This is a genomic window from Mesorhizobium sp. M0698, from assembly GCF_040320455.1.
In the GTDB taxonomy this organism is placed as follows: Bacteria; Pseudomonadota; Alphaproteobacteria; order Rhizobiales; family Rhizobiaceae; genus Mesorhizobium.
Map to the genome: position 1 here is coordinate 223,423 of NZ_JAMYPQ010000003.1, position 113,946 is coordinate 337,368.

General features: G+C 63.4%; 106 protein-coding genes (2 of these 106 cut by a window edge). 52 read left to right on the plus strand and 54 right to left on the minus strand.

What is annotated here, in order from left to right; translation table 11 throughout:
- Positions 1-547: the 5' portion of an aldo/keto reductase gene (locus NKI16_RS08790; protein WP_352568464.1), read on the minus strand. Its footprint begins 449 nt before the window's first position; the window shows 547 of its 996 coding nt (coding positions 1-547); it begins with the start codon at positions 545-547; its stop codon lies off the left edge, out of view.
- A gap of 105 nt (positions 548-652) precedes the next feature.
- Between NKI16_RS08790 and NKI16_RS08795 the strand changes: the two genes are divergently transcribed.
- From NKI16_RS08795 to NKI16_RS08815, 5 genes are all read left to right on the plus strand, one after another.
- Entirely contained in the window at positions 653-1,543 is an 891-nt protein-coding gene (locus NKI16_RS08795; protein WP_352568462.1) for a LysR family transcriptional regulator, read from the plus strand.
- Between the two features lie 60 nt (positions 1,544-1,603).
- On the plus strand, positions 1,604-2,182 hold the full coding sequence (locus NKI16_RS08800) for a cytochrome b (RefSeq protein WP_352568460.1): 579 nt from the start codon (positions 1,604-1,606) through the stop codon (positions 2,180-2,182).
- 68 nt (positions 2,183-2,250) lie between these two features.
- Positions 2,251-2,826, plus strand: coding sequence for a YceI family protein (locus NKI16_RS08805; protein ID WP_352568458.1), 576 nt, complete (start codon positions 2,251-2,253; stop codon positions 2,824-2,826).
- Positions 2,827-2,972: 146 nt separating this feature from the next.
- On the plus strand, positions 2,973-3,959 hold the full coding sequence (locus tag NKI16_RS08810; protein WP_352484691.1) for a Gfo/Idh/MocA family protein: 987 nt from the start codon (positions 2,973-2,975) through the stop codon (positions 3,957-3,959).
- 55 nt (positions 3,960-4,014) lie between these two features.
- The gene (locus NKI16_RS08815; RefSeq protein WP_352568456.1) at positions 4,015-5,673 is read left to right on the plus strand and encodes an FAD-binding dehydrogenase; all 1,659 of its coding nucleotides are present in this window, start codon (positions 4,015-4,017) and stop codon (positions 5,671-5,673) included.
- 162 nt (positions 5,674-5,835) lie between these two features.
- Here NKI16_RS08815 and NKI16_RS08820 read toward each other — a convergent pair whose 3' ends face one another.
- Positions 5,836-6,582: a GntR family transcriptional regulator gene (locus tag NKI16_RS08820; protein WP_352568454.1), complete on the minus strand. Its 747-nt coding sequence runs from the start codon at positions 6,580-6,582 to the stop codon at positions 5,836-5,838.
- A gap of 99 nt (positions 6,583-6,681) precedes the next feature.
- On the opposite strand from NKI16_RS08820, the gene NKI16_RS08825 reads away from it, so the two are divergent.
- The 3 genes from NKI16_RS08825 to NKI16_RS08835 all read left to right on the plus strand — a co-directional run bounded on the left by NKI16_RS08825 (position 6,682) and on the right by NKI16_RS08835 (position 8,541).
- Positions 6,682-7,236 (plus strand): autotransporter, encoded by a 555-nt coding sequence (locus NKI16_RS08825; RefSeq protein WP_352568452.1) that lies wholly within the window; start codon positions 6,682-6,684, stop codon positions 7,234-7,236.
- Between the two features lie 157 nt (positions 7,237-7,393).
- Complete coding sequence (locus tag NKI16_RS08830) at positions 7,394-8,179, plus strand: DUF899 domain-containing protein (RefSeq protein ID WP_023677589.1); 786 nt, start codon at positions 7,394-7,396, stop codon at positions 8,177-8,179.
- 95 nt (positions 8,180-8,274) lie between these two features.
- Positions 8,275-8,541: a hypothetical protein gene (locus NKI16_RS08835; protein WP_352464611.1), complete on the plus strand. Its 267-nt coding sequence runs from the start codon at positions 8,275-8,277 to the stop codon at positions 8,539-8,541.
- Positions 8,542-8,587: 46 nt separating this feature from the next.
- Here NKI16_RS08835 and NKI16_RS08840 read toward each other — a convergent pair whose 3' ends face one another.
- The 7 genes from NKI16_RS08840 to bcoG all read right to left on the minus strand — a co-directional run bounded on the left by NKI16_RS08840 (position 8,588) and on the right by bcoG (position 16,608).
- Complete coding sequence (locus tag NKI16_RS08840; protein WP_352620659.1) at positions 8,588-9,526, minus strand: alpha/beta hydrolase; 939 nt, start codon at positions 9,524-9,526, stop codon at positions 8,588-8,590.
- 216 nt (positions 9,527-9,742) lie between these two features.
- Positions 9,743-10,525 carry a carnitinyl-CoA dehydratase gene (locus tag NKI16_RS08845; RefSeq protein ID WP_023677592.1) on the minus strand — a complete coding sequence of 261 codons (783 nt, stop codon included), beginning with the start codon at positions 10,523-10,525 and terminating at the stop codon, positions 9,743-9,745.
- A complete protein-coding gene (locus tag NKI16_RS08850; RefSeq protein WP_352620661.1) occupies positions 10,518-12,596 on the minus strand; it encodes an acetate--CoA ligase family protein in 2,079 nt (692 codons plus the stop codon). Before NKI16_RS08850 ends, NKI16_RS08845 begins: the two co-directional genes overlap by 8 nt.
- 201 nt (positions 12,597-12,797) lie before the next feature.
- Positions 12,798-13,961, minus strand: a complete 1,164-nt coding sequence (locus tag NKI16_RS08855) for an acyl-CoA dehydrogenase family protein (protein WP_352640926.1) — start codon at positions 13,959-13,961, stop codon at positions 12,798-12,800.
- A gap of 4 nt (positions 13,962-13,965) precedes the next feature.
- On the minus strand, positions 13,966-15,039 hold the full coding sequence (locus NKI16_RS08860; protein WP_352620665.1) for a carnitine 3-dehydrogenase: 1,074 nt from the start codon (positions 15,037-15,039) through the stop codon (positions 13,966-13,968).
- Entirely contained in the window at positions 15,036-15,665 is a 630-nt protein-coding gene (locus NKI16_RS08865) for an HD domain-containing protein (protein ID WP_352620667.1), read from the minus strand. Before NKI16_RS08865 ends, NKI16_RS08860 begins: the two co-directional genes overlap by 4 nt.
- Before the next feature lie 31 nt (positions 15,666-15,696).
- The gene (gene bcoG, locus NKI16_RS08870; protein ID WP_352451615.1) at positions 15,697-16,608 is read right to left on the minus strand and encodes a 3-dehydrocarnitine:acetyl-CoA trimethylamine transferase BcoG; all 912 of its coding nucleotides are present in this window, start codon (positions 16,606-16,608) and stop codon (positions 15,697-15,699) included.
- A 76-nt stretch (positions 16,609-16,684) separates the two neighbouring features.
- On the opposite strand from bcoG, the gene NKI16_RS08875 reads away from it, so the two are divergent.
- Positions 16,685-17,665, plus strand: a complete 981-nt coding sequence (locus NKI16_RS08875; RefSeq protein ID WP_352620669.1) for a GlxA family transcriptional regulator — start codon at positions 16,685-16,687, stop codon at positions 17,663-17,665.
- Positions 17,666-17,671: 6 nt separating this feature from the next.
- Here NKI16_RS08875 and NKI16_RS08880 read toward each other — a convergent pair whose 3' ends face one another.
- Both NKI16_RS08880 and NKI16_RS08885 read right to left on the minus strand, forming a co-directional pair.
- Positions 17,672-17,881 (minus strand): hypothetical protein, encoded by a 210-nt coding sequence (locus tag NKI16_RS08880; RefSeq protein WP_023680243.1) that lies wholly within the window; start codon positions 17,879-17,881, stop codon positions 17,672-17,674.
- A 166-nt stretch (positions 17,882-18,047) separates the two neighbouring features.
- Positions 18,048-18,704 (minus strand): O-methyltransferase, encoded by a 657-nt coding sequence (locus NKI16_RS08885; protein WP_352620671.1) that lies wholly within the window; start codon positions 18,702-18,704, stop codon positions 18,048-18,050.
- 93 nt (positions 18,705-18,797) lie between these two features.
- Between NKI16_RS08885 and NKI16_RS08890 the strand changes: the two genes are divergently transcribed.
- Positions 18,798-19,430: a TetR/AcrR family transcriptional regulator gene (locus NKI16_RS08890; RefSeq protein WP_352620673.1), complete on the plus strand. Its 633-nt coding sequence runs from the start codon at positions 18,798-18,800 to the stop codon at positions 19,428-19,430.
- Between the two features lie 130 nt (positions 19,431-19,560).
- Here the strand turns inward: NKI16_RS08890 and xylA are convergent, their stop codons facing one another.
- Positions 19,561-20,886, minus strand: a complete 1,326-nt coding sequence (xylA, locus tag NKI16_RS08895) for a xylose isomerase (protein WP_352568437.1) — start codon at positions 20,884-20,886, stop codon at positions 19,561-19,563.
- A gap of 110 nt (positions 20,887-20,996) precedes the next feature.
- Between xylA and NKI16_RS08900 the strand changes: the two genes are divergently transcribed.
- Positions 20,997-21,359: a nuclear transport factor 2 family protein gene (locus NKI16_RS08900; RefSeq protein WP_352619394.1), complete on the plus strand. Its 363-nt coding sequence runs from the start codon at positions 20,997-20,999 to the stop codon at positions 21,357-21,359.
- Positions 21,360-21,397: 38 nt separating this feature from the next.
- Here NKI16_RS08900 and xylB read toward each other — a convergent pair whose 3' ends face one another.
- The 3 genes from xylB to NKI16_RS08915 all read right to left on the minus strand — a co-directional run bounded on the left by xylB (position 21,398) and on the right by NKI16_RS08915 (position 25,001).
- Complete coding sequence (xylB, locus tag NKI16_RS08905) at positions 21,398-22,852, minus strand: xylulokinase (RefSeq protein ID WP_352620743.1); 1,455 nt, start codon at positions 22,850-22,852, stop codon at positions 21,398-21,400.
- A gap of 191 nt (positions 22,853-23,043) precedes the next feature.
- Complete coding sequence (locus NKI16_RS08910) at positions 23,044-24,369, minus strand: tetratricopeptide repeat protein (RefSeq protein WP_352620676.1); 1,326 nt, start codon at positions 24,367-24,369, stop codon at positions 23,044-23,046.
- 8 nt (positions 24,370-24,377) lie between these two features.
- Complete coding sequence (locus NKI16_RS08915; protein ID WP_352620678.1) at positions 24,378-25,001, minus strand: LysE family translocator; 624 nt, start codon at positions 24,999-25,001, stop codon at positions 24,378-24,380.
- A gap of 187 nt (positions 25,002-25,188) precedes the next feature.
- Between NKI16_RS08915 and NKI16_RS08920 the strand changes: the two genes are divergently transcribed.
- The 10 genes from NKI16_RS08920 (at position 25,189) to NKI16_RS08965 (ending at position 33,094) form a co-directional block, all read left to right on the plus strand.
- Entirely contained in the window at positions 25,189-25,953 is a 765-nt protein-coding gene (locus NKI16_RS08920) for a L,D-transpeptidase (RefSeq protein WP_352620680.1), read from the plus strand.
- Positions 25,954-26,170: 217 nt separating this feature from the next.
- On the plus strand, positions 26,171-26,491 hold the full coding sequence (locus NKI16_RS08925; RefSeq protein WP_023680233.1) for a putative quinol monooxygenase: 321 nt from the start codon (positions 26,171-26,173) through the stop codon (positions 26,489-26,491).
- Between the two features lie 79 nt (positions 26,492-26,570).
- Positions 26,571-27,737 carry a diphosphate--fructose-6-phosphate 1-phosphotransferase gene (locus NKI16_RS08930; RefSeq protein WP_352620682.1) on the plus strand — a complete coding sequence of 389 codons (1,167 nt, stop codon included), beginning with the start codon at positions 26,571-26,573 and terminating at the stop codon, positions 27,735-27,737.
- A 16-nt stretch (positions 27,738-27,753) separates the two neighbouring features.
- Entirely contained in the window at positions 27,754-28,479 is a 726-nt protein-coding gene (locus NKI16_RS08935; RefSeq protein WP_352620684.1) for an MBL fold metallo-hydrolase, read from the plus strand.
- Between the two features lie 356 nt (positions 28,480-28,835).
- On the plus strand, positions 28,836-30,374 hold the full coding sequence (locus tag NKI16_RS08940; RefSeq protein WP_352568423.1) for a DegQ family serine endoprotease: 1,539 nt from the start codon (positions 28,836-28,838) through the stop codon (positions 30,372-30,374).
- 133 nt (positions 30,375-30,507) lie between these two features.
- Positions 30,508-31,119: a molybdopterin-dependent oxidoreductase gene (locus tag NKI16_RS08945; RefSeq protein ID WP_023680229.1), complete on the plus strand. Its 612-nt coding sequence runs from the start codon at positions 30,508-30,510 to the stop codon at positions 31,117-31,119.
- Positions 31,116-31,862: an FAD-binding oxidoreductase gene (locus tag NKI16_RS08950; RefSeq protein WP_023680228.1), complete on the plus strand. Its 747-nt coding sequence runs from the start codon at positions 31,116-31,118 to the stop codon at positions 31,860-31,862. The genes NKI16_RS08945 and NKI16_RS08950 overlap by 4 nt, the downstream gene beginning before the upstream one ends.
- Before the next feature lie 442 nt (positions 31,863-32,304).
- A complete protein-coding gene (locus tag NKI16_RS08955) occupies positions 32,305-32,508 on the plus strand; it encodes a DUF680 domain-containing protein (protein WP_023680227.1) in 204 nt (67 codons plus the stop codon).
- Between the two features lie 71 nt (positions 32,509-32,579).
- Positions 32,580-32,786, plus strand: coding sequence for a DUF680 domain-containing protein (locus NKI16_RS08960; protein ID WP_352568421.1), 207 nt, complete (start codon positions 32,580-32,582; stop codon positions 32,784-32,786).
- A gap of 68 nt (positions 32,787-32,854) precedes the next feature.
- Positions 32,855-33,094, plus strand: coding sequence for a DUF680 domain-containing protein (locus NKI16_RS08965; protein ID WP_352454766.1), 240 nt, complete (start codon positions 32,855-32,857; stop codon positions 33,092-33,094).
- Here the strand turns inward: NKI16_RS08965 and NKI16_RS08970 are convergent.
- From NKI16_RS08970 to NKI16_RS08995, 6 genes are all read right to left on the minus strand, one after another.
- On the minus strand, positions 33,091-33,303 hold the full coding sequence (locus NKI16_RS08970; protein ID WP_352568419.1) for a hypothetical protein: 213 nt from the start codon (positions 33,301-33,303) through the stop codon (positions 33,091-33,093). The genes NKI16_RS08965 and NKI16_RS08970 overlap by 4 nt on opposite strands.
- Positions 33,300-34,412: an ABC transporter ATP-binding protein gene (locus NKI16_RS08975; protein ID WP_352568417.1), complete on the minus strand. Its 1,113-nt coding sequence runs from the start codon at positions 34,410-34,412 to the stop codon at positions 33,300-33,302. The genes NKI16_RS08970 and NKI16_RS08975 overlap by 4 nt, the downstream gene beginning before the upstream one ends.
- A 25-nt stretch (positions 34,413-34,437) precedes the next feature.
- On the minus strand, positions 34,438-36,102 hold the full coding sequence (bglA, locus tag NKI16_RS08980) for a beta-galactosidase BglA (protein ID WP_352568415.1): 1,665 nt from the start codon (positions 36,100-36,102) through the stop codon (positions 34,438-34,440).
- 4 nt (positions 36,103-36,106) lie between these two features.
- Complete coding sequence (locus NKI16_RS08985; protein WP_023680222.1) at positions 36,107-37,261, minus strand: carbohydrate ABC transporter permease; 1,155 nt, start codon at positions 37,259-37,261, stop codon at positions 36,107-36,109.
- 1 nt (position 37,262) lies between these two features.
- Entirely contained in the window at positions 37,263-38,276 is a 1,014-nt protein-coding gene (locus NKI16_RS08990) for a carbohydrate ABC transporter permease (RefSeq protein ID WP_023680221.1), read from the minus strand.
- A gap of 227 nt (positions 38,277-38,503) precedes the next feature.
- On the minus strand, positions 38,504-39,859 hold the full coding sequence (locus NKI16_RS08995; protein ID WP_023680220.1) for an ABC transporter substrate-binding protein: 1,356 nt from the start codon (positions 39,857-39,859) through the stop codon (positions 38,504-38,506).
- A 362-nt stretch (positions 39,860-40,221) separates the two neighbouring features.
- On the opposite strand from NKI16_RS08995, the gene NKI16_RS09000 reads away from it, so the two are divergent.
- On the plus strand, positions 40,222-41,244 hold the full coding sequence (locus NKI16_RS09000; RefSeq protein WP_031213013.1) for a substrate-binding domain-containing protein: 1,023 nt from the start codon (positions 40,222-40,224) through the stop codon (positions 41,242-41,244).
- 72 nt (positions 41,245-41,316) lie between these two features.
- Here the strand turns inward: NKI16_RS09000 and NKI16_RS09005 are convergent, their stop codons facing one another.
- Positions 41,317-42,225, minus strand: coding sequence for a LysR family transcriptional regulator (locus NKI16_RS09005; RefSeq protein ID WP_023680218.1), 909 nt, complete (start codon positions 42,223-42,225; stop codon positions 41,317-41,319).
- Positions 42,226-42,306: 81 nt separating this feature from the next.
- On the opposite strand from NKI16_RS09005, the gene NKI16_RS09010 reads away from it, so the two are divergent.
- Positions 42,307-42,801 (plus strand): DUF8737 domain-containing protein, encoded by a 495-nt coding sequence (locus NKI16_RS09010; RefSeq protein WP_023680217.1) that lies wholly within the window; start codon positions 42,307-42,309, stop codon positions 42,799-42,801.
- A 5-nt stretch (positions 42,802-42,806) separates the two neighbouring features.
- Here the strand turns inward: NKI16_RS09010 and NKI16_RS09015 are convergent, their stop codons facing one another.
- From NKI16_RS09015 to puuE, 13 genes are all read right to left on the minus strand, one after another.
- Positions 42,807-44,246, minus strand: coding sequence for a S8 family serine peptidase (locus NKI16_RS09015; RefSeq protein ID WP_352922547.1), 1,440 nt, complete (start codon positions 44,244-44,246; stop codon positions 42,807-42,809).
- Positions 44,236-44,904 carry an anti-sigma factor gene (locus tag NKI16_RS09020; protein WP_352590901.1) on the minus strand — a complete coding sequence of 223 codons (669 nt, stop codon included), beginning with the start codon at positions 44,902-44,904 and terminating at the stop codon, positions 44,236-44,238. The genes NKI16_RS09015 and NKI16_RS09020 overlap by 11 nt, the downstream gene beginning before the upstream one ends.
- Positions 44,901-45,464 carry a sigma-70 family RNA polymerase sigma factor gene (locus NKI16_RS09025; protein ID WP_352452243.1) on the minus strand — a complete coding sequence of 188 codons (564 nt, stop codon included), beginning with the start codon at positions 45,462-45,464 and terminating at the stop codon, positions 44,901-44,903. Before NKI16_RS09025 ends, NKI16_RS09020 begins: the two co-directional genes overlap by 4 nt.
- Before the next feature lie 133 nt (positions 45,465-45,597).
- Positions 45,598-46,437 carry an alkaline phosphatase family protein gene (locus NKI16_RS09030; RefSeq protein WP_352681495.1) on the minus strand — a complete coding sequence of 280 codons (840 nt, stop codon included), beginning with the start codon at positions 46,435-46,437 and terminating at the stop codon, positions 45,598-45,600.
- A gap of 92 nt (positions 46,438-46,529) precedes the next feature.
- Positions 46,530-48,215 (minus strand): ABC transporter ATP-binding protein, encoded by a 1,686-nt coding sequence (locus NKI16_RS09035; RefSeq protein WP_352922551.1) that lies wholly within the window; start codon positions 48,213-48,215, stop codon positions 46,530-46,532.
- Complete coding sequence (locus tag NKI16_RS09040; RefSeq protein ID WP_352452240.1) at positions 48,215-49,042, minus strand: ABC transporter permease; 828 nt, start codon at positions 49,040-49,042, stop codon at positions 48,215-48,217. The genes NKI16_RS09035 and NKI16_RS09040 overlap by 1 nt, the downstream gene beginning before the upstream one ends.
- Positions 49,043-49,053: 11 nt before the next feature.
- A complete protein-coding gene (locus NKI16_RS09045) occupies positions 49,054-50,013 on the minus strand; it encodes an ABC transporter permease (RefSeq protein WP_352681491.1) in 960 nt (319 codons plus the stop codon).
- A 16-nt stretch (positions 50,014-50,029) separates the two neighbouring features.
- Positions 50,030-51,616, minus strand: a complete 1,587-nt coding sequence (locus NKI16_RS09050; RefSeq protein WP_352701670.1) for an ABC transporter substrate-binding protein — start codon at positions 51,614-51,616, stop codon at positions 50,030-50,032.
- Positions 51,617-51,770: 154 nt separating this feature from the next.
- Positions 51,771-53,753 (minus strand): CocE/NonD family hydrolase, encoded by a 1,983-nt coding sequence (locus NKI16_RS09055; RefSeq protein ID WP_352922555.1) that lies wholly within the window; start codon positions 53,751-53,753, stop codon positions 51,771-51,773.
- An 85-nt stretch (positions 53,754-53,838) separates the two neighbouring features.
- Entirely contained in the window at positions 53,839-54,432 is a 594-nt protein-coding gene (locus NKI16_RS09060) for a nucleoside deaminase (protein WP_352922558.1), read from the minus strand.
- Positions 54,432-54,935: an ureidoglycolate lyase gene (locus NKI16_RS09065; RefSeq protein ID WP_352922561.1), complete on the minus strand. Its 504-nt coding sequence runs from the start codon at positions 54,933-54,935 to the stop codon at positions 54,432-54,434. The genes NKI16_RS09060 and NKI16_RS09065 overlap by 1 nt, the downstream gene beginning before the upstream one ends.
- The gene (locus NKI16_RS09070; protein WP_502897575.1) at positions 54,932-55,780 is read right to left on the minus strand and encodes a bifunctional allantoicase/(S)-ureidoglycine aminohydrolase; all 849 of its coding nucleotides are present in this window, start codon (positions 55,778-55,780) and stop codon (positions 54,932-54,934) included. The genes NKI16_RS09065 and NKI16_RS09070 overlap by 4 nt, the downstream gene beginning before the upstream one ends.
- A gap of 63 nt (positions 55,781-55,843) precedes the next feature.
- Positions 55,844-57,277 carry an allantoinase PuuE gene (puuE, locus tag NKI16_RS09075; RefSeq protein WP_352620694.1) on the minus strand — a complete coding sequence of 478 codons (1,434 nt, stop codon included), beginning with the start codon at positions 57,275-57,277 and terminating at the stop codon, positions 55,844-55,846.
- Positions 57,278-57,449: 172 nt separating this feature from the next.
- On the opposite strand from puuE, the gene uraH reads away from it, so the two are divergent.
- The 4 genes from uraH (at position 57,450) to xdhC (ending at position 62,710) form a co-directional block, all read left to right on the plus strand.
- Positions 57,450-57,824, plus strand: a complete 375-nt coding sequence (gene uraH / locus NKI16_RS09080) for a hydroxyisourate hydrolase (RefSeq protein ID WP_352620696.1) — start codon at positions 57,450-57,452, stop codon at positions 57,822-57,824.
- Position 57,825: 1 nt separating this feature from the next.
- Positions 57,826-59,307, plus strand: coding sequence for a xanthine dehydrogenase small subunit (gene xdhA / locus NKI16_RS09085; RefSeq protein WP_352634922.1), 1,482 nt, complete (start codon positions 57,826-57,828; stop codon positions 59,305-59,307).
- The gene (gene xdhB / locus NKI16_RS09090) at positions 59,307-61,658 is read left to right on the plus strand and encodes a xanthine dehydrogenase molybdopterin binding subunit (RefSeq protein WP_352620700.1); all 2,352 of its coding nucleotides are present in this window, start codon (positions 59,307-59,309) and stop codon (positions 61,656-61,658) included. Before xdhA ends, xdhB begins: the two co-directional genes overlap by 1 nt.
- A gap of 62 nt (positions 61,659-61,720) precedes the next feature.
- The gene (gene xdhC, locus NKI16_RS09095; RefSeq protein WP_023676225.1) at positions 61,721-62,710 is read left to right on the plus strand and encodes a xanthine dehydrogenase accessory protein XdhC; all 990 of its coding nucleotides are present in this window, start codon (positions 61,721-61,723) and stop codon (positions 62,708-62,710) included.
- 8 nt (positions 62,711-62,718) lie between these two features.
- Here the strand turns inward: xdhC and dps are convergent, their stop codons facing one another.
- The 4 genes from dps to NKI16_RS09115 all read right to left on the minus strand — a co-directional run bounded on the left by dps (position 62,719) and on the right by NKI16_RS09115 (position 66,613).
- Positions 62,719-63,207, minus strand: coding sequence for a DNA starvation/stationary phase protection protein Dps (dps, locus tag NKI16_RS09100; RefSeq protein ID WP_023676226.1), 489 nt, complete (start codon positions 63,205-63,207; stop codon positions 62,719-62,721).
- Between the two features lie 146 nt (positions 63,208-63,353).
- Positions 63,354-64,607, minus strand: coding sequence for an LLM class flavin-dependent oxidoreductase (locus tag NKI16_RS09105; RefSeq protein WP_352590945.1), 1,254 nt, complete (start codon positions 64,605-64,607; stop codon positions 63,354-63,356).
- Positions 64,604-65,617, minus strand: coding sequence for an LLM class flavin-dependent oxidoreductase (locus NKI16_RS09110; protein ID WP_352590948.1), 1,014 nt, complete (start codon positions 65,615-65,617; stop codon positions 64,604-64,606). The genes NKI16_RS09105 and NKI16_RS09110 overlap by 4 nt, the downstream gene beginning before the upstream one ends.
- Before the next feature lie 75 nt (positions 65,618-65,692).
- The gene (locus NKI16_RS09115; protein ID WP_352590951.1) at positions 65,693-66,613 is read right to left on the minus strand and encodes a LysR family transcriptional regulator; all 921 of its coding nucleotides are present in this window, start codon (positions 66,611-66,613) and stop codon (positions 65,693-65,695) included.
- A gap of 141 nt (positions 66,614-66,754) precedes the next feature.
- Between NKI16_RS09115 and NKI16_RS09120 the strand changes: the two genes are divergently transcribed.
- The 4 genes from NKI16_RS09120 to NKI16_RS09135 all read left to right on the plus strand — a co-directional run bounded on the left by NKI16_RS09120 (position 66,755) and on the right by NKI16_RS09135 (position 71,304).
- Positions 66,755-67,972: a urate hydroxylase PuuD gene (locus NKI16_RS09120; RefSeq protein WP_352590954.1), complete on the plus strand. Its 1,218-nt coding sequence runs from the start codon at positions 66,755-66,757 to the stop codon at positions 67,970-67,972.
- Positions 67,969-69,282: a guanine deaminase gene (guaD, locus tag NKI16_RS09125; protein ID WP_352590957.1), complete on the plus strand. Its 1,314-nt coding sequence runs from the start codon at positions 67,969-67,971 to the stop codon at positions 69,280-69,282. The genes NKI16_RS09120 and guaD overlap by 4 nt, the downstream gene beginning before the upstream one ends.
- A 74-nt stretch (positions 69,283-69,356) precedes the next feature.
- A complete protein-coding gene (locus NKI16_RS09130; RefSeq protein WP_352620702.1) occupies positions 69,357-69,863 on the plus strand; it encodes a heme-degrading domain-containing protein in 507 nt (168 codons plus the stop codon).
- Between the two features lie 175 nt (positions 69,864-70,038).
- A complete protein-coding gene (locus NKI16_RS09135) occupies positions 70,039-71,304 on the plus strand; it encodes a glycerate kinase type-2 family protein (protein ID WP_023676233.1) in 1,266 nt (421 codons plus the stop codon).
- Between the two features lies 1 nt (position 71,305).
- Here the strand turns inward: NKI16_RS09135 and NKI16_RS09140 are convergent, their stop codons facing one another.
- From NKI16_RS09140 to NKI16_RS09150, 3 genes are all read right to left on the minus strand, one after another.
- Positions 71,306-72,028 carry a UdgX family uracil-DNA binding protein gene (locus NKI16_RS09140; RefSeq protein ID WP_280952098.1) on the minus strand — a complete coding sequence of 241 codons (723 nt, stop codon included), beginning with the start codon at positions 72,026-72,028 and terminating at the stop codon, positions 71,306-71,308.
- A gap of 86 nt (positions 72,029-72,114) precedes the next feature.
- A complete protein-coding gene (locus NKI16_RS09145) occupies positions 72,115-73,536 on the minus strand; it encodes a glutamine synthetase family protein (RefSeq protein ID WP_031211659.1) in 1,422 nt (473 codons plus the stop codon).
- 14 nt (positions 73,537-73,550) lie between these two features.
- A complete protein-coding gene (locus NKI16_RS09150; protein ID WP_023676236.1) occupies positions 73,551-74,933 on the minus strand; it encodes an aspartate aminotransferase family protein in 1,383 nt (460 codons plus the stop codon).
- 157 nt (positions 74,934-75,090) lie between these two features.
- Between NKI16_RS09150 and NKI16_RS09155 the strand changes: the two genes are divergently transcribed.
- On the plus strand, positions 75,091-75,546 hold the full coding sequence (locus NKI16_RS09155; protein WP_352620704.1) for a hypothetical protein: 456 nt from the start codon (positions 75,091-75,093) through the stop codon (positions 75,544-75,546).
- Positions 75,547-75,554: 8 nt separating this feature from the next.
- On the opposite strand, the gene NKI16_RS09160 is transcribed toward NKI16_RS09155, so the two are convergent.
- Positions 75,555-76,529: a WD40 repeat domain-containing protein gene (locus NKI16_RS09160; RefSeq protein WP_352620706.1), complete on the minus strand. Its 975-nt coding sequence runs from the start codon at positions 76,527-76,529 to the stop codon at positions 75,555-75,557.
- Positions 76,530-76,777: 248 nt separating this feature from the next.
- Positions 76,778-77,845: a CobW family GTP-binding protein gene (locus NKI16_RS09165; protein ID WP_352620708.1), complete on the minus strand. Its 1,068-nt coding sequence runs from the start codon at positions 77,843-77,845 to the stop codon at positions 76,778-76,780.
- A gap of 197 nt (positions 77,846-78,042) precedes the next feature.
- Here NKI16_RS09165 and NKI16_RS09170 point away from each other — a divergent pair, with 197 nt between their 5' ends.
- The gene (locus NKI16_RS09170; protein ID WP_352620710.1) at positions 78,043-78,765 is read left to right on the plus strand and encodes an intradiol ring-cleavage dioxygenase; all 723 of its coding nucleotides are present in this window, start codon (positions 78,043-78,045) and stop codon (positions 78,763-78,765) included.
- A gap of 203 nt (positions 78,766-78,968) precedes the next feature.
- The gene (locus tag NKI16_RS09175) at positions 78,969-79,451 is read left to right on the plus strand and encodes a MarR family winged helix-turn-helix transcriptional regulator (protein ID WP_254816029.1); all 483 of its coding nucleotides are present in this window, start codon (positions 78,969-78,971) and stop codon (positions 79,449-79,451) included.
- Positions 79,452-79,453: 2 nt separating this feature from the next.
- Here NKI16_RS09175 and NKI16_RS09180 read toward each other — a convergent pair whose 3' ends face one another.
- The gene (locus NKI16_RS09180) at positions 79,454-80,326 is read right to left on the minus strand and encodes an AraC family transcriptional regulator (RefSeq protein ID WP_023676242.1); all 873 of its coding nucleotides are present in this window, start codon (positions 80,324-80,326) and stop codon (positions 79,454-79,456) included.
- Between the two features lie 52 nt (positions 80,327-80,378).
- Here NKI16_RS09180 and NKI16_RS09185 point away from each other — a divergent pair, with 52 nt between their 5' ends.
- From NKI16_RS09185 to NKI16_RS09205, 5 genes are all read left to right on the plus strand, one after another.
- Positions 80,379-80,786, plus strand: a complete 408-nt coding sequence (locus NKI16_RS09185) for a DUF2000 family protein (protein ID WP_352620712.1) — start codon at positions 80,379-80,381, stop codon at positions 80,784-80,786.
- Positions 80,787-80,983: 197 nt separating this feature from the next.
- Positions 80,984-81,868: a DMT family transporter gene (locus NKI16_RS09190; protein WP_352620714.1), complete on the plus strand. Its 885-nt coding sequence runs from the start codon at positions 80,984-80,986 to the stop codon at positions 81,866-81,868.
- Positions 81,869-81,936: 68 nt separating this feature from the next.
- Positions 81,937-82,959, plus strand: coding sequence for a LacI family DNA-binding transcriptional regulator (locus NKI16_RS09195; RefSeq protein WP_023676245.1), 1,023 nt, complete (start codon positions 81,937-81,939; stop codon positions 82,957-82,959).
- The gene (locus NKI16_RS09200; protein WP_352620716.1) at positions 82,956-83,936 is read left to right on the plus strand and encodes a 2-hydroxyacid dehydrogenase; all 981 of its coding nucleotides are present in this window, start codon (positions 82,956-82,958) and stop codon (positions 83,934-83,936) included. Before NKI16_RS09195 ends, NKI16_RS09200 begins: the two co-directional genes overlap by 4 nt.
- Before the next feature lie 154 nt (positions 83,937-84,090).
- The gene (locus tag NKI16_RS09205; RefSeq protein WP_352454732.1) at positions 84,091-84,486 is read left to right on the plus strand and encodes a hypothetical protein; all 396 of its coding nucleotides are present in this window, start codon (positions 84,091-84,093) and stop codon (positions 84,484-84,486) included.
- 14 nt (positions 84,487-84,500) lie between these two features.
- Here NKI16_RS09205 and NKI16_RS09210 read toward each other — a convergent pair whose 3' ends face one another.
- Complete coding sequence (locus NKI16_RS09210) at positions 84,501-85,274, minus strand: gamma-glutamyl-gamma-aminobutyrate hydrolase family protein (RefSeq protein ID WP_352620718.1); 774 nt, start codon at positions 85,272-85,274, stop codon at positions 84,501-84,503.
- A gap of 284 nt (positions 85,275-85,558) precedes the next feature.
- Between NKI16_RS09210 and NKI16_RS09215 the strand changes: the two genes are divergently transcribed.
- A complete protein-coding gene (locus tag NKI16_RS09215; RefSeq protein WP_352469878.1) occupies positions 85,559-86,668 on the plus strand; it encodes a TRAP transporter substrate-binding protein in 1,110 nt (369 codons plus the stop codon).
- A gap of 386 nt (positions 86,669-87,054) precedes the next feature.
- On the opposite strand, the gene NKI16_RS09220 is transcribed toward NKI16_RS09215, so the two are convergent.
- The 4 genes from NKI16_RS09220 to NKI16_RS09235 form a co-directional block, all read right to left on the minus strand.
- A complete protein-coding gene (locus tag NKI16_RS09220) occupies positions 87,055-88,080 on the minus strand; it encodes a zinc-dependent alcohol dehydrogenase family protein (RefSeq protein WP_352620720.1) in 1,026 nt (341 codons plus the stop codon).
- Positions 88,081-88,096: 16 nt separating this feature from the next.
- On the minus strand, positions 88,097-89,875 hold the full coding sequence (locus tag NKI16_RS09225) for a TRAP transporter large permease (protein ID WP_352620745.1): 1,779 nt from the start codon (positions 89,873-89,875) through the stop codon (positions 88,097-88,099).
- Entirely contained in the window at positions 89,875-90,459 is a 585-nt protein-coding gene (locus NKI16_RS09230; protein ID WP_023676252.1) for a TRAP transporter small permease subunit, read from the minus strand. The genes NKI16_RS09225 and NKI16_RS09230 overlap by 1 nt, the downstream gene beginning before the upstream one ends.
- Before the next feature lie 204 nt (positions 90,460-90,663).
- Positions 90,664-91,569, minus strand: a complete 906-nt coding sequence (locus tag NKI16_RS09235) for a branched-chain amino acid ABC transporter permease (protein ID WP_023676253.1) — start codon at positions 91,567-91,569, stop codon at positions 90,664-90,666.
- Between the two features lie 140 nt (positions 91,570-91,709).
- Between NKI16_RS09235 and NKI16_RS09240 the strand changes: the two genes are divergently transcribed.
- The 11 genes from NKI16_RS09240 to NKI16_RS09290 all read left to right on the plus strand — a co-directional run bounded on the left by NKI16_RS09240 (position 91,710) and on the right by NKI16_RS09290 (position 105,478).
- Positions 91,710-92,318: a CGNR zinc finger domain-containing protein gene (locus tag NKI16_RS09240; RefSeq protein WP_023676254.1), complete on the plus strand. Its 609-nt coding sequence runs from the start codon at positions 91,710-91,712 to the stop codon at positions 92,316-92,318.
- Entirely contained in the window at positions 92,311-92,841 is a 531-nt protein-coding gene (locus NKI16_RS09245) for a hypothetical protein (RefSeq protein ID WP_352452209.1), read from the plus strand. Before NKI16_RS09240 ends, NKI16_RS09245 begins: the two co-directional genes overlap by 8 nt.
- A gap of 225 nt (positions 92,842-93,066) precedes the next feature.
- On the plus strand, positions 93,067-96,546 hold the full coding sequence (locus tag NKI16_RS09250; protein ID WP_352922569.1) for an indolepyruvate ferredoxin oxidoreductase family protein: 3,480 nt from the start codon (positions 93,067-93,069) through the stop codon (positions 96,544-96,546).
- A gap of 152 nt (positions 96,547-96,698) precedes the next feature.
- Positions 96,699-99,020, plus strand: coding sequence for a putative bifunctional diguanylate cyclase/phosphodiesterase (locus NKI16_RS09255; protein WP_352620723.1), 2,322 nt, complete (start codon positions 96,699-96,701; stop codon positions 99,018-99,020).
- A gap of 150 nt (positions 99,021-99,170) precedes the next feature.
- Entirely contained in the window at positions 99,171-99,953 is a 783-nt protein-coding gene (locus NKI16_RS09260; protein WP_023676258.1) for an N-acyl amino acid synthase FeeM domain-containing protein, read from the plus strand.
- 119 nt (positions 99,954-100,072) lie between these two features.
- A complete protein-coding gene (locus NKI16_RS09265) occupies positions 100,073-100,222 on the plus strand; it encodes a DUF3096 domain-containing protein (protein WP_013528205.1) in 150 nt (49 codons plus the stop codon).
- A 236-nt stretch (positions 100,223-100,458) separates the two neighbouring features.
- A complete protein-coding gene (locus tag NKI16_RS09270; protein ID WP_352522521.1) occupies positions 100,459-100,683 on the plus strand; it encodes an aa3-type cytochrome c oxidase subunit IV in 225 nt (74 codons plus the stop codon).
- Positions 100,684-100,764: 81 nt separating this feature from the next.
- Positions 100,765-102,039 carry a Re/Si-specific NAD(P)(+) transhydrogenase subunit alpha gene (locus NKI16_RS09275; protein ID WP_352578573.1) on the plus strand — a complete coding sequence of 425 codons (1,275 nt, stop codon included), beginning with the start codon at positions 100,765-100,767 and terminating at the stop codon, positions 102,037-102,039.
- Positions 102,039-102,461: an NAD(P) transhydrogenase subunit alpha part 2 gene (locus NKI16_RS09280; RefSeq protein ID WP_502894421.1), complete on the plus strand. Its 423-nt coding sequence runs from the start codon at positions 102,039-102,041 to the stop codon at positions 102,459-102,461. Before NKI16_RS09275 ends, NKI16_RS09280 begins: the two co-directional genes overlap by 1 nt.
- A gap of 6 nt (positions 102,462-102,467) precedes the next feature.
- A complete protein-coding gene (locus NKI16_RS09285) occupies positions 102,468-103,865 on the plus strand; it encodes an NAD(P)(+) transhydrogenase (Re/Si-specific) subunit beta (RefSeq protein WP_352454727.1) in 1,398 nt (465 codons plus the stop codon).
- 137 nt (positions 103,866-104,002) lie between these two features.
- A complete protein-coding gene (locus NKI16_RS09290; RefSeq protein WP_352755334.1) occupies positions 104,003-105,478 on the plus strand; it encodes a hypothetical protein in 1,476 nt (491 codons plus the stop codon).
- Between the two features lie 99 nt (positions 105,479-105,577).
- Here NKI16_RS09290 and NKI16_RS09295 read toward each other — a convergent pair whose 3' ends face one another.
- From NKI16_RS09295 to NKI16_RS09310, 4 genes are all read right to left on the minus strand, one after another.
- On the minus strand, positions 105,578-106,495 hold the full coding sequence (locus tag NKI16_RS09295; protein WP_352501122.1) for a hypothetical protein: 918 nt from the start codon (positions 106,493-106,495) through the stop codon (positions 105,578-105,580).
- Positions 106,496-106,740: 245 nt separating this feature from the next.
- On the minus strand, positions 106,741-109,212 hold the full coding sequence (gene gyrB / locus NKI16_RS09300; protein ID WP_352568377.1) for a DNA topoisomerase (ATP-hydrolyzing) subunit B: 2,472 nt from the start codon (positions 109,210-109,212) through the stop codon (positions 106,741-106,743).
- A 146-nt stretch (positions 109,213-109,358) separates the two neighbouring features.
- Entirely contained in the window at positions 109,359-112,025 is a 2,667-nt protein-coding gene (locus NKI16_RS09305; protein ID WP_352922574.1) for a caspase family protein, read from the minus strand.
- Between the two features lie 58 nt (positions 112,026-112,083).
- Positions 112,084-112,653: an NADPH-dependent FMN reductase gene (locus tag NKI16_RS09310; RefSeq protein ID WP_352454723.1), complete on the minus strand. Its 570-nt coding sequence runs from the start codon at positions 112,651-112,653 to the stop codon at positions 112,084-112,086.
- 183 nt (positions 112,654-112,836) lie between these two features.
- Here NKI16_RS09310 and NKI16_RS09315 point away from each other — a divergent pair, with 183 nt between their 5' ends.
- Positions 112,837-113,946 carry the 5' portion of a cytochrome P450 gene (locus NKI16_RS09315; RefSeq protein ID WP_352922577.1) on the plus strand. 264 nt of this gene lie beyond the right edge of the window, so the window shows 1,110 of its 1,374 coding nt (coding positions 1-1,110); the start codon lies at positions 112,837-112,839; the stop codon falls past the right edge of the window.

Sequence of the window (113,946 nt, forward strand, 5' to 3'; positions counted from 1 at the left end):
ACAGTGAATACTCGCTCTGCACGGCGGCGATCGGGTGCACGGCATGCGCCCGGCGGATGGTCGCCGCACTCGCCTCCGACAGGCCGAGCGCCCGCACCTTGCCCTCGCGCACCAGCTCGGCCATGGCGCCGACCGTATCCTCGATCGGCACGTTGGGGTCGACGCGGTGCTGGTAATAGAGATCGATCACCTCCGTATCCAACCGCTTCAATGACGCTTCGGCCACGGCCTTGACATGCTCCGGGCGGCTATCGACACCGGCCATGCGCTCCATGCCGCTCCCTTCTTCGAGGATCTTGAAGCCGAATTTGGTTGCGATCGTCACCTTGTCGCGCACCGGCTTCAGCGCCTTGCCGACCAGGATCTCGTTCTCGTAAGGGCCATAGACCTCGGCCGTGTCGAAGAAATTGACCCCGATCTCGACGGCATGGCGCAGCGTGGCAATCGCCTCCGCCTCCGGCTGGCCACCATAGGCAAAGCTCATCCCCATGCAGCCGAGGCCGACCGGGTAGACGTCAAGTTTATTGCCAAGCTTGCGGGTTTGCATCACGTGTCTCCTTGTTGTGATGGTTGTGATGCCGCAGAGATAGCGTCTTGCGCCGAGTTCGATAATCGGCTCTCATTTGCACGGGCTGTTCCAAGAAATAGATCAATGAAGCGAACCCATCTTTCACAGCTCGCGGTACTGGCAATGGTCGCCCAATGCGGCAGTTTTCGCGGCGCCGCCAAGGAACTGGCAATCGCGCCATCGGCGGTCAGCCACGCGGTGTCCAGCCTCGAAGCGCGCCTCGGCGTGCGCCTTCTGGCGCGCAGCACGCGCAGCGTCGCTCCGACCGAGGAGGGCGCGCAACTGCTCGAGCGCCTCAGGCCGGCGCTGTCGGAAATCGACCTGGCGCTGGAATCGGCGATTGAGGCGCGCGACCGGCCGGCGGGCAATCTCAGGCTGACGGTGCCGCGAACCGCCGCCCATCTGGCGCTGACGCCAAGGCTCAGCGCCTTTGCTGCTGCCTATCCCGACATCGTGCTGGAGATCGTCATCGAGGACCGCTTCACCGATGTGGTCGAGGGCGGCTTCGATGCCGGTGTGCGACTGGGCGAGAGCCTGCAGCGCGACATGATCGCGGTGCGTATCGGACCAGACCTTCGCGGCGCGGTGGTCGGCGCGCCAGCCTATTTCGAGACCATGCCCAAGCCGCAGCATCCGCGCGATCTCGCCGCTCACCGCTGCATCCGCTTCCGCTTCTCCAGCGGCATTCTCTACCGCTGGGAATTCGAGCAAAACGGCGAGGAGATCGAGATACCGGTGCAAGGGCCGCTGATCCTCGACGAGGACCATCTGATTGCCAACGCCGCAGTCGACGGCGCCGGGCTCGCCTTCGTGTTCGAGGACTATGTCCGCGACGCGCTCGCCGCCGGCAAGCTCGTTCGCGTGCTGGAGGACTGGTGCCCGCGCTTCGACGGCTTCTTCGTCTATTACCCCAGCCGCCGCCAGATGCGGCCGGCGCTCAGGGCCTTTGTCGATTTTTTCAAGGTCGGCGAGTAAGCCAACCCTCCCCACAAGGGAGAGGTGGAAGAAAGCCGACCTGGCATTCGTTCACCGACCATGTCAGCACTGCCCAAAAACCAGACGGCCGGCTACGGCTGGACGGCGATCATCCTTCACTGGCTGATCGCGGCGCTCTTTATCGGCCAGTTCGTGCTCGGCTTCGTCATGGTGCGGCTGTCCAGCCAGCGCACCGCCTTCGAGCTGATCCAGCTGCATAAATCCTTCGGCTTCCTGCTGCTTGGACTGGTCATCCTGCGCATCGCCTGGCGCCTAGGCAGACCGGCCCCGCCGCTGCCGCGCTCGGTCGGGCCTTTCGAGCGCCGTGCGGCGCCGCTGGTCCATCTCGCGCTTTATGCGTTTCAGCTCGCTCTGCCGTTGTCCGGCTGGGCGCTGGTCTCGGTCTCGGTGCTGGAGATCCCGAGCGTGCCGTTCAATCTGTTCGTCATGCCCAATCTGCCGCTCGGTGAATCGGACACGGCAGAAAGCTTCTGGGCAGCGACGCACTGGTATCTCGCCTATGCCGGCATCGGACTTGTCGCTTTGCATCTCGCCGCAGCGCTGCGCCATCATTTCTGGCTGAGGGATACCGTGCTGACGCGCATGATCACGGCTTCGTCACATCACGACAGGGAATAGAGCGGACGGCTCATTCGTTGATGGGGCGAGGACGCAAGAAAGCGTTGCCTGCCAAGAGGACCATTTCCATGTACGCGCGCATCTTCGGATTTGCGGCCGCCGCCGCTTGTTTTGCCATGCCTGTTTTCGCCGCCGTTGCCCTCGGCGACGCGGCCGGCAGCTACATCATCCGCCCGGGGAGTTCCAGCATCCACTTCTCCATCGGCAAGCTCGGCGGCGGCGGGCTCGACGGCGCCTTCGCCCGCTTCAAGGGCAGTATCCTGATCGACAACAGCGATGTCGGCCGGTCCCAGGTCAATTTCACCATCTTCCCCGAAAGCGTCGGTACCGGCCAAAGCCGCATCGATGCCTTTCTTCGCTCGGACGCGGTGTTCGACGCGGCCGACAATCCGGAGATCCAGTTCCGTTCGACCAGCGTCAAACGGACCGGCGACACGTCAGCCCTGGTTACCGGCAGGCTGACGGCGCGCGGCAAGACCTTTCAGGAAAAATTCACCGCCGATCTCGGCGGCCTCAAGGCGGGCACGATAAAATTCCACGTCACCGGCAAGGTGCTGCGGTCGCGCTACGGCATGGATGTCGGCACGCCGATTTATTCCAACGTCGTCGACTTCGACATGACGCTGACCGGCAAGCGGGGATAGTCTTTGCAGGACCGGGGTTCCGCAAGGGCAGCGCCGGCATCCGGACAAGCCGCAGATGATCGCCCTGTTCGCCGCCATGCTCCCGCATTGGCTTTTCCGCCGATTTCAGGCAAACCTCCAGGCCTGCAATCGAGAGGAGAAATCTGATGTTCCGATGGGGTGTTTTGTCGACGGCCAAGATCGGCCGCGAGCAGCTTTTGCCGGCAATCGTCGAGGCGGAGAACGGCGTGCTGTCCGCGATTGCCAGCCGCGATCTGTCGAAAGCGCGGGCGCTGGGCGAACGCTTCGGTGCGCGCCACGCGTTCGGCTCCTATGAGGAGCTGCTCGCCTCCAGCGACATCGACGGCGTCTACATTCCGCTGCCGACCTCGCAGCATGTCGAATGGACGGCCAAGGCGATCGAGGCCGGCAAGCATGTTCTGGTCGAAAAACCGCTGGCGCTCGATGCCAAGGACATTCCGCCGCTGATCAAGCTGCGCGATGCCAGGAAGGTGCTGGTCTGCGAAGCCTTCATGGTCGTCTACCATCCGCAATGGATCAAGGTGCGCGAGCTGATCGCCAACGGCGCCATCGGCCGGCTGCGCCATGTCCAGGGCGCGTTCTCCTATTACAATGTCGACCCCAACAACATGCGCAACAAGCTCGATCTCGGCGGCGGCGCGCTGCCCGACATCGGTGTCTACCCGACAGTGTCGACACGCTTTTCGACCGGCAAGGAGCCGCTGCGCGTCCAGGCGACGATCGAGCGCGACAAGACGTTCGGCACCGACATCTATTCCTCGATCCGCGCCGATTTCGGCGACTTCGAGCTGTCGTTTTACCTGTCGACGCAGATGGCGGCACGCCAGGTGATGGTCTTCCACGGCGAGAAGGGCTTCATCGAGGTGTTCTCACCGTTCAACGCCGGGCTCTACGACCATCACCGCGTCGAGCTGCACAACCAGAACCACAGCGAGGCGCAGGTGTTCCGCTTTCCCGGCACGCAGCAATACCGGCTGGAAGTCGAGGCCTTCGCGCGGGCTGCGCAGGGCGGCAAGGACCGCGTCTTCACTCTGGAAGAATCGGTGCTCAACCAGAAGGTCATCGATGCCATCTTCCGCGCCGGCGAGAAGGAAGGCTGGGAAACAGTCTAGGCCGGCCATGATCCCACAACGGGACCGGTTTTTGGACGAGATCATGGCCAAATAGATGTCCGACGATGCGGATGTGATCATTGTCGGCGCCGGCCTTGCCGGCCTTGTCGCGGCGGCCGAACTGTCTGCGGCCGGCAAGAAGGCCATCATTGTCGAGCAGGAGCCGGAGCAGTCGCTTGGCGGCCAGGCATTCTGGTCGCTCGGCGGCATCTTCCTCGTCGATTCGCCCGAACAACGGCGCATGCGCATCCGCGATTCGTATGAGCTGGCGCTCGAGGACTGGCTGGGCACCGCAGCCTTCGACCGCACGGAAGATCTCTGGCCGCGCCGCTGGGCCGAGGCCTATCTCGGCTTCGCCGCCGGCGAGAAGCGCTCCTGGCTCATGCAGCGCGGCTTGAAATTCTTTCCGGTGGTCGGCTGGGCCGAGCGCGGCGGCGGCAATGCCGTCGGCCACGGCAATTCGGTGCCGCGCTTCCACATCACCTGGGGCACCGGCCCTGGCGTGCTCGAGCCGTTCGTGCAGCGCGTGCGCGAGGCCGAGAAACGCGGGCTGATCCGCTTCAAATTCCGTCACCGGGTCAACGAATTGACGCGGACGGGCGGCGTCGTCGACGGCGTGCGCGGCGACCTATTGGCGGCGAGCGATGCCGAGCGCGGCCGCAAGAGCTCGCGCGAGATCACCGGCGATTTCGAGCTGAAGGCGCAGGCCGTCATCGTCGCCTCCGGCGGCATCGGTGCCAATCACCAGCTGGTCCGGGAGAATTGGCCGAAGCGGATGGGCGCGCCGCCGAAACGCATGATCACTGGCGTTCCCGATCATGTCGACGGCCGCATGCTGGCGATCGCCGAAGCCGCCGGCGGCCGGCTGATCAACCGCGACCGCATGTGGCACTATGTCGAGGGCGTCAGGAACTGGGCACCGATCTGGACCGATCATGCGATCCGCATCCTGCCCGGCCCGTCATCGCTGTGGCTCGATGCGCGCGGCAAGCGCCTGCCGGTCCCGCTCTATCCCGGCTTCGACACGTTGGCCACGCTCAGCCACATCATGAGCACCGGCTTCGATCATTCCTGGTTCATCCTGACCAAAAAGATCATCCAGAAGGAGTTCGCGCTGTCGGGCTCCGAGCAGAACCCCGATCTGACGGGGAAGAGCTGGCGCCAGGTGCTCGGCCGCGCCACCAGCGGCGTGCCCGCGCCGGTCAAGGCGTTCATGGAGAAGGGCGAGGATTTCATCGTCGAGCCTGATTTGCCGGCGCTGGTCGCCCGCATGAACGCAGTGGCCGGCGGCGAGCCGCTGCTCGAACTGGCGCAGGTTGAGCGCGAAATCCGCGCCCGCGACCGGCAGCTCGACAATCCGTTCTCCAAGGACATGCAGATTACTGCGTTGCGCGGCGCGCGAGCCTATCTCGGCGACCGGCTGATCCGCACCGCAAGACCGCACAAGCTGCTCGATCCCGCCAATGGCCCGCTGATTGCCGTCAGGCTCAGCATCCTGACCCGCAAGACGCTCGGTGGGCTGGAGACTGACCTCGACAGCCGCGTGCTGGGCGCCGGCGGCCAACCAGTCGAGGGGCTGTACGCAGCGGGCGAGGCCGCCGGTTTCGGCGGCGGCGGCATGCACGGCTATGCAGCGCTCGAAGGCACGTTTCTTGGCGGCTGCATCTTTTCCGGCCGCAGTGCCGGACGGGCGGCCGCGCGGATTGTGGCATAAAACAAGGCCGGGGACAGCCGTTGCGCCAAGGTGGCGATTGCACCGAATGGCCAACTTCCCTTAGAGCATTTTGCAGCCAAATGGAATCATTTGGCGTCCGCATAAATGCGGCAAGACAGATGGTTAGAGCGGGTTGCCGGTTCCAGGAGAACCGGAACCGCTCTAGGCGAAGGGCTGCAAATTGACGTCTTGAAGCTTGGAACCGGCAAGCAAAGCCTCGAGCACCTGCTTCTTGAGAGACAGGCACTGCGAACGGGCAAGTTTGACGATGGCGGAAACCTCGCCTGCCTCGCAGGCAAGGACCAGCTCCTTTTGCTGGCCGATGATCAACTGGGTGAAGTCGCGGGACTTGAAGCCGAGGTGGAGAACCCGCGCCGACTGGTCGAGTATCTGGTCCAGGAGATGCGCCAGTCGTAAATTTCCCGAGAGCTCCGCAAGGGCCAGACGAAAGGCACGGTCGGCCGCAAGGAATGCGACGTGACTGCGCAACGTCTCCGGCTTCAGCACTTTTTGCGCTGCCAGCCTGACATCCTCGAGCCCGCGCTCGGTCATGTTCGATGCCGCCACCCTGAACACTTCCGGCTCGATCAAGCTGCGGACATCGAAGATCTCGTTGACATCCCGCAGGCTGAGCGTTGCAACGACGTAGCCGCGGCGCGGCTCGCTCCTGACCAGTCCTTCCTGCATCAGGCGGGCCAAGGCCGCGCGGATGGTCGCCTTTTTGATCTGGTATCGATCACCGATCTGTTTCTCCGTCAGCGCTTCGCCGGGGCGCAACACGCAGGCAATGATGTCGTTCCTCAGCTGCTCATATGCCTGTTCCCTGCGAAGGACGTCGGCGGCTGACAGTGCTGTCGCCTCGACCGTGGCCGGCCTCGCCGGTTCGGCGGTCAACTTCGTCGTTTTCATATTCTGTCCGTCTGGCTGTCCCGTTGACGCTGGCATCAGCATTCGCTAGCGTGAGCATCTCAGATTGATAATCTGAGCATCTCAGGGAGGATAACTGATATGCCTTTACCCGCCAACTCGCCCCTCTACGCCGTTGCCGATGATATCGTCAATGCAGCGAAAGGGCCAGATCCCCTCGAAGCGGTAAGGACGGTCCTGGGCGACTACACCAACCGCTTTCACGCATCGGGAACACTCGCTCACGAAGAAGACGACGACGAGGTGCTTCTGCATGCGAGTCCGAACCTGACGATCTATCACATCACTCTGTCGCCCGGCCTGCAGTACCCGCCTCACAACCACCTGATGGATGCCTTGATCGGCATCTACAAGGGCAGCGAGACGAACTTCATCTATCCCGTTGCCGGCAGCGAACTCGATGTTCCCGAAAGGCAGGACATCGCAGCGCCTGCCGTGGTGCACATGGCGTCAAATACCGTTCATGCGGTTGCGAATACGAGCGGTGCGCGATCGGGTGCGCTGCATGTCTACCTCGGCGATCTTACCCGAACCCACCGGCAGCTGTGGAGTCCGGATAGCAACCAGGCCGAGCCGTTTGACAATGACCGCTATCTGGCCGGCGCTCGGCCCATTCAGCAGTCCGGGCACGAATGAGCGCAGGGGCGTCGCCGGCGGCGAAATTGGCCGTGATCAGCGGACCCGTCGGAATCGCGTCACACTTGTCACTCTCGCCAATCCGCTATCGCCCCTATCCTGGCTCACGACCCAACCCGTCGCGCCTGCGGCGACAAACCAGCAAGGGAGATGCACAATGACGGCACATCAGAATGGCACAGGCGAGCAGACGACGCGGCTCGCGATGAAGACACCACCGGTCGTTTCGCCTGACGCGTGGGAGGCCGCGCGCCAGCAGTTGCTCGTGAAGGAGAAGACCGTGACCCGGGCTCGCGACGCACTGGCCGCCGAGCGCCGGCGGATGCCGTGGATGGCGGTGGAGAAGACCTATACGTTCGAAGGGCCTGACGGAAAGGTGAGCCTGCTCGACCTGTTCGAGGGCCGCCGTCAACTGATCGTCTACCGCGCTTTCTTCGAGCCCGGCGTATTCGGCTGGCCCGACCACGCTTGCCGCGGCTGCTCGCTGGGGGCGGACCAGGTCGGCAATCTTGCCCATCTGAACGCCCGCGACACCACGCTTGCCTACGCCTCGCGCGCACCGCAGGCCGACATTGCGCGGCTGAAGGCGCGGATGGACTGGAAGATGCCCTGGTACACCATCACCGACAGCTTCGATGCCGACTTCGGCGTTGACGAATGGCACGGCCATAACGTGTTCATCCGCGATGGCGATCGCGTGTTCCGTACCTACTTCATCAACAACCGCGGCGACGAGGCGATGGGGACCGTATGGAGCTATCTCGACCTGTCGCCGCTCGGCCGCCAGGAGGTTTGGGAGGATTCGCCCGAGGGCTATCCGCAGACGCCGACGTACAAGTGGTGGAACTGGCACGACAATTACGGCGCCGAAGCCGTTCCCGACAAAAAGTGGGTCGAGGTGTCGGACGCCGGAGAGGCCGCGTTCCGGAACCGCACCGAATAGAACGTCTTTGGCGTCGCGGAAATGCGGCTAGGGCAAATGGATGGAGCGGGATGCACGGTTCGACCGCATCCCGCTCGCTATGTAGGACTACGGACATGAGCGAGATTCATGCAGGCGGATCCACCGGCGATGCGACCCCGGCCGGCCATAGTGCAGCCGATTGGCTGTCCTTTGCGGCCGCGCCGACCTTCGCAACCATGGCGCTGCTGACGCTTCTCGGCGGCGCGCCGGACATGATGTGCTCGACCGGGCAAGAGGCGTCACCGCTGGGCGGCATGGTCCCGATGTACCTGCTGATGAGCGGCTTTCATTTAGGACCTTGGCTGAAGCAGGTTTCCGGCCGGCGACGCCGCCGCAAATAGAGCTGTACCGGCCGACAAAGGCCCGTTCTGGTCGGGAAGACATCCCTCACCATATCCACTCGCCCCTTCCCAAAACCGCTACCGCATCGACAATCCGGGTAAAGCTCGAGCGGGCGCGGCCGGCCGTGTGCCTGGCGCGCAAATAGCCATGCACCAACCCCGGCTCCTCGAGCCACCAGGCGCGCCCGCCCGCGGCAACGATGCGGTCGCGATAGGCTTCGCCGTCCGACGACAGCGGGTCGCATTCGGCGGTGATCACGACGGTGGGCGGCAGATTGGCGAACTCGGCGTCGGCGAGCGGCCACAGAGTGAGATCGCCGGTGCGATCCTCGCCACCGGTCCTGATGTCCCTGTAGAAAACGAGGTCGCGCGCGGTAAGCATCGGCGCTTCCGCGTGGGTGACGTAGGAACCGGCGGAGCTGTCGCCGCCAAGGCCGGGATAGACCAGAATCTGGCCGATCGGCTTGCGCGCATGGCCGCGCGTTGCGTGACTGACAGCGGCGGCGAGATTGCCGCCGGCACTGTCGCCGCAGAGCAGGACAGGACGCTCGTAAGTCGCCGCCGCCCATTCGAAGGCGCTGATGGCATCGTCGAAGGCGGCCGGATGAAGGTGTTCCGGTGCCAGCCGGTAGTCGACCGAAACCACTTCGTAGCCAGTGCGGCTGCAAAGCTCGGCGCAGAGGTCGTCATGGCTGTCGAGCCCGCCGAGGATAAAACCGCCGCCATGGAAATAAAGCACCATCGCCGCCGCTTCCGGCGCCGGGGCGCGGTAGACGCGGATCGGAATGTGCCAAGGTGTGGCAATGGCGGTGGTTTCCGCCGTGACGCCTTGGGGATAGCCGGCAAAGAACTCGCGGCACATCCGGTTATAGATCTGGCGCTGCTCGGCGACGGTGTAGTCGATCGTATCGGGCGGATAATAGGAGTTAGTCCGCTCGATGAAGGCCCAGGTCTCGGCGTCGATGAGGGTTTTGTAGTCGGTCATGGGCGCTGAATGGATCGCAATGAATCCGCGTGAACACCCCCCTCTGGCCTGCCGGCCATCTCCCCCTCAAGTGGGGAGATCGGCAGCTTCGGCGAAACCGCCTTTTCTCCGGCGTCGACAATTGGCGAAAGCGATGATGACATCCAATCTCCCCCCTTGAGGGGGAGATGTCCGGCAGGACAGAGGGGGGTGAGCGCCATCATTCCTGCAATACCACTACTTCCCCTTCCACACCGGATCGCGCTTTTCGGCAAAGGCGCGAAAGCCCTCGAGATTGTCCTCCGAGCCGTAGAGTGCGTCAACCGTCGACAGTTGCCGGCGCGTCACCCGGTTCATGGCGTCCTGGAACGTCAGCGATTCTGCGACCCTGGCCGTTTCCTTGATCGCGGCGAAGACCAGCGGCGGGCCGCTGGCAAGCAGCCGTGCGATTTCCCAGACGCGGTCCTCCAGTCTTTCCTTGGGCAGCACCTCGTTGACCAGGCCCCATCGATGCGCCTCGGCGACATCCATCCAGCGGCCGGTGAGCAGAAGGTCCATGGCGACATGGTAGGGGATGCGCTTAGGCAGCTTGATCGTCGCCGCATCGGCCAGCGTGCCGGCACGGATTTCGGGCAGGGCGAAGGAGGAGTGATCCGATGCATAGATGAGGTCGCAGGATAGCGCCAGTTCGAAGCCGCCGCCGACCGCCATGCCATTGACGCAGGCGATCACCGGCTTGTTGAGGTCGCGCAGTTCCTGCAGCCCGCCGAAGCCGCCGACGCCATAGTCGCCGTCGACCGCGTCGCCGCTGGCTGCGGCCTTCAGGTCCCAGCCGGCGCAGAAGAACTTGTCACCGGCGGTCTTGACGATGGCGACGCGCAAGTCGGGATCGTCGCGAAACGCCTTGAAAATCTCGCCCATCAGCCGCGACGTCTTCAGGTCGATGGCATTGGCCTTGGGCCGGTCGAGCGTGACTTCGAGGACAGCGCCTTCGCGGCGGGTCGAAATGATTTCAGACATTCTTCTTGTCTCCAAGCACCAGCAGCGCATCGGCGATCCAGGCGCCCTTGCCTTCGGTGCAGACGATCAGCGGATTGATGTCGAGTTCCTCGATCTCGCCGGCGTTTTGCTGCACGAAAGCGGCAATGCCCGATATCGCATCGATTGCCGCTGCGACATCGGCCTTCGGCCGACCGCGATAGCCGTCGAGCAGCGGGAACAGTTTCAGCCCGCGCAAAGCGGCCTCGATATCGTCGCGGGTCGCCGGCAGCATCAGCGTGACGCTGTCGCGCAACAGCTCGACCAGCACGCCGCCGGTGCCGAGCGTCATCACGGCGCCGAACATCGGGTCGCGGGTGAAGCCGACGAGCAGCTCGGCGACGCCGTCGCGCACCATGCGCTCGACATAAAGGCCCGTGCCGAGCGGGCCGAGATCGTGGGCGGCGGTGCTGACGGATTCGGCATCCCTCAAATTGAGCCGGACCGCGTCGAGCTCGGACTTGTGGATGACACCAAGGGCCTTCAGCGCCACCGGGAAGCCGAGCGCCATCGAGGAGATGACAGCTTCGACCGCGTTGCCGGCGCGCTCGCCCTTCGGCACGGGGAGCCCGGCCTCGATGAGCCGCGCCTTCGCCTCGGCCTCGTCCGGCGTGACATGGTCGCCGACCGGCGCGCCGGACGCCGAAGTGTCGATCGGCTGCGCCTGCGGCTCGCGCCAGGCCCAGCCGATGAAGGCCGCCGCCTGGGCGGCGTCCATGGCTTCGGAGATGCCGAACAGCGGCACCATGCCCCGCGCCATCAGGCCGGCAGTGTATTCCTCGGGCAGGTTCTCCGGCAGCGAGGAGACGATCGCGCCTTGCGCGCTGTTGGTCTTCAGCGCCACTTCGAAGGCGCGCAGCGTCGCCCACCAGTCGGTGTCCGAGCAGCGGTCGGGGCGCGGGAAATCGAGCACCAGCATGTTGAGGTCGAAGCCGCCCGACACCATCGCGGTGAAGGTGGCGGTCATCGCCGGCTCGTTGTTCCAGATGAAGGTGTGGTAGTCGAGCGGGTTGGCCACCGCGACCAGCGGCCCGAGCGTCGATTTGACATGCGCGCGGTGCTCGGGGGTGAGTGGCGGAAACGTCACCCAGCGGCCTTCGGCGCTGTCGGCCATCACCGACGCCTCGCCGCCCGAACAGCTCATCGACGACAGCCGGTAGCCGGGCAGGGGGCCGGTGACGTGCAGCAGCTTGAGCGCCTCGATGAAGGCCGGGATCGAATCGATGCGGGCGATGCCGAGCCGCTTCAGGAAGGCGCCGGACGCTGCGTCCGAGCCGGCCAGAGACGCGGTATGGGAAACGGTCGCCTGCCGCGCCTGCTCGGAGCGGCCGACCTTCATGGCGATGACAGGCTTTTTCAGCTCGCGCGCCCGTGCCGCCAGCCTTTCGAAGCCGGCTACCGAATCGAAAGCCTCGATATGCAAGCCGAGCGCGGTGACACGGTCGTCCTCGATCAGGCCGAGCGCCATTTCGGAAAGCCCGGTCTGCGCCTGGTTGCCGGCGGTCATCAGAAAGGCGATCGGCAGGCCGCGCTTCTGCATCGTCATATTGATGGCGATGTTCGACGACTGGGTGATGATGGCAACGCCGCGACCGCCTTCTGGCAGCCTGATGCCGCCATGCTGGTCGGGCCACAAAAGCGCGCCGTCGGCATAGTTGATGAGCCCGTAGCAGTTCGGCCCGATGATTGGCATTTGGCCCGCCGCCGCGACCAGCTCGGCCTGCAGCCGCTCGCCGTCCTCGTCATAGGCCTCGGTTTCGAGGAAGCCGGCGGCGAAGCAGACCGCACCGCCGGCGCCGCGCTCGGCCAGTGCCTTGACCACTTCGATGGTCAAGTGCCGGTTGACGCCGACGAAAGCGGCATCCGGCGCACCGGGCAATTCGGCCACCGAGCGATAGGCCTTGCGGCCGGCGACCTCGGCCTTGCTCGGATGCACCGGCCAGATCTCGCCGGCAAAGCCCATCTTGATCGATTGCGCGACGACGGCGGCAGCCTGCGCGCCACCGAAGACCGCGATTGTCCGCGGGCGCAAAAGGCGCTCAAGTTTGTGCATGAACACCCTCCTCTGCCCTGCCCTCTTTGCCAAAACTTGGCATCTCCCCCTCAAGGGGGGAGATTGGCAGTTGGGCCGCCGGCCCCAGGCATGCAACGGCAATAACTGGCGAAATCAGGAATGGCGGCCGATCTCCCCCCTTGAGGGGGAGATGTCCGATAGGACAGAGGGGGGCGCGAAGGAATGCAAACATTGCGCTGTTCAGCCCCCGAACGGGCGCAGCAGCGCCCGCGAGATGATGTGGCGCTGGATTTCCGAAGTGCCTTCCCAGATGCGCTCGACGCGGGCGTCGCGCCAGATGCGCTCGAGCGGCAAATCGTCCATCAGCCCCATGCCGCCATGGATCTGGATCGCCTCGTCGGCGACAAAGGCGAGCATCTCGGTGGCCTTCAGTTTGGCCATGGCCATGTCCTGGTCGGTGACGGTACCCTGATCGTACTTCCAGCCGGCTTCGAACACCATCAGGTCGGCGGCCTTCAGCTCGGTCGCCATGTCGGCGAGCTTGAACGACACGCCCTGGAACTTGCCGATCGGCTGGCCGAACTGCTGGCGCTGCGCGGCGTATTCGACGGCGTGGCCAAGCGCCCGCTCGGCGCGGCCGAGGCAGGTGGCGCCGACCTGCAGGCGCGTTGCGCCAAGCCAGGAATTGGCGACGTCGAAGCCTTTGTGGACCTCGCCCAGAACCTGACTCGCCGGCAACCGGCAATCGTCGAATTCGAGGATGGCATTGGTGTAGCCGCGATGCGAGACGTTGCGGTAGCCGTCGCGCACCGTAAAACCCTTGGTGCCCTTATCGACAAAGAAGGCGGTGATCTTCTTGCGTTTTCCACGCGAAGACCCTTCCTCACCCGAGGCCATGAAGACGATGGCGAAATCGGCGAGGTCCGCATGGCTGATGAAATGCTTGGTGCCGTTCAGCACCCAGTCGTCGCCGTCTTGCACGGCGGTTGCCTTCATGCCGCGCAGATCGGAGCCGGCGCCCGGCTCGGTCATTGCCAGGCAATCCCATTTCTCGCCGCGAATGCAGGGAAACAGATATTTTTCGCGCTGCTCCGGCGTGCCGGCGAGAAGGATGTTCGAAGGCCGCGCCACGCAGGTCCAATGCAGCGCGTAATTGGCGCGGCCGAGTTCCTTTTCATAAAGCAGCCAGGTCACCGTATCGAGCCCGGCGCCGCCGACATCGGCCGGCATGTTGGCGGCATAGAGGCCGGCTTCGATCGCCTTGGCCTTGATCTCCTCGATCAGGTCGCGGCGCAGCACGCCGGTACGCTCCACTTCGCGCTCATGTGGGTAAAGCTCGTTCTCGACGAAGGCCCGCGTCGTCTCGACGATGAGCTTCTGCTCCTCCGAAAGACCAAAATCCATGGTCTCAGCCTTTCTTCCTTTTCTTCGGCTTTTCAGCCTTGGCCTTTTCGGCCGCCTTGGAGGCGGTGGGCTTCTTGGCCGCGAGCTTGGCCAGCTGCCTGGTGTAGTCCTTATGCAGGGCGCCGGCACCCCAGCCTTTGCCTTTGTTCTGCTTCGACAGTGCCTCCATGATGGCGACCAGATTGTCGTCGCGGATCTTTTCGAGCTCGCGGATCGACAGACCGTGCGCCTGGTCGTCCGACTGCGTGGCGATCAGCTCGACCAGCTCATCGTTGAACTCCGGCACGTCCATCAGCTTGGTCCACGGCCATTTCAGGCACGGGCCGAACTGCGCCATGAAGTGGCGCATGCCGGCCTCGCCGCCGGCGACGCGATAGACCTGGAACATGCCCATCTGCGCCCAGCGCAGGCCGAAGCCGTAGCGCATGATGTCGTCGAGCTCCTCGACCGTGCAGATGCCGTCCTTGACCAGCCACAGCGCCTCGCGCCAGGCCGCTTCGAGCAGCCGGTCGCCGACGAACGCTTCGATCTCCTTGCGGATCACCACCGGCTTCATGCCGATCGAGGCATACATCTCCTTGGCGACTTCGATCGCCTCGGGAAAGGTCTGTTCGCCGCCGACGATTTCGACCAGCGGCAGCAGATAGACGGGGTTGAACGGATGGCCGACGACCAGCCGCTCCGGGTGCTTCTTCATCGCCACCTGCATGTCGGTCGGTTTGATGCCGGAGGTGGAGGATCCGACAATGGCGTTGGCCGGCGCATAAAGGTCGATCTCGGCCAGCACGCGGTGCTTCAGGTCGAGCCGCTCCGGCACGCTTTCCTGGATGAAGTCGGCGTCGGCCACCGCCTCGGCGATCGTCTTGGCGAAGGTAAGCTTGCCCTCCTTCGGCAGGCCGCCGGGCAGCATCTGCTTGTAGGCGCGTCGCGCTCCCTTCATCACCTCGCCGACCTTGCGTGACGCCTCGGGGTCGGGATCGAAGATCGACACGTCGATGCCGTTGAGCAGCAGCCGCGCCACCCAGCCGGCGCCAATGACGCCGCCGCCGATGGCGGCCGCCTTGTTGATGATGCTCATGCGGAAGCTCCGGTTCTTGTGCGGGCTGTTGCGGGGTCGGTGAGGGCGACACGCTCGCCGGCACGGATCACGGATGCGTCATAGGCCTTGCGCGCGAACACTTCGAGCACGAAGGGCCGGAAGAAATCGATCGGCAATGTCTCGTAGTCGGGATCGAAGCTCGACTGATCCCAGCGTTCGCAAAACTCATCGCAATCGTCGAAGTAGATGTGCCCGGCGAAACGGTCGCGGGCGTGTGGATTGCCGCCGAGGTGGTGGGCGTAATAGAGGCGCTGGAAATCGCCGTGCTTCTCCACCACCCAGGTGCATTGCTCGCGCACAAAAGGCTTCAGGATCGACGCCGCATACTCGTCGTGGTTATAGGGCGCGTAGATGTCGCCGATATCGTGCAGCAAGGCGCAGGCAATCCAGTCGGTGTCGGCGCCGTCGCGCCAGGCCCGTGTTGCCGCTTGCAGTGAATGGCCGAGCCGGGTGATCTTGTAGCCCGAGAGGCCCGCATCAAGCTGGACGAGCGCGTCGAGCAGCCGCTCGCCGGTCTTTACCGCATAGTCGATCTCGTGCTCGGTGAGGAACGCATAGTCCTCGCGGTCGCCGTCCTTCATGGCGGTGAATTTCACGGTCTTCATCGGCGGCTCCTCCCAACCGGCTACCGGCTTTTCAAAGCGGTGCGCGCTTCGTCAGGTTCAGCTTCTTGCGGACTTCGTCCGGGCCGATGACCCTGGCGCCCATATTCGACACGATGCTGACCGCCCGCTCGACCAGCTGCGCATTGGTCGCCAGCACGCCCTTGTCGAGCCAGAGATTATCCTCCAGTCCGACGCGGACATTGCCGCCGGCCAGCACCGCGGCCGCGACATAGGCCATCTGGTTGCGGCCAATGGCAAAGGCCGACCAGTTCCAGGTCGACGGTACATTGTTGACCATGGCCATGAAGGTGTTGAGGTCGTCCGGCGCGCCCCACGGCACGCCCATGCACAATTGCACCAGCGCGTCCGGCTTCAGCACTTCTTCCTCGACCAATTGCTTGGCGAACCACAGATGCCCGGTGTCGAAGGCCTCGATCTCCGGCTTGACGCCGAGCGCCGTCATCATGCCGCCCATGGCACGCAGCATGCCGGGCGTATTGGTCATGACATAATCGGCCTCGGCGAAATTCATGGTGCCGCAATCGAGCGTGCAGATTTCCGGCAGGCACTGGCGCACATGTTCCATGCGGTTGCTCGCGCCGCCCATGTCCGTGCCTTTTTCGTTCAGCGGCAGCGGCTTCTCCGGCGGGCCGAATACCATGTCACCCCCCATGCCGGCGGTCAGGTTCAGCACCACGTCGACGTCTGCCGCGCGGATGCGCTCGGTTACTTCGCGATAGAGATGCACGTCGCGCCTAGGCTTGCCGGTCTCGGGATCGCGCACATGGCAGTGCACGATTGCAGCACCTGCCTTTGCCGCCTCGATGGCCGAATCGGCGATCTCTCTGGGCGAGCGCGGCACATGCGGGCTGCGGTCCTGCGAACCGCCGGACCCGGTCACGGCACAGGTAATGAAAACCTCACGGTTCATCGCTAACGGCATCGGACTCTCTCCCAATAGAACGTAGGGCAAGAATGCCTGACTTGCCGGAAACTGTTTTGCGTTTTACGAAGATCGTGTGACCAAAAACGAAAAACCGACGATCTTTCGGGCCGAGCGTTTGCCGCTCAAGGTAACGCTGCTGGTATTCTCCGGCTCGTCGATCATGTGCGTCGCGTCGGCCGTCGATCCGTTGCGCGCCGCCAACCGCATTGCCGGTGAGACGCTGTTCGATTTCAGGCTGGTCTCGGTGACAGGCGAGGCGCCGGTCACCACATGCGGCCTGCCGGTGGTGGTCAGCGGCCGCTTCGATGCGGCTGACACAACCGATATGCTGGTCGTCGTCGCCGGCTTCGGCACGCAGAACTACGCCACATCGGCCCTGCTGTCCGGACTGCGCAGGGCGGCGCGCGCGGCACGCGCCTGCGGCGGCGTCGAGGCCGGCACCTGGCTGGTTGCCCGCGCGGGTCTGCTGGAGGGGCGCAGCGCCACCACCCACTGGGAGGACATGGAGGATTTCTCGTCGGCCTTTCCCGGCGTCGACGTGCGCCCCGACCGCTACGTCATCGATGGCCCGGTGTTCACCACCGGCGGCGCCTCGCCGACCTTCGACCTGATGCTGCATCTGATCCGCACGCGGCTCGGCATGGCCGTGGCGCTAGATGTCGCGAGCGTCTTCATCTACGACCAGGCGCGCGCCGCGACGGACGCGCAACCGCTGGTCTCGCTCGGCCGTCTCGACGGCTACGATCCCAGGCTGGCGCAAGCCATTCGGCTGATGGAAGCGCATGTCGACCAGCCGCTGACTATCGCCGCCGTGGCAAAGCGCGCCGGGGTGACGGCACGGACGCTGGAAAGCATCTTTCGCAAGTCGATCGGCGAAACGCCGGGCGCTTATTACCTCAGGCTGCGCCTCGGCGCCGCGCGCCGGCTGGTGGTCGACACGCGCATCGCCATGGCGGACATTGCCGGGCGAACGGGGTTTTCGTCCGCCGCGGCATTTTCCAGAGCGTTTTCAAGAGCGTTCGGCGAAGCGCCGGTCAGGCTGCGCCAGAGATAGTGGGGATCAGGCAGCGTCCTGGCGGTCGCTGCTGCCGTCGATCTGCGAGCGCATCTGTCTCGCAAGATGGGTCTCGAAGCGGCTGGCGACCGCGCGATCCCATTCGTTTGCACTCAGCGCACCTTGTTTCGGGTGCGGCAGCGCCATCAGCCGGTCGATGATCGATCCAGCCTCGCCAGATGAGAGCAGGGCGTCGATTTCGCGTTCGTGCTGCATATCGTTTCGCCTCCTTCTTTCTGAATCCCGCCACGAACCACACTATAGGAGGTTCGTGACGGCTGTTTGAAGGCAAGAGCGAGGCGATTGATGGGCGATGCCGGGCAAAGTTTTGTCCGCCGCCGCCCATCTTGGGCACGATCGTTCCGGCAGGTCAGGCAGTGCTTCAGCCAAGCCGCATCGACAGTTCAACATCCTCGCCGAACGGCGTGGACATGTAGCCACTCCCGGTCGAGCGCACCCGCTCGAGGTATTCGGGGCAAAGATCTGCGTTGTCGGCAACGACGAAGGCGCCCGGCCTGAGGCGGCTTTCAACCAGACTCAAGATCTCGGGATAGAGCGCTTTGGCGCCGTCGAGCAGAAGCAGGTCGACGCTTTCGGGAAGATCGACGCTTAATGTTTGCAGCGCGTCTCCTTCGCGGATTTCCACCATGTCAATGAGACCGCCTGCTGTCAGGTTACTCCTCGCGCGCGCGACCTTGGATGGCTCGAACTCGCTGGTGATCAGGCGGCCGCCGCCATTGTCCCGCAAGGCTGCGGCAAGGTGCAGGGTCGAGATGCCGAACGAGGTTCCAAATTCAACGATCGTCCTTGCGCCGCTGCCTCGTGCCAGCATGTAGAGCAGCATGCCGGTCTCTCGCGAGACGGGAAGCCAGAGGTCCTTTAGCCGCCCATAGAAATCGAGGTATTCGGTCTTGCTTCGAATGAGGCGGCTCCGCTCCTCGGCCGAGAGTTCCGCCACCGCGGGGCTCGTTGCGGCAGCGGCTTCCTCGAACAGGCGGTCCAGCAGGGGCGCGAGCGGCGTTGTCGTCAGTATGGTCATATCGGTCTCCAGTCGGAATGGAATGCGTTCTTGTGCGGCATTCAAAATACGACTAATCATTCGCATTTACTAATCGCATTGGCGCGCCCCTCAATGAGCGATCACCGAAGCTCCCGGATTTCCTCGCGAAAACAGCCCAAGCAAGCCCGCTCGGCGGAGCTCGTCGCTGCGATTTTGCAGGCTGCTGTTCAGGTTTTGGCGAAGGAAGGCGCGCAGCGCTTCACCACGGCACGGGTGGCCGAGAAGGCCGGCGTCAGCGTCGGATCGCTGTATCAGTATTTTCCGAACAAGGCGGCGATCCTGTTCCGGCTCCAGAGCGACGAATGGCGGCAGACGACCGATTTGCTGCGTGACATCCTCGAGGATATCAGGAAACCGCCGCTTGACCGGCTGCGCGACCTGGTCCACGCCTTCCTCCGCTCGGAGTGTGACGAGGCCGCGGTGCGTGTGGCGCTCGACGACGCCGCACCGCTTTACCGCGACGCGCCCGAGGCGCAGACGGCAAGGGCGTCCGGAGACCGCACCATCCAGCTCTTCATGCAGGAGGCGTTGCCCAACGCCGCGCAAGCGACTCGCGAATTGGCCGGCGATCTGGTCATGACGACGCTCAGCACGGTGGGGAAGCAGTTCTCGGAGACGCCTCGAACGCCCAAGGAGATTGAAGTCTACGCCAACGCCATGGCCGACATGTTTTGCGCCTACCTGAGAGGCTTCGATCACGGCTAAGGCAAATGCCAGGCCCGGTCAGCAAGCAGGGCGAAGTTTCGCACGGGGCAAACCTTGTTGGTTTCAGCCCCGCGGAAAGCCGCCTTTATCCGCGGCCGTTCGAACAATGCGGCCGCGAACCGGGTACGCCTCAGACGTACCGGTTGACGATGTTCTCGAGTAGCTCTTGGCGGCCGGATCTGGGCTGCGGCTCGATCTTCTCCTTGACGACGCGCTCAGCGACCTCCTCGAGCGTACGCTTGCCGGCAAGCATCGCCTTGGCCTCGGTCGAATCCCAGCCGGCATAGCGCTCGGCGAGCGGGGCGGACAGCGCCTTGTCCTCGACCATGCGTGCCGCTGCCTTGAGGCCGCGGGCGCAACAATCCATGCCGCCGATGTGGCCGATCAGCAGGTCCTGCGGATCGAGCGACTGGCGCCTGAGCTTGGCGTCGAAATTGGTGCCGCCGGTCTTGAAGCCGCCGGCCTGCAGCACCTGATAATAGGCGAGTGCCATCTCCGGCACATTGTTCGGGAACTGGTCGGTATCCCAGCCCGACTGGTAGTCGTTGCGGTTCATATCGATCGAGCCGAAAATGCCGAGCGCATTGGCCAGCGCCAACTCATGTTCGAACGAATGGCCGGCCAGGATGGCGTGGCCTTGCTCGATGTTGAGCTTGACCTCGTTCTCCAGTCCGAAACGCTTGAGGAAGCCGTAGACGGTGGCGACGTCGTAATCGTACTGGTGCTTGGTCGGCTCCTGCGGCTTCGGCTCGATCAGGATGGTGCCTTCGAAGCCGATCCTGTGCTTGTAATCGACGACCAGGTTGAGGAAACGGCCGGCCTGTTCCTGTTCGCGGGCAAGGTCGGTGTTGAGCAGCGTCTCATAGCCCTCGCGGCCGCCCCACAGCACGTAGTTCTCGCCGTTCAGCCGCTTGGTGACGTCGATGCAGTGTTTCACCGTCGCCGCCGAATAGGCAAAGACGTCCGGATCGGGATTGGTGGCGGCGCCCGACATGAAGCGGCGGTTGGAGAACAGGTTGGCCGTGCCCCACAACAGCTTGACGCCGGTCTGCTTCATCTTTCCCGAGAAATAATCGGCGATCTCGTCGAGCCGCGCCGCACTTTCGGAAAAGTCCCGGCCCTCCGGCCGCACGTCGGCATCGTGGAAGCAGAAATAAGGCGCGCCCAGCAACGAAAACATCTCGAAGGCGACGTCGGCCTTGAGTTTGGCCAGCTCCATGGTGTCGGTACCGCCGGCCTTGGGGAACCATGGCCGGTCGAACGTCTGGCCGCCGAACGGATCGCCGCCCGGCCAGGCGAAGGAATGCCAATAAGCGACGGCAAAGCGCAGATGGTCTTCCAGCCGCTTGCCGGCGACGATCTCGTCGGGATTGTAGAACCGGTAGGCCAGCGGATTGGTCGAATCCGGTCCCTCGTATTTGATCTGTTGGATGTCGCCGAAAAAACCGCTGCTCATGTTCTTTTCCTCTCGCATGGTTCGGCCTGATTACCTCAGGCGTAATTGGTTTCGCGCTGACGCTGGTCGAAAAGGCTCATGTCAAAGCCACCCAACGAAGGAGACAGACCATGACCGACCTCAACACCATTGCCGAAAACTACATCGCCGCCTGGAACGAGAGCGACGACGCGCGCAGAAAAGCCTTGCTCGAGGCAACCTTCACCGAGGACGTCGGCTATCGCGATCCGATCATGCAGGGCGACGGCCATGACGGCATCGCGGCGCTGATCGACGGCGTGCAGCAGCGCTTTGCCGGCTTCAGGTTCTCGCTGAAAGGCAAGCCGGACGGCTTCGCCGATACCATCCGCTTTTCGTGGAATCTTGGGCCGGACGGCATCGAATCCGTCATCGAAGGCACGGATATCGGCGTCATCGAAAATGGCCGGCTGAAAAGCGTCACCGGCTTTCTCGACAAAGTGCCGGCACAATGAGGCCTTCTCGGCAGGCCGCGGCGTGGGCGGGAAACCGTTCACGCCGTGGCGCCTCTGATCGCCGGATAAAGCTGGCGATAGCGCTGATAGGCTTGCGCATAGGCGTCACCGAGGGCGGCGACCGGCTCGACCGTGGCGTCGGTCGCCGGCGCCGCGCAGACGGCGCGCGGATCGGCACCGGTCGCCGCGATCAGGCCAAGTCGGGCCGCGCCAAAGGCAGCGCCGAAATCGCCGTCGGCTGGAATATCGACTGGCAGGCCAAGCGCTGTGGCGATTGCCTTCAGCCAATAGTGCGAGCGCGAGCCGCCGCCGATCGCCGTCACCCGGGTCAGCGTCGTGCCGGCTTTGGCCAGTGCTTCCAGACTGTCGCGGAAAGCGAAAGCGACGCCTTCGAGCACGGCCTGGGTCAGCGCCGCGCGGCCGGACTCGTGGGCAAGCCCGGTAAAGGCGCCCCGAATGACGGAATCATTGTGAGGCGTCCGCTCGCCCGAGAGATAGGGCAGGAAGGAGACACCGCTCGGCGCCTGCAGCGAATCGCCGAGTTCGGCGGTCAACTCGCCAGCACTTTTTCCAGCGATCCCCGACAGCCAGTTGAGCGAATCGGTTGCCGACAGGATGACGCCCATCTGGTGCCAGGTGCCGGGCAGTGCGTGGCAGAATGTGTGCACCGCGCTTTCCGGATTGGGCAGATACGACGCGTTGGCGGCAAAAAGCACGCCCGACGTGCCGAGCGAGACGAACGCCTGCCCGGCGCCGACCGTGCCCATGCCGCAGGCCGAAGCCGCGTTGTCGCCGGCACCGCCGGCGATCGGGATGCCCGCCTGCATGCCCCATTTGGCGGCCAATTCGGCGCGCAAGGCACCGGCCTTGGCCGTGCCTTCGACCAATGACGGCATCTGCCTTTCGTCGAGCGACGTGACAGCGAGCAGTTCGGAGGACCAGGCGCGTTTGCCGACATCGAGCCACGACGTGCCAGCCGAATCCGACATTTCCGAAATATGCTCGCCGGCGAGCCAGAGCCGCAAAAAGTCCTTCGGCAGCAGGACCTTTGCCACCCTGGCAAAAACAGCCGGTTCGTTGTTTTTCACCCAGGCCAGCTTTGGCGCGGTGAAGCCGGGAAAGACGATGTTGCCGGTCAGCTTGCGAAAGCGCGGGTCGGCATCGAGCGCGGCCGCCTCGGCGTGGCTGCGTGTGTCGTTCCATAGAATGCAGGGGCGCAGCACCTGGTCGGCTGCATCGAGCAGAGTGGCGCCATGCATATGGCCGGAAAGGCCGATGCCTTTGACCGCCGCGAGTTCCTTCGCATGCATTGACCGCAGCTCGCCGACCGCCGCTTCGCAGGCGCGGATCCAGTCGGCCGGGTTCTGCTCGGACCAGCCGGGATGCGGGCGCGACACGTCGAGCGGCGCATGGCCGGAACCGACGATGCTCTGCCTTGCATCGATCAGCAGCGCCTTGACGCCCGACGTGCCGAGATCGAGGCCGAGATACATGTTTCCTCCCATGACCGTCATGCCTGGCGGCGACGGTCTTTCTTGCTTCCCCGCCCAGTCCTGTGACACGGGCGGCGAAGATATCCCGGCAATCGTGCCGCCGGAAACGCACCCCGGTCAACACGCGAAGATTTTTTCGACGCTCGAAAAAATCTGGTCGGGGCAGTTTTTAAGGCAAGATGTGGCCTTGGTCAATTCGCCGCGAGAGCGGTTGCACGCCGTGAAAACAGTGCCGACAACGGGCTGTCCGGCCGTGCCAGCGCGCGTTCCGCCGCAAGCGCCCTCGCCAGCGCGCCATCACCGGAACGCAATGCCGCTTCGATCAGCGTCAGGTCGATGACGTCGCGTTGTGCGTGGCTGCCGCCGAAGCGATGGGCGATTGCCCGGATCGGCCGGATCAGGCGTATCGTCCCGGCATAATCGCCCTCGCCGAATGCCTTGATGGCGAGCGTCAGGGGATGGCCGACATCCCTGGTGAAAGCAGCGTTGTCGTCCTTGCCGCGCATCGCCTCGCGCTGCGCCTCGAGCAAGCCGCGGGCCGGCGCTTCGAGGCCGGCGCCGACAAACGCCATCATCGCGTGGGCGTCATTGAAGGCATAATGGCCGGCGCTCGCCTTGGGCAACCAGTTGGCGGCGAGTGCCGTCCAGCGCTCGCCGACATCGACGCCGCCGAGATGCAGCCGCCACAGGATCGCCGAGGCATCGACCATGTTGAGCGCCAGCGTCGAGCGCTCGCCATAGATCGGCCCGTCGTAGAGCGCCAGCACCTCGTCGGTCTCGCCGAGATCATAATGGAACAGCGCCAGATGCCACCAATTATGCACCTGCAGGAAGCTTTCCCGCGTCCACGCTTCGGGATTGGCGCGCATCCACAGAATGCCGTCCTTCTGCCGGCTCTGCATCTCCATGACATGGGCCACCGCATGCTGGGCCCAGCCGTCGCGCGGCTCGAGATCCACCGCCGTGCGGCCAAGTTTTTCGGCGCGCGCGTAGTCGCCCATTTCTTCCAGCCCGAAGGCTTGCATGCCGAGTATGGCATGGTAGCCCGGCATGCCGCTCTGCCAGGACGGCAGCGCGCGGCCGATGCGGTCGCGCAGCATGCGCCCATTGCCGGTGAAGAAGTCGATCTGGTGGCCGGTCTGCAGCGCCAGCGCATCGAGCGGAAACTCGATGGCGATATCCTCCAGCACGCGGGCGGCCCCGTGCCAGCGTCCATCCGCAAGGTGGCCAAGGGCGGCGACATGCGCCTGCTCGCGCGTCGTCGCGGCAAGCGGCAGCGCTGCCTCGTGACATGCCTTGGCCACTGCCGTCGCTTCGCGCTCGGTGGCGAGGCCAAAGAGATAACCCTTGAACACATGCGCCATGACGAAGCCGGGAACTTCGGCGATTGCCCGGTCAACGGAACCGACAGGATCGCCGATGAAGCACTGCAATTCGCGCACAGCCCGGCTGTAGGACGAGAACCCGGCCTCCGTCGCGCCAGACAGCGTCAGGCCAAATGCGTCGCTCACCGCCATGGTTTGCCTCAGTTGCTCGAGCGCATCGCCACTGTCGCGACGCCGGCGCCGACCAGCAGCGTGCCGCCGGTGCGGTTGAAGATGCGGATCGCCTTTGGATTGCGCACCACGTTGCGCGCCCTTGCCGCGATCAGCGCATAACCGAAGGCATTGGCGAAGGCGAGCGCCAGGAAGGTCGTCTCGAAGATCAGCATCTGTGCCCAGAAATCCGCATGCCGGTCGAGGAACTGCGGCAGGAAGGCGACGAAAAAGGTGATGCTTTTCGGATTGAGCGCGGTAACCAGCCAGGCATGCGCCATCATTTTCGCCGACGACACCGCATCGGTGCGCGGTTCGGCCCGGAGCGCGCCGCCGGCGCGAAACAGCTTGATGCCGAGATAGATCAGATAGCCGGCGCCGATCACCTTCAGCACGGTAAACACGGTGGCCGACGCCGCCAGCAGCGCGCCGATGCCCAGCATCGACAATGTCATCGCGGTGAAGTCGCCGAGCGCCACGCCGACTGCCATCGGCAGCGCGGTGCGCCAGCCCTGGCCGAGCGCATAGGACACCACCAGCAGGATGGTCGGACCTGGAATGACCAGAAGGACTGCCGAGGCGGCGGCAAAAGCGGCCCAGTTTTCGAAGGACATTTTCTTCTCCTTGAGCTCAAAGAAGAGGATAAATCCTTGGCCTCGCGCAGATGTAAAGAGGCAAAATCGAAAAAGCCCCTCGTTAATGCCAGGCGGCCGGCCTTCACGCTTTTTCAACCATGATTGGCGAAAATGCCTGCTATCCGGCCGGACCGTGTTTCCCGCCGATAACGTAGGGTTTGGGTAAATGCGTGAGTTGCCGCAAGGTCTGTCGCTGCCGCACAACGGCGACGCAATCGAAACCGAAAAACAGCTTTCCCGCCGCACGGTGCTGTCCGGCGCCGGTGCGCTGGCGCTGCTCGGCGTCGCCGGCTGCAGCCAGACGCTGGATCTGCCGTCGCTGCAGCTCGACGACGTCACCACCGGCTCGATCCGGCCCATCCGTCCGAGTATCAGCGTCGACAAGAACATCACCAGCCCCGACGTGATGTACGCTTCGCTCACCGACGGTGGCTTCAATGTGCCGGAAGTGCCCTATCTCAAGGTCAAGCCGGAGTTCCGCCGCCAGATCGTCGTCGATCCGACCGGCGAGCAACCCGGCACCATCGTCGTTCACTCGCAGGAACGGCTGCTCTATCTGGTGCAGCCTGGCGGCGATGCGATCCGTTACGGCGTCGGCATCGGCAAGGACGGGTTCCGCTGGTCCGGCCGCGCCAACATCCAGTACGGCAAGGAATGGCCGGTCTGGACCCCGCCGCCCGAGATGATCGCCCGCAGGCCGGAACTGGTGAAATGGCAACGCGGACAGCCGGGCGGCCTCGACAATCCGCTCGGCGCGCGTGCCCTCTACATCTATCAGAACGGCAGCGACACCGGCTATCGCATCCACGGCTCGCCCGAATGGTGGAGCATCGGCCAGGCGATGTCGTCGGGCTGCGTGCGCCTGATCAACCAGGACATCATCGACCTCTACAGCCGCGTCTCCAAGAAGAATCCGGTCGTCGTCGTCTGACCGGCGGCCAAGGCTCGAGCGATTACTCTGCCGGCTAGCGCTGCACACCCATGTACTACATTTTGTGCGAATTCATGCGACGCTTCGCCTTGCCCAGCCATGTCCACTCGTGTGACTGACAAGTTTTGGGAGATCGCGACATCGTTGCACTGATCGAGGCGAGCGAAGCGGAGAAGCCGACCATGCGTGGTCCCTGCAAGAAGCAAGAAAGCAATTGATGCCGATTGTCAGGATAGCCGAACTGGAAATCGATCCTAAGCAGATCGGCAGCTACAGGGCCCTGCTTGCCGAAGAGATTGAGGCTTCTGTACGCGTCGAGCCGGGCGTGCTTTTCCTTCATGCGGTGGCAGTAAAAGGCACGCCTGAAAAGGTGCGCGTGATCGAATGCTACGCCGATCAGGCGGCCTATGAGGCCCACCTGACCACGTCGCACTTTCTCAAATACAAGGCGCAGACGGCGAGTATGGTCAGGTCACTTCGGCTCATCGAAACGGATCCTATCGCGCTGCAGGCGAAGAGTGGCCCGATTTCAAACTGACCCACTGCCTCTGCCGTTGCGCGATGCCGCAAGACAGGCGAATGTGCCTGCGATTTTCACCGCCCGGGAGACGTGAACAATGGCCGGAACTTTTGTCATCGCGCAAGGCGGCGGCCCGACCGCCGTCATCAACCAGACCGTGGTGGGCGCCACGCTCGAAATCCGCAAGCGGCATCCCGGCGCCAAGGTGCTTGGTTCCATCCACGGCGTGCGCGGAATTCGTGACGGCAATTACGTCGATCTTTCCGCCATCCCCGAGGACCGCCTGCGGCTGATCGCGGCGACACCGAGCGCCGCGCTTGGTTCGACGCGCGACAAGCCGGATGCCGCCTATTGCGACCTCATCCTCAACGGCTTGAAGAACGCCGGCGCCGATGCCTTCATCTATATCGGCGGCAACGACACCTCGGGCACGCAGCAGATCCTCACCGACGCCGCCGGCGGCAAGATCGCCTTCGTCCACGCGCCGAAAACCATCGACAACGATCTCCAGGAGAACGATCACACGCCCGGCTTCATGTCGGCGGCCGAGTTCGTCGCTGGAGCATTCCTTTCGGTCGATCTCGATTTCCGCGCTCTGCCGGGCATCTATGTCGGCATCGTCATGGGGCGGCATGCCGGTTTCCTGACGGCCGCGTCCGCGGCCTGGCAGCTCGATCAGGACAGCGGCCCGCATCTCGTCTACGTGCCGGAGCGGCCGTTCTCCGCGGCGGGCTTCATCGACGACGTTCGTGCAACGCTCGACCGCCACAAGCGCTGCATCGTTGCCGTCTCCGAAGGCGTCAGCACCGCCGACGGCAAAGCGCTGGTCGAAAGCCTGGTGCCGCCGGAAAGGCTGGAGCGCGACCAGCACGGCAACGTCAAGCTGTCGGGCAGCGACCTGCCGGCAGCCTTGGAGCGCGCGCTCGCCGAAGGATTGCCGGGCAAGCGGGCGCGCGTCGATGCGCTCGGCTATATGCCGCGCGGCTATGTCGGCGCCATCAGCGCGGTGGACGCGCAGGAGGCCTTCGATGCCGGTGCCTTCGCGGTCACGGTGGCCGACGAGGGGGGCGGTTCGGTGGCGCTGCAATATGACGGCAAGAAAACCGTGCTGAAGAAGGTGCCGCTGAAGAACGTCGCCGGCAAGACGCGCCATATGCCGGATGATTTCATGCTGCCGGAAGTCAACCGGCTGTCCGATGCGGGGATGGCCTATCTGAAGCGGCTGGTCCCGCAAAAGTACAAGGTCGGCAAGCCGTTCGTCTGATGCCGGCCTTGATCTGATGGACAGCTGGTTCAGCAAAACCATCGTCGACGCCAAGACGACGATGCTGACCGAGCCCTTCGTGCACGAATTCGTGCGCGCCAACATCTGGCATCTGCGCGGCCGCGATGTCGACCTGCTGGTCGACACCGGCATGGGGATCTGCCCGCTGGCGCCGCAGATCGACACGCCGTCCGGCAAGCCGCTGCTCGTCGTCGCCACGCATATCCATCTCGATCATGTCGGCTCGCTGCACGAGTTTCCGTTGCGGGCAGGGCCGCGCCACAGCGCCGCACAGTTCGACAGCATGGATGAAGCGGTGACCTACGCCTACATGTTCCATGATCTGGAAGGCGCCGTCTCCAGGCTGCCGGCAAAGGGCTGGAAGGCGGCCGATTACAGGATTCAGCCGGCGCCTCTGGCCCGGACCCTGGACGAGGGCGATAGGATCGACCTCGGCGACCGCCAATTCCGCGTCCTGCATCTGCCCGGCCACTCTCCGGATTCGATCGCGCTGTTCGACGAGGCTGACGGCCTGTTCTTTGCCGGCGACGCCATCTACGACGCCATGCTGATCGACGACCTGCCGGATTCGGATCGTGCCGCCTATCGCCGCACGATGCAGCGCCTGCTCGGGCTGCCGATCCGCATCGGCCATGGCGGTCATGGACCGAGCTTCGACGGCAGGCGGATGCGCGAGATCGCCACCACCTATCTCAGCCGGACCGACCGGAAAGGCGAATAGGAGGCCTCGGCTGAGGCGGCGCAAATCTGAAGCGATTTGTCTTGCGCAGCTATTTTGTTCTTGCTTTGTGCCGGCAGCTATGCTAGTAATCTAGGTATGGTGCTGATTCGCCCCAATGACCCGCCGCAAGGCGGGTTTTTGTTTCGGGTTTCGGCGCCAGCCCGGCAAGGCGGCTGCCAGCCGGAAATTAAATCTTCGTAATATTATCTGGAAACCACGATCGGCGCCCTAGATGCGGGGCTGTCGATCCGGTCGGCCGCCGTGCCAGGCGAGACAGGCAAGGCCGACACGCCGATAGAGCATTCCGGTGACGGAACGCTGCGGCGCCCGATCAATCTCTCGCCCGGACAACGGCCATGTCACCAATCCAGACCCTTCGCAGACATCGCGTCGCCGCTCTGCTGGGCGCCGCGCTGATCGTCAGCCCCTTCGCCCTGCCCCTCGCTCCCAGGCTGAATGATGTCCTGGCGGCAACAGTGACCCCACCTGTCACCGGAATGACGGCGCCCAGCGGTTCGTTCGCTCCGGTCGTGGCGGCCGACAAACCGGCAGTGGTGACCATCGCGACGGTCATGAAAGTACAACAGCCGGACACCATGAGCGACGCCTCTCCCTTTGGCGGAACCTCGCCTTTCGACGACTATTTCCGCCATTTCTTCGATGACCAGGGACAGCCCGCCCCCAAGACACCGCCGGAACAGGCGCCGCGCACCGAGGCCCTCGGCTCAGGCTTCATCGTCGGCGCCGACGGCACCATCGTCACCAACAATCACGTCGTCGACGGCGCCCAGTCGATCAAGGTGACGCTCGACGACGGCACCGAGCTTCCCGCCAAATTGATCGGTCATGACGCCAAGAACGATCTTGCCGTGCTCATGGTCAAAGCCGGCAAGCCCTTGCCGATCATCAAATGGGGCGATTCCGACAAGCTCATGCCGGGCGACCAGGTGCTCGCGTTCGGCAATCCTTTCGGCCTTGGCACTACGGTCACGGCCGGCATCGTCTCGGCGCGCGGCCGCGACCTGCATAGCGGGCCGTTTGACGACTTCATCCAGATCGACGCACCGATCAACCGGGGCAATTCCGGCGGCCCGCTAACGGATGTGAACGGCAATGTCGTCGGCATCAACACGGCGATCTTTTCGCCGAATGGCGGCAGCGTCGGCGTCGGCTTCGCCATCCCCTCGGACCAGGCGCAAAAGGTCGTCGCCAAGCTGATGAAGGGCGGCTCCATCCAGTACGGTTATCTCGGCGTCCAGATCCAGCCGGTGACGCCTAACATGGCGAGCGCCATCGGCCTCGATCACGCAGCCGGCGTGCTGGTCGCGCAGGTCAGCGACGGATCGCCGGCCGCCAAGGCCGGCATCGAGACCGGCGACGTCATTACCAGTTTCGCCGGCCGCGACATAAAGGATCCAAGGGATCTGTCGCGCACCGTCGCCGACGTTGCGCCCGGCACGAGGGAAACCCTCAATGTCTGGCGCCAGGGGCAAAGCCTGCAGATCTCCGTCGAGGTCGGGCGCAACGAAGACGACATGGCAACGGGATCGGTGACCGGCGATCGGCGTCAGCCGTCGACGGAGCAGGGCCTTCGCGCACCGGCGCTCGGTCTCGGCCTGATGGACGTCACCCCGGATGTGCGCCAGGCAATGAACCTGGCAGGCAACCAGCACGGCGCGCTGGTCGAGCGCGTCGACCCGAACAAGGCGGCATCGGCTTCCGGCATCCAGCCCGGCGACATCATCGTCGCCGTCGACCAGCATCCGGTGAGGAACGCCAGGCAGGCTAACCAGGCGATTGTGCAGGCTGCCAAATCTGGCAAGAAATCGGTGCTGCTGCTTGTCGAGCGTGGCGACGCCCAGATGTTCGTCGCCGTCCCCTTCGCCAGTGGCTGAAGCGGGCGCCGCGCTGCCAAGATCGATGTAGAGCATTGCCGCCAGGCCGGAGCCAAGATTTCGGTTGCCCGCGCACGCGTCTTCGAGAAAACTGACAAAGGTCGATTGGACCTTGCGCAAACGGATATTCTCGATGGTTACCCGAGGCTTCTCTTCCGGACGAAAGCCGCCGACGGATACGGATGCACGTATCCCGCCGGGGCAATATCTCGAGCAAGGTTTCCCGGTCCTGTCGGCCGGCCCGACGCCGCATGTCCGCACCGAGGATTGGTCGTTTACGCTTAAGCACGGGCCGCGGCCGATCAAGAAGTGGAACTGGGCCGAGTTCAACGCGCTGCCCTTGACCAAGATGACGCGCGACATCCATTGCGTCACCGCATGGACCAAGTTCGACACCGCGTGGCAGGGCGTGCTGGTCGACGACATCCTTGCCGACGCCGGCATCGAGCCGCCCACCGCCTTCACGCTGGCGCTGGGTTTCGACGGCTATTCCACCAATGTGCCAACGAAGGATCTCACCGGCGGCAAGGCGATGGTGGCACTGCTTTACGAGGGCAAGCCGATCACCCCCGATCATGGCGGCCCGGCCCGGCTGCTCGTTCCGCACCTCTATTTCTGGAAATCGGCCAAATGGCTGAACGGGTTGCAGTTCACCGAGCGTGACGAGCCGGGTTTCTGGGAATTGCGAGGTTATCATATCTACGGCGATCCGTGGCGCGAGCAGCGCTACACGAACGATCCATGAGCGACGCACCGGCGGCGCAGTCGCCCTGGCAGACGGTCACCATCACCCGCATCCAAAAGCGCACGCCGCGCGTCACCAGCTTTTTCCTGCAGCCGTCGCGGCCCTTCGTCTACCATGCCGGACAGCATGTCGATGTCAGGTTGACAGCGCCGGACGGCTATCAGGCGCGCCGCTCCTACTCCATCGCCTCGGCGCCGGAGACCGGCGAGACCATCGAACTGGCGATTGAAAAACTCGAGGACGGCGAGGTCTCGCCGTTCTTTCACGAGATCGCGGCGGTGGGCGACGAGGTCGAATTGCGCGGGCCGCTCGGCGGCCATTTCGTCTGGTCCGACGGCGATGGCGGACCGCTCCTGCTCGTCGGCGGCGGGTCGGGCGTGGTGCCGCTGATGTCGATGGTCCGTCACCGGGCGATGCGGGGATCGCTGGTCGCCGCCACCTTGGTGTTTTCGGCGCGGGTCTGGGACGAGGTGATCTTTCGCGACGAGTTGATCGACCTCGCCGAGCGCCGGGATGGCTTCGACCTGGTGCTGACGCTGACGCGCGAGCCGGCCCGCCGTCCGGCAGATCATGCGCGGCGGGTCGACGCCGCGATGATGGTGCAAGCCATGACGAGGCTGCCCGCGCCGCCGAAGCTCGCCTTTGTCTGCGGCTCGAACGCATTCGTGACGGCCGCCGCCGAGGCACTGATCGATGCCGGGGTGCCTGCGGCACTCATCCGCACCGAACGCTACGGGGTCTGACCGGTTCTGCTTGCCCGGTTGCTGCCTTTGTTGGGCGGCATAAAGCAGGCCAAAAGCAGCCGCAACGCCGACGCCGCGTTTGGCCGAAATGGTTAACGATTCGACAAAGAGCCTCGGCTGCGACTTTTATCGGTTTAAAAAATCGAACCGAACGGTTCGTTTCTGTTGACAATGCGTGCAGGATGCTGTGAACGCTGCCTCCCCAAGTCACCTTGCAGCCAGACCGATACTATGGGCTATCTACTTGATATTTAGCAATAAAATTGTGGCGAAGGGAATCTCTGGCACAATTTCAAGGTGTAGATTCTTGGTCCACACCAAACAACTTCGTGATTGGAAACTGGCCATCGCCTTTCCCACATCGGGGCTGTCCGAACGACGCGAATTCCTCCCAAGACACGCCGCTGGACGGACGGAAAAACTGAGATACTGGAGTACTAAAATGAAAAAGATCGCTCTTGCCGCCGTCGCCGTTTTGGCCATCACCGGCAGCGCCTTCTCTGGCAGCGACAACTTTGGTTCCAAGGGTGCGAACCAGCCTGCCGCTTCGGTCGACAGCTCGTATACGGCTTCCATTCAGAAGCCGGCTCATGCTGACCAGCAGCCTGTCCAGGGCGCCGACCGAAACCTCTTCGGCAACAACTAACAGCCGATCCCAGCATCAGGGCGGCGGGCATATCCGCCGTCCGGGGATCTGAAAAATTCAGGAGTATTAAGATGAAAAAGATCGTTCTTGCTGCCGCCGCCGTTTTGGCCATCACCGGCAGCGCCTTCGCGGGCAGCGACAACTTTGGTTCCAACGGAGCCAACCAGCCCGCTGTCTCGGTCGACAGCTCCTACACGGCTTCCGTCAAGACGTCGGACCAGGCTGAAAAGCAGCCGGTTGTCCAAGGCACCGACCGTAACCTCTTCGGCAACAACTAACAGCCGATCCCACCATCAAGGCTGCGGCATGCCCGCCGCTTGATTTCGAAAATCCAGGAGTACCCAAAATGAAAAAGATTGTTCTTACTGCCGCCGCTCTCTTGATTGCCGCCGGCAGCGCTTATGCCCGCAACGACAATGTTGGCGGGACCGACATCAACAAGCAGTCGACCGTCAACGTCGACAAGACGCAGACGTATTCGGTACGTGACAGCAATTCGCCGATCTACAAGCTGCTGAATTCGTCTGGCGATGTGCCCAAGTCCGCGCCTCAGGGCGCCGACCGCAACCTCTTCGGCAACAACTAGAGCAATTCCAGGAAAAGTGTGAAACGGTTTTCCCGGGAAAAGCGCGTAGCGCTTTCCCTTGGGAATTGCGTCAAAACAAAGAGATAGAGCGGTTCGGCGTTCCGTGAAACGATGAACCGCTCTAACGGCCGAACTGGAATTCCAGACAAGAGCGGCGGGCCATGCCCGCCGCTCTTGTTTTTTGCATGGCGGAAGAACGCCTGCTTCAAGCCGCCTTTGCTTCTGCTTCATGGAGCGCGAAAGAGCGCCCGTCCGCGTCGAAAATATGCAGGTCGCCGGCGTCCGCCGTCAGCCGCAGCGTCGCTCCGCGCTTGACCTCGACATTGCCCGGCAGCTTGGTCACCAGCGGCAGGTCGGCGCGGCCGATGTCGACATAGACGAGCTGGACCTCGCCGAGCTGCTCGACGTAATCGACCGTCCCTTCGAACAAATAGTCGGCGCCGGTGGCAATCATCAGATCCTCCGGCCGCACCCCGAAGCTCACCGCAGCGCCTTTCGCCGAGGCAGGCGTTGCGATCGGCACCGTCGCCTTGCGGCCGCCGACATGGCTGACGACCGTCGGGTTGCCGGTCTTGTCGATCGTCGCCGGCAGGATGTTCATCGCCGGCGAGCCGATGAACTGGGCGACGAACAGATTGCCGGGCCGCTTGTAGAGCTCCATCGGCGTGCCGACCTGTTCGATATGGCCTTCCTTCAGCACCACGATGCGGTCGGCCAGCGTCATCGCCTCGACCTGGTCGTGGGTGACGTAGATCATCGTTGTGGCCGGCATCGACTCCTTGAGCTTGGCGATCTCGATGCGGGTGGCGACGCGCAGCGCCGCGTCGAGGTTGGATAGCGGTTCGTCGAACAGAAAAACCTTGGGATTGCGCACGATGGCGCGACCGATGGCGACGCGCTGGCGCTGGCCGCCCGACATCGCCTTGGGCAGGCGGTCGAGATATTTGGTCAGCTGCAGGATCTCGGCCGCCTGGCGCACCCGCTTGTCGATCTCGGCCTTGCTTTCCTTACCGATCTTCATCGAGAAGGCCATGTTGTCGTAGACGGTCATGTGCGGATAGAGCGCATAGGACTGGAACACCATGGCGATGCCGCGCTTCGACGGCGGCACGTCGTTGACGATCTCGCCATCGATCTTGAGCTCGCCCGAGGTGATCTCCTCCAGCCCGGCGATGCAGCGCAGCAAGGTCGACTTGCCGCAACCAGAGGGACCGACGAAGACGATGAATTCGCCCGACTTTATATCGAGGTCGACGCCGTGCAGAATGTTGAGATTGCCGTATGATTTCTTCACTTGCCGTAGCGTGACATCGGCCATGGTACCCTCCAGTTCTTCCTTGAATTCAGTCGATACGCCCGAACCAGGCGCCGTAGCCGCCGAAGCGGATAGTGCCGGCGCCAGTCTGTCCCGAAAACCCGTGTCCCGGCAAGGGCTGCAATGAGCGGCCGCCAAGATCGACTTCGGCCGGCTTTGCTCCGAGATTGAAGGCGCAGACGATCTGCTCGTTGCCTTCACGGCGGGTGAAGGCGACGGTGTCGCCCTCGCTTTCGATGAACTCGATATCACCCTTGGCCAGTGCCGGATGGGCGCGGCGGAAAGCCAGGAAGCGCCGGTAGTGCTCGAGCAGCGAGCCGTCGTCGCCTTGCTGCACATTGACGGCTTGCGCAAGGTGCTTGCTGGGCACGGGCAGCCAGGGCTTTGCCGTCGAGAAGCCGCCATTGCGGGCAGCGCCGTCCCAAACCATCGGCGTACGGCAGCCGTCGCGTCCCTTGAATTCAGGCCAGAAGCGGATGCCGTATGGGTCCTGCAGATCCTCGAAGCTGAGCTCGGCCTCGCTGAGCCCGAGCTCCTCGCCCTGATAGATACAGACCGAGCCGCGCAACGACATCAGCAGCGCCGAGATGACCTTGAGGTAGGCGGTCGGGTCGGGCTCGCCGGCTGCCCAGCGCGAGGCGGGACGCATCACGTCATGGTTGGAGAAGGCCCAGCACGACCAGCCATCGCTGGCCACCTTGCCGAAGGTTTCCAGCACCGAGCGTACCTTTGCCGCGCTGATCTTCTCCGGCGCCAGGAAGTCGAAGGAGTAACACATATGCACGCGCTTGCCGCCGGCCGTATAGGCCGCCACCACTTCCAGCCCACGCTGCGAATCGCCGACCTCGCCAACCGCGGCCGTCGCCGGGTATTCGTCGAGCAAGGCGCGGAAGCGTTCGAGGAAGCCGAGGTTTTCAGGCCGGCTCTTGTCGTAGAGATGGTCCTGGTAGTTGTAGGGGTTGACGGCCGGCGCCGTCTGGTCGTTGCGCTGCTCGGGCGGCAGCGGCGGATTGTCTTCCAGGCCTTGGCTGTGGAAATAGAAATTGATGGTATCGAGGCGGAAGCCGTCGACGCCACGCTCCAGCCAGAAGCGGGTGACGTCGAGCAGCGCGTCCTGGACCGCGCGGCTGTGGAAATTGAGGTCGGGCTGCTCGGCCAGGAAATTATGCAGATAATATTGCTGGCGGCTGGTGTCCCACTGCCAGGCCGAGCCGCCGAAGATCGACAGCCAGTTATTGGGTGGCGTGCCGTCCGGCTTGGCATCCGCCCAGACATACCAGTCGGCTTTTGGATTGCTCCGGCTCGAGCGGCTCTCCTTGAACCAGGGATGGATGTCGGCGGTGTGCGAGAGCACCTCGTCGATCATCACCTTGAGGCCAAGCCGATGCGCCTCTGCGGTCAGCGCGTCGAAGTCGGCCAGCGTGCCGAACATCGGATCGACATCGCAATAATCCGACACATCGTAGCCAAAATCCTTCATCGGCGATTTGAAGAATGGCGAGATCCAGATGGCGTCGACACCGAGCGAGGCGATGTAGGCCAGCCGGCCGATCATGCCCCTGAGGTCGCCGATGCCGTCGCCGTTCGAATCCTGATAGCTGCGCGGGTAGATCTGGTAGATCACGGCACCTCGCCACCAGTCGCGATCTATAGCGAGATCTGGCTTCGGGGTGGCCTTCAAAGCGGATTGCATGATCTCAACCTCCTTTCACCGAGCCGGCAAGCAGCCCGCGGACGAAATAGCGCTGCAGCGAGAAGAACACGATCAGCGGCACGATGATGGTGACGAAGGCCGATGTCGTCAGGATCTCCCAGTCGCCGCCGCGCGAGCCGAGCAACGCATTAAGCTTGGCGGTCAGCACGATCTGGTCGCCCTCGGTACCAAGGAAAACCATCGCCACCAGCAGATCGTTCCACACCCAGAGAAACTGGAAGATGGCGAACGAGGCCAGCACCGGGAACGACAATGGCAGCACGATCTTGACGAAGATCTCGAAATCGCTGGCGCCGTCGATACGCGCCGACTCCATGATCTCGCGTGGCAGGCCGGCAATATAGCTCCTCAGAAGATAGATGGCGAAAGGCAGGCCGAAGCCGGTATGCGCCAGCCAGATGCCGAGATAGGTCTTCGACGGCACGCCGAAGAAGCTGCCGACGCCGTTATAGAGCTTCAACAGCGGGATCAGCGACATCTGCAGCGGCACGACCAGGAGGCCGATGATGACGGCGATGAGCAGCGCCCGGCCGGGAAAGCGCATCCAGGCCAGCGCGTAGGCGGCGAACGCGGCGATCAGGATCGGGATGACGGTCGCCGGAATGGTGACGGTCAGCGAGTTCATGAAGGAGCGGCCGATGCCTTCCGAAAACAGCACCGTGTCGTAATTGTCGGTGGTGAATTTCGGCGGCGCCGACGAGGCGTAATAGACGCGCTGGCCGCGTTCGCTTTCGAAAGCCTTCGGCGAGGTCATGACGAAACTGCCGTCGGCATTGAGCTGCAGGGTGACGCCGTCGCCGAGATCGGCTGTCGTGCCGGCGGGATATTGCGTCGGCGCGGCCGACTTGACGCCAAAGGCGCTGATGTTGCGGGCCGGGCCGTCGCCGAAGATATTGCCTTGCAGGACGAACTTGCCCTCCTTCTCGACCTGCGCCGAGGCTGGCGGCAGCCGGCCGGCTTCCGTCTGGCTGGAACTGGTGAACGAGTTCCACCAGCCCGAAGCGATGATCTGATCCTTGTCGCGCAGCGACGAGACCAGAATGCCGAGCGTCGGGATCGTCCAGATCGCAACGAAGATGAAGACGGCGATGTGGACGCCGAAACGGCTGACAAAGGACTTTCCGGTCGACGCGGCCATCTCAATGCCCTTCCGTCTCTTTGTTCGCCTGGCGGATGTTCCAGACCATGATCGGAATGACCGCGATCATGATGATGATGGCGATGGTGGCGCCGCGGCCGAAATCGCCGCCGCCGCGGAACATCCAGTCGAACATCAGATTGGCCAACACCTGGCTGTTCCACTGGCCGTTGGTCATGGTCAGCACGATGTCGAAAACCTTCAGCACCAGGATGGTGATGGTGGTCCAGACCACGGCGATGGTGCCCCAGATCTGCGGCACCATGATCTTCCAGAAGATCTGGAAAGGGTTGGCGCCGTCGATGACGGCGGCTTCCAGCGTCTCTTCCGGAATGCCGCGCAAGGCCGACGACAGGATGACCATGGCAAAGCCGGTCTGGATCCAGATCAGGATGACCATCAGGAAGAAGTTGTTCCAGAACGGCAGCGAGATCCAGACCTGCGGCTGGCCGCCGAAATACTGGATGATGGCGTTGAGCAGACCGATCTGCGTCTGCCCGTCGCCGCGATATTCGTAGATGAATTTCCAGATGACGCTGGCGCCGACGAACGAGATCGCCAGCGGCAGGAAGATCAGGCTCTTGGCGATGGTGCCCCACCAGATCTTGTCGGTGAGCACGGCGATGATCAGCCCGAGGAAGGTGCAGGCGGCCGGCACCACCGCCAGCCAGATGATGTTGTTGAGGATCGAGTTGCGGAACTCGCGGTCGCCGAACGCCCATTGATAGTTGGCCAAGCCGACGAAATGGGCGCCGCCGCGATCGAGGAACGACAGCCTCAGCGTCTCCACCACCGGGTAGATCAGATAAATGGTGAGGATGATCATCGCCGGGCCGACGAACAGCCAGGGTCGGATCACCCCCTGCCGGCGCAGATTGTTAATCGCCGCCTTGCCGGAAACGCCGCGTGCTGGAAAGATCGTGTCGAGTGCCTTGTTGGCGCCCCAGAAATAGGCGACGCAGCCGCCCACGCCGATGATGATGACGAATATCGCGGAAAAAATCTGAGCCGCCATGGGTCCCTCCCCCTGCGCACGGATCCGCCAGTCGAGAATGGCTTTGGCGACGGGATCATGCGCCGATTCAGTTGTCTGGAGCGCGACCAGCCGGAAAGCAGGTCACTGGGCGCGCGTCATGCCGGAATGTGTTGTACTCACGACAATCGACGCGACGCCAAGCACCGGGTAGGGTCCGGGCCGTTTGAGGCCCGGACCACATCACATTGGGAACTCAAGCCGGCCGCTTACTTGATCGCGTCCCAGCTTTTCTGGATGTCAGTGGCGACGTCCTGGGCGGACTTGCCGCCGACCAGGTCGATCATGCCGGTCCAGAACGCACCGGCGCCGATCTTGCCCGGCATCAGGTCGGACCCGTCGAAGCGGAAGGTCGAGGCGTTGGCCAGGATCTCGCCCTGCTTCTTCAGCGCGTCGCTAGCATAGGCGTCCTTGTTGACCGACTTGAACGGCGTCACGAAGCCGCCCTGTGCCATCCAGATCTCATGAGCGAGCGGCAGCTTCAGGAATTCGATGAACGCGCGGGCACTCTTGCTATCTTTAGTGATCATGGCCAGCGTGCCGGCGCCGAGCACCGGAGTGCCGAGCTCGGGCTTGGAGGCGTAGGGCGGGTAATAGAAGAAGTCGGCATCCTCGCCGATCTTGGTGCCTTGCGGGAAGAAGGTCGGGATGAACGATGCCTGGTGGTGCAGATAGCATTTCGGCGGCACCGAGAAGAGGCCCTTCGGGCTGTCACGGAAATCGGTCGCCGCAACCGCCTTGGCGCCGCCCTCGACCATCTTGTCGTCGGTCGCGATCTTGCCGAAAATGTCGATGGCGTTGACCACTGCCGGATCGTTGAACGGAATTTCGTTCTTCACCCATTTGTCGTAGGTCTCGGGCGTCTGGGTGCGCAGCATGATGTCTTCGACCCAGTCGGTCGCCGGCCAGCCGGTGGCGCCGCCCGAACCAAGCCCGATGCACCATGGCGTGCCGCCGTCGCCGATGATCTTCTTTTCGAGCTCGGCAAGCTCTTCCTGCGTCTTCGGCACCTTGTAGCCCGCTTCCTCGAAATTGTCCGGCGAGTACCAGACCAGCGACTTCACGTCGGCCTTATACGGAAAGGCGAAGAAGCCGGGCTTGCCGTCCTTGTCCTTGAACGTGCCGAGGTCGACCCAGGATTGGCCGGCGCCGTAATTGTCCTTGACCCAGTTGGCCGTGTCGTCGCCGAGCGGCGTCAAAAGGCCCTTCGATGCCAGATCCTGGATCAGGCCCGGCTGCGGCAGCACGGCAATGTTGGGCGGGCTGCCGGCCTGCGTGTCGATGACGATCTGCTGCTCGTAATTCTCCGACGAGGAGTACTTGATCTCGGCGCCGGTGGCTTCGGAGAAGTAATCGAGGACGGTGCGGATAAGCCCTTCGTCCTCGCCGCGCCACGGTCCGAAGATCGTCAGCGTCTCGCCCTTGAGGTCGACTTTCTTGAGCTCTTCGTAGTTCGCCCAGTTGAAACGGGGATCTTCGCCCGGCTTGAACTTCAATTCGGCTTGCGCCGGCATGGCGAGCGCAAGCGTGGCAAACGCAGCGCCCAGCAGAAGCATTTTCTTCATCGGTATTCCCTCCCAGTGGTGACAAACACCGAACGAAACCTCCATTCCGTCCGCCGGCGCTGCAGGACTGTGACTCAGTCGGAAAGGAACTGCAACCTTTCGTAGAGTCTTCCAAAGCGCTTTGGTGATTTTGATCACGCCACTGAATTGATCCGGAGTCAAGAGAAAGCCAGACTAATCGATTTAATTTCTGCGGCCGAGTGCCGGCAAAAGTGCGCTGCAGCACAGTTTTCTGGCGGTGCAGCAGCAAATTCGGCTTCAAACCGGTCCGAACCGTGCGTATGGTCAGTGCGCTCGGCAACGCGGTTCGTAGCGGCCAGCTCGATTCAGATTAAAAGCGCTTTGAGGTTTGGAGGCCTCCGGTGAACCTCAAGCAGCTCTCCCACATGCTGGCGCTTTCGCAGACTACGGTGAGCCGCGCATTGAACGGCTACCCCGAAGTCAACGAGGAAACGCGCCGGCGGGTGGTCGATGCCGCCAAGCGTCACGGCTATCGCCCCAATCCGAGCGCCCGTCGGCTGGCGACCGGCAAGACCGGCATGATCGGCTATGTTCTGCCGACGGGGACGACCGTCGACATCGACCCGCATTTCGTCGAGTTCCTGTCCGGCCTCGGCGACTATGCGCGTTCGCACGAGCTCGACCTGGTGCTGTCACCGGCCGATGCCGACGACCAGGAGACGACGTACCGCCGCATTGTCGCCAACCGGCAGGTCGACGCGGTCTATATCTCGTCGCCGAGGCCGGCCGACCGGCGGGTGGCGCTGGTCAATACGCTCGGCATTCCTTTCATCGTCCATGGCCGCAGCGAAGGCTTCGATTTCGACTATCCGTTCACCGACATCGACAATGAGGGCGCCTTCCACGAGGCGGCGCGGCTACTCGTTCAGCTCGGTCATAGGCGTCTGGCGCTGATCAACGGCGACGATCGCGAGACCTTCGCCATCCATCGCGAGCGCGGCGTGCGCCGCGCGCTTGCGGCGAGCGGCCTGGTGCTTCGTGATCAGCATGTCTGTTCGCTCACCATGACCGAGGAGAACGGCTACCGCGCCGCCCGGCGCTTGCTGGAACAAAGTGACGCGCCGACGGCGATCGCCTGCTCCAGCCTGATCATGGCGCTCGGCGTGGTGCGCGCGGTGCGCGATCTCGGCCTGACCATTCCGGGCGACCTGTCGCTGATCGCCCATGACGACGTCTTTCCCTGGCTGAAGCCGGAAAATTTTTCGGTGCCGCTGTCGACGACGCGTTCGTCAATCCGCCTCGCCGGCGCGCGCATCGCCGAACGGCTGGCGGCGCGGATTTCCGGCCTGGAGGAGGGCGCTCGCGGCGAAGTCTGGCCGGTCGACCTGGTGGTCAGGGGATCGGTCGCCGGCGCGCCGGCCTAGAGGCAATCACTCTGAACGGCCGAGGTCGACTCTTGGCGGCTGTTGGCCAGCACCAGCGGGTGCGTCCTGGTCTCAGGCCGCGGATTTGAGGTGATCGATGAAGGCGCGCAGCTTCGGCAGGACTTGGCGCTTGCCGGGATGATAAAGGAAGACACCCGGCGTCGTCGTGGCGACGCTGTCCAGCACCGACTGGAGTTTTCCTTCGGCTATCAGACCTTCGGCGAGTGGTCGCGGTGTCTGCGCCAGCCCGACGCCCCGCATCGCAGCCCCGACCAACGTCGAATAGTCGTGCGCGATCAGCGGGCCTGAGACGACCGCTTCGATCGCGCCGTTGCCGTCGATGAACGACCAGGGCGCGATGCTGCCATTCGAGCGGCGCAAGCGTAAGCAGGCGTGGTGGCGCAAGTCGTCGACACGCTCGGGACGGCCGTGGCGCTCAAAATAGTCAGGGCTGCCGACGACCACGAACGAGAACGGCGCTGTCAGCCGCACCGCGACCATGTCGGCGGCGATGAGCTGGCCGAGGCGGATGCCGGCATCGAACCCGCCGGTCGCGAGATCGACCATCTGGTCGCTCACGGCGATCTCCAGTTCGATCTCAGGATAGGCTTGGCAGAACGACGCGATCAGCGGCTCCAACATCAGCGGCACGATAGCGCGGGGCACAGACAGGCGCAGCAGACCGGTCGGCCGCTGGCCGATATCGCGGGCGGCCTCGCCGGCCGCGACAAGCTCTTCGAACGCCGGGCCGGCACGGTCGAGGAACCGCTGGCCAGGCTCGGTTAAACCAACGCTCCGCGTCGTGCGGACGAACAGCGCCGTGCCCAGGCGGGCTTCCAGCGCGCGCACCGTCTGGCTCACGGCGGATGGCGTCACGCCGAGATCGGCGGCGGCACGGCGGAAACTGAGGCGCCTGGCGACGGCCAGGAACGCCTCGACGCCCTCCAGCGCACCATGTCGGACTGTGTAGTTCTGCTTCATAGGTTGTTGTGATTACACCGGATAGTCGAATTGCGGTAGCGGGCTTAAAGCCGCGTGAATCAACTGTTGAGAGAAGGCCAAATGTCCACGGAAATGGTGTTCCAAACCCATCTTGCTCTCGGCTATGTCGCGTGGCTGCTTTGCTTCGGCGCGTACGGTTTGCCGTGGCTCAGGTCGATGGACCGGGTCGCGGCGCAACGCGCCATCGCTACGCTGCACAGCTTCCGCTTCTTCGGGCTCGTCTTCATGGTTCCAGGTGTCGTAAGCCCCAATCTGCCCACCGACTTCGCCGTATTCGCCGCCTACGGCGATTTCGCGACTGGCGTGCTGGCCATGCTGGCGCTGCTCACGGTGAGGATACGCCCGCTCTTCTGGCCGTTGGTCGTCGCCTTCAATGTCGCAGGGACGGTCGACCTCATCGTCGACTATTACCATGCCGTCCAGATCGGCCTTCCTGCACGCGCAGGCGAACTGGGCGCCACCTACGCGATCCCGATCATCTACGTACCGCTGCTGATGATAACGCACATCGCCGCATTCTATTTTCTGCTACGTCCTCAGCAAAACGCGACTTGAGCGGGCTATTCCTTCGCCGCCTCGGCCGCCTTGGTATTCAGCAGGCCAAAGCCGAAATCATTGTCCCGCCCCTTTGGGCCGAGATCCCTGGCGGTGGCGGCAAGTGCTTTCTCGACCCAGTCGGCCGAACGGTCGGGTGCGGCATGGAACAGGTTGGCGACGGCGCCGGTCACGATCGCTGCGGCGAAGGACGTCCCGGTCACCACGTCCGAGCCGGCGCCGCTCGGCGCCACCATCTCGACGCCGGGAGCGGAGATGAAGACATAGGCGCCGCGATTGGCCTGCGGCATCAGCCCGTCCTTGGCATCGGTGGCCGTCACCGCCATCACGCCGTCGAAGGCGGCCGGATAACCATAGGGCGCCTTCGGTCCGTTATTGCCGGCGGCCGCAACCAGCACGATGCCAAACGCGCGCGCATTGCGGCAGGCGATGCCGAGCAGGTCGTTCTTCGGACCGACGAAGCTCATATTGATGATGCGGACATCCTGCTCCGCCGCCCAGTCGAGCGCCGAAAGGATGACGTCCATGGTCGACTTGCCGCCCTCGAAGGCGCGGGCGTGATAGATCCTGGCACCCGGCGCCATGCCTTTGAACGCGCCGGTGCCGGCAATCAGTCCATCGACCGAAGTGCCGTGGTCGCGCGCCTTGATCGGCACGTCGGGCATGGCATCGAACTGCCCGGCGATGACGCCGGAGAGCGCCGGATTGCCGTCATCGATGCCGGTGTCGATGACGCCGACGCGCACATTCTCGCCGCTGGCTTTGTCGGCATCGAGCGCAATGCGCTCGAACGCATAATTGACGATGCTGGCCGCCTGCTGCAGCGAGTAGACGTGGTTGGCCTCACGCCGCAAAGTACGGCCGTCGGCGGCAAGTTGCGCCAGCACGACGCCGACCGGGCGGCCATCGGGAATGCCGAAGCGCACCAGCGTGTTGCCGAGCAGCCGCGACTGCCGCTGCGAGCGTATCTCGAGGCCGAACGAGGCCGCGATCTGCTGGACCGCGCCGGCATCGCCATTGACCGTGACCAGCACCTCGTCGGGCACGAAATCGCCGATCACGGCGCGCGGCGGCTCGGTTGCGACAAGATCGGTGGGTGCTACGACCGGACCGCCCGGCGCGGCAGCCTGTATTGCCGGCGCGACGGCGGGTGGGGTTGCAGTATTGCCAGGAGGTATAGGCGCCTCGGTGACTACGGCAGGATTGGGGAACAGGTCGAAAATCAAGTCCGGAAGAAACACCGCGCCCGTTATTCCAGGAGCCAGCGCTTTGCCGCCATCCTTCACGGCGCCGCCATCCTTAGCGCAGTCGGCGTTGGCAGCATTTCCCCGGTTCAGGCAGTCGATCTCAGCCTGGGTGAGGTTCGGGTCATTGGTCTGCGCCATTGCGGACGCGGCGAAGATTGTCATCGCTGCCGTCAATCGAATGACCGCCTTAGCCGCCATCAGCCGGTTTCCTTCCCTCCAGCGCAGCTTCGGTGAAAGGCTGGGCGGCAATAAGGCCAAGCAGCTTCTGATAGTCGGCGGCGGTCTTGGCCGGAACGCCGAGGCGGAAGACACCGTCGGCGGTCGGCCCGCCGGCGATCTTCAACTGGTTCTGGTCGAGAAAAGCGATGATGTCGGACAGCTTCGCATCCGGTTTGAACTTCACAAGGGCAAACGGCATTTTGGCCAGATCGTCCTCCGATCCGGCAATCTCGAAATCGCCACCTCTGTTGCCGGTCTGCACAAAGGATTGCGCTACGACCAGGGCCAGCAGCACCGCGGCCGCGGCCCAGGCGACGCCGGCGGGCACCGCCATGAAGCGGCTCCAGGCTTGCGCCAGCCAGGACGATGCCGCAGGCGCGCGGGACGGGCCGGCCTCGGCGTCGAGCGCCTTGGCAAAGCGGCTGAGCGCATCGGCCGGCGGGCGGATTGCCTCGTTTGCGGCAGCGGTGCCGGAGAATTCGGCCTCGGCCTCGCCTAGTGCGGCCATCGCCGCCGGATCGCTCGCCAGCCATTCCTCGATGGCTTCGAGCTCGGTGCCCTCCAGCGAGCCGTTCAGATAAAACGGCAGCAGCATTTCCATTTCGTCGCGGCGTGACATTTTTTCAGCGGCGCTCATGGCCACCCCCTGTCGTAACCGGCGGCCTTGAGGGCTTCGCCGAGTTTCTTGCGGGCGTAGAACATCCTGGTCTTGACGGTTGCGACCGGGATGCCGAGTACCTCGCCGATCTCGCTCACCGATTGCCCGTGATAATAGGCAAGGTCGATCACCGTGCGGTGCTCTTCCGGCATGGCATCGATAAAGCGTCGCAAGGCGGCGGCCTTGTCTTCCTTCATCGTCACGACTTCCGGCGTGTCGGCGCCGTCGGCGACCTGGGCCGCGTCATCGTCGTCGATCCAGTCTTCCTTCTTCTTGCGCAGCAGGGACAGCGCCTTGAAGCGGGCAATGCCGAGCAGCCATGTCGAGACCTCCGAGCGCCCCTCGAAGGCCGGTGCCTGCCGCCAGAGTTCGAGGAACACCTCGTTCGCGATATCGTCGGCCATCAGTTCCGATCCCGTCTGGCGTGCCACGAAGCGGTAGACCCGCGCGTGGTGGCGCATGAACAGGAGCCGCACGGCGGCACGGTCGCCTTTCGCGACCCGCTCGACAAGCGCGCGATCGGTCTCCGCGGCCGTCATCGCCGGTCGAGCCGCCTGGCTCCTGCCTGCTCTGTCGCTGATCGGCCCAAAAAGGTTCACCGCATCCGCCCGTATATTTGCGGAGGCTAACTGAAGAGCGGGAGCGTTGCCAGAGGGAGAAGAGGGCGCGCGCTCAGCTCAGGAACGGCTTTGCCTTCATTGTCGCCGGCACCGGCACGCCGAGGCGCGCAAGCACCGTCGGCGCGAGCTGCAGCTGATCGAGCAGCGTATTGGCTTCCGGACCCTCGCCGGATCCGAAGTAGTAAAGTGCGAAATCCTGCATCTCCTCGTCGTGGCCGCCATGATGGCCGCGATCGGTCTGGCCATGATCGGCGGTGACGATCACCTCGTAGCCGGCTTCCCGCCAGCCTGGCAGAAAGCCGGCGAGCATGGCGTCCATTGCATAGACGGCATGATCCATCTCGTGGCAGTCATGGCCGAAGCGGTGGCCCATCGAGTCCAGAGTACAGCTGTGCAGGATGCCGTAGTCGATGCCGTAGCGCCTGGTCAGCATGGTCAACGTCGCGAACAGGTCGACGTCGCTCGGCGTCATCTGGTTCCTGGCATTGTAGCCGGTCATGGTGTGGAACCGGCCATGGCTGATCGGCCTGCCCGGCTGGTCGAACTCCATGTCCTCGACCAGGTCGAACGGATAGGCCCGGAAGAATTCGGACCAGTAGGAGTGGGTGACCGCACCGGTCTTGCCGCCGGCCCTGCTGACTTGGGAAAAGATGTCCGGCTGTTCGACCCGAAACCGGTTCTCGTTCGACAGGATACCGTGCACTTGGGGCGGCACGCCGGTGTGGATCGAGGCATAGCAGGATGCCGAGGTCGACGGCAGCACGGAGCGCATTTTCCATACGCGGGCTTCGCCTGATTGCACCCAGCCTTCGAGATTGCCCATCAGCCGTCGCCAGTTCCGGTAAGGCACGCCGTCGAGGATGATGAGCAATAGTTTTGTGTTGAGCGCCAAGGGCGCCTCCATGCGGCTTGATCGGAAAGTCAGGGCGGGCCTGCCGTTCAATCCACGCCCGGACAGGATCGTCGGGCGCAAAGGGCGGCCCGCTAGTTCCCCGCGCTGGCCATGCGCCGTCCCTTGATCGCTTTCTCTAGCCAGCCGATCTCCATTTCTGGCACCGACGATAGCAAAAGATCGGTGTAGGCATCGAAGGGTGGCGTCAGCACGGTGCTCTTGGCGCCGTAGCGCACCACTTCGCCGCGATACATCACGGCGATTGAATCGGCGATCGACTTGACCGTGGCCAGGTCGTGGGTGATGAACAGATAGGCGACGTTTTCCTCTTTCTGCAGCCCGAGGAGCAGCTCCAGTATGCCGTGGGCGACCAGCGGATCGAGCGCCGAGGTCACCTCGTCGCAGATGATCAGCTTCGGCTTTGCGGCGAGCGAGCGGGCGATGCAGACGCGCTGCTTCTGGCCGCCCGAAAGCTCGGCCGGATAGCGGTCGACATAGCCTTTGCCCATTTCGATCTTGTCGAGCAGTTCCGCGACACGGGCATCACGTTGCCTTCCGCGCAGACCGAAATAGAATTCCAGCGGCCGGCCGATGATGGTGCCGACCGTCTGGCGCGGGTTCATCGCCACGTCGGCCATCTGGTAGATCATCTGCAGTTGGCGAAAATCCTCTTTCGGCCGGTCGGCAAGCCGGTTGGCGAGCGGCCGTCCGTCGAAGGTGACGGTGCCTTGTTCGGGCGGCAAGAGGCCGGTGATGGCGCGCGCCAGTGTCGATTTGCCGGAGCCGGACTCGCCGACCACCGCCAGCGTCTGGCCGGGGAAAATATCGACCGAGACGTTCTTCAGCACCTTGATGTGACTGCGGCCATAGGCGGCGGTGATGTTCTTGACCGACAGGAACGGGCTCGTGCCAGGCTTCTGCTCCTGGTGTTCGATCTCATGCACCGAAACCAGCGCGTTGGTGTATTCCTGGCGCGGCTCCTTGATGATCTGGCGGGTGCCGCCCCATTCGACCAGCCGGCCGTGGCGCAGCACCATGATCTCGTCCGAGACCTGGGCGACGACGGCAAGGTCGTGAGTGATGTAGAGCGCCGCGACATGCGTGTCGCGGATGGCATCCTTGATCGCCGCCAAGACGTCGATCTGCGTCGTCACGTCGAGCGCCGTGGTCGGCTCGTCGAAGACGATCAGGTCGGGTTCCGAGCACAGCGCCATTGCCGTCATCACGCGCTGCAGCTGACCGCCCGAGACCTGGTGGGGGAAGCGCTCGCCGATGCTTTCGGGGTTCGGCAGGCTGAGCTTCTTGAACAGCGCCACGGCGCGCTTTTCGGCTTCGGCCCGCGTCGCCGTGCCGTGCAGGAGTGCTGCCTCGACCACCTGGTCCATCAGCCTGTGCGCCGGATTGAAGGCGGCTGCCGCCGATTGTGCGACATAGCAGACCTCGCGGCCGCGCAATTTGCGGAACCCTTCGTTGCCGCCCTTCAGGATGTCGCGGCCATTGAGGATGACCTCGCCGCCGGTGATGCGCACGCCGCCGCGGCCGTAGCCCATCGACGACAGGCCGATGGTCGATTTGCCGGCGCCGGACTCGCCGATCAATCCGAGCACCTTGCCCTTTTCGAGCGTCAGCGAGACATCGTGCACCAGCACGATGTTCTTCGGCGCCTCACCCGGCGGATATACCGTGGCCTCGATGCGCAGATTGCGGATGTCGAGCAGCACGCCGGACTTCGGTTGCCCGGGCTTCGGTTGCCCGGGCTTCGGTTGCTTGTCAGCCATTACCCGCGTCCTCCCTTCAGGCTTGTCGTGCGGTTGAGCACCCAGTCGGCGACGAGATTGACGGAAATCGCCAGCGCTGCGATCGCCGCCGCCGGAATGAGGGCGGCGCCTATGCCGAAGACGATACCATCCTTGTTTTCCTTGACCATGCCGCCCCAATCGGCGTCCGGCGGCTGTACGCCAAGCCCGAGGAAGGACAGCGTCGACAGGAACAGTACGGCATAGATGAAGCGCAGGCCGAGTTCCGAAACCAGCGGCGACAGCGCATTGGGCAGGATTTCCCGGAAGATGATCCAGCCGCTGCCTTCGCCGCGCAATTTGGCCGCCTCGACGTAGTCCATGACGTTGATGTCGACGGCGACCGCCCTCGACAGGCGGTAGACGCGGGTCGAGTCGAGAATGCCCATGACCAGGATCAGTGTCACGAGATTGGATGGCAGCACCGACAGCACGACAAGGGCCATGATCAGTGTCGGAATTGACATCAGGAGATCGACGAGACGCGACAGAAGCGTGTCGAACCAGCCGCCGAAAACCGCTGCCGAAAAGCCGAGGATGGCGCCGAGCGAGAAGGACAGCGCGGTCGCCAGCACCGCGATGAACAGGGTGATGCGGGCGCCGTAGATCATGCGCGACAACAGATCGCGGCCGAGATTGTCGGTGCCCAGCCAATGCGCCGCCGACATCGGTTCCCAAGGGACGTCACTGACGATCTCGGCATTGCCATGCGGCGCGATCCACGGCGCAAAAATTGCTGCCAGCACGAACAGCGCCGTCAGCACGATGCCGACCAATGCCGGGATGGGGATGCGTTTGATGACGAGCATACCCGCCCCCCTCATTTCGGATGTCTGAGGCGCGGATTGGCGACGATCGCTGCTATGTCCGCGATGATGTTCAGGCTGATGTAGACGGCGGCGAAGATCAGCCCGACCGCCTGCACCACCGGCACGTCACGCTTGGTGACGTGGTCGACGAGGTATTGGCCCATGCCTGGATAGACAAAGATAACTTCGACCACGACGACGCCGACGATCAGGTAAGCGAGATTGAGCATCACGACGTTGATGATCGGCGCAATGGCATTGGGGAAGGCATGCCTGCGGATGACCGCGAAGGCCGAAAGCCCCTTGAGTTCGGCGGTTTCGACATAGGCCGACTGCATGACATTGAGGATCGCGGCGCGCGTCATGCGCATCATATGGGCTAGCACCACCAGAGTCAGCGCCGCCGCCGGCAGTGCGATGGCCTGAATGCGTTCGCCGAAAGGCATCCCGTCATAGACAGTGGAAATGGCGGGAAACCATTGATGTTGCACCGCGAAGAAAAAGACGAGTACATAGCCGACGAAGAATTCCGGGAAGGACGTCGAGGCCAGCGCCAGTCCCGAGATCAGCTTGTCGACCCAGCCATTGCGGTAGCGCACCGCGATCAGCCCGAGGATGATCGCCAGCGGCACCGCGACGACCGCCGCCCAGAAGGCGAGGAACAGCGTGTTCCACAGCCTTCCCTTGATAGAGGTTGCGATATCCTGACCGCTCGACATAGCCGTGCCGAGATCACCGGTCAGAATGCCGCCGAGCCAGCGAAAATAACGGATGTAAGCGGGATCATTGAGGCCGAGCTGCTCGCGCAGATTGGCGAGCGACTCCGGTGTCGCCGATTGTCCGAGGATGGCTTGCGCGACGTCGCCGGGCAGGATCTGGGTGCCGGCGAAGATCAGGACCGAAACGGCCAACAGCAGCAGAATGCCCAGCGCAATGCGCTGGGCCACCAGTTTCACGATGGGTGAGGACATATCCGCAAGGCCGGGCTCAGGCTTCGAGCCAGCACTTCGCCAGAGCATATCCGTTCATCAACTCCTGATGCGGATCATCCACCCACCCGGCAACCTTGGCGCCCGTCGCGTCGATAAACTGATTGAACATCGGCAGGATTAGGCCGCCCTCGTCGCGCACCATCACAGCCATGTCGTGGTACATTGCCTTGCGCTTGGCCTCGTCGAGCTCGGCGCGAGCCGCCAGCACCATCTTGTCGAAATCCGGACGCTTGAACCGTGTGTCGTTCCAGTCGGCCGTCGACAGATAGGCAGTCGAGTACATCTGGTCCTGCGTCGAGCGTCCGCCCCAGTAGGAGGCGCAGAAGGGCTGCTTGTTCCAGACTTCCGACCAATAGCCGTCGCCCGGTTCGCGCTTGATCTCCAGCGTGATGCCGGCCTTGGCAGCACTCTGCTGGAACAGCTGTGCAGCATCGACGGCACCGGGGAAGGCGACGTCCGACGTCCGGAGCAGGACGGCACCGTCATGGCCCGACTTCTTGTAGTGGAACTTGGCCTTGTCGGGATCGTATTTGCGCTGCTCGATCTCGGTGAATAGCGGGTACGATGCATTGATCGGGAAGTCGTTGCCGAGCGAGCCATAGCCACGCAGCACCTTGTTCAGCATCTCCTCGCGGTCGATCGCCAGCTTCAACGCCATCCGCAAATCGTTGTTGTCGAACGGCGCGGTGTTACAGTGCATGATGAAGACGTAGTGGCCGGGTCCCGAATGGTTGCGGATGGTGACGCCGGGCACGCGCTTGATCAGATCGACGATCTTCGGCTCGACGCGGTTGATCATGTGGACCTGGCCGCCCTGCAGAGCGGCCGTACGCGCCGTGGCGTCGTTGATGACGATGATCTCTATCTGGTCGGCATGGCCCATCTTGTCGCCCTGCCAATAATTGGCGAAGCGCTCGCCGCCATGGCGCACGCCGGGCTCGTTGGTGGTGACCTTGTAAGGACCCGCTGAAATGCCGGCATCGGCCTTGTCCTTGCCGCCATTCGGCTGAATGATCAGGTGATAGTCGCTAAGCAGGTAGGGCAGGTCGGCATTCGGCTCCTTCAGCGTCAGCACCACTTCCTTGCCGCTGGCCTTGATGCTCTCGATGCCTTTCATGTAACCGAGCGCACCGGACTTTGACTTCTCGTCCGAATGGCGTTCGAGGGTGGCGGCCACGTCCTCTGCGGTCACCTTCTTGCCGTTGTGGAACTCGACGCCATCGCGGATCTTCAGCGTCCAGGTCTTGGCGTCGTCCGACGAGCCGATCTCCTCGGCGATGCGGTTCTCGAGCTTGCCTTCGGGAGACAGTTCGACGATCAGTTCGCCCCACATCTTGCCGAAGGCGAACGGCACCTGCGTCATAAACAGCGCCGGATCGAGGCTGTTGGTGGACTCGCCACCGACCAGGCCAGCCTTGAGCGTGCCGCCCTTGACCGGACCCGCCGCGCGGGAAGCGCTGGATAGCAGCGAGTTGGCGAAAGTTGCGGTGACGCCAAGCGCTGCTGCCCGGCCGAGAAAATCGCGACGGCTCAGCTTGCCGGACGCAACGCGCCGGCTGAGAAATTCCAGTTCGTTTGACATGTTGAGTTCCTCACTCTGTTGGTCTGACCTTATGGTCGTTTTTCTCATTTCTATCGGGAGAATAATGACCGTAAGGGAAAGCGGTAAGCAAGACCGAATGCGACATGCCGTGGCGTAAATCGTGCGTCGCAATTGGACCAATCGCTATAAGCGCTCAAAGCAGTGCGCGCGGGATTTTCTCCTCGAAGTTGCGCCCGAAGACCAGTTTCTCGCCTTCATAGGCTTCAATTCTGGCGCTAACTATGAAGCTTTGCGCGTCGGAGCGCATTTCGGCGAAGGTTTCGGTGCGCACCGACCATCCATTTCGCGACAGCGTCTGGGTCCAATGCGTCTTGCCAGAGGCTGACAGCGGATTGTCGGGATGGATCGCCCATGTCTCTCTGGCGACGCTGCCATTGGCGAGGCCATGCTCCAGGTCGCGCACCTCACCGAAATCGTCCACGATGGAAAGCGTGATCATTCCGGTCTTTTCGTCGCGATCGACATGACGCTCGGAATTGGCGGCGCGGACCGTTTCGGTTGCCCAGGGCGTGGCGCTTTCGGGGGCGGGGAAGGTGACCTCGTCGCCTGTCGCCGGCGGGCGTACCGGCAGCATCAATGTCGCGGCCGACAATTCCAGCCGGACCGGCTCCGGCGACGGCCAGATCATCGGCCAGTAGGCGTTCGAAACGGCAACGCGCAAGCGATGGCCGGCCGGCACGCGATAGGCGCATTGGTCGAGCACCACCCGGGCGCTGACGGTCTCGCCGGGCACCAGCGCTTCGGGAAATTCGTGCGAGTTGCGATGCGTCAGGTTGAGCACGCCGTAGGAAATCAGCTCCGATGCTCCGTCCGGATGGACGTCGCACAGCCGGACCGCGATGTTCGCCTGGCGCCGGTCCGACGAGACCCTGACCACAACTTCGGGAGCACCGACAATGTCGACCGTTTCGGTCAGCACCGGCTGGTCGAAGCACACCGACAGCGCATCGTCGGGGCGCTGGTCACCCGGCAGTTCCGGGCCGAAGGTGAAGGGGAAATATTCGCCGCCGGCGAGGCCGCAGCTTTGCGGCGAAGCGACGATAGCGTGGTTGCCTTCAGCGATAAGCTCAACCTCTTGCGTCTTGATGTTAGGTGACGGCCATTCCGATTCAGCGACCCAGCGGCCCGGCCGCTCGGGATGCCAGCGCGCCGGACGCACGCTGTCCATGACATAGGCGCGGTAGGCGGGGTCGGCCTCGACGCCGGTGTCGATGTCCTTCAGCCAGCGGTCCCACCAGCGCAAGGCCTCCTGCAGGAAGCCGATGCGCGGTTCGGGCGCGGCGTAATGCGGGTATTTGTGGATCCACGGGCCGACGATGCCCTTGACCGGCGCCTCGATATTGACGGCGAGATGGGAAATCGTATTGCGATAGCCATCATGCCAGCCGCCGATCGACAGCACCGCGGCATGGATGGCGGAATAGTCCTCGCAGATCGAGCCGCGCTTCCAATAGGCATCGCGATGCTGGTGCTTCAGCCACAGCGGTGCCAGGAAGGGCTGGTTCTCCAGCCTGGTCAGCCACAGGTCGCGCCATCTGTTGTCGCCGGCCAGCAACGGATCCGGCGGCCTTGACGAATAGGACAGCATGGTCGAGGCCCAGCCGAAATTCTCGATCAGCAGGCAGCCGCCCTTGTAGTGGATGTCGTCGGCATAGCGGTCGACCGTCGAACAGAGACTGATGACCGCCTTCAGCGCCGGCGGCTGCTTAGACGCCACCTGCAGGCAGTTGAAGCCGCCCCACGAAATGCCCATCATGCCGACATTGCCGTTGCACCAGGGCTGGTCCGCCGCCCAGGCGATGACGTCGCAAGCGTCCTGCAATTCCTGCTCGGAATATTCGTCGTCCATCAGCCCTTCGGAATCGCCATTGCCGCGCATGTCGACGCGGATCGAGGCGTAGCCGTGGCCGGCAAAATAGGGATGCGTCAGCTGATCACGATAGATCGTGCCGTCGCGCTTGCGATAGGGCAGGTGTTCGAGGATTGCCGGCACGGGATCGTCGGCAGCATCGGCCGGCATCCACAACCGCGCCGACAGCCGGCAGCCGTCCGGCATGATGATCCCCATATCCGGAAATTCGACGATCTTTCGTGGGAATTCAGTGACGATTTTCATGCGGGCGAACTCCAGGAGCGCCAGATGATGGAGCCCGTGAGAGCGCGTCATGGGCCAGTCAACGAATTCGGCTGGTCAATCCGCGTCAATTCAGCGGAATGTCGTTTTCGTCCTTGCCGGCCTGATAGGCGCCGGACAATTCGTCATAGCGCGCTGATATTGTGTGGATGCGCGCTTCCAGCCGACCGCGCTCGGGGTCGGGCAGCGAGCGCACCAATTTGCGGATCGAAAAGCTCTTCCAATAGGCATTCTCGGCATTGTAGCCGCCGGGATCGAGGGTGAAGACCTCTTTCAGGATCTTCAAATCGTGCGGGATGTCGAAGCTGTCGCGCGAGTCCTCGTGGCTGAACAGATAGAAGAAATTGTCGAAGCCGGTCCAGGTGATCGCCGACAGACAGAGCGAGCAGGGCTCGTGGGTGGCAAGGAAGATAGCCTCCCTGGTGTCGACGCGCTCGGCTTTCGGCAGTTCGTAGAAGCGCTTCAGGCAGTGCACCTCGCCGTGCCAGAGCGGGTTTTCCGTCTCGTTATTGGTTTCGGCAAGCACCAGCGAGCGGTCGTCTTTACGCAGGATCGCCGCGCCGAACAACTTGTTGCCATGCGCGACGCCCTCGGCCGTCTTCGGCACGATGTCGTGCTCTATGACATCGAGCAGGCGGTCGATCAGCGAAATGTCGGTCATCACCGGCTCCCATCGGGAAGATGTATCTCGTAGGCGTGCGAGAAATGGCACTCTTCGAGATTGGAGTCGTCGCCGCCACGGTCGACGACCAGGAAGTCCTGCGGCTCGCCGATCGGCGTCAGCACGCCGTGCCACAAATTGCGCGGATAGTTGATGCCTTGCCCGGGCGCGGTGATGAAGGCATGCGGCTCGCCCGGGCCCTCCTCGCCGTCATGGCAGACGACGACCAGGAACGGCCGTGGTGACAGCGGGATGAAGGCCTGGGTGCCAAACGGATGGCGCTCCACCATGGTAAGCTTCAACGGCAGCTCATAGTGCGTGCCACGCACCATCGAGATCAGCACGCGCGCATTCGGCCCTCGTGCTTCCGCGGTGGCGAGGTCATGGTAGCGCTCGGCCTTGCCGCCATTGATCGGATAATGGTTGTCGCCGCCCATATCGATGACGTCGCCGAATTCGGCGAAATTCTCGCGGGTCAGCGGCCGCGCGACGATGCGGGTCATGGTGTAGGTCTCGCGACGCCGGCGCTGCCAAGCTTGGCGTGGCGGTTGACGTCCTTGTAGAGGAGATAGCGGAATTTGCCTGGCCCGCCGGCATAACAAGCCTGCGGGCAGAAGGCGCGCAGCCACATATAATCGCCAGCCTCGACCTCGACCCAGTCCTGGTTGAGACGATAGACCGCCTTGCCCTCCAGCACATAAAGCCCGTGCTCCATGACATGCGTCTCGGCGAAAGGAATGACCGCGCCCGGCTCGAACGTGACGATGGTGACATGCATGTCGTGGCGCATGTCGGCCGGATCGACGAAGCGCGTGGTCGCCCATCGGCCTTCGGTACCCGGCATCGGCGTCGGCGCGATGTCCTGTTCGTTGACGAAGAACGCTTGCGGCGGCTCGATGCCGTCGACTGAATCATAAGTCTTGCGGATCCAGTGGAAGCGGACGGCGGCGCCGCTTTCATTGTGCACCGTCCACCCACTCGCCGGCGGCAGGAAGGCAAAGCCGCCCGGCCTTAAGCTATGTTTCTTGCCGGCAAGCGAAACGCTTAGCTCGCCTTCGACCACGAACAGCGCACCTTCGGCGGCGGCGTCAAGCTCAGGGTGGTCGCTGCCGCCGCCAGGCGCGAGCTCGACGATGTATTGCGAAAACGTCTCGGCAAAACCCGACAGCGGCCGCGACAGCACCCAGACGCGTGTCCCATCCCAGAACGGCAAGGCGCTGGTGACGATGTCCTGCATCACGCCCTTGGGGATGACGGCATAGGCCTGTGTGAACACAGCGCGGCCGGTCAGCAATTCGCTCTGGCCGGGATGTCCGCCCTGCGGCGCATAATAGGTTCGCTCGGCCATTTTCATCATATCCATAAATTCAAGCCTGTTGCGGAAGCCAGGGCCTATCGCGGCAGCCAAAGCCTATTGCGGAAGCATGTCCTTGAGACGAAGCAGCGCGATGCGCTCGACCTGTCTGCAGGCGGTTTCGAATTCGACATCGTGGCTGTTGCCAATACGCGCCTCGAACTCGGCCAGGATCTCCCCCTTGGTCTTGCCTTTCACCGCAATAATGAAGGGGAAACCGAAACTGGTGACGTAGGCGGCATTGAGTTTTGCGAACAGCTCGCGCTCCTTGTCGGTCAGCGCGTCGAGGCCGGCCGAAGCCTGTTCCCTCGAGGATTCCGCCGTCAGCCGCTTGGCCTGCGCCAGTTTTCCGGCAAGGTCGGGGTGGGCATTGAGCACGGAAAGCCGCTCGGCCTCGCTTGCCGCGCGAAAGACGCGGCAGAGCGCATTGTGCAGGCCGCCGGCACTGTCATGCGCCGGGCCGAGCTCCAGCTCATAAGCGCGCTCGGCAATCCACGGCGAATGCTCGAACACGCCGCCAAATGTATGGACGAAGGCCTCGAATTCCATTTTCGACGGGCGCAGCGCCGGCAACCGGAACGGATGCGTCTCCTGCCAATGTTTTGCGATGTCGATGCGCCGTGCCAGCCAGACCTTGTCGTGTGATTTGACGTAGTCGATGAAGCGCTTCAGTGCCGCGACCCGGCCCGGCCGGCCGACGAGGCGGCAGTGCAGGCCGATGTTCATCATGCGCGGCCGTCCTGCCTTGCCCTCGGCATAGAGCGTATCGAAACTATCCTTGAGATAGGCAAAGAATTGGTCGCCCGAGTTGAAGCCTTGCGGCGTGGCAAAGCGCATGTCGTTGGCGTCGAGCGTATAGGGGATGACCAGCTGCGGCTTCGCCGACCCGTCCGGTGCCGCATGCTCGAACCAGTAGGGCAGTTCGTCGTCATAGGTGTCCGACACATAGTCGAAGCCGCCCTCTTCCGCCGCCAGCCGCACCGTGTTGATCGAGGTGCGCCCGGTGTACCAGCCGGTCGGCCGCGCGCCTGTGACCTCATAATGCAGCCGGATCGCCGCTTCCATGTCGCGGCGCTCGTCTTCTGGCGCATGGTCGCGGTAGTCGATCCATTTCAGCCCGTGCGAGGCGATCTCCCAGCCGGCCTCCTGCATCGCCGCAACCTGATCGGGCGAACGCGCCAGGGCCGTGGCGACGCCGTAGCAGGTGACCGGCACTTGCGCCGCGCTGAACAGGCGCAGCAATCGCCAGAAGCCGGAACGGGCGCCGTATTCGTAGATCGATTCCATGTTCCAGTGGCGCTGGCCGGGCCAGGGCGCGGCGCCGACGATCTCCGACAGGAAAGCCTCCGAAGCCTTGTCGCCGTGGAGGACGCAATTCTCGCCGCCCTCTTCGTAATTGACGACGAACTGCACGGCGACATGCGCCCCGCCGGGCCATTTCGGATCCGGCGGATTGGCTCCATAGCCCCGCATGTCTCGTTCGTAACGCATTCTCGCTCCTGCCGGAATTGTGATCAGGATAGTCGAAAGGAGTGCCTGCGCATTCCCCCGAAATTTTTGAAAGTGTTTTTGTCGCGCTCCGCTCGACCGGGACTTATGCATCGCCTTTAATTGGCGCACAATTCATGAATAGTGTTCGACTGTGCAGGGAATGGAGCAGCCAGTGGCGGAAACGTCGAAAGCCGAAGGCGGGCGCCTGACGACCCACGTCCTCGACACTGCAGCCGGCAAACCGGCGGCCGGTCTGTCGATCGAGCTCTATCATCTTGACGGTCAGGCCCGGACGCATCTGAAAACGGTCGTCACCAATGATGACGGCCGTTGCGATGCTCCGCTGCTTGCCGGCGCGGAATTCCGTACCGGCGAATACGAGCTGGTCTTTGCGGCTGGCGATTATCTGCGCCGGCAAGGGACAAAACTGCCGGAACCGGCCTTCCTCGACCATGTGCCGATCCGCTTCGGTATGGCCGAGCCGGTGCACTATCATGTGCCGCTGCTCATGTCGCCTTACGGCTATTCGACTTACCGGGGAAGCTGAGATGGCCGGGATCAAGACACGCAACGAAATCCGGTTCATCCTCAATGGCGAGGACGTCGCGCTCGGCACGGTCGCGCCCGACCAGACACTGCTCGACTGGCTGCGGCTCGACCGCTCGCTGCGCGGCACCAAGGAAGGTTGCGCCGAGGGCGACTGTGGCGCCTGCACGGTGCTGGTCGGCAGGCTCTCCGGTGGAACACTGGTCTATGAAAGCGTCAATGCCTGCATCCGCTTCCTTGGCTCGCTAGACGGCACGCATGTCGTGACCGTCGAGCATCTGCGCGGCGACGCAGGAAAACTGCATCCCGTGCAGCAGGCGATGGTCGATTTCCACGGCTCGCAATGCGGCTTCTGCACACCGGGTTTCGTCATGTCGCTTTATGCTCTGTGGATGCGGGCGCCGGAGCCGTCGGACGCCGCCATCGAAAAGGCGCTGCAAGGCAATCTCTGCCGCTGCACCGGCTACGAGGCGATCATGCGCGCCGCACGTGCCATCTCCAGCTACGGCTCGGCGGCAAAGGATCCGTTGGCGGCGGAGCGCAAGGCAGTCACGACCAAGCTCGAAGCGATGAAGGACGGTTCGCGCATCGAGATCGGCTCCGGCAACAAGCGGCTGATCGTGCCGGCCAATGCCGACGATCTGGCCAGCGTGCTGGTCAAGGAGCCGGGCGCCACTATCGTCGCGGGTTCGACCGATGTCGGCCTTTGGGTGACCAAGCACATGCGCGATATCGCGCCGGCGATTTTCATCGGCAATCTCGATGGTCTGTGCGGGATTTCCGAGAACAAGGGCGTCATCTCGATCGGCGCCGGTGTCACCTATAGCGAAGCCTTCTCGACGCTGGCGAAACGCATCCCGGCGCTCGGCCCGCTGTTCGATCGCATCGGCGGCGATCAGGTGCGCAACATGGGCACCATCGGCGGCAATATCGCCAACGGTTCGCCGATCGGCGACACGCCGCCGCCGCTGATCGCACTCGGTGCCCGCCTGACGCTGCGCCGCGGCGACAAGCGGCGGACGATCCCGCTCGAGGAGTTTTTCATCGCCTATGGCCGACAGGACCGGCAGCCCGGCGAATTCGTCGAGGCCGTGCATGTCCCGGTGCCAGGTAGCGAGACGAAATTTGCCGTCTACAAGATCACCAAGCGCCGCGACGAAGACATCACAGCAGCGCTAGGGGCGTTTACCCTGAAGCTCGCCGCGGATGACACGGTGGCGGATGTGCGCATCGCCTACGGCGGCATGGCGGCAACGCCGAAGCGAGCCTTTGGCGTGGAAAAGGCATTGCTTGGCAAGCCGTGGACGGAAGCGACGGTCGAGGCGGCGATGGCCGCGTACGCCGGCGATTTCACGCCGCTGACCGACATGCGGGCAAGCGCCGAATACCGGGCGCTGGCGGCGCGCAACCTGCTGCTGCGCTTCTTTGCCGAAACCACCGGCACCCGGGCGCCGATCCAGGTATCACGGCACGAGGCGGCATGATGAACAAGCACGCCACCCCAAACCTGAAGGCGCAAAAAATCGCCGGCGGCGTCGCCACCGACCAGCGCCATGATTCCGCGCACAAGCATGTCAGTGGCACGGCCGTCTATATCGACGACATGCCGGAACCGGCCGGCACGCTGCACGGCTGCCTTGGGCTTTCGACGGCGACGCATGCCACCATCACCAGCATGGACCTGTCGGCGGTGCGCGCCGCACCCGGCGTCATCGACGTGCTGACGGCGAGCGACGTGCCAGGCGAGAACGACATTTCGCCGACCGGCCGTCACGACGAGCCGGTGCTGGCCGACGGCAAGGTACAATTCTTTGGCCAGCCGATCTTCTGCGTCATTGCCGAAACCCGCGAGCAGGCGCGCCGTGCAACGAGGCTGGCCAAGGTCGAATACAAGGAATTGCCGTTCGTCGCCGATGTCGGTGAGCTCGATCCACGGATGGATAAGCTGGTCACGCCGCCGCTGACGCTGAAGCGCGGTGATGCAGCGGCTGCGATCAAGGCGGCGCCGCGCCGGCTGAAGGGAAAGATGCGCATCGGCGGCCAGGAGCATTTCTATCTCGAAGGCCATATCGCCTTGGCCATTCCTGGCGAGGACCACGACGTCACCATCTATTCCTCGACCCAGCACCCGAGCGAAATCCAGCACATGGTCAGCCACGCGCTCGGTGTTCCGAGCCACGCGGTGACGGTGGAAATCCGCCGGATGGGCGGCGCTTTCGGCGGCAAGGAAACGCAAGGCAATCAGTTTGCGGCATTGGCCGCTATCGCCGCGAAGAAACATCATCGGGCCGTGAAAATCCGGCCCGACCGCGACGACGACATGATCGCCACCGGCAAACGCCACGATTTCCTCGTCGACTACGAGGTCGGCTTCGACGACGAGGGCAATATTCTGGGCGTAGATTTCATGTTCGCGGCGCGCTGCGGCTTCTCGGCCGACCTCTCCGGCCCGGTCACCGACCGCGCACTGTTCCATTGCGACAACACCTATTTCTGGCCGGCGGTGCACGCGCAATCGGCGCCGCTCTACACCAACACGGTATCGAACACCGCCTTTCGCGGCTTCGGCGGCCCGCAAGGCATGGTCGGCGCCGAGCGCGTCATCGACGAAGTCGCGTTTGCCGTCGGCAAGGACCCGCTCGAAATCCGCAAGAAGAATTTCTACGGCACCAGCGACCGCAACATCACGCCCTATCACCAGACGGTCGAGGACAACGTCATCCACCGCATCGTCGCCGAGCTGGAGGCGAGTTCCGACTATGCGAGGCGCCGCCGCACCATCGATGCTTTCAATGCCAACAGCCGCTTCATCAAGCGCGGACTGGCGCTGACGCCGGTCAAGTTCGGCATCTCGTTCACCGCCACCCATTACAACCAGGCCGGCGCGCTGGTGCATGTCTATACCGATGGTTCGGTGCATCTGAACCACGGCGGCACCGAGATGGGGCAGGGCCTCTATGTCAAGGTGGCGCAGGTTGTGGCGGAAGAGTTCCAGATCGACCTCGATCAGGTCAAGATCACCGCGACGACGACCGGCAAGGTGCCGAATACCTCGGCCACCGCCGCGTCTTCCGGCTCCGACCTCAACGGCATGGCGGCGCAGAATGCCGCCCGCCAGATCAAGGACCGGTTGATCAATTTTGCCGTCGAGAGATACCAGGTGCCGCGGGACCAGGTGCTGTTCTTGCCCAACCGCGTGCGCATCGGCAACCAGGAGATCGCCTTCGCCGATCTCGTCAGGCAGGCCTATATGGCGCGCATCCAGCTTTCGGCGGCGGGTTTCTACAAGACGCCGAAAATCCATTGGGACCGCGACAAGGGCGAGGGCCATCCCTTCTACTATTTCGCCTATGGCGCCGCGTGCTCGGAAGTCTCGGTCGATACGCTGACCGGCGAATATGTCGTCGAGCGCACCGACATCCTGCACGAAACCGGCCGCTCGCTGAACCGCGCCATCGACCTCGGCCAGATCGAGGGCGGCTTCATCCAGGGCATGGGCTGGCTGACGACGGAGGAACTGTGGTGGGACGACAAGGGGCGGCTGCGCACCCATGCGCCATCGACCTACAAGATCCCGCTCGCGTCGGACCGGCCGAAGATTTTTAATGTGACTTTGGCCGACTGGGCGCAAGCAGGCGAGCCGACGGTGCACCGCTCCAAGGCGGTCGGCGAGCCGCCCTTTCCGCTCGCAATGTCGGTGCTGCATGCGCTGTCGGACGCAGTTGCGAGCGTTGCCAGCCACAAGATCTGCCCGCGCCTCGACCCGCCGGCCACGCCGGAGCGTGTGCTGATGGCGATCGAACGGCTGAAGCGGGAAGCCAAAACCGGCACTTGAATCCCGGAAAACGTGCAATTCAGGCCGAAAAACTCTATATTTCCCGATAGGGAACGCAAATGATGAACGCGAAAGTGCAGAGCCTGAAAGCCTTTCTTGCCGGCGCCGGCCGGGTCGCCTTCGTTGAGGTGGCCCGGACAAAAGGTTCGACGCCGCGCGAGACGGGTGCCTTCATGCTCGTCTCAGGATCGGCCACTTTCGGTACGATCGGCGGCGGCCAGCTCGAATACATGGCGATCGACAAAGCGCGACAGATGCTTTTCTCCCCCCTTGAGGGGGAGATGGCCGCGGAGCGGCCAGAGGGGGTCGTCTCAGAAGGTACCGCCAGCGCGTCGAGCACTGCCGCGGCGACCCCACCCGGCGGCTTCGCCGCCACCCTCCCCTCAAGGGGGAGGGATATCCGCGCCACCCTCGACATCGCGCTCGGCCCGGACATCGGGCAGTGCTGCGGCGGCAGGGTCGAGCTGCTGATCCAGCTAGTCGACCCCGCGCTTGAAGCCAAGCTGGTTGCGGCGGCGGAAACCGAGGAAGCGCAGCGACCGCATGTCTACATCCTCGGGGGCGGCCATGTCGGCCAGGCGCTGGCCTCCGCGATGGCCTTGCTGCCGGTGCATGTCGTCGTTGTCGAGACGCGAGCCGAGGCGCTCAAAGGCATGCCGGAAGCGGTCGAAACCAAGCTGACGCCGATGCCTGAGGCGATGGTGCGCGAAGCCCCGGCTGGATCCGCCTTCGTCGTCCTTACACATGACCACGCGCTGGACTTCCTGATCGTCGCCGAGGCTCTGAAACGCCGGGATGCCGCCTATGTCGGCATGATCGGCTCCAGAACCAAGAAGGCGACGTTCCGGAACTGGTTCCTGAAATCGGCGGACGGAAGCGAGGCGGAATTTGCCCACCTCGTCTCGCCGATCGGCGGCGATGCCGTTAAGGACAAGCGCCCGCAGGTGATCGCCGCACTCGCCGTAGCCGAGATTATGACAGCGTTGGCCGGCCATGCGGCGGCACCGTCCGCTCAGTCCAAAGCCTCTCACCGCAAGGCGATGGCTGGCTGACGTTTTGGCTATTCCTTCTCCTGCGTGTGCGCCTCAAGGAACCACAGCAATTTGTCGAGCGAGCGCGAATAGGCGGTGAAGATGTCGGCGGTATCGGCGTCGCCCGCGCCAGCCGCTTCGTCGATCGCGGCGCGTGCCCGCTTGGCGGTCGCGGCATAGCGGTCGATCAGCGCCGCCAGATGGTCTCGGGTCTTGTGGATGTCGGTCGGATAGGCCTCCAGCATAGTCGCCTTCGACACCTCCTGCGAGGTGCCGAGCGCCGTGCCGCCGAGCTGTACGGCGCGCTCGGCAATGGTGTCGACATGGCCGTCGATCTCCTCGCGGAACGTGTCGAGCATCTCGTGGATGGCGATGAATTGCGGTCCCTTGACGTTCCAGTGCGCCTGCTTGGTGATCAAGGCCAGATCGATGGCGTCGGCGAGGCGGGCATTGAGAAGATCGATACACTCTTTCTTGGCATTGGATTGCAGGTCATTGCGGGTGGCGATGGCATCCATGATCGGCTCCTGTGGCGGTTGCGTCCGCGTGGTTTGAAAAGAGGGCGAAGTTTGGGATGGACAATCGAATATGCGCGCAGACGCCCTCATCGCCGCGGCACAGCATCCCAAAACGGCGATCTCCGACTTTCGTTCCGCTCGTCGTTTTACGCCGGCGTTTTCAAGCCCAGATGGTCGCGCAGCGTGCTACCTTCATAATCCTTCCGGAAAAGCCCGCGCCGCTGCAGCTCCGGCACGACAAGCGTGGCAAAGGCTTCGAGTTCGCCGGGAAAATAGGATGGCATGACGTTGAAACCGTCTGCCGCGCCGCCCTCGAAGCGTGCCTCGAGCTGGTCGGCGATCTGGGCCGGAGTTCCGACGACGCGCCAATGACCGCGCGCGCCGGCGAAATGACGGGCAAGCTGGCGAATGGACAGCTTGTCGCGGCGGGATTGCTCGATGACGAGCGCCTGCCGGCTCTGCATGCCTTCGCTGGCCGGCAGCTCGGGCAGCGGTCCGTCGATGGGATAGCGCGCGAGATCGGATATGCTGAGATAGCTGGAAAGCAGCGCGACGCCGACATCGTCCGGTATCAGCTCCTGCAGTTCATCATGTTTTGCCCGGGCTTCCGCTTCGCTTGCCGCGACGACCGGCGCGACGCCGGGCATGATCTTGACGTCCTCCGGCTCGCGCCCATGGGGCGCCAGCCGCCCCTTGAGGTCGTCGTAGAAGGCCTTTGCCTCCTCGAATGTTTGCGCCGCAGTGAACACCACATCGGCGGTCCGGGCGGCGAGATCGCGGCCCTCGTCCGACGCTCCTGCCTGAACCATGACCGGCGCACCTTGTGGCGAGCGCGGCAGATCGAGCGGGTCGCGCACCGAAAAACTTCTGCCTTCGTGTCCACCCTGGCCTCGCCAAAGGCCGGTAACCACGGCAGCGAATTCGCGCGCGCGTTCGTAGCGGTCCGCATGTGGGCGCAGTCCGGTCGAGCCGAAATTGGCGGCCTCGATCTGGCTCGCCGAAGTGACGAGGTTCCAGCCGGCTCGGCCACCGCTCAGATGGTCGAGCGACAGGAAGGTCCGCGCCAGTCCGTAAGGCTCGTTATAGCTCGTCGACGCCGTGGAGACGAGGCCGATGCGCTCCGTCTGGACGGCGAGCGCGGCAAGCAGGCTTATCGGCTCGAAGCCGATCGAGCGCGACGTTTGGCTGGCGATGTTGACATTGGCCTCGCGCACGCCGGCGGCGTCCTCGCAGAAGATCATGTCGAACTTGGCTGCTTCCGCCGTCCGCGCCAACTGGACGTAATGGTCGATGTCGATGCCGGCCGTGACATGCGCCTGCGGATGGCGCCAGGCGGCGATGTGGTGGCCTGTCGCCCACAGGAAGGCGCCGAGCTTCATCTGGCCTCGACCGGCGCTCATTGCCGATCCTCCCCTGCAAGCCCGAGATGGGCGCGCAGTGTCGCCGCGCTGTAGCCGGACCGGACAAGGCCGCGGCGGCGAAGCTCCGGCAGCACGAGACCGACGAAATCGTCGAGCGCCGATGTGAAGGGCATGGCGATGTTGAAACCGTCGCAGGCTTTCGAGCGAAAGCACTCTTCGAGCCTGTCCGCAAACAGGTCCGGCGCGGCGGTTATTTCGGCGCTGACGGTAACGTTCATCAGCACTTTCAGCGCCTCCGGACTGCGCCCGAAGGCAAGCGCACGGCGCTTCAGATCGCCAGCCTTCGCCGGCTCGATCGATGGCTCATCCAGCAGGACGACATCGGCGGTGCGGGCGGCGATATCCGTGTCGGGCTCGGACAGGCCGGACATGACCAGCATCGGCGTGTCCTGCGGCGACCGCGCCACGTTGAGCGGCCCGCGCACGGAAAAATATTCGCCCTTGTGGTCGAGAAGGTGCATCTTCTCGGGATCGAAGAAGCGGCCGCCAACTTTGTCGAACAGCAGCGCGTCTGCGTCCCAGCCTTTCCACAAGCCTTGCACGATGCCGATGAATTCCTCGGCGCGCAGGCGGAAATCGTCGCCGGAAAACCCTTCCGGCCGGCTGAAATTGGCCGCCTCGCGCGGTTCGGGCATCATGCTCGCGTTCCAGCCGGCGCGGCCATGGCTGATGATATCGAGCGAGGCGAAACGGCGCGCGAGATTATAGGGCTGGTGGGCGACCGTCGACGCCGCGGCGGCAAGGCCGATCCTGCTTGTCACCGTCGCCAGCGCCGCCACCAAGGTCGTTGCTTCGAAGCGCATTTGCCGGTTCGGCCCGCCTGCAACCGGTGCGGAATCGCCGAGCAACACCATGTCCAGGCCGGCCGCTTCGGCTTCTTGCACGAACCGCGTCAGCAGACTGAAGTCCGGGCCGGCGTCGGGCGGATGGGAAGGAGCGGCTTCCGGAGACAGTGAAACGGCGAGACACATTGTGGCGCCGTTGGCCATCGCTTTTCCCTGTTGAGCGAGATTCCTTGAGAATTATCTCGCCGGCTGGACGGAAAGCAACCGGCCAGCCGGCGATCATTTGCCGGCCAGAATATCCCTGATCAGCCGCTGGCAGCGCTCGGCCATGAAATCGAGCAGCAGCCGCACCTTCGGATCCTGCAGCTTCTTATGAGGGTAGACGGCGGCGAACTGCACCGGCGTCGGCGGCGTGTTGCTCAGGATCACCTTCAGCCGCTGGTCGCGGATAAACGGCTCGACCTCGAAGCGCGGCTTGTTGATGATGCCGCGGCCGGACAGCGCCCAGCCGGTCAGCACGTCGCCATCATCGGTATCGTAGGGGCCGTGCACCTCGAATTTTTGCGGTCCGTTCGGCGTCTGCAGCGTCCAGACATATTCGCGCGCGCCGGAATAGCGCAGCATCAGGCAATCGTGCTTCTTGCCGATCAACTCCTGCGGCTCGGTAGGCTCGCCGCGCGCTTCCAGATATTGCGGAGCCGCCACCAGAACGCGTTCGCATTCCATGATGCCGCGCATCCTGAGGCTGGAATCCTCGATGATGCCCAGCCGGAAGGCAACGTCGATGCCTTCCTTCATGATATCGACATTGTGATCGGAAAGCCGGAGCCGCACCTCGATATCGGGGTACCTGTCGTGGAAATCCGGGATTCCGGATGCTACCAGCCGCCGCCCGAGGCCGAGCGGCGCTGTCACCTTTATGGTGCCGCGCGGCTGCCCGGATAACGCGCTGACCGCAGCTTCGGCCTCGGTGACCGCCTCCAGCACCTGCTTGGCGCCGGAGTAGAACACCGTGCCGTGCTCGGTCGGCATCAACTGCCGCGTCGTGCGGTTGAACAGCCTGACGCCCAGGTGCTTCTCGAGCTCCTTGATCCGATTGGAAGCGACCGCCGGCGAAATGCGCATGTCGCGCCCAGCCGCCGATAAATTGCCGAGCTCGACGACGCGAACGAAAACGGCGATGTTGTCGAGATAGGCCATGCGGCTTCCGTGGCTCTCATGTGGCTGCGTATGATCAGCCTAGTATTTTCCAATTTTTTTTGAAAGTCATCGTGCAGCTCGGCCCTTTCCGTTTGCGCTCCAGTCCGTAAAGTCAGTGGATCGGCAGGGACGATTTCTTTCATGATGGATTTCGCGATATTCTGGGATTGGCTGAGTTTCGCCGTGCGCTGGCTGCACGTCGTCACCGGTATCGCTTGGATTGGATCGTCGTTTTATTTCGTCGCGCTCGATCTCGGGCTGCGCCAGCGTCCGGGCATGCCTGCCGGAGCCTTCGGCGAGGAATGGCAGGTGCATGGCGGCGGCTTCTACCATGTGCAGAAATATCTGGTGGCGCCGGCTGAGATGCCCGAGCATCTGACCTGGTTCAAGTGGGAATCCTACGCCACCTGGCTGTCGGGCTTCGCCATGCTGTGCGTCGTCTACTATGCCGGTGCGGACCTGTTCCTGATCGATCCGAATGTGCTTGCCATGTCGGTGCCTACAGGCATCTTGCTGTCGCTGGCGACGATCGGCGTCGGCTGGGTGGTCTACGATCTCTTGTGCCGTTCGCCGCTCGGCAACAGCGACACCGGCCTGATGCTGGTGCTGTATGGGGTGCTGGTATTCATGGCCTGGGGACTGACCCACCTGTTCACCGGCCGCGCCGCCTTCCTGCATCTCGGCGCCATCACCGCGACGATCATGTCGGCCAACGTTTTCATGGTCATCATCCCCAACCAGAAGATCGTCGTCGCCGACCTGATCGCCGGCCGTAAGCCCGATCCGAAATACGGCAAGATCGCCAAGCAGCGCTCGCTGCACAACAATTACCTGACGCTGCCGGTTTTGTTCCTGATGCTGTCGAACCATTATCCGCTGGCGTTCGGGACAGAGTTCAACTGGGTCATCGCCTCGCTGGTGTTCATCATCGGCGTGCTGATCCGGCACTATTTCAACACCAGGCATGCGCGCAAAGGCAATCCGACCTGGACCTGGCTGGCGGCCGCCGTCCTGTTCGTCGTCATCATCTGGCTGTCGACGGCACCGAAGCTGCTGACCGGCGAGGTGAAGGCCTCGTCGGCTGCACAGGTCTACGTCGCCTCGGCGCATTTTCCCGCCGTGCGCGATACGGTGCTTGGCCGCTGTTCGATGTGCCACGCGGCGGAGCCGTCCTACGCGGGCATTTACCACGCGCCTAAGGGCGTGATGCTCGATACCGATGCCGGCATCGCCGAGCACGCCGGCGAGATTTACCTGCAGGCTGGCCGCAGCCACGCCATGCCGCCCGCCAACGTCACCCAGATCACCGACGAGGAACGGGCACTGCTGGTGGCATGGTTCGAAGGCGCAAGGAAATGACCGGCACGCTCCTGCGCGGCCGTACGCTGTCGTTTTTGCGCTGGCCCGAAACCATCGACGACCATTCCGCCTGGCGTTACGAGCAAGATGGCGGCCTGCTGATGCGCGACGGCAGGATCGTTGCCGCGGGCGCCTATGCCGAGGTCGAGAAAAAGGCGGGCGAGGGAACAAAAAAAATCGACCACAGGCCGCATCTGCTGCTGCCCGGGTTCATCGATGCGCACGCGCATTTTCCGCAGATGCAGGTCATCGCTTCCTTCGGCGCCGAGCTGCTCGACTGGCTGAACACCTACACTTTTCCGGAAGAGACAAAATTCCAGAACGCCCAGCATGGCCGCCGTATCGCCAGGCTGTTCCTGGATGAAGTATTGCGGCATGGCACCACGACAGTCGCGGCATATTGCTCGGTACACAAGGAATCTGCCGAAGCGTTCTTCGCCGAGTCGCACGACCGCAACATGCTCAACATCGCCGGCAAGGTGATGATGGACCGCAACGCGCCGGACGGCGTGCTCGACACGCCGCAATCGGGCTATGACGACAGCAAGGCGTTGATCGATGAGTGGCACGGCAAGGGACGCCAGCACTATGCCATCACGCCGCGCTTCGCCATCACCTCGTCGCCCGAGCAATTGGAGATGGCGGGCGCGCTCTGCCGCGAATATCCTGATCTGCACATGCAGACGCATCTGTCGGAAAACCACGCCGAGATCGCCTTCACGCAGCAATTGTACCCGCAGACGCGGGACTACACCGATATCTACGAACACTATGGGCTGCTCGGGCGCAGAAGCCTGTTCGGCCATTGCATCCACCTGTCGGAACGCGAGGCGGATGCGCTTTCGGATAGCGGCTCGGTGGCGGTGTTCTGCCCGACCTCCAACCTGTTTCTCGGCTCGGGCCTGTTCGATTATCAGCGCTATAGCCGCCGCGAGAAGCCGCTTCGCATCGCCGCCGCCACCGATGTCGGCGGTGGCACCAACTATTCGATGCTGCGCACCATGGACGAGGGCTACAAGGTGATCGCGCTGAACGGCGAGAAGCTCAATCCGTTCCAGTCGTTCTGGCAATTGACCCGCGGCAATGCCGAGGCGCTGTCGCTTGCGGAAAAGATCGGCACCCTGGAGGAAGGCAGCGACGCCGATATCATCGTGCTCGACGCCCGCGCCACGCCGGCGATGCGGCTGCGGGTGGAGACGGCGGACACGCTCGCCGAGGAATTGTTTCTGCTGCAGACGCTCGGCGACGACCGCGCCGTGCGCGAGGTCTATGTCGCCGGCCGGGCGGCCAAGGCGGATATAGCGGTTTAGCCGTCGTATGCGGCCGGCTTGACCGGGCGGCAGCCATCCGCCAAAGCAACAGGCGAGATCGACAGGGGAACGACATGGCCGTTGCGGACGACATCGCTCTGATCAAGAAACAGGAAGCCACGCTTGTCTTTTCGGCCTTCGATGAAGCCGTCGCTTTCGAGATCGGCTCGGCGATCCGCGACCGGGCTCTCGAGGAAAACCTGCCGATCATCGTCGATATCAGAACTTTCGACCGGCCGCTGTTCTATGCGGCAATGCCCGGCTCGAACGCCTCCAATCCGGACTGGGCGCGGCGCAAGATCAACGTCGTGCGGCGGTTCTTGAAAAGCACCTACCGCATTGTGCTGGAGCAGCAGCGCCCCGACCGCAGCTTCAAGCCCGGCGAGGGGCTGGACATTGCCGACTATGTGCTGGCCGGTGGCGGCTTTCCCATCACTGTCAAGGGCGCTGGCGTCATCGGCGTGATCGCCGTCTCCGGTCTACCGGAGCGCGAGGACCACGGAGTGGTCGTCGATACGCTGTGTAGCTACTTGGGCGTCGATAGCGAGGAGTTGGTCCTGCCGCCGGAAGCAACATCGTGACGTTGGCGCTGCCCCTCATCCGCCTGCCGGCACCTTCTCCCCGCGTAGTGACGGGGAGAAGGGAAACGCTCCAACGCTGGCGATCCCCTCTCCCCGTCTCTATACGGGGAGAGGGTAAGGGTGAGGGGCAGCGCAAACGCCGCAGAAGCTCGCACAGCGTCCGTGGTAGCTCAGTATGACCGCGCTCGATCCCAAGTCCTTTCTCATTTCGATCTTCAACGCCGCCGTTGCCGCCGCCGATCCCCAGAGGTCGATCAAGGATCATTTGCCGGCAAGGCCGAAGGGCCGGACCATCGTCATAGGTGCAGGAAAAGGCTCGGCGCAGATGGCGGCGGCTTTCGAGAAAGTGTGGGACCGGCCGATCGAAGGTTTGGTCGTCACCCGCTACGGCTATGGCGCGGCCTGCCGGCGCATCGAGATCATCGAGGCGGCGCATCCGGTGCCGGATGCTGCGGGGCTCGAAGCTTCCCGGCGGCTGCTCGAAAAAGTCCAGGGACTGACTGCGGACGACCTCGTCGTGGCGCTCATTTCGGGCGGCGGCTCGGCGCTGCTGCCGTCACCTGCCGAAGGTCTGACGCTAGCCGACGAGATCGCCGTCAACGAGGCGCTGCTCGCCTCCGGCGCGCCGATCGCCGCGATGAACACCATCCGCAAACATCTGTCCTCGATCAAGGGCGGCAGGCTGGCGGCCGCCGCCTATCCTGCCAAGGTGGTCTCGCTGGTTGTTTCTGATATTCCGGGCGACGATCCGGCTCTGGTCGCTTCTGGTCCGACCGTGCCGGATATAGGCAGCCGCGAAGATGCATTAGCGTCGATCGCCGCCTATGACATGAAACTACCGGCTTCAGTGATGGCGCACATCAATTCGCCGGCCGCCGATGCGCCACGTCCGGACGACCCGCGTTTTATCCGCAACGAGGTACATCTGATCGCCTCGGCCGGCGTATCGCTGGAAGCGGCTGCGGCCGAAGCCAGGTACCAAGGTATCGAAGCGGTCATTCTCTCCGATTCCATCGAGGGCGAGGCGCGTGAGGTCGGCAGCGTCCACGCCGCAATCGCGCGCGAAGTGGCGACGCGCAACCGGCCATTCGCAAAACCGGTGCTGATCCTGTCGGGCGGCGAGACGACCGTGACCTTGCGCGCGAAAGGCAAAGGCGGCCGCAACTCGGAATTCCTGCTCGCCTTCGCCATTGGGATCAGCGGCATGGCGGGCGTCCACGCACTGGCCGCCGACACCGACGGCATTGACGGTTCGGAAGACAATGCCGGCGCCTTCGCCGACGGCTCGACAGTGTCGCGGATGCATAAGGCGGGCGTCGATGCCAAGGCCATGCTTGCCGGCAACAACGCCTGGACGGCATTCAATGCCGTAGATGACCTTTTCGTACCCGGTCCGACCGGCACAAACGTCAACGATCTCCGGGCGATATTGATCAAATAGCTCAGGCGGCCATCAGCTTTTTCACCGCTCTCATATCCTGCAGGAACCGGTCGCGTTCTGCCTGCTTGTCCGCCGGCTCGCGAATGCGCAGGATGAAGGACGGGTGGATGGTGACGAAGACACGCAAGCCATCGTCGCGCTCCACGACGGCCCCGCGCATCTTCATGATCGGCACCACCTTGCCAAGCAGCGCCTGCGCCGCCGTTGCGCCGAGCGCCACCGCCAGATTGGGCTTGATCAGATCGATTTCCTTGTCGAGCCACCAGCGGCAAGCCTGCACCTCGCCGGCGTTCGGCTTGGAGTGGATGCGCCGCTTGCCGCGCGGCTCGAACTTGAAATGCTTGACCGCGTTGGTGACGTAGACTTTCAGCCGATCGACGCCGGCATCGTCCAGGATCGCGTCGAACACCTTGCCCGCCGGACCAACGAAGGGCTTGCCCGCCAGGTCCTCCTGGTCGCCCGGCTGTTCGCCGACGAAGATCACCTTAGCTTTATCAGGGCCCTCACCGAACACGGTCTGCGTGGCGTCGTGCCATAGCGGACAGCGGCGGCAGATCTTGGCCGTTTCGCGCAGTTCAGGAATCGTCCTGGCGTCGATTTCTGTCGTTTCCGGAGACTTGCTTGCAGGCAAGCGTCTTGCCTGCACTTTGGCATGGTGCGGCGTCGGGGTTGTCTGCATCCTGGCGATCATAACTAAGGCGGCCTTGCTCGCTCCTGCAATCAGACACGCAATGAGCAAAGCCCGCCGAAGGTTCCGTTGAAATTATTCCGCATGGGCCTTCACCGGCGGATGGCCGACGATGTGATGCCCTACACCTCGTGCAGATAGAGGTGATAATCCAGTTCGCTGACCGTGCGCGCCACGCGCAGATATTCCGACTGCTTGATCGCCACGAACGTCCGGTGCAGGTCTTCGCCCAATGCGCCCTTGAGGAAGGTCGACGCCCTTGCCGCCTCGATCGCGGCACGCCAGTCCACCGGCATCGTCGTGCGCGTGACGGCCGATTCGTAGCCATTGCCGGTGGTTTCGGGACCGGGATCGAGGCCTTCGTCGAGGCCCTTGACGACACCGGCCAGCACCGTTGCTGCCACTAGGTAAGGATTCGCGTCGACGCCCGATGGCCGGTGCTCGATGCGGCGGTTCTTGGCATCGCCGGCCGGCACACGCAGTGCCACCGAACGGTTGTTGACGCCCCAGGTCGGCGCCACCGGCGCATAGGATTGCGAGACGAAGCGCCGCCATGAATTGGCATGCGGCGCGAAGACCAGCATCGATTCCGCCATCGTCTGGATCAGTCCGCCGAGGCCGCGCAGCAGCGGCAGCGACCAGCTTTCGCCGCCGGTTTCGGCAAAGACATTCTTGCCGGCATCATCCAGCAGCGAGACATGAAAATGCATGCCCGAGCCGGCATATTTCTCGATCGGCTTGGCCATGAAGCAAGCGGTGACACCATGACGGCGCGCCTGCGCCCGCACCAGTCGCTTGAGCATCACGAGATCGTCGGCCGCCCGCATCACATCCTTGCGGTAGTTGAGCGTCAGCTCGTACTGGCCGGGCGCATATTCCGAGATGACCGTCTCGGCCGGGATGCCTTGCACCTTGGCTGCGGCGTAGATGTCGGAAAACAGCGGCTCCATGCCGTGTAGATGGTCGACGGAATAGACCTCCGTCTTGGCCGAGCGGCGTCCGTCAAGCACCGCGTGCGCCGGCTGCACCTTGCCTTCGGCATCGCGCTCGTTGGCGAGCAGGAAGAATTCGAGCTCGAAGGCGCCGGCCGGATGCAGGCCCTTGGCCGCGAGGATGTCTACCTGGCGGGCGAGTGCCAGCCGCGGGTCGGACGACATCGGCTGGCCATCGAGATGGTACATCGCCATCAGCACCTGGCCGCGCGGCGGCTGGGTGGCGAACAGCGGCACCAGTGTGCCGGGGATCGGCCACGCCCGCAGGTCGCCGTCGCCCGTCGTCCAGATCAGCCCGGTCTCGTGAACATCCTCGCCGGTGATGTCGAGGCCGAGGATCGAGATCGGCATGTGCCGGCCCCCCTCGTAGATGCTCATCAACTCATGCCGGCGCACGATCTTGCCGCGCCCGACGCCATTGGCGTCGGTCAGCACGATGTCGAACGCTTCGATCTCGGGATGAGCGTCGAGAAAGGCCTGCGCCTCGGCGGGCGTCGAGCCCGAAGGGGATGCCGTGACCAGGTTCAAACTTTGCTTGGGCGCTTGTTTCATGCCGCAAGCTTGTCTCACGCCGTAAGCTTTGCCGCAACCGCGCCGAAGGCAGTGATCAGCCGGTTCACCTGGGCGGCGCTGGTCGTAGGAGAGATCAGCATCATGTTGTGGAAGGGTGCGATCAGCACGCCGCGATTGACCAGCGCGACATGGATTGCCGCCTCGAGCTCCGGCACGTGCGCAGCTTCCGCTTCGCCGCCGTTCCTCAGCGGGCCCGGCGCGCAGATGAACTCGACACGGGCACCGACGCGAGCAACATGCCAGGGCAGACGATAGCGATCGATGACGGCGGTCAGCCCGGCGTCGAGCCGCTGCGCCAGATGGTCCATATGGCTGTAGTTCTCGTCGGTCATGACGTATTCGAGCGTGGCGCGCATCGCTGCGAATTGCAGCGGATTGGCCGACAGCGTTGTCCCCATGCCGGAGTAGCCGGGCTCTTTCCGACTGATATAAGCGGCATAGCGGGCCGCAACGTCTTCGCTCATGCCCCAGACGCTCGCCGGTACGCCGCCGGCAATCGGCTTGCCCAGCACGAACAGGTCCGGCTCCAGCCCGTATTTGCTTGTATAGCCGCCGGGACCGGTCGAAATTGTATGCGTCTCGTCGATTAGAAGCAGCGTGCCGGTCGCACGGGTGAGACGCCGCAAGCCATCATGAAAGCCGGCTTCGGGCAGCACCATGCAGGAATTGGTCAGCACCGGCTCGGCGATGACGCAGGCGACATCGTTGCCCCGGAGTGCCGCCTCGAGCGCCGGCAAATCGTTGAACTCGACGACATCTGTCGCCCGGGTCAGGTCGCGGAATTCGCCGGCCAGTCCCGGTCGATTCACCGCTTTCCCGGCGACCAGCCGCACCATCGTCTCGTCGACCGAGCCATGATAGCAGCCGTTGAAGACCAGTATCTTCTCCCGGCCGGTAACGGCGCGGGCAACCCGCAGCGCGAAGCGGTTGGCATCGGTCGCCGTCGTCGCGATCTGCCACGACAGCAAACCGAAGCGCTGCTGCAGCAACGGTCCGATGGCCAGCGCGTCTTCGGAAGGTAGCATATAGGTCAGTCCTCGTCCGGCCTGCCGGCGGATGGCGCGGGCGACCGGCGGCGGCGAATGGCCGAACATCGAGCCGGTGTCACCAAGGCAGAAATCGTCCAGCCGATTGCCGTCGATGTCGGTGATCGCAGCGCCCTTGGCACTGTCGACCAGGATCGGGAATGGCGTCGGCCAGTCGTTCATCCAATGCATCGGCACGCCGCCGAAGAAGCCGGGCAGGCCATTGCCGATTTTCGCCATCGATTTTGGCCGCGCCCGGCGGAAGACTTCTGCCTCGGTCGCGCGCAACTCGACGATCCGGGCCGGGCCGATGCCGCCGATGCAAGTCTTTGAATGGTTCATGACGTTCATGCCGGCCCTCTCAGTCGCACTTTAGACAATCGGCATCCGCCACCGCAATTGGCCGGGCGGCTGCCCTGTGTTGGGTCAGCGGTCATTTGAATGAAAACAGGCGCTTGACCGCGAGCCGCCTTCGGGCGCCAATGGTACTTCGGCTGGAGGGCATAAGATGGTGCGGGCGATCGTCTGCGCAGCAACGCTGCTGTCGTCGGTTGGTGCGGCTCTGGCGTCCGGCGGCATCTGGTGTTCCGCCGAGGATGCAGCCGTCAAATTTCAGGTCGGTGCCGGGATCACCAGAGGCATGGGCGGGCCGACCTTCAATTTTAGCGGCGAGCTCGAGATTCTGGGCAGGCCGGCTGGCGACAGTCTGCGCGAGACATTGTTCGAGGATCAGAACCTCACGCAATATTGGCTCGACAACAAGGAATTGCGGCTGCTCGTCTACCACGAACGGCAGGTCGAAAACGCCTACGGCTATGTCGAACTGGCGATCCTGACCAAGGCCAGCGAGGAAGGCGTCTATGACGGTCGCTATTTGCTCTCAATCTATGATGTAACGGCCGATGCCGAAAAGGACGGCAAGCAGGCTGAATTGACCGGCAAAGTATCTTGCGGAGCCGAGTAAGTAACAGGCTACGCCGAAATATCGATGACGCCGCAGTCGCCCGCAGCGCTGCCAAAGGCGACGCGGCGCTCTTCCTTGTCCCACATCATCGAAGTGACGGCGCCCTTGCCCGGCCGGCGCAACAGCACTTCCTTGGCGTCGGCGAAGCGCACCGCCATCACCATCCCGTCATCATAGCCGATAGCAACGACGTCCTGGCTCGGGTGGCAGGCGACCGTGGTCACCATGGAGCTGCCGCGCGCGCCGAGTTCCAGCGGCGCCTTGCCCATCGGCCCGTCTTTGCCGGAAAACGGCCAGACGATCGCCGCCGGCGCGCCGGAACTCGCCAGCCATTTGCCCTTGGCGCTCCACGACAGGCTTTTCACCTTGCCGGGGTAGCCGGACATGCGCATGTGCTTGCCGTCGGCGAGCTTCCAGCCATGCAGCGCGTTTTCCTGCATTGTGGTGACGACGAAGCCTCCGTCCGGCGAGAAAGCGATGCCGGTGTGGGCGCCGGCCCATTCGAGCTCGACCGGCTTGCCGTCGGCAGCCGGGAAGTGCAGCGTCGCGCCATTGTAGCGGGCAACGCCGAAGCGCATGCCCTTGGGCGAGAAGGCAAGCCCCTCGACCGAGCGCGGATGCGAGAATTCCCTGGTCTTGCCGTCGGCAAAGCGCACATAGGCAATCTTGCCCGAAGCATAGGCAACAGCGCCTTGCGGCCCGGCGGCGACGCTGGTTATCCATTTTTTGCCTGCGGTCGCCAATTCCGTTGTATTGCCGCCTGGGGTCACGGCAAAGATCCTGCCGTCCTCACCACCGGTGATCAGTCGGTCGTTTGCCGCATCATGGAAGGCGGCGAGCATTCCGTCATTGGCCTGCACCGCCTTGTGGCCGTGGTCGAGCCGATGGATTGTGCCGTCGGCCAGCGCAAAATGCGGCACGTCGCCGAGAAACACGGCGGCGAGGCAGTGGCCTTCGAGATCGAGCGGGGCGACTGTCGGCATGAGAGATCATTCCGTTCGAGATTTCTGCTTGTCATCTAACCCTGCCGAGCTGTCGGCGAGGCTCCGCCTTCTCCCCTTGTGGGAGAAGGTGGATTGGCGCGCAGCGCCAAGACGGAAGAGGGGTGCTGGACGGAGTGCCGTCCTTGCCAAGCTGGAACACCCCTCATCCGACCGAGCTTTCGCTCGGCCACCTTCTCCCACAAGGGAGAAGGAGAGAAGGGCAGCGCTAGCGCTATAAAGTCCGGAAATCAAGCCGCCTGGCAGGCCTCGAAGCTTGTCTTCAGTCGCTCGGCGTCGAGTTCGCGGCCGATGAACACCAGCCGGCTCTCGTGCTTCTCGTCGTCCTTCCAGGCGCGCTGGTGGTCGCCCTCGATGATCATGTGCACACCCTGGATGACATAGCGCTCGTCATCGCCTTTCAGCGCAATGATCCCTTTCAGCCGCAGGATGTTCGGGCCTTCCATCTGGGTGACCTTCTCGATCCACGGGAAGAACTTTTTCGGGTCCATCTCGCTGCCGCGCAGCGACACCGACTGCACAGTCACGTCATGGATGTCGGAAGGGTGCGCATGATGATGCCCGTCATGATCGTGGTGATCATGGCCGTCGTGATCATGGTGATGGTGGTCATGATCATGATCATGATGGTCGTGATCGTCATGCGCCTCGAGGAAGTGCGGATCGTTCTCCAGCGCCCGGGACAGGTCGAACGCACCGCGATCGAGCACCTCGGACAGCGCCACGCTGGCGCGTGTGGTGCGATGGATTCGTGCCGCCGGGTTGATGGCGCGGATCGTCGCCTCCACCTTGCTCAGCTCTTCGGGGGTGACGAGATCGGTCTTGTTGAGTACGACGACATCGGCAAAGGCGATCTGGTCCTCGGCCTCGCGGGAATCCTTCAGACGCAGCGGCAGGTGCTTGGCGTCGACCAGCGCCACCACCGCATCGAGCCTGGTCTTGGAACGCACGTCGTCGTCCATGAAGAAGGTCTGCGCCACCGGCACGGGATCGGCGAGGCCTGTGGTCTCGACGAGGATGGCGTCGAAGCGGCCAGGCCTGCGCATCAGGCCTTCGACGACGCGGATCAGGTCGCCGCGCACGGTGCAGCAGACGCAGCCATTGTTCATCTCGTAGATTTCCTCGTCGGATTCCACGATCAGCTCGTTGTCGATGCCGATCTCGCCGAATTCATTGACGATGACGGCGTAGCGCTTGCCATGGTTTTCCGAAAGGATGCGGTTGAGCAGTGTCGTCTTGCCGGCGCCGAGATAGCCGGTGAGGACGGTTACGGGGATCTGCGTCTGTGCGTCGCTCATATTGTGCCTCGAATAGGGATTGTCGGCTCCATATAGGATGTGTGCTCGGCTTTTGCACGAGGCAAACCGGTGGGCCAAAGAGGGGCTGGTATTGCCGAACTTTCCTCACATTACCGAACTTTCATTGGCGCCGCCTGACAGCGGGCCCTAGATAGGCGGGGTCATTTGCGGAGCTGTTCGCGTTGAAGAGGCGCCAGATGTCCGACAAGTCGTTGCCACTAAGCCGTCGGCAGGCGCTCGGTCTCGTTGCGGTTACCGCTGGCGGCATATTCCTGCCCGCCGGTGCAAGGGCCGGGCAGGTTTCGCCCTATGCCGGGCTTGCTTTGTTCGAAGCCGGTGCCGGCGTCTGCGCCATCACGCCCGAGGTCACCGAAGGGCCGTTCTATTTCGACCCGAAGCTCGAACGCGCCGATATCACCGAGGGCAAGAAGGGCATCGGCCTCAATGTGCGGCTGCAAATCGTCGACGCCGCCTGCCAGCCGCTTCCCGGCGCACGCGTCGATATCTGGCATTGCGACGCCCAAGGCAGCTATTCCGGCTATCCCGGACAGGGCGACGGGCAGGATATCGACACGTCCGGCCAGAGCTTTCTCCGCGGCTGGCAGAGAACCGATGAAAGCGGCATCGCTTCTTTCGCCACCATCTATCCCGGCTGGTATCGCGGCCGCACCACCCACATCCATTTCAAGATCTTCCCCGACGACCGCTCGGTGATGACCGGCCAGATGTTCTTCCCCGACAGCCTCAGCGAGCAGATATTCGCCACCGTCGCGCCTTATAAAGATCGCCCCGGCAAACGCGATACATCGAACGCGCGGGACGGCATTGCGCGGCAGGCCGGGCCGCTGTCGCAGGCAGCGCTGCGGGAAATGGCGGACGCCTATCAGGCGTTGATGGTGGTCGCGGTGAAAGCCGGTTGAGAACACCTCGTCACGTCCCCATCCAGCCATTGCGGAAAGTCGTTTGTCATCTAACTGAAATAAACATCTGGCATTAGCCACGGCGAACACCGCGAAGCTTGCCGGCAAAGCTATTTTCCGAGCCGGAATGTTTTCGATCGTCATTGCCAATCGGCGGCCTGCTTCTATGCTGTCCGCTCCGGTTCGGCCGAGGAGGGATGAGCATGGCCAAGGCGGACAAGACTGCAACAATGAGCCGGCTGCATTCGGCGGCGCGGCTGGCGCGCACGGCGCTCGCCGCCCGGCTTCTGGCGCATGGTTTCTATGCCGGCCAGGACCAGATCATGCTGGCGCTCGACCGCGAGGACGGGCAGACGCCCGGCAACCTTGCCGGCCGCCTCGGCGTGCGTCCGCCGACCATCACCAAGACCATCAACCGGCTGCAGGCGCAGGGCTTTCTGGAGAAGCGGGCCTCGTCCGCCGATGCCCGCCAGGCGCATATTTTCCTCACCGACACCGGCCGCGAAATCATCCACGCCATCGAGAAGTCGGTGAAGAAGACCGAAAAGCAGGCATTGAAGGGTCTCGACAAGAAGGATCAGAAAGCGCTGTTCAAGCTGCTTGCCCGCGTCGAGGCGAACCTGTCGAACGGCGAAATGGTGCTCCCAGATGACGAACTGGATATCGAGGACAAGATGCTTGAATAAGGTCACGCGTTCGCCGCTGACGGCCGTCGCGTCAGTGCCGACCAGCGTCCCGGTGTGACGCCGAACGCCTTTTTGAAATGCCGATTGAAATGGCTTTGGTCACTGAAGCCGGCTGCGATGGCGATTTGCGCCAGTGGCTCGTCGGCTTCGATCATCCGACGGGCTCGTTGAAGCCGGCGCATCAACAGGAACCGGTGCGGGCTGGTGGAGAAGGTGGCGCGGAAATGCCGCGACAGGGCATAACGGTCCAATCCGGTTATCGCCTCCAATTCATCCGAACGTACGATCCGCGCGACATTTTCCTCCAGATAGTCGCGCGCCAGGCTGGCGGCGCGCCACGCAGTTTTCGCTACCGGTTTCGTCGGCTGACCGGCGTGCCGGGCCAAGCTTTGCATAAGCTGCGTCATGAAATCGACGACAAACAGCTCGTCCAGTTCCTGATTCAACGGCCCGAGCGCCGAAAGCAGCGTCGCCCGGAGATCGCGGTCTGTCACCACGGCATTCCCGACGAATGGTAGTGATCCGCCGCCGAGACAATCGAGCATCAGGGACGGCTCCAAATAGAGCATTCTGTATCGCAAGCCGTCTTCGGTGCCGGCACCGCCATCGTGCAGTTCGTCGGGATGAAGGATAATGATCTGGCCAGGCAGGCTCTGATGCGTTTGGCCGCGATAGCGGAAGCGCTGCACGCCATAAAGCGTCACCCCGATCGCATAGGTGTCGTGGCGATGGAGATCGAAGGCATTGCCGTGGAACCGGGCCTCGATGCGTTCCATCCCGGCAGCACCGGGTGCCGGTACGATGCAGTTCTCGGCTGCATCCACGCACAAACGTCCAAGACCCTGAAAGGCTTCCCGGTCTAGATCGTGCGCCATCGCTTCACTCGCAGCCTCGGATTGGCCCCCTTTTCGGATTGGAAACTGTCGCATGTTCGATACGAAATTTGCAATCGTGCTCAAGGATGATCTTCCCGTCTGGCAAAAGCTCAATGTCACCGCCTTTCTGACCAGCGGCATCGTCGCGCAATTTCCCGACATTATCGGCCACCCCTACCGTGATCGCGCCGGCAATATCTACAACCCGCTGTCGATCCAGCCGGTCATCGTGCTTTCGGCGGACGGCCAGACGCTCGGCGCGATCCAGCGGCGGGCGCTGGAGCGTGGTGTGACGGTTTCGCTCTATGTCGAGGATATGTTTTCGACCGGGTATGATCTGGCCAACCGCGCCGTCTTTGCCGAATTTGCGCCGGAGGATGCCAAGGTGGTCGGCATCGCGCTTCGCGCCGAAAAGAAGCTCGTCGACAAGATCACCAAGGGCGCCCGCATGCACGCCTGAGTCGTCGGCCACTAGGTCGGCCACTGGGAAACAAACTGAGCCTGTCGGCGGCTGTCGTTGTGCCAGACTGTTTTGGCTTGCCCGCAGGCGACAATTGCCGCATTGGTGAGGGACCGCCTTGCTTCCCGTCCGGCCTGAAATTGAATGCTCCCCCAAGACAAGACGAAAGCGCGACATCGCCGGCGGCGATCCTGTGCATGCTTTCCGTCTATGTGTTTTTCACCTTCCTCGACACCAGCAGCAAGTACCTTGTGCTGGCCGGCGTCTCGGCGCTGATCGTCGCCTGGACCCGCTTCGCGGTCCATGTGCTGATCGTCGGCGTCTTTCTGCACGGATGGCGTGAGCCGCTGCGCTTTCGTCCCGCCAACCTGCCGGCGCATCTCACGCGCGGTCTGCTCCTGTTCGGATCGACGATATGCAACATTCTCGCGCTGCGGACGCTGCAGCTGGCGGAAACCACCTCGATCTACTTCTTCGGCCCGATGGTGATCACCGCGCTTGCCGGTCCGTTGCTAGGGGAATGGGCCGGCTGGCGGCGTTGGCTGGCGATCATGAGCGGCTTTGTCGGCGTCCTCATCATCACCCGGCCGGGCATCGGGGTTTTTGGCGTCGGCCATCTCTTTGCGCTCGGCTCGATGCTATCGAACAGTTTCTACGTCATCATGACGCGCCGCATGTCGGCTACGGAAACCTCGGAAAGCCTCATCCTGTTTTCGGCGCTGGCGCCGGCCGTGCTGCTGCTGCCGACACTGCCGTTTTCGCCTTCGCTGCCGCAGGATGGCTGGCACTGGTTCATATTGCTGATGCTTGGCGTCTTCGGCGCCATCGGTCATTGGCTTCTTGTGCAGGCCTATCGCCTTGCCACCACCACGGCCCTGGCTCCCTATCCCTATTCGCAGATGATCTGGATGATCATCTCCGGCCTGATCGTCTTCAACCAGTTTCCCGATCGCTGGACGCTGGTCGGTGCCACAGTCATCGTCGCCAGCGGCCTCTACATCGTTCACCGCGAGCACCGGCTTCGCTTGCGCAACCGCGCGACGCTGGACGCGGAGGCGGAAGCGCTGGCAAAAAAACTTTGATTTGCGCGGGATCGATGGCATAAGAGCCGGCCTTTAAACAGTTTAAATTGCTTCGGGAGCGCAGGCCGCTGGCACAGAAGATCAAGCTTTCCACCATCGCGGATGCGCTCGGCGTGTCCACGGCCACGGTCTCGCTGGCCTTGCGCGACAGCCCGCTGGTCGCCGGCGGCACCCGCGATCGCATCAAGGAACATGCCCGCGCCATCGGCTATATCTACAACCGCCGCGCCGCCAGCCTGCGCACCTCGCGCTCGGGTATTGTCGGCGTCGTCGTCCATGACATCATGAACCCGTTCTTTGCCGAGATATTGCGTTCGATCGAGAGCGAACTCGACCGCAGCCGGCAAACCTTCATCCTGTCGAACCACTACGACCAGCTCGAGAAACAACGCACCTTCATCGACACGCTTCTGCAACTCGGCGCCGACGGCGTCATCATGTCGCCGGCCATCGGCACGCCGCCCGAAGACATAATCATGGCCGAGGAGAACGGTCTCCCGGCAGTGCTGATTGCACGCACCGTCGAAGGTGCCGACGTGCCGGTGTTTCGCGGCGACGATGCCTATGGCACCGGGCTTGCTACCAATCATCTGATCTCGCTTGGCCACAAGCGCATCGCAATGATCGGCGGTACCGACCAGACCTCGACCGGCCGCGACCGCTATCAGGGATATGTCAACGCCATGGAGGCGGCAGGGCTTGAGGTCAGGCCGTCCTGGCGCATCGCCGGCCCGCGCACCAAGCAGGCCGGCTTCGAGGCTGCCGGGCAGTTCCTGGCGCTGAAGGACAGGCCGACCGCGGCCTGCTGCTGGAATGACCTCGTCGCCATCGGCCTGATGAACGGCATCGCGCGCGCTGGTCTGGTGCCGGGCATCGACATCTCCGTTACCGGCTATGACGACCTCGAGGAGGCGGCGATCGCGACGCCTGCGCTAACCACCGTCTGGAACGGCCAGCGCGAGGTTGGCCGCCGCGCCGCCAGCGCGCTGCTCGACAAACTCAACGGACAGACGGTGCGGCCGTCGCAGGAACTGATCAAGCCGGAACTGCATGTGCGCCAGTCGACCGGCAAACCGGTGGAACGTGCATGACAAAAACCAAACAGCAAGCTGTCGCCATTCTGGTGCCGGGCCAGTTCAACGATCATGCGGTCGGCCGCATCGACGGGGTGTTCAGCCGCGTCCGGATCGAACGCGCCGATCCGTCGCTGGTCACCGACGAGATGCGCCTTACGGTGCGCGGCATAGCCGCCTTTGGCGGCATAAGCGCCGCGTTAATGGACGCGCTGCCAAAGCTCGAGATTATCGCCAATTTCGGCGTCGGCTATGATTCGGTCGATGTCCGCCACGCCGCACAGCGCGGCATCATGGTCACCAACACACCGGATGTGCTGACCGAAGAGGTCGCCGATACGGCGCTCGGCCTGTTGATCAATACCATCCGCGAACTGCCGCGCGCCGAGGCCTGGCTACGCCACGGAAGCTGGCTGCGCAACGGCAACTATCCGCTGAGCCGGCTGACCTTGCGCGGGCGCCATGTCGGTATCTTTGGCATGGGCCGCATCGGCCTCGCCATTGCCCGCCGGCTCGACGCTTTTGGGCTGCCCATTGCCTATCACAACCGGCGCCGCGTCGAAGGCCTGTCCTATGACTATCACCCGACGCTGAAAGGTCTCGCCGAGGCGGTCGACACACTGATCTCGGTGGCGCCCGGCGGGGCTTCGACGGAAAAGGCCGTCAATGCCGAAATTCTCTCGGCTCTTGGGCCGAACGGCGTCTTTGTCAACATCGGCCGGGGCAGCACGGTCGACGAACCAGCCCTTGCCGCCGCACTTGCCAGCGGCAGCATCGCCGCTGCCGGGCTAGACGTCTTTGCCGACGAGCCGAATGTGCCAGCGGCGTTGCTTGCCGCGCCCAACACCTCGCTTTTGCCGCATGTCGGCTCAGCCTCGCAGCACACCCGCCGCGCCATGGCGGACCTGTGCGTCGACAATCTGGTCTCGTGGTTTTCGCAGCGAAAGGCGCTGACGCCGGTGCCGGAGACGGCAAATGTCAAGGCAAGGCCGTAAGCGGGCTGCCATATCTATTAACTTCAGCTTAACCCTTCGGAATCATTCTGGTCCCTTCGCGGTGTATGTCCGCCTGACAGGACATGACAGCAAGATGAAGCGCGCCTCCCTGATCTCTTCGAACCGGCGCGCTTGAAATGCGCGGAGAACCAGGATGAAGACGCTTCCTGCATTGATGGCAGTCGCTGTGCTGTTCGGCAGCGCCCAGCTGTTTTACGCCGGTAGCGGTGAAAGCCGTGCAGCCAGTGAGTCACCGCCTTCATCCGGCAACTACAGGCTGGTAGCCCATGGCGACGAGGGGTCTTGTGCGGTCAGCCGCGGCGCCGAGATTTCGCAAGGTCTGTCGCTGTTGACGGTCGCAGCAAATTGCCGCCGGGTGTTGCCCGGCGTCGAGCAGGCGAAGTTCTGGCGAGAGCAGGATGACGGCACGGTCACCTTCAGCGCCAACGGCACCGATCCGATCGTCATGTTCTCAGTCGCCGACGGCGATGGTTACGAATCCTACGCGCCGGCGCTGCCGCTGCTGACGCTGGCGTCGGCCGGCAACTAGCGAGCGCGGCAGGACTATTCCGCGGCTGCGCGCGCACCCGATTTCGCCGCCTGATGCAGGCGCACCGCATCGCCGAATGCGCGAAATATCTTTACCGAGATACTGTCCGATTTGACCCAGTATTCGGGATGCCACTGGACGCCGACGGCGAAAGCCCGTGCATCGCGCACCGAAACCGCCTCGACAGTGCCGTCGGCGGCGACCGCTTCGACCTGCAGCTTTGGGCCAAGCCGGTCGATGGCCTGGCGATGCACCGAATTGACCATGATGTCGCCGGCGCCGAAGACCCCGGCCAGGCAGCTGCCGGGTTTTATCGCCACGCTCTGGCGGATGGCGAAGCGTTCGTCCTGATTGTCGCTTGCCGGCGCACGATGATCGAGCGAACCGGCGCGTTCCTGGATTTCGGTGGCCAGCGTGCCACCCAGCGCCACATTCATCTCCTGGATGCCGCGGCAGATGGCGAGCAATGGCACCCCGCGCTCCACCGCCCGGCGGATCAGCGGCAGCGTGGTGGCGTCGCGGGCGGGGTCGTAGGGACCATTGGCTTCGCTGGCGTCACCGCCATAGAGCGAGGGATGAACGTTCGATTTGGAGCCGGTGACCATGACGCCGTCGACGGCGGAAAGCAGTTCGTCGAAGTCGAGCCGGTCGGCGAAGGATGGTACCAGCAGCGGGAACACGCCTGCACCCGAAAGCGCCGCTTCGAGATATTGCTGTGGCGCGGCATGCCAGGTGTAATTGTCGAACTGGCGGACATCGGTCGATACGGCGACGAGCGGCTGGTGCATTTGGTCCGGATCCCATCGGGTGCAACGAATTATCTGCCTGCAAAATAGGCGATCCGAAGGCGCATTTCCATGGCAAGTTTCGGCGTGTCGCGTAGGCCAGTTAATCGACCTTAGACTATAGTTGCAAGATCTGGCCCAACGCCGTGAATTTCCCCGAAATGCGGCGCTCAAACCGGGCTACCGTGCTGGACTCGACTCCTTGCCTGTGTATTGTCGGCTCGAAGCCGATCCGGGCGCCGAAGTGTCCCGAATGTCGGTCAGTGGATCCAAAAGGGAGGAACTTCATGGATCGTCGTTCGTTCATCCGCAAGGCCGGCACCACCGGTTTCGGCGCTGCGGCCGCTGCCGCGACACTTGCCGCGCCGGCCATCGCCCAGTCCAATCCGAAAGTGACCTGGCGACTGGCGTCGTCCTTCCCGAAGTCGCTCGATACGATCTATGGCGGCGCCGAAGTGTTTTCCAAGATGCTGTCGGAGGCGACCGACGGCAACTTCCAGGTCCAGGTCTTCGCCTCCGGCGAACTCGTTCCCGGCCTGCAGGCCGCCGATGCCACCACAGCCGGCACGGTCGAGGCCTGCCATACCGTGGCATACTATTACTGGGGCAAGGACCCGACGTGGGCGCTGGGAGCGGCGGTTCCGTTTTCGCTCAACGCGCGCGGCATCAACGCCTGGCACTATCATGGCGGCGGCATCGATCTGTTCAACGAGTTCCTGGCGACGCAGGGTCTGTTCGGGCTGCCGGGCGGCAATACCGGCGTGCAGATGGGTGGCTGGTTCCGCAAGGAGATCAAAACGGTCGCCGACCTTTCCGGCCTCAAGATGCGTATCGGTGGTTTTGCCGGCAAAGTGGTGCAAAGGCTCGGGGTGGTTCCGCAGCAGATCGCCGGTGGCGACATTTATCCGGCGTTGGAAAAAGGCACGATCGACGCCGCCGAATGGGTCGGCCCTTACGACGACGAGAAGCTCGGCTTCTATAAGGTTGCGCCCTATTACTACTATCCCGGCTGGTGGGAAGGTGGACCGACCGTCCATCTGATGTTCAACAAGGCGAAATACGACGAACTTTCGCCGGCTTACAAGTCGCTGGTGCACACTGCCGCCCAGGCGGCCGATGCCAACATGCTGCAGAAATACGACTACCTCAACCCGGCGGCGGTGAAGCGGCTGGTTGCCGGCGGTGCCAAGTTGAGCCCATTCAGCCAGGAGATCATGGCCGCCTGTTTCGAAAAGGCCAACGAAGTCTATGCCGAGATGGAAGCCTCGAACGCGCCGTTCAAGAAGATCTGGGATTCGATCAAGGCGTTCCGCAAGGAGCATTATCTCTGGGCGCAGGTGGCCGAGTACAACTATGACACCTTCATGATGGTCCAGCAGCGCAACAGCAAGCTCTAGAACATTCTGCGACGCCGAGTGGCTCCACTCGGCGTCGCAGAATGGGCTAAAACAAAGCGGATGCCCGGTTTTATTTGAATGCATTCCGCTCCAGGAAGACGTGGTTCTTGTCAAAGAACCCTGAGCACGCCCCGTGTTCCTTCCTGTCAGCCTCGGACGCACTGACTTCCACCGGTATTCCCGCCCGGAGCATGGCAATCGAACACTGTCGACTTGATGCGGCCACGCATCAGTTGCTGGACCTCACCCGGTTGTAGGCCGGCGTCGGCATAGGTGGCGGGGTCGCCTTTCCCCGGCTTCATCAGCCCGGCTTTATCAGATTGAGGATGAAGCCATCGATGCGACGCAGAACCGCGAAGCCTGGCGGTGGCAACTGGCCCGATGGATCAGCTCTGAGGCACTACCAGGACTTTGACCTCACCTGGCGCCGGCGGGTTGGCAATGATCGCCACCGCCTCGTCGAGGCTGACTTGTCGTGATATCAGCCGATCTACTTCGATCGCCCCCGAGGCGATAAGATCGGCGGCCCGGCGATGGGTAAAGGGGTTGAGGAAGGAACCCAGGACCTTCAACTCACGGAATAGGAGATCGAACGGTTCGAACGCCACTTTCATGCCTTGCGGCATCACGCCGACGACGACGACGGTGCCGCCCGCTTTGGCCAGCCGCATCGCCTGCTCAACAGTGTCTTTCACGCCGGCGCATTCGAACACCACGTCGACGCCGCCCGGCATCAAACCCGACCGGCCGACGATCGCATCGATGACATCGAAGGCGCTGGGATCGAGCGTCGCCGTTGCGCCAAATTGCTCGGCAAGAGCCCGCCGCGAGGCCTGACGGGTCGACAAGATAATGGTCGTCGCACCGGCGAGCTTTGCCAGCTGAACGGTGAGCAGGCCGATCACGCCGCCGCCGAGCACCGCGACCGACGAGCCTGGTTTGATCGCGGCAAGGTCCACGCCATGCAGGCAGCAGCCGAGCGGCTCGCAGAAAGCACCATGCGTAGGCTTCAGATCGCCTGGCAAGACGAAGGCCTGTTTCTGTGGCAGGACAAGATATTCGGCAAAGCCGCCATCGCAATGGATGCCGATGGCGCGTAGATTGCCGCAGAGATTGACCCGGCCGGCCTGACAATGCTCGCATCGGCCACAGGCAATGTTGGGATCGCCGGTGACGCGGTCGCCGACGGAAAAGCCGGATACGCCAGGTCCGACCGCCTCGACGATGCCGGAGAATTCATGCCCGAGCGTCACCGGCGGCGTGCACGGGAATTCACCATGGAAAAGATGCCTGTCGGTGCCGCAGACGCCGCACGCCTCGATGCGCACCAGCAGATCGTTCGGCCCGGCGGTCGGTTTCTCGGCCTCGCACACGGCGAGGCTGCCCACTCGCTCCAACCGAACCGCCTTCATGGCTGCCGGGCCTTCCTCAGTTGAAACTCGGTGGTTGCGACAGATCGATCGCCGGCGCCGCCGGTTTCGCGGGCGGCTTTTCGTCGAAGCTCGGCGGCTGCGACAAATCCGGTGTGGAAGGTGAGGCTGGGGCAGTGCCGCCGTTGGCCGGCGGCGTGCCAAGCGGCGACAAGCCGATGCCAGGCGTTTCCGGCACCTGGTAGTTGATGGTGCCAGGATCGACGACAGTGCCTTTGTAGTGCATCACCATCTGCGGGAAGGCGATGGTCAGGCCGATCATGATCACCTGGATGCAGACGAAGGGCACTGCGCCCCAATAGATCTGCCCTGTGGTGACGGGCGCGATCTGCTTGCCGGTGAGTCGGTCGAGATAGGGCACGCGCGCGGCGACCGAGCGCAGATAAAACAGCGCGAAACCGAAGGGCGGATGCATGAAGGAGGTCTGCATGTTGACGCCCAAAAGCACGCCAAACCAGATCAGGTCGATGCCGAGTTTGTCAGCCGCTGGCGCCAAAAGCGGCACGATGATGAAGGCAAGCTCGAAAAAGTCGAGGAAGAAGGCGAGCACGAAGACGAGGATGTTGACGCCAATCAGGAAACCGACTTCACCGCCCGGCAGCGACGTCAACAGGTGCTCGACCCAGATGTGGCCATTGACGCCGTAGAAGGTCAGCGAGAACACCCGCGCGCCGATCAGGATGAACAGAACGAAGGACGACAGCCTGGTCGTCGAGGCCAGCGCCTGCTTGACCACGTCGAGCGACAGCCGCCCCTTCATCGCCGCCATTGCCAGCGCGCCGACGGCGCCCATGGCGCCGCCTTCCGTCGGCGTGGCGATGCCAAGGAAGATGGTGCCCAGCACCAGGAAGATCAGCGCCAGCGGCGGGATCAGCACGATGATCACCTGCTGTGCCAGTCTGGACATCAGGCTGATCTTCAGGCGCTGGTCGACGATCGCCACGACATAGATGAAGATGACGCCGATGGTGGCGCCGAGGATATCGGCGTTGCCGCCATGGTTCGGCGCAAGGTAGCGATACGCCGCATAGGAAACCACCACCGCCGCCAGCAGCGCCGCCAGCAGCGACAGCACGCCGTGGCCGAGCGTGCGGGCCTCCAGCGGCAGGGCCGGCATCGACTTCGGCCGGAAGATCGACATGAGCAGAATGTAGAGCATGTAGATGCCGGTCAAAATGAGCCCGGGGATCAGCGCTCCCTTATACATATCGCCGACCGAGCGGCCGAGCTGGTCGGCCAGGACGATCAGCACCAGTGACGGCGGGATGATCTGGGCGAGCGTCCCGGACGCGGCAATGACGCCGGATGCCAGCCGCCGGTCGTAGCCGTAGCGCAGCATGATCGGCAGCGAAATCAGACCCATGGCAATGACGGAGGCCGCCACCACGCCGGTCGTCGCGGCGAGCAGCGCGCCGACGAAAATCACGGCATAGGCGAGGCCACCACGGACAGGTCCGAACAACTGGCCGATCGTGTCGAGCAGGTCTTCGGCCATGCCGGATCGTTCGAGCACGATGCCCATGAAGGTGAAGAACGGGATCGCCAGCAGCGTATCGTTCGACATCACCCGGCTGCCATAGAAATTATCCGGCAACGCGTGCAGCAACGGCCAGGCGAGATTGATCGAGCCGCCCGAATAGGGCGACAGAAGCACGCCGATGAAGAAGAACATCAGGCCGTTGGCGGCGAGCGAGAAGGCGACGGGATAGCCGATCAGCAGGAAGACGACCAGCGAGGCGAACATGATCGGCGCCATGTTCTGGGCGATGAACTCGATCACGAGCGCACCTCTTCGACGAGCGCCTTGGCTTCTAGCTCGGCCTGCTCATGCACCGATATGAACGGAGTGGGATCGTCCATCTGACCGCGCATGATGGCGATTTTCTTGATGATTTCTGAAATGCCCTGCAGCGCGAGCAGAAAAAAGCCGACCAGCAGGATCGCCTTCGCCGGCCAGATGATCAGCCCGCCGGAATTGTTCGACATCTCCCCGCTGCGATACGACAGCGACACATAGGGAACGAAATAGACCACCATCAACGTCACGAACGGCATCAGGAAGAAGACGTGACCGAAAAGGTCGATCCAGTGCTGCACGCGGCGCGAGAACATGCCGTAGACGATATCGATGCGGATATGGTCGTTCTGCTTCAGCGTGTAGGCGGCGGCCAGCATGAAGGCGGCGCCGAACAGATACCATTGCAATTCCAGCCAGGCGTTCGAGGACATGTCGAACACCTTGCGGATGACGGCGTTGGCGGCGCTTACCAGGATCGCCAGCAGGATCAGCCACGAAACCCATTTGCCGATGAATTCGTTCAAACGGTCAATGGTTCTGGAAAGAGCGAGAAGCCCTGCCATGCATTCCTCCCTTGTGTCAGAGCGCGGCGGTTCCCTGTCCGTCGCGTCGCTGTGGACCAACGGTATGCAGTGCGTGGTCCGGCGGGTCAACACGGGACAGCCCGCATAAACACAGTTGTGAGATGACGGGCGGCAAAATGCTGCCGCATCCTTTGCATGTCCAAGGACATGCGGCGCTTTCACCCAAGCAAAGTCGGGTGCGGCTCAGGCGATCTTCTGTTGGTCGCGGCCGGCGCCGATCAGCACAAGCATGGCGACGAGGAACAGGTACATCCAGCCGTCCCGCCATTCGAGCGGAAAATAGCCGGCCCATAGCGATTCGGCCATGCCGAAAGCGGCGGCGCCCAGTGCCGCCCGCAAAGGCGAAAGATAGCCGCCCACTGCGGTCACGAACAGGATTTTCAACCCGTAGACCAACCCTGTGCCGAAGCTGATGTTACCGTAGTAGAAGGCGGCGAGCACGCCAGCCAGTGCCGCGCAAAGGCCGCCGAAAAGCACCGCACGCCGAAACACCGCACGGACATCGACGCCGCACATCGCAGCCGCCTTGGGATCGTCGGATACGGCGCGCCAGCTCCGGCCGAAGCTCGAATATGCGAAGCCCCAAGCAGCCAGCGCTATGGCCGCCAGTACGGCGGCGCAATCGAGCAATTGGATCAGCGTCAACGTCGCCTTGAAGCTGGCATTCTGCGCGAAGACGATGGTCTGGGCCAGCATTGGCGGCAACCATAGGTCATGGGTATCGGCGGCGATGCGGCTGGCTTCCGACAAGACCAGCAATATGCCGAGCGTCGTCACCACGATGGCGTTGGGCGAGCGGTCGGCCAGCGGTTCGAAGATACTTCGCGACAGGACATGGCTGAGCAGCGCCGCATAAAGGAATGCCGCAGCTACGCCGAGCGCGACCGATGCAAACAGCGTCAGCCACAGCGCCTGATAGCCGAACGCCGCGGTGAGGATCATCGTATGCCCGCAAAAGGCGAACAGCGCGCCATAGGCAAGATTGGTACGGTGCAGGATGCCGTTGGTCAGCACGTAGCCGAAGGCAAGCAATGCGTAGAGCGCGCCCGAATGCAGCCCGTTCAGAACCTGCTGGAAGAAATAGAGCATGCAAGACCCTCTATGCATGCCCCGCAATCGGGGCAGAGGTTTGGGACGAACGATATTCTCAGTACGGCGATCGCCTCAGTGACGAGCGTTGCACCCGGAATCTAACTTGTCAAACGCGAGTTATCAGTTAGATTCGCCATATGACAGTATCCTGGACTCCGCACCGCTTTACCGGTGGCATGCTGGCGCTCGATACGGCGAACACCGTCGTTTTGCGGAACGATCCGGAGAAAACTTTCGACCGTTTCGACGATCCGGCCGAGATCGCCCGCTTTGCCGAAGCGGCGAGTGCCTTTCGCGCCGCCGAGCTCGGCGGCAGGCGGCTCGTAGCGCCGGCGCCTGAAAAGATCGCACCGGTGGTGCTGTCGATTCGCGAGACGACCGATCGGCTGTTTCGCGGCGCGGTATCGAAAGGTGCGATCGACACCGCCGATATGCCTGAATTCCTGGAAGCCTGCGCCGACGGCCTCGCCCATGGCCACACCGAAATCGGCACGCCTGGAAAACCGTTCGGTGATCCGGCAACGCCGATCGCCTTCGAGGCGGCGCTCGCGGTCTCGGCGCTGTCGCTGCTGCGTAGCGACACCATCGCCAGGCTGCGGATATGTCCGAACTGCAGCTGGCTGTTTGTCGACAAAAGCCGCAATTCCAGCCGCCTCTGGTGCGACATGGCGGTGTGCGGCAACCGCCAGAAGGCAAACCGACACTATCGCCGCCGGACCGCGGCCAGGGAGGTCACCAATGTCTAGAAGATTCTCACGCGCGATGATTGTCGTCGCGGCGTTGTTCGCGGCGGCCGCGCTCGGCGCCTGCCGTGATTCCGGCAAGGACCAGCTGTTCGCCATTTCCGGGAAGCTGTTCGAGTTCAACTACCGGCTGGGTATCGCCACCTATGTCATCACCCTCAATCCGCTGCGGCCGGTGGGTGAGGGGCAGGTCGCTGTGGTCTCCTTCCAGAACCCGGCCGGTGGTGATCCGATCATCGTCACCCAGAAAATATGGCCGAAGCTGCCGCATGTGACGCTCACCAGCCCGCCGCTTACCTGCGTTGTCAAGGACAAGCCCTATGCGGTGTCGATCCGCATCGAGGATTCCAGCGGCAAGTTGCTGCAGAGTTTCGCGACCACTCTGACGTCCTCGCTCGACCAGTCGGTCCTGCCCGACCGGCCTCTGGTGGTCGGGCCAGTCTACGAGCTCAACAAGGACTTGGCCGGCCATGTCGACGGCAAGCTGCCCGGTGAACCGAAGCCCAGTTGCCCAAAGGCTGCATGATGCATCACCAGCGGCACTGACCGCCGCCGGAATTTTTCATGCTCGGCCATCCTCCCCGACAGGCGTTTCGTGGCGCCACACGGCCGCGCACGGATCGTTTGTTGCGGACCGCCTGGCACCTTCGATTTTGTTTGACCTCCCCGGCAAGGGAAGAAAGACTGTGGGCACTCGACTCCGACGTTGGCCGCGCACCACCAGGCGCGGCCTCCGCACAGGAAATGCCTGATGACGCTGCACAATGTCGCGCTCGACGACAAGTTCGACCTGGCAAAGGAGCGCATCTTCCTGTCGGGTGCCCAGGCAGTCATCCGCATGCTTCTGATGCAGCGCGAGCGCGACCGCCGGGCTGGCCTGAACACCGCCGGTTTCGTCTCCGGCTATCGCGGCTCGCCGCTCGGCGGCCTCGACATGCAGCTGTGGAAGGCCAGGAACCAGCTCGCGCAGTCGGACATCGTCTTCCAGCCCGGTCTCAACGAGGAGCTCGCCGCCACCGCCTGCTGGGGCTCGCAGCAGGCCGAATTGCTGGGCGAGGGTACCCATGACGGCGTTTTTTCGGTCTGGTACGGCAAGGGTCCGGGCGTCGACCGCTCCGGCGACGTGTTCCGCCACGCCAATCTCGCCGGGTCGTCGAAACATGGCGGCGTGCTGGCCCTGATGGGTGACGACCACATGGCCGAATCCTCGACCAACGCGCATGCCACCGAGTTCCTGTTCGTCGACACCATGGTGCCGATCCTTAATCCGGCCGGCGTCCAGGAGATCATCGACTACGGCCTCTACGGCTTTGCCATGTCGCGTTTTGCCGGCACCTGGGCGGCGATCAAATGCGTCAAGGACAACATCGAATCGACGGCCTCGGTCGATGCCGCGCTCGAACGGCTGAACATCATCGTGCCGGACTTCGACATGCCGCCCGGCGGCCTCAATATCCGTAACGAGATCGACATGCTCGGCCAGGAGGAGCGGCTGCATGAACACAAGCGCGCCGCCGCTTCGGCCTTCATCCACGCCAATGGGCTGAACCGGATCGTCTATTCGGGCGGCAGCAGCGCCAAGCTTGGCATCGTCACCATCGGCAAGAGTTATCTCGATGTTCGCCAGGCGCTGGAGGATATCGGCATCGACGAAGCGGCCGCCAGTCGCATCGGTATCAGGCTGTTCAAGGTCGGCTGCCCGTGGCCGCTCGACCTGCAGCACATCGCCGACTTTGCTCGCGGCCTCGATACCATCGTCGTCGTCGAGGAGAAACGCTCGCTGATCGAGGTGCAACTGCGCGAGAACCTTTACGGCACCGCGACGCAGCCGATCATCGTCGGCAAGAAGGACGAGCGCGGCGACTGGCTGTTCCCGGCCAAGGGCGCGCTCGACCCCAACGATATTGCCATCGCGCTCGGCGAGAGGATTTTGCGAACGATCGGCCCGTCGGAAGAAATCGCCGCGCGGGTGGCGAAGTTGCGCCAGTTCCAGGCGATGCTGGCCGACACGTCAGACATCGCCTCGCGCACGCCCTTCTTCTGCTCCGGCTGCCCACACAATTCCTCGACCAAGGTGCCGGACGGCTCGCTCGCCGCCGCCGGAATCGGCTGTCATTTCATGGCGCTGTGGATGGACCGCAACACCGTCGGCTTCACCGCCATGGGCGGCGAGGGCGCGCAGTGGGTCGGCCAGGCGCCGTTCTCGAAGCGCGAGCACATCTTCCAGAATCTGGGCGATGGCACTTACAACCACTCGGGTGTGCTGGCGATCCGCTTCGCGCTGTCGACCGACGCCAACATCACCTACAAGATCCTCTACAATGACGCCGTCGCGATGACCGGCGGGCAACCACACGAGGGCGGCCTGACGGTGGACATGATCGCAAGGCAGGTGCGCGCCGAGGGCGTGGAGCGCATCGCCATCGTCACCGACGAGCCGGACAAATATACCGGCAAGGTGGAATTTCCCGCCGGCGCCACCATCCATCACCGCGACGACCTCGATCTCGTCCAGCGCGAGTTGCGTTCGGTCAAAGGCGTCTCGGTGCTGCTCTACGACCAGACCTGCGCCGCCGAGAAGCGTCGCCGCCGCAAGCGCGGCACCTTCCCCGATCCCGACAAGCGTATCTTCATCAACGAGCTGGTCTGCGAAGGCTGCGGCGATTGCGGCGTGCAGTCGAATTGCGTCTCGATCCAGCCGGTCGAGACCGAATTCGGCCGCAAGCGCAAGATCGACCAGTCGAGTTGCAACAAGGACTTCTCGTGCGTCAACGGTTTCTGCCCCTCCTTCGTCACCGTCCACGGCGCCAAAATCAGGAAAGCCGAAGGCATAGCCGGCGCGGCCGACCCGCTCGCGGGGGTGCCGGCGCCGGCGCAATTTACGCTCGGTGAACAAGGCTGGGCGGCGATCATCGACGGTGTCGGCGGCACCGGCGTCGTCACAATAGGCGCGGTGCTCGGCATGGCCGCGCACTTGGAAGGCAAGGGCTGCGGCATGATCGACATGGCCGGCCTCGCCCAGAAGGGCGGCTCGGTGTTCACCCATGTCCGCATCGCCCGCACGCCGGACGACATCCACGCCATTCGGGTATCGGCCGGCAAGGCCGATCTCGTGCTCGGCTGCGATCTCGTCGTTTCGGGTGCCAAGAAGGTGTTGGCCGCGGTGCGCGAAGGCCATACCATCTTCCTCGCCAACACTGCCGAGATCATGCCGGGCGAGTTCGCCCGTTCGGCCGATTTCTCGCTGCCCGTCGAGCGGCTGAAGAAAGCGATAAGAACGGCCGCGGGCGACGACAGGACGCATTTCTTCGACGCTACCCGCACCGCCTCCGCGCTGTTCGGCAGCTCGCTTGGCGCCAACATGTTCATGCTCGGCTTCGCCTTCCAGCACGGCGGCTTGCCGCTGTCGGCGGAGGCGGTCGAGAAGGCGATCGAGCTCAACGGCGAGGCGATAGCGATGAATATCGCGGCATTTCGCTGGGGCCGCCGCGCCGCCCACCAGCCGGATTTCGTGCGCAGCCTTCTTGCCCAGCCGGGCAAGGCCACGCAGCATGCCGCCATTGCCGAGACGCTGGACGATATCATTGCTCGCCGCGTCGCCTTCCTGACCGCCTATCAGAACGCCGCCTATGGCAAGCGCTATGCCGACAGACTGGCGGCGCTGCGCAAGGCCGAAACCAATGCTGTGCCCGGGTCGACCGTGGTGACCGAGGCTGCCGCAAAGAACCTGTTCAAGCTGATGGCGATCAAGGACGAATACGAGGTGGCGCGGCTTTATACGGACGGCTCCTTTGCCGCAGAGATCGCAAAGCAGTTCCAGAGCTACGGCAAGCTTGAATTCCATCTCGCACCGCCGATCATGGGCAGGCGCGGCAGTGACGGCAAGCCGAAGAAATCGAGCTTTGGCCCGTGGACGATGAACGGGTTCCGCCTGCTGGCGGCGATGAAGGGCCTGCGCGGCACCGCTTTCGACCTGTTCGGCTACAGCGCCGAGAGGCGTATGGAGCGGCAGCTTCTTGCCCTCTATGAAGCCGACCTGGAGCTTGTCGCCGGCGCGCTGGCGCCGGGCAAGATCGAGGTTGCTGCCGCGCTTGTTTCGGTGCCGGCGCTCATCCGCGGCTTTGGCCACGTCAAGCAGGCCAGTGCCGAAAAAGCCGCCGGCGAACGCCAGCGTCTGCTCGACCGCCTCTCGACGGCGCCGCTGCGGCCGCAACTTCAAGCCGCCGAATAATTCAGCGCTGTGATACGCCTTGTTTACCTGAACTGTAGTTTCCCTGCTTCCGCTGCGTCACCAATGAATGCCAATAGAGCCAGAACCGCTGCTCTAAACCTTTCTTAAGGCCAATGTGACACTGCTGGGTTCCCCAGGGTTGGGATCCAGGCGTGAATCTGAGACGAAAAAACGAGATTCCGGTCGACGTTTACATTCCGTTCGTGGAAACGCTGTTTCGCGACGGGTTCACGCTGTCGATCGGCCTTGTTGCGCAGACGCTCCTCGTCATTCTGGTCTATTGGAAGACCATGGACTTGGCGTATCTTCTAGTTGCCGCTGGGCTCATCATTGTCGGTACTCTGCGCCTTCGCAACATCCGAAAATACGGGCGACTTCCTTCCCCGACGACGTGGGAAGAAGCCCATGATCGCGAAAACGATTACATAATTTTCGGTTCGATGCATGGTTTCATGCTTGGCGCGTTCTGTTTCGTCAGTATCTATCTGGCAAATGACAGCCACGACAACTATGCCGAAATAGCCTCTGTCTGCGTCACTCTGGCATCGGTCACGTCGATTGCCGGCCGCAATTATGGGTCGCCGCGCATGGTTATGATTTTTATCATAACCACCACATGGCCCATATCGCTTGGCTTTATCCTGCGCGGCGATATCTACCACATCATCCTCGGTCTGATGTCGGCCCCTTTTCTGTTTGCGATCAAGCGGTTCGCCGACATCGTCCGCGAAGTCCTGTTTACCGCCCTGTCGGAGGAAAAGAAGGCGAACCGCATCGCGCAGCGTTTCAACCGCGCGCTCAACACCATGTCGCATGGCCTTGTCATGCTTGGTCCCGACGGCCGGGTGGCGGTGGCCAATGCCGAAGCCGCGCACCTGATGTCGCTCAAATCGGCCGATGCGCTGCTAGGCCGCTCGATCCACGGTCTGCTGATGCGCGGCGCTGCAGGCGGCATGCTGGCGCCGAAAGATTGCCGTTACATCGAAGCCCAGCTGACGCGTGCGTTGCGCGAGGGCCGCGACCGCAAGGTCCTGGTCTCGCTCACCAACGGCCAGCACTATGAATTTTCGGCGCGCGAAGGCAGCCAGGAACTGGGCGTCGTCACTTTCGAGGATGTGACCGCCCGGGTCGAGGCGGAAGACAAGATCCGCTTCATGGCGCGCTACGACAGTCTCACCGGCCTGCCCAACCGCGCCTACTTCCACGAGTTGGTGGTGGAAGCCATGGCCTCAGGGGATCCCGAGCGTCTCTGCGGGCTGGTGGTGCTCGATCTCGATGATTTCAAGAGCGTCAACGACACGCTCGGCCATCCGGTCGGCGACGGATTGATCTACGCCGTTGCCGAGCGGCTGGCGGCAGTCGCTGGGCCAGGCATCACCGTTAGCCGCTTTGGCGGCGACGAGTTCATGATCTTCTTCGAGCGCATCGAGGATGAAAGCCACCTGACCGGCCAGGTTGATGAGATCTTTGTCAATCTACAGGGCGAGGTCGATGTCGCCGGCCACGGATTACGCATCCAGGCCAGCGGCGGCGCGGTGCTGTCGCGGGTCAAGGATACCGACGTTGACGCCATGATCGTCAAAGCCGACCTTGCACTCTACAAGGCCAAGGAGCTTGGCAAGAACGGTTGGCGGCTGTTCGAGGCCTCCATGGATGCTGCCTTCCGCAGCCGTCAGCTGATGAAGGCGGACCTGCGCAGCGCCGTGGAAAACAAAGAATTGCGGGTGGTCTATCAGCCGATCGTGGCGATGAGCACGATGCGTATCGCCAGTTGCGAAGCGCTGTGCCGCTGGGATCATCCCGATCTCGGGCCGATTTCCCCCGGTATCTTTATTCCGCTGGCGGAGGAAATGGGGATTATTTCCGACATCAGCACCTTCGTCCTGCATGCGGCCTGCACGGAATGCGCCAAATGGCCGGCCCAGACCAGCGTGTCGGTCAATCTCTCGGCCAAGGATTTCCGCAACCGTGATGTCATCCAGAAGGTTCGCGACGCGCTGGCTGAATCCGGTCTCTCCGCCGGACGTCTGGAGATCGAGGTCACCGAGACGGCGCTGCTCGACGACAAGTCGCTGACACGCCAATATATCGAGGAGTTGAAGCGGCTCGGCGTGCGCATTGCGCTCGACGATTTCGGTACCGGGTATTCGAGCCTCAGCTATCTCCACAAACTGCCGCTCGACAAAATCAAGATCGACCGCTCGTTCCTGATGGATGTCACTCAGAACAGCCGGTCGCTCGAATTGCTCAAGGGCATCGTCAACCTGTCACGGCCGCTGGGACTTTCGGTTACCGTCGAAGGTGTCGAGACCTTCGAACAGCTCAAGATCCTGGCATTGCAGGTCAAGCCGGACCTGGTCCAGGGCTTTCTGTTCGGGTCGGCACTCAGCGCGTCCGGCATCGAGACGATGTCGAGCACCGTCTGGCCCTTCGCCAAGGACATCCAGACGGCAAGGAAGGCGCCGCGGCGCTGACTTCGCGCTGAAAGACCGCGTATTTTAGTATAATTTTATTAATTGTTAACCTTAATGACCGGTAAACGAGCTCCTACTTATTTTCATCTTTACATCTCATGACCCGTCCGTAGTGTCGGCTGGTGGCGGTAATCGCGGGGAATAGAGTTCATGTGTGCCCAGTTGAGTTCGCTCGGCCATGCGGCGGGCGCTGGTGGGAAAGATGCGTCCGAGACCATGTCCAGCTTCGCGCAACATGTTTATGCGCTGCTTGACCGGACGGAGTACCGACGCTGTGAAAGCGGCGAGGACTTCGAAAGCATTTACAGGCTGCGCTACAATTCCTATCGGATGAACGATCTCGTGCCCGAGAATGCGTCCCGTCAGGTCCATGACGAGTTTGACGAACTGCCCAATTGCCATACGTTCGGAATCTACATCGAGGGGCGGCTGGTCAGCACAATGCGCCTGCATAACGTGTCTGCTGATAACGCCACATCACCAGCGCTCAGCGTCTACAAGGACTTGTTGATGCCGCGTCTGGCGGCCGGCGAAGTCTTTATCGACCCGAGCCGTTTTGCCGTGGACGCCGAATGGTCACGGCTTTACCCGCAGATCCCGTATGTGACGCTGCGCCTTGCGGGCATGGCTTGCTTCCATTTCGGCGCGCCTTATTGCATATCCATGATCCGCGAGGACCATGCGGCTTTCTACAAGCGCATCTATCGGGCGCGACCGATCGGCGATGCGCGGCCCTATGCCGGCGTGATCAACTGTTTCGCGCTGCTTTATCAAGCCGATGTCCTGGCGATCAAGAATGAAACCTACGCTCGCTTTCCGTTCTTCCGTTCGACGCCAATGGAGCAGCGCATGTTGTTCGATACGCCCGGTGCCGGCGAACTCGCCCCGCTGACCATCCTGCCCACCGCCAAGTATTTTCGCGAAGCCGCCTGAACGAGCCCATGGAGCCTTCCGGTCGCTTCGGCGTTCTGGGCAAGGGTGCTGGTGGTAGGTCGGCATCGCCGGCGTCCGCCAAGCATCGCTTCGATAGCGATCCGATCAAAGGAACCGATATGACCATTTCCACGCTCGCCCTTACCCCGCTTATCTCGCTGATTGCAGGCGTGCTGATCCTGGTGATGCCGCGGCTGCTCAATTATATCGTCGCCCTTTATCTGATCGTTGTCGGCCTGCTCGGTCTGTTCCCGCATCTCGCCGGCTAACGACATTGGCAATAGCGGACCTGCCGTCCATTGTGATTGGTATCGCCGCGCTCCGCTCCGCCTCGTTTTCAGGCTCGGGTCAGTCATAACCGCTGCGCATGTTGCGCCACATCATTGACGCAGCGATTTCCAGTTTCGCTTGAGACAGTTGGCTGCGGCGATGCGGCAATAGCGCCATTGCCCTTAACGCGGCTTTTCGCTATGTGCCTGAAAGATGTCTTCGAAGGGGTATTCCTATGGCTGAACACACGCCGACCGGTCCTGTCGAACTGGGCGCGAAGATGGACTATGCCGAGCACGACCGCACCTATGCCGGCTTTGTGATGCTGGCCAAATATGGGTCGCTATTTTGCGCCGCCGTGCTTCTGGCCATGGCGTTCGGCTTCTTTGTGGGCGGCTTCTTCTCGGGGACTATCCTGTTCGTGCTGATCCTGGCCGTCGGCGCCTTTATTCTCCGATAGACTCCTCCAACCTTTGTCGAGGGCGCCGCCGGTGGCCGGCCGGCGTCTTGGGTAACGGGTTCCGGCCGAAAGGATCATGCGGTGGGACAGACGGTTTTCATCCCTCGTGAGCTCGACGCGAACGAGCCGCGCGTCGCGGCCTCGCCCGACACGGTGAAACGGCTGGCGGCGCTGGGTTTCGGCGTGGTCGTCGAAGCCGGCGCAGGCACTGCTTCGCGCATTCCCGACGAGGAGTTTGCCAAGGCCGGCGCCGCGATCGGCAAGGCCGGCGATGTTTCCAGGGCTGATGTCGTGCTGAAGGTGCGCCGGCCGAGCGATGCCGAGCTGAAAGCCTATCGGCCGGGCACTGCCGTCATTGCCATCATGGATCCATATGGCAACGATGCTGCCGTCGCCGCGCTGGCCAAGGTTGGTGTTACTGCCTTTTCCATGGAGTTCATGCCGCGCATCACCCGTGCCCAGTCGATGGACGTCCTGTCCAGCCAGGCGAACCTCGCCGGCTATCAGGCAGTGGTCGACGCGGCTGCCGAATATGACCGGGCACTGCCGATGATGATGACGGCCGCCGGCACGGTACCGGCGGCGAAGGCCTTCATCATGGGCGTCGGCGTCGCCGGTCTGCAGGCCATCGCCACCGCGCGCCGCCTCGGCGCCGTGGTCACCGCCACCGATGTGCGCCCGGCCGCCAAGGAGCAGGTTGCCTCGCTCGGCGCAAAATTCCTGGCGGTCGAGGACGAGGAGTTCAAGGCGGCCGAGACGGCCGGCGGCTACGCCAAGGAAATGTCAAAGGAGTATCAGGCCAAGCAGGCGGCGTTGACCGCCGAGCACATCGCCAAGCAGGACATCGTCATCACCACCGCGCTGATCCCCGGCCGTCCGGCGCCGAAGCTGGTCTCGGCGGCGATGGTCGCCTCGATGAAACCCGGCTCTGTGATCGTCGACCTCGCGGTCGAGCGCGGCGGCAATGTCGAGGGCGCCGAAGCCGGCAAGGTGGTGACCACGGCCAACGGGGTAAAGATCGTCGGCCATCTCAACGTTCCCGGTCGCGTCGCCGCCTCCGCTTCGCTTCTCTATGCCAGGAACCTCTATGCCTTCCTCGAGACGCTGGTCGACAAGGCGGCGAAGACGCTTGCCATCAACCACGACGACGAACTGGTCAAGGCGACGATGCTGACCGATGCTGGCAAGATCGTGCATCCGGCTTTCGCAAAGGCTGAGCAGGAGCCGCCAAAGGGCCAATATGTCGAACCACCGGCCATTCCGGCCAGGACGATGGTTGCCGAGGCTTCGGCGAAGCCGGCTGCGAAGAAAACGGCCGCTTCGAGGAAGCCCAAGACCACCGGAGGGATCGCGTGATGGACCAGACCCTGCAGAAAGCCCTCGACCAGCTCGACGAGGCGACAGCTGCCGTGCGGCTCGCGGTGCAGAACCTGGCGGCCGCGCCCGGCACCGAGGCGGCGGGTGACGCCGCTCACGCGCTGTCCGGCGGTGCCATCGATCCCTTCGTCTTTCGCTTCGCCATCTTTGTCCTGGCGATCTTCGTCGGCTACTACGTCGTGTGGTCCGTCACGCCGGCACTGCACACGCCGCTGATGGCGGTCACCAACGCCATTTCCTCCGTCATCGTCGTCGGCGCGCTGCTGGCCGTCGGCATCTCGGCCTCAGGGCTTGCCACCGGCTTCGGCTTCGTTGCGCTGATGCTGGTATCGGTCAACATCTTCGGCGGTTTCCTCGTCACCCAGCGCATGCTGGCCATGTACAAGAAGAAGGAAAAGTAGGCCGCTATGAACGCCAACTTCGCCTCCTTTCTCTATCTGGTCTCCGGCATACTGTTCATCCTGGCATTGCGCGGCCTGTCGCATCCGACCACCAGCCGCCAGGGCAACATGTACGGCATGATCGGCATGGGCATCGCCATCGCCACGACGCTGGCGCTGGCGACCCCTTCGGCCGGGCGCTTCGGCCTCATAGTGCTCGGGCTGCTGATAGGCGGCTCGGCCGGTGCGGTCACGGCACGGCGCATTGCCATGACCTCGATGCCGCAGCTGGTCGCCGCCTTCCACTCGCTGGTCGGTCTTGCCGCGGTCATGGTGGCGGCCGCCGCCATCTATGCACCGGAAAGCTTCGGCATCGGCACCGTCGCCGATATTCATGCCCAGGCACTGATCGAGATGAGCCTCGGCGTTGCCATAGGTGCCATCACCTTCACCGGCTCGGTCATCGCCTTTTTGAAGCTCGACGGCCGCATGTCGGGCAAGCCGATCATGATCGGTGGCCGCCACTTCATCAACGCGGCCCTGGGCATTGCGCTGATCGTGCTGATCGTGCTGCTCGTCACCGCCGAGTCCAAGGTGGTGTTCTGGCTGATCGTTGCCGCCTCGCTGGTGCTGGGTGTGCTTCTCATCATCCCGATCGGTGGCGCCGATATGCCGGTGGTCGTGTCGATGCTGAATTCCTATTCGGGCTGGGCCGCGGCCGCCCTGGGCTTCACGCTCGGCAATCTGGCGCTGATCATCACCGGCGCGCTGGTCGGCTCGTCGGGCGCCATCCTGTCTTACATCATGTGCAAAGGCATGAACCGGAGCTTCATCTCGGTCATCCTCGGCGGCTTCGGCGGCGAGACATCAGCCATTGCCAACGACGGCATCGAGCGCACGGTCAAGCAGGGCTCGGCCGAGGATGCCGCCTATCTGATGATGAATGCGCAAAAGGTCATCATCGTGCCGGGCTACGGCATGGCCGTCGCCCAGGCGCAGCACGCGCTGCGCGAGATGGCCGACAAGCTCAAGGCCAACGGCGTCGACGTCAAATACGCCATCCACCCGGTTGCCGGCCGCATGCCCGGGCACATGAACGTGCTCTTGGCCGAAGCCAACGTGCCTTATGACGAAGTGTTCGAGCTGGAGGACATCAACTCTGAGTTCGCGCAGGCCGACGTCGCCTATGTCATCGGGGCCAATGACGTCACCAATCCCTCGGCTCGTGACGACAAGTCCTCACCTATCTACGGCATGCCAATTCTCGACGTCGACAAGGCGCGCACCTGCCTGTTCGTCAAGCGCTCGCTCGGCTCCGGCTATGCCGGCATCGACAACACGCTGTTCTACAAGGACGGCACCATGATGCTGCTCGGCGACGCCAAGAAGATGACCGAGGAGATCGTCAAAGCGATGGATCACTGAAACGGCGTCGCTGCCAACTCACTGCCGATCGTCGAATACAGCCAGGCTCCGCGCCGGGCTTTTTCTTGGCTGTTACCGGTTCTGAAGCTACGATGCCGACCCGTCGTCTTGCTAACGGAGTCATCGTGGAGGTGCTGGTGCCCGACCCTGGTTCTGCTGCATCGCCGGCCGCCGATCTGACCGCAGCAGAGAAGGCGCCACGCAAGCGCAGCCAGGCGGTAGTGGTCGTGCACGGCATGGGCGAGCAGCGGCCCATGGACACGTTGAGGGAGTTTGTCCAGGCCGTATGGAGCCACGATCCGGCCCGGGCACCGTTCTATGCCCATGTCCCCGATCCGGCCGACCCGATGGGTGCGAAGATCAACCAGAGCTGGATCACGCCCGACAGCCGGACCAATTCGCACGAACTCCGCCGGATCACCACGCCCTATGATGTCGATGGCCGCCGCACCGATTTCTACGAGCTTTACTGGGCCGACATCACCCAGGGCACGACCCGAAGCCGCCTTGCTGCCTGGGTGACGACCCTGCTCTGGCGCAAGCCGGCCGATATTCCGCGCGATGTGCTCAAACTCTATGTCGTCACGCTTTTGGCCACCATCGTCGTCCTCGGCGCGGCGCTGGCGCTCGCAACGTCGACCTGGCAAGGCTACATCTCCTGGACGACCGGTGTGCTTGTCACGGTTCTGGCGTCGTTCGTCATCTGGTCGGTGGACCAGTTTGGCTTGCCTTATTTCGGCGACGTCGCCGCCTATGTGCGGGCCGAAGCGGCAACGGTCGAGAAGCGGGCGCTGGTCCGCGAGCGTGGCCTCAAGCTGCTGAAGCGTCTCATGATGGACGATGCCTATGACCGCATCGTGCTGGTCTCGCACAGCCTCGGGTCGATCATCGCCTATGATCTGTTGCAGATATTGTGGGCCGATTTCAGGCCTAGAAAGTTGGAAGCCATTCGCGACAAAGCGAGGCTGAAGGCGATCCACGCCGTCGACAAGGCGACGCTGGCCGCCGATGCCTCCGCTTGGCCCGACAGCCTCGATGACCTCCCCGCATTCCGGCGCAGCCAATGGGAGCTCTACCGGCAGCTTCGCGTCGGCGACGCCGATCATCCGCTGCCGTGGAAGATCAGCGATTTCGTCACGCTCGGCAGTCCGCTGACCCACAGCGAGTTTCTAGTGACCTACAACCTCGCCGAACTCAGGCGCGGCATCGCCGAGCGCCTGTTTTCGGCATGCCCGCCGATCGCCGACAGGGCGGCGGGCGGGACCATGCTCTACCAGGAAGGGCGCAGCCATTCCGGCAAGCCGCAGCGGGCGGTGCATCATGGCGCGGTGTTTGCCGCGACGCGCTGGACCAATATTTTCGACAGGGGCAATGGCTGGCTGACCGGCGACCCGATTTCAGGGCGGATGACGGAAAATTTTGGTCCCGGCGTGGAAAACATCCAGGTCGAGCTGCGCGGCTCGGGCGGCCGCGTCTTCACGCACAGGCTCTACTGGTCGCTGACGGCGAGCGGCCTCGAGGTCAACGCGCCGGCCGGCGTACAGCCGCGCTCGCACCTTGCCGTGCTGCGCGATGCGGTCGATCTCGGCCGCAAACTGGAAGCTGAGCTGTAGGCGGCGAGCAGCGCACGACAATGCCGCGGCGGCAGTTCAAAGCAAGGTCCCCTTCGGGCGTAATCTTCCCGAAGCGGACCGAGTTCGCTTAGTCACCGATCAACGATTGGTCAGGAAAATCGCTTCCTCGTCGTCGCGCTGCCTGCCGCCAAGTGCTGCAGCCGCGCTGGCAATGAAGGCCCCGACGACCAGCGACAGCGCGCCAATCAGCGAGAAGGTGGCGCCTGCCTTTCTGGCGGTGTCGGCCGCCTGCTGGGCCTTGACCTTGGCGTCCTGCGCTCTGGCGATTACCGTATCGACGCGAGCGGTGGCATCCGCTTCGGACAGGCCTGTGCGGGCGGCCACGAGCCGCGACAGATAGGTCTTGTCGTCGGCCGATATTTCGCCTGCTGCGGCACTCGCGATTAGAATGCGCGATGCCTGCGCCGTTGCCGCAGCGTCGCTCTCCGGATTGGCGGCAGCGAGCCTTGCCGGATCGGCCGGGCGGAACAGCGTATCGACGAAATACGATGTGGCGTTGTCAGTCGAGGCGCTACCCGCGTTTGCAGCAGCACCTGCCGAAGCGCCCATTGCCGCGCCCGATGCCACAGTCGAAGCAGCCTGGACACCGGTACCTATCGCGGCCGAAAGCGCCGTGCCGAGCACGCCGGCGACGAGCAGCGTCGCCAGCGCCCAGGCCAGGAAGCCGTGAGCGGTATCGCGGAAGAAGACTTCATCGGTGTGGATGCCGACCCATTTGGTGCGCAGGCGTCCGGCGAGGTAGCCGCCCAGGGCCGACGACAGCCACTGCACGACGATCAGCCAGACGGCGGTGGAAACGGCGAAAGTGGTGACTGACGCACCCGAGCCGGACCATGGCGACACCATGCTCAGCCCAAGCCCGGAGCCGAGCAGCATCAAGATGAAGGTAAGCGTTGACGCAGCAAAGGCGCCGGCGACGATTGGCCCCCAGCTGACAGCAGTGGAAGCGGATTCCGTCGGGGCGGAAACGTCGACAGCTGTTACGGTGGACTGCATCGAAGCCTCCCTACCGTGCGAACAGCATGATCAGAATAATGATCGGAATTGGGACTCCGAGAAGCCAGAGCAAAATGCCACGTCCCATGGATGCCTCCTGCGGCGATTGTGATCGACTACAATGCCTTGAAAGCCTTTCCGTTCCGGCGGTCCTGGTGATCTTTGTTGCGTTGCAGCAGCCGTATTGGTGCGCCAAGGCGCACCAATGCACTTCATGCCTGCTGGCTGGGTATCTCGGCCTTGGCTCAGATGTCCAGATTGGCAACCGACAGCGCGTTTTCCTGGATGAATTCGCGCCTTGGCTCGACCTCGTCGCCCATCAGCCGTGAAAACAAGCTGTCCGCATCAGTCGCGTCATTGACCTTGACCTGTAACAGCGAGCGCACATTCGGGTCGAGCGTCGTTTCCCAGAGCTGCTCGGCGTTCATTTCGCCAAGGCCCTTGTAGCGCTGCATGGTCAGGCCCTTGCGGCCGGTGGCAAACACGGCATTGAGCAGTGCCAGCGGCCCCGAAATGGTTTCCGAGACATCCTTGCGGCGCAGCACCGGCGGCTCGCCGTAGATTTCCGCCAGGCGCGGCGCATAGCGGTCGAGCTGGCGTGCGTCGGCGGAATTGATCAGCGCCAGGTCGAGATGCGCGAACTCCTTGACGCTGCGCACCGTTCGCTCGAAGACATAGCCGCCAATGCCCTCGTTCGAGGTCGACATGCGGCCGATCCAGCCGCGCTCGGTATCCTCGGCGATAATGTCGAGACGACGGGCAACACGCTCGGCCGTCTCGTTGGCGCGGCGGAGGTCGGTGAATATCTCCGGGTTGAGCGCGCCGGCAATCGCTGCCTGCTCGACCACGCCTCTGTTATAGCGCGTGTGCAATCCGTTGATGAGCTGGCGGACAGCCAAGGCGTCGTCGATGGCACTGCGCAGGTCCTGCCCGGCCCGCACCTCGCCTGTGCTGAGCGCAAGCGACGCTTCTTCCAGCCCGGAGCCGATCAGGAATTCCTCGAAGGCGGCTTCGTCCTTGATGTATTGCGAGCTCTTCCCGCGCGTCACCTTGTAGAGCGGCGGCTGCGCGATGTAGAGATGACCGCGTTCGATCAGTTCCGGCATCTGGCGGAAGAAGAAGGTCAGCAGCAAGGTGCGGATGTGGGCGCCGTCGACATCGGCGTCGGTCATCAGGATGATCTTGTGGTAGCGCAGCTTGTCGGCGTTGAACTCGTCCTTGCCGATCGAGGTGCCGAGCGCGGTGATCAGCGTGCCGATCATGTCGGAGCCGAGCATGCGGTCGAAGCGGGCGCGCTCGACATTGAGGATCTTGCCGCGCAGCGGAAGAATGGCCTGGTTCTGGCGCGAACGGCCGCCCTTGGCCGAGCCGCCGGCGCTGTCGCCTTCGACGATAAAGATCTCGGATTTCGCCGGATCGCGCTCCTGGCAATCGGCCAGCTTGCCGGGCAGCGAGGTGACGCCGAGCGAACTCTTGCGGGTGATGTCGCGTGCCTTGCGCGCGGCTTCCCGCGCGGCAGCGGCCTGGATGACCTTCTCGATGACCGCCTTGCCCTCGGTCGGGTGCTCCTCGAGCCAGGTGCCGAGCGCTTCGTTGACAAGCCCTTCGACCACCGGGCGGACCTCGGACGACACCAGCTTGTCCTTGGTCTGCGAGGAGAATTTCGGGTCGGGAACCTTGACCGACAGCACCGCGGTCAGCCCTTCGCGGCAATCATCGCCGATCAGCGCCACTTTTTCCTTCTTGGTCAGGCCCGAGGAGTCGCCATAGCCGGTTATCTGGCGCGTCAGCGCACCGCGGAAGCCTGCCAGATGCGTGCCGCCGTCGCGTTGCGGGATGTTGTTGGTGAAGGCCAGCACGTTTTCATGGTAGCTGTCGTTCCACCACATGGCGACTTCGACCGTGATGCCGTCGCGCTCGGCGCGGATCGAGATCGGCTTGTCGAGCAACGGCTTCTTCGTCCGGTCGAGATATCGGACGAACTCTTCCAGCCCGCCATCGTAGTGCAGTTCATGGCGCACGATGTCGGCATGGCGGGCATCGGTCAAAACGATGCGCACGCCGGAGTTCAGGAAGGCGAGCTCGCGCAGCCGATGCTCCAGCGTACCGTAGTCGAATTCGACCATGGTGAAAGTCTCGGACGACGGCAAAAACGTGATTTCGCTGCCGCTGCGCCCTTCATAGGTGCCGGGGACCTTGTCTTGTTCATAACTGCCGGTGATGCGCAGCGGCGCGTCGGCATTGCCATGCGTGAAACTCATCTCGTAGATATGGCCGTTGCGGCGGATCTTCAGTTTCAGCCAGGCCGACAGGGCGTTAACGACCGACACGCCGACGCCGTGCAGGCCGCCTGAGACCTTGTAGGAGTTCTGGTCGAACTTGCCGCCGGCATGCAGCTGCGTCATGATCACTTCGGCCGCTGAAATGCCTTCGCCGGTGTGGATATCGGTCGGAATGCCGCGGCCATTGTCGATGACCGTCACCGATCCGTCCGGATTGAGCGTCACCGTCACCAGGTCAGCATGGCCGGCCAGTGCTTCGTCGATGGCGTTGTCGACCACCTCATACACCATGTGGTGCAGGCCCGAGCCGTCGTCGGTATCGCCGATATACATGCCCGGCCGCTTGCGAACGGCATCCAAGCCCTTCAAAACCTTGATGGAATCGGCGCCGTATTCGGCTTCAACGCCGTTGGCGATGTCGGTCTGGTCGCTCATGAAAACCTGTCTGATTGATGCCGTGTGCAGAGCGCGAAAAATCGGCTTCGAATCGCGCATTTCTAATGTCGTAGATATAGGCGCAAAAGGCGGTTTTTCCAAGGTTTGCAGGCATTTCGGAACGGAATGGCCATCGCGTGAGCCGGCTACCGGCGCCTGGCTTCGATCCTGGCCAGCCGCTCACGTAAAAACTTGATCATGAACTTGTGGCGCGGTGCCAACCGGCCGCTCCGGTCGAGCTCGAGCGTCATGTCGAGCGCCTTGGAAAGCACAGCCTTCGGGTCCTTTGCGACTTGGGCGTAGTCGATATAGGCGACCACCAGGTCGCGCTGCCAGGTGGCGTTGTCCGGATCGGACCGGGCAAGTTTCTGACGAATGGCCAGGCTGTCCTGAAGGGCTTGCCGGGCGCCCCTGACGTCGCGCTGCCTGAGGCGCACCGTGGCGACTTCGGACAGCGTTATCGACAAGTCCCGTTGCCAGTCGGAATTGGCGGGATCGAGCTTGGCCAGCCTCTGCGCAATCGCGTAGCTGTCCAGATAGGCTTTCAGCGCGCCTTTGTGGTCGCCCTGTATCGCCAGGACGCCGGCGACTTTCTCGATGCACACGGACAGGTCGCGCTGCCATTCGGTGTTGTTCGGGTCGCCGGCGGCGAGCACGCTGGCCTGCGAAAGTGCCTCACGATAAGCCGAAAGTGCCGCCGGCCAGTTCTGCTGGTCGCTTAGCGCATTGCCGATTTTGGCGTTGCCGACCGACAGGTCGCGCTTCAACTCGGTGTCGTCCGGATCGCGTTTCGCCAGTTGCTTGACGATCGCCAGACCTTCCTTGTAGGCCGCCAGCGCCCCGGCGGCGTCGCCGCGTTCGCGCAGCAGGTCGCCTATCGTATCGTGGCTGACCGAGACGTCACGCTGCCGGTCGGCGTCTCCCGGTTTGTCCGCCGCCAGCGCCAGCCGCACCTTCAGGCTCTCTTTATAGGCCGCCTGTGCGTTGTCCAGTTGGCCTGCGATATGGGCAAGGTGACCGATCTCATCGTAGGTGATGGTCAGGTCGCGCTGCAGTTCGGCACGGTCGGGCTCTCCGGCGGCGAGCTGCTTCTTGATCGACAGGCTTTCCTGGTAGACCTCTGCGGCGCCGGCCAGATCGCCTTGCGTCGCCAATACGTTGCCGATCTTGTCGTCGGCCATGGCGAGGTCGCCGAACCACTCCAGATTGTCCGGTTCTGCCTCGGTCAGGCCCTGCAGAATGGTCTTGGCGGTCTCATAATTCTGCAGCGCTGACGGCAGATTGCCTTGCGCCATCCGCACGTTGCCGAGCTTGACGTGGCTGACGGCGAAGTCGCGCTTCACGTTGGGATCGGTTTCATGATGCGACCGCCGCTCGAGATCGGCTTGCAGCGCCTCGAAGGCACGGCCGGCCGCATCGATATTGCCGACCGTGGTATAGAGCTTGCCGAGCTCGTCCAGCGTGCGGATCAAGCGGTCGGCGTCGTCGAGCGACAGCACCACCTGTCCGGCTTCGCCATAAAGCGCCAGCACGGATTCATAATCCTTGATGGCTGTGGCGTAGTCGAGGTCGGCGCGCGCGGCCCCGCCGGACAGATAGCGCGTTGCGGCCTCGGAGAGCGTGCGGCTGACGAAATTGGCCTTCAGCGCGTTGCGCGAGACATTGTCGATCTCGGCTGCTTCGGCGAGCTTTTTCCGCGCGGCATCGAACGCTCCCAGCGAAAGCTGCTCTTCGGCCTGCCGGCGCAACGCTGCCACCCGCAGATCGTCGGAGCCAAGGGTCTGCATTTCGCTCCGCACCTTGACGAAGGCGTCGGCTGCCTCACGCAGCCTGGTGTTCAGACTGTCTGCGGAGAGATGGCCGGCATCGGAACTGATCAACGCGCCATAGAGCGGCGCCAGCGGCATATCGGCGTCGCTGGCGATCTTTTCCACCTCGCCGCGCATCGCGGGCGTCACCTCGGCCATGGCAAGCAACAAGCGTTCGCGCTCCGGCAGTTTCTCCTGGGCTGTCGTGGCGAAGAACAGCTGCGGCAGGCCGCTCTCGACATAGGGCAATTGCTTGCCGCGCGAGAGGTCGTAGACCTCCTGTTGCACGAGCGTCAGTACGGAGCGTATCTCGAGCCCATCGGTGCTGAGATATTTCGTCAGCGCCGCGGTGAACGGCGAATTCTGGCCCGTCCCATCCGCTGCGGTCTCGCCCGGCGCCGCCGAAAAGGCAAACAGGATGTTTTCTGCCCGCCCGATGCGGCCAAGGCCCGGCCGGACCTTGTCGCTGACCTCTTTTACCGGCGCCGTTGCGCCGCGGCCTTCGCCGCCCGTAGCCGCAAACGGATCGCTGCGGCAGGCATCGAGCACGATCAGTCCGACCTTGCTGGTGGCGGCGACGGTCGCGCGGATCTCCTCCAGCGGCAGGCTGGTCCTTTCCAGCGTAGCGAGCGACGACGCGTCTGCATCGACCGGCAGGAGCCGATTCTCGCCGGCGATCTCGACGCCGTGGCCGGAGAAGAACACCAGTGCCACGTCGGCGCCTTTGGCATCCTCGCGGAAATCGTCGAGCGCCCGGCGCATGCGCCGCAGGTCGCGGTTGGTTTCGAGGAAGACCTCGAAACCAAGCTTCCTCAGCACCGTTCCCATGACCTCGCCGTCATTGACGGGATTGGCGAGCGGCCGGATCAGCCGGTAGTCGTTCTCGGCGACGACCAGCGCAACGCGCCGCTCCGCCACGGCAGCGGAGGCCGTCGAGAGGATCAGCAGCAAGGCAAACAGAAGACGCAAATCGAACCGCCCCGGCTCGGTCATTTGCCGGAGCATTCCATCTCTTTATGGCATGAGCAAGTTGCGGCATCGGCAAGCTGGGCCGTTCGCGTTGTCAGCCGACCCGCATCGGCTTCAGCGCTTCGCTCCAGCGGAACAGCTCGTCCAGCATGGTCCTGGCCCCGCCGAGCACCTGCTCGCTGGGCAGGAAGGCGCCGGTCTCGTCGAGCAGCTTCTGGTACATCGGCAGCGCCACGCCTTCCGGAATCGGCATGACACCGACGGCGGTCAGCAACGGTTTGACCGCCTGCGCCGCTCGTAAGCCGCCGGAGACACCGCCGTAGCTGAGGATGGCGGCCGGCTTGTATCGCCATTCCCTGAGCAGGTAGTCGACCGCGTTGACGATCGCGGGAGCGGTGAAATAATTGTACTCCGGCGCCACGAAGACGAACGCGTCGGCGGCGTCGATTGCTTTCGACCAGGCTTTCGTGTGGCTGTTTTCGTATTTGCCGAGTCTCGGATGATGCGGCTCGTCCAGCACCGGCAGGTTGAATGCGGCGATGTCAGTGAGCACCGGCTCGAATTTGCCATGCTCGCGCGCAAAGCTCTCCAGCCACTTTGCGAAAGCGGGTCCGGCGCGGCCCGGCCGCGTGCTGCCGATGATGACGTTCAACTGGTGCTTCAAGGCAGGCTCCCGCCGGTTCTGACATCTGTGGTGCTGCCACCTAAGACACGCAGCCGGACACAGCAAGCAGGCACTTTCCGGTGCCCGGGTCACATTCCAGAGAGCGGATGCATCACCTTGTCGTCCGCTCACATGGACGCCTGCCTTGCCCGCCACTACATTGAGGTGTCAGCGGAGCAAGTCATGGACAGTCAGCCCGTCCCCTTCGTCCCGCCGGTGCCGAAGCCGCGCACCGCGCCGCCCTCGACGCTGGAGATGATCCGCATCGTCTACCGCAATCCGCTCGAACTGTGGGGCGAGCCGACCTACAACGAGCCCTGGATTTCGGTGACCGGCATCGGCGGGCCGCTGGTCATCGCCAACGACCCCGGTCTCATTCGCCACGTGCTGGTCGATAACGCCAAGAACTACAAGATGGCGACGGTTCGCCAGCTGATCCTGCGGCCGATCCTGCGCGACGGCTTGCTGACCGCCGAGGGCGAGGTGTGGAGGCGTTCACGCAAGGCCATGGCGCCGGTGTTCACGCCGCGCCATATCTTCGGTTTTGCCGAGCCGATGCTGAGGCGCACGCGGGAGTTCGTCACGCGCTACGAGGGCGGCGGCACGTTCGACATCGCTCACGACATGACGCTGCTTACCTTTGACATCCTGGCCGAGACGCTGTTTTCCGGTGAGATTTCAGGCGAGCCGGGCAGCTTTGCCAAGGAGATCGACCGCCTGTTCGAGACCATGGGTCGGGTCGATCCGCTCGACCTGTTGCGGGCACCCGATTGGCTGCCGCGTCTGACCCGCATCCGCGGCCGCAAGACCATGGCCTACTTCCGCAAGATCGTCACCGACACGGTGCAGATGCGCGAGGCGCGGTTGAAGCGTGATCCGGACACGGTGCCGCAGGATTTTCTCACGCTGCTGTTGAAAGCGGAGGGACCGGGCGGGCTGACCCGGGCCGAGGTCGAGGACAACATCATCACCTTTATCGGCGCCGGCCACGAGACTACGGCCAGGGCGCTCGGCTGGACGCTCTACTGCCTTGCCGAAGCGCCGTGGGAGCGCGAAAAGATCGAGCACGAGATCGATGCCGTGCTGGCGCGTGAGCCCGACCCGACGAAATGGCTCGACGCCATGCCGCTCACCCGTGCCGCCTTCGAAGAGGCGCTCAGGCTCTATCCGCCGGCGCCATCGATCAACCGCGAACCGATCGAGCCCGAAACCTGGAACGGCCTCTACATACCGCGACGTGCCGCGGTGCTGGTGATGCCGTGGGTCGTCCACCGCCATCGCAAGCTGTGGGAC

Excerpts from the sequence above, each read along its gene's own strand:
- gyrB (WP_352568377.1), bottom strand. The coding sequence starts at position 109,212 with ATGAGCGACCAGACCGACATCGCCAACGGCGTTGAAGCCGAATACGGC.
- NKI16_RS08985 (WP_023680222.1), bottom strand. The coding sequence starts at position 37,261 with ATGGCCGCGTCGACCGGAAAGTCCTTTGTCAGCCGTTTCGGCGTCCAC.
- NKI16_RS09145 (WP_031211659.1), bottom strand. The coding sequence starts at position 73,536 with ATGAAACAAGCGCCCAAGCAAAGTTTGAACCTGGTCACGGCATCCCCT.
- xylB (WP_352620743.1), bottom strand. The coding sequence starts at position 22,852 with ATGTATCTCGGCCTCGATCTCGGCACGTCGGGCGTCAAGGCGCTGCTG.
- bcoG (WP_352451615.1), bottom strand. The coding sequence starts at position 16,608 with ATGCCGTTAGCGATGAACCGTGAGGTTTTCATTACCTGTGCCGTGACC.
- NKI16_RS08925 (WP_023680233.1), top strand. The coding sequence starts at position 26,171 with ATGCCGATTGTCAGGATAGCCGAACTGGAAATCGATCCTAAGCAGATC.
- NKI16_RS08920 (WP_352620680.1), top strand. The coding sequence starts at position 25,189 with ATGCGTGAGTTGCCGCAAGGTCTGTCGCTGCCGCACAACGGCGACGCA.
- NKI16_RS08990 (WP_023680221.1), bottom strand. The coding sequence starts at position 38,276 with ATGGCGGCTCAGATTTTTTCCGCGATATTCGTCATCATCATCGGCGTG.
- NKI16_RS09205 (WP_352454732.1), top strand. The coding sequence starts at position 84,091 with ATGAAGACGCTTCCTGCATTGATGGCAGTCGCTGTGCTGTTCGGCAGC.
- NKI16_RS08995 (WP_023680220.1), bottom strand. The coding sequence starts at position 39,859 with ATGAAGAAAATGCTTCTGCTGGGCGCTGCGTTTGCCACGCTTGCGCTC.
- NKI16_RS09015 (WP_352922547.1), bottom strand. The coding sequence starts at position 44,246 with ATGGCGGCTAAGGCGGTCATTCGATTGACGGCAGCGATGACAATCTTC.
- NKI16_RS09305 (WP_352922574.1), bottom strand. The coding sequence starts at position 112,025 with ATGCTCCGGCAAATGACCGAGCCGGGGCGGTTCGATTTGCGTCTTCTG.
- NKI16_RS09060 (WP_352922558.1), bottom strand. The coding sequence starts at position 54,432 with ATGACCGACATTTCGCTGATCGACCGCCTGCTCGATGTCATAGAGCAC.
- NKI16_RS08850 (WP_352620661.1), bottom strand. The coding sequence starts at position 12,596 with ATGCACAAACTTGAGCGCCTTTTGCGCCCGCGGACAATCGCGGTCTTC.
- NKI16_RS09280 (WP_502894421.1), top strand. The coding sequence starts at position 102,039 with ATGGACCAGACCCTGCAGAAAGCCCTCGACCAGCTCGACGAGGCGACA.
- NKI16_RS09235 (WP_023676253.1), bottom strand. The coding sequence starts at position 91,569 with ATGCTCTATTTCTTCCAGCAGGTTCTGAACGGGCTGCATTCGGGCGCG.
- xdhA (WP_352634922.1), top strand. The coding sequence starts at position 57,826 with ATGGCCGGGATCAAGACACGCAACGAAATCCGGTTCATCCTCAATGGC.
- NKI16_RS08945 (WP_023680229.1), top strand. The coding sequence starts at position 30,508 with ATGGTTACCCGAGGCTTCTCTTCCGGACGAAAGCCGCCGACGGATACG.
- NKI16_RS09160 (WP_352620706.1), bottom strand. The coding sequence starts at position 76,529 with ATGCCGACAGTCGCCCCGCTCGATCTCGAAGGCCACTGCCTCGCCGCC.
- NKI16_RS08965 (WP_352454766.1), top strand. The coding sequence starts at position 32,855 with ATGAAAAAGATTGTTCTTACTGCCGCCGCTCTCTTGATTGCCGCCGGC.
- NKI16_RS09105 (WP_352590945.1), bottom strand. The coding sequence starts at position 64,607 with ATGAGCGCCGGTCGAGGCCAGATGAAGCTCGGCGCCTTCCTGTGGGCG.
- NKI16_RS09005 (WP_023680218.1), bottom strand. The coding sequence starts at position 42,225 with ATGAAGCAGAACTACACAGTCCGACATGGTGCGCTGGAGGGCGTCGAG.
- NKI16_RS09250 (WP_352922569.1), top strand. The coding sequence starts at position 93,067 with ATGACGCTGCACAATGTCGCGCTCGACGACAAGTTCGACCTGGCAAAG.
- NKI16_RS08860 (WP_352620665.1), bottom strand. The coding sequence starts at position 15,039 with ATGAGCATCATCAACAAGGCGGCCGCCATCGGCGGCGGCGTCATTGGC.
- xdhB (WP_352620700.1), top strand. The coding sequence starts at position 59,307 with ATGAACAAGCACGCCACCCCAAACCTGAAGGCGCAAAAAATCGCCGGC.
- NKI16_RS08930 (WP_352620682.1), top strand. The coding sequence starts at position 26,571 with ATGGCCGGAACTTTTGTCATCGCGCAAGGCGGCGGCCCGACCGCCGTC.
- NKI16_RS09260 (WP_023676258.1), top strand. The coding sequence starts at position 99,171 with ATGTGTGCCCAGTTGAGTTCGCTCGGCCATGCGGCGGGCGCTGGTGGG.
- NKI16_RS09130 (WP_352620702.1), top strand. The coding sequence starts at position 69,357 with ATGGCCGTTGCGGACGACATCGCTCTGATCAAGAAACAGGAAGCCACG.
- NKI16_RS09215 (WP_352469878.1), top strand. The coding sequence starts at position 85,559 with ATGGATCGTCGTTCGTTCATCCGCAAGGCCGGCACCACCGGTTTCGGC.
- NKI16_RS08935 (WP_352620684.1), top strand. The coding sequence starts at position 27,754 with ATGGACAGCTGGTTCAGCAAAACCATCGTCGACGCCAAGACGACGATG.
- NKI16_RS08815 (WP_352568456.1), top strand. The coding sequence starts at position 4,015 with ATGTCCGACGATGCGGATGTGATCATTGTCGGCGCCGGCCTTGCCGGC.
- NKI16_RS08940 (WP_352568423.1), top strand. The coding sequence starts at position 28,836 with ATGTCACCAATCCAGACCCTTCGCAGACATCGCGTCGCCGCTCTGCTG.
- dps (WP_023676226.1), bottom strand. The coding sequence starts at position 63,207 with ATGGATGCCATCGCCACCCGCAATGACCTGCAATCCAATGCCAAGAAA.
- NKI16_RS08855 (WP_352640926.1), bottom strand. The coding sequence starts at position 13,961 with ATGGATTTTGGTCTTTCGGAGGAGCAGAAGCTCATCGTCGAGACGACG.
- NKI16_RS08955 (WP_023680227.1), top strand. The coding sequence starts at position 32,305 with ATGAAAAAGATCGCTCTTGCCGCCGTCGCCGTTTTGGCCATCACCGGC.
- NKI16_RS09045 (WP_352681491.1), bottom strand. The coding sequence starts at position 50,013 with ATGTCCTCACCCATCGTGAAACTGGTGGCCCAGCGCATTGCGCTGGGC.
- NKI16_RS09190 (WP_352620714.1), top strand. The coding sequence starts at position 80,984 with ATGCTTTCCGTCTATGTGTTTTTCACCTTCCTCGACACCAGCAGCAAG.
- NKI16_RS08950 (WP_023680228.1), top strand. The coding sequence starts at position 31,116 with ATGAGCGACGCACCGGCGGCGCAGTCGCCCTGGCAGACGGTCACCATC.
- NKI16_RS09210 (WP_352620718.1), bottom strand. The coding sequence starts at position 85,274 with ATGCACCAGCCGCTCGTCGCCGTATCGACCGATGTCCGCCAGTTCGAC.
- NKI16_RS08800 (WP_352568460.1), top strand. The coding sequence starts at position 1,604 with ATGTCAGCACTGCCCAAAAACCAGACGGCCGGCTACGGCTGGACGGCG.
- NKI16_RS08825 (WP_352568452.1), top strand. The coding sequence starts at position 6,682 with ATGCCTTTACCCGCCAACTCGCCCCTCTACGCCGTTGCCGATGATATC.
- NKI16_RS08835 (WP_352464611.1), top strand. The coding sequence starts at position 8,275 with ATGAGCGAGATTCATGCAGGCGGATCCACCGGCGATGCGACCCCGGCC.
- bglA (WP_352568415.1), bottom strand. The coding sequence starts at position 36,102 with ATGCAATCCGCTTTGAAGGCCACCCCGAAGCCAGATCTCGCTATAGAT.
- NKI16_RS09120 (WP_352590954.1), top strand. The coding sequence starts at position 66,755 with ATGATGGATTTCGCGATATTCTGGGATTGGCTGAGTTTCGCCGTGCGC.
- NKI16_RS09115 (WP_352590951.1), bottom strand. The coding sequence starts at position 66,613 with ATGGCCTATCTCGACAACATCGCCGTTTTCGTTCGCGTCGTCGAGCTC.
- NKI16_RS08960 (WP_352568421.1), top strand. The coding sequence starts at position 32,580 with ATGAAAAAGATCGTTCTTGCTGCCGCCGCCGTTTTGGCCATCACCGGC.
- NKI16_RS09065 (WP_352922561.1), bottom strand. The coding sequence starts at position 54,935 with ATGACCCGCATCGTCGCGCGGCCGCTGACCCGCGAGAATTTCGCCGAA.
- NKI16_RS09055 (WP_352922555.1), bottom strand. The coding sequence starts at position 53,753 with ATGAAAATCGTCACTGAATTCCCACGAAAGATCGTCGAATTTCCGGAT.
- NKI16_RS08865 (WP_352620667.1), bottom strand. The coding sequence starts at position 15,665 with ATGAAGACCGTGAAATTCACCGCCATGAAGGACGGCGACCGCGAGGAC.
- NKI16_RS08900 (WP_352619394.1), top strand. The coding sequence starts at position 20,997 with ATGACCGACCTCAACACCATTGCCGAAAACTACATCGCCGCCTGGAAC.
- NKI16_RS09050 (WP_352701670.1), bottom strand. The coding sequence starts at position 51,616 with ATGTCAAACGAACTGGAATTTCTCAGCCGGCGCGTTGCGTCCGGCAAG.
- NKI16_RS08810 (WP_352484691.1), top strand. The coding sequence starts at position 2,973 with ATGTTCCGATGGGGTGTTTTGTCGACGGCCAAGATCGGCCGCGAGCAG.
- xdhC (WP_023676225.1), top strand. The coding sequence starts at position 61,721 with ATGAACGCGAAAGTGCAGAGCCTGAAAGCCTTTCTTGCCGGCGCCGGC.
- NKI16_RS09240 (WP_023676254.1), top strand. The coding sequence starts at position 91,710 with ATGACAGTATCCTGGACTCCGCACCGCTTTACCGGTGGCATGCTGGCG.
- NKI16_RS09295 (WP_352501122.1), bottom strand. The coding sequence starts at position 106,495 with ATGCAGTCCACCGTAACAGCTGTCGACGTTTCCGCCCCGACGGAATCC.
- NKI16_RS09025 (WP_352452243.1), bottom strand. The coding sequence starts at position 45,464 with ATGACGGCCGCGGAGACCGATCGCGCGCTTGTCGAGCGGGTCGCGAAA.
- NKI16_RS09270 (WP_352522521.1), top strand. The coding sequence starts at position 100,459 with ATGGCTGAACACACGCCGACCGGTCCTGTCGAACTGGGCGCGAAGATG.
- NKI16_RS08845 (WP_023677592.1), bottom strand. The coding sequence starts at position 10,525 with ATGTCTGAAATCATTTCGACCCGCCGCGAAGGCGCTGTCCTCGAAGTC.
- xylA (WP_352568437.1), bottom strand. The coding sequence starts at position 20,886 with ATGAGCAGCGGTTTTTTCGGCGACATCCAACAGATCAAATACGAGGGA.
- NKI16_RS08890 (WP_352620673.1), top strand. The coding sequence starts at position 18,798 with ATGAGCGATCACCGAAGCTCCCGGATTTCCTCGCGAAAACAGCCCAAG.
- NKI16_RS08975 (WP_352568417.1), bottom strand. The coding sequence starts at position 34,412 with ATGGCCGATGTCACGCTACGGCAAGTGAAGAAATCATACGGCAATCTC.
- NKI16_RS09185 (WP_352620712.1), top strand. The coding sequence starts at position 80,379 with ATGTTCGATACGAAATTTGCAATCGTGCTCAAGGATGATCTTCCCGTC.
- NKI16_RS09010 (WP_023680217.1), top strand. The coding sequence starts at position 42,307 with ATGTCCACGGAAATGGTGTTCCAAACCCATCTTGCTCTCGGCTATGTC.
- NKI16_RS09165 (WP_352620708.1), bottom strand. The coding sequence starts at position 77,845 with ATGAGCGACGCACAGACGCAGATCCCCGTAACCGTCCTCACCGGCTAT.
- NKI16_RS08840 (WP_352620659.1), bottom strand. The coding sequence starts at position 9,526 with ATGACCGACTACAAAACCCTCATCGACGCCGAGACCTGGGCCTTCATC.
- NKI16_RS09070 (WP_502897575.1), bottom strand. The coding sequence starts at position 55,780 with ATGGCCGAGCGAACCTATTATGCGCCGCAGGGCGGACATCCCGGCCAG.
- NKI16_RS08910 (WP_352620676.1), bottom strand. The coding sequence starts at position 24,369 with ATGGCGGTGAGCGACGCATTTGGCCTGACGCTGTCTGGCGCGACGGAG.
- NKI16_RS09150 (WP_023676236.1), bottom strand. The coding sequence starts at position 74,933 with ATGAACGTCATGAACCATTCAAAGACTTGCATCGGCGGCATCGGCCCG.
- NKI16_RS09175 (WP_254816029.1), top strand. The coding sequence starts at position 78,969 with ATGGCCAAGGCGGACAAGACTGCAACAATGAGCCGGCTGCATTCGGCG.
- NKI16_RS09285 (WP_352454727.1), top strand. The coding sequence starts at position 102,468 with ATGAACGCCAACTTCGCCTCCTTTCTCTATCTGGTCTCCGGCATACTG.
- NKI16_RS08915 (WP_352620678.1), bottom strand. The coding sequence starts at position 25,001 with ATGTCCTTCGAAAACTGGGCCGCTTTTGCCGCCGCCTCGGCAGTCCTT.
- NKI16_RS09135 (WP_023676233.1), top strand. The coding sequence starts at position 70,039 with ATGACCGCGCTCGATCCCAAGTCCTTTCTCATTTCGATCTTCAACGCC.
- NKI16_RS09230 (WP_023676252.1), bottom strand. The coding sequence starts at position 90,459 with ATGGCAGGGCTTCTCGCTCTTTCCAGAACCATTGACCGTTTGAACGAA.
- NKI16_RS09155 (WP_352620704.1), top strand. The coding sequence starts at position 75,091 with ATGGTGCGGGCGATCGTCTGCGCAGCAACGCTGCTGTCGTCGGTTGGT.
- puuE (WP_352620694.1), bottom strand. The coding sequence starts at position 57,277 with ATGCGTTACGAACGAGACATGCGGGGCTATGGAGCCAATCCGCCGGAT.
- NKI16_RS08885 (WP_352620671.1), bottom strand. The coding sequence starts at position 18,704 with ATGACCATACTGACGACAACGCCGCTCGCGCCCCTGCTGGACCGCCTG.
- NKI16_RS09110 (WP_352590948.1), bottom strand. The coding sequence starts at position 65,617 with ATGGCCAACGGCGCCACAATGTGTCTCGCCGTTTCACTGTCTCCGGAA.
- NKI16_RS09200 (WP_352620716.1), top strand. The coding sequence starts at position 82,956 with ATGACAAAAACCAAACAGCAAGCTGTCGCCATTCTGGTGCCGGGCCAG.
- NKI16_RS08880 (WP_023680243.1), bottom strand. The coding sequence starts at position 17,881 with ATGCAGCACGAACGCGAAATCGACGCCCTGCTCTCATCTGGCGAGGCT.
- NKI16_RS09220 (WP_352620720.1), bottom strand. The coding sequence starts at position 88,080 with ATGAAGGCGGTTCGGTTGGAGCGAGTGGGCAGCCTCGCCGTGTGCGAG.
- NKI16_RS08805 (WP_352568458.1), top strand. The coding sequence starts at position 2,251 with ATGTACGCGCGCATCTTCGGATTTGCGGCCGCCGCCGCTTGTTTTGCC.
- NKI16_RS08820 (WP_352568454.1), bottom strand. The coding sequence starts at position 6,582 with ATGAAAACGACGAAGTTGACCGCCGAACCGGCGAGGCCGGCCACGGTC.
- NKI16_RS09265 (WP_013528205.1), top strand. The coding sequence starts at position 100,073 with ATGACCATTTCCACGCTCGCCCTTACCCCGCTTATCTCGCTGATTGCA.
- guaD (WP_352590957.1), top strand. The coding sequence starts at position 67,969 with ATGACCGGCACGCTCCTGCGCGGCCGTACGCTGTCGTTTTTGCGCTGG.
- NKI16_RS09170 (WP_352620710.1), top strand. The coding sequence starts at position 78,043 with ATGTCCGACAAGTCGTTGCCACTAAGCCGTCGGCAGGCGCTCGGTCTC.
- NKI16_RS08830 (WP_023677589.1), top strand. The coding sequence starts at position 7,394 with ATGACGGCACATCAGAATGGCACAGGCGAGCAGACGACGCGGCTCGCG.
- NKI16_RS09020 (WP_352590901.1), bottom strand. The coding sequence starts at position 44,904 with ATGAGCGCCGCTGAAAAAATGTCACGCCGCGACGAAATGGAAATGCTG.
- NKI16_RS09180 (WP_023676242.1), bottom strand. The coding sequence starts at position 80,326 with ATGGCGCACGATCTAGACCGGGAAGCCTTTCAGGGTCTTGGACGTTTG.
- NKI16_RS08795 (WP_352568462.1), top strand. The coding sequence starts at position 653 with ATGAAGCGAACCCATCTTTCACAGCTCGCGGTACTGGCAATGGTCGCC.
- NKI16_RS09040 (WP_352452240.1), bottom strand. The coding sequence starts at position 49,042 with ATGCTCGTCATCAAACGCATCCCCATCCCGGCATTGGTCGGCATCGTG.
- NKI16_RS09245 (WP_352452209.1), top strand. The coding sequence starts at position 92,311 with ATGTCTAGAAGATTCTCACGCGCGATGATTGTCGTCGCGGCGTTGTTC.
- NKI16_RS09035 (WP_352922551.1), bottom strand. The coding sequence starts at position 48,215 with ATGGCTGACAAGCAACCGAAGCCCGGGCAACCGAAGCCCGGGCAACCG.